A 115,343-nucleotide genomic window follows, 5' to 3' on the forward strand; every position below is an offset into this window, starting at 1 on the left:
TGATGATGATTTATTGACCTTACAGAAGCTTGGTGATACTAACTTAACTGTCGTATTGGTCATTAATAAAGCAGATACGTTAAAAGATAAAGGGTCTATTCTGCCACTGATTGAAACTTTCAGTGACAGCTTTGACTTTGCCGACATCGTACCGGTCTCAGCTCTAAAGAACCAAAACCTAGATCGTCTTGAGGAAGTTATTGCTTCGCACCTACCAAAGGCGACGCCAATTTATGACACTGAACAAATCACTGACCGCTCAGAGAGATTTTTAGCCAGTGAGATTATCCGCGAAAAAATTATGCGTAGCGCTGGTGATGAAGTGCCTTATGATTTAACCGTACAGATTGACGAGTTTAAAGATGAAGCGGCTCATATGGATCCTAAAACAGGTCGTCCACGTAAAGCATGTACTTTCATCGATGCAACAATATATGTAGAACGTAATGGCCAAAAAGCCATCGTGATTGGTGAAAAAGGTCAGCGTATCAAGCAAGTTGGTATGGACGCCCGTAAAGATATGGAAAAGTTATTTGATAAAAAAGTAATGTTAACTCTATGGGTAAAAGTCAAGCGTGGTTGGTCTGATGATGAGCGTGCATTAACAAGCTTGGGTTATTGATTAAACTAAACATCAAGTCTGGACATGATGTTGAGGTAACAAACAATGCGCAATGAAGCATTAATAGGTTATTTATTACATCAGCGACCTTATCAAGAAAAACGTGCGCTTTACTATTTGTTTTCCCAACAACATGGTGTAGTGCACGGTATTGGTAAAAAGGGTGCACCTCTCTTTGAGCCGTTACAACTGTTTGCAACGGGCAAGCGTGATTTAAAAACCTTTAGTCAGATTAATTTGATGCCAGCAGAGGATGACTCTACAGAGTCTGCTACGGCTACTAAGCCATCACGTTATCAACAAATAAGCGGTCAGCAACAGTACGCCGCATTATATTTAAATGAGATATTGTGGAAGTTGTTGCCTAGCGAAGATCCGATGCCAGTATTATGGCAACATTATCAAAACAGCTTATTACAGCTAAAGCAGCCGTTAGCAGCGGATGCGTTGAGATTATGCTTACGCCAATTTGAATCTCATTTATTCGAAGAGATGGGCTTTTCTTTAACGTTAACGCATGACAACATACTAGCACCTATTGAGCCTGATACTGATTATCGGTTTTTGTCTGATGTAGGTTTTGTTGCTACTTTTCAACCTGATAAAACGACAATTAATGCGTTACAAACAGTTTTCAGTGGGGCTGATATTATAAAAATGGCACAACTGGGCATTACTGACGCGACGCTAAGCAATTGGTCAAGGCTACATAGACATCTGATTGATCATCTGCTTGACTATCAGCCATTACAAAGTCGCTTACTATGGCAACAGCAGCAGCGTTACCAATAATAAAGCAGTCATTTGGTTAACATATAGCTGTTTAAATCAATATTAAATGTGACGCTATTTTAGCATTATCATCTATACGTCAATCAGATTTCGTTTTTAAAAGGATTTCTTATGGTCACCTCTTCACAAAACTCAGTAAACAGACCGCTATTAGGTGTCAACGTTGATCATGTAGCAACCTTACGTCAAGCGCGTGGTGTCAACTATCCTAGCCCTTTAGAGGCAGTATTATTATGCGAGCAAGCAGGCGCAGATGGCATTACTATACATTTACGTGAAGATCGTCGTCATATCCAAGACTCAGATGTGTATGAGATAGCGAGACAATTGACTACTAGGTTGAATCTGGAGATGGCAGCAACTTCTGAAATGCTATCTATTGCTTGCGAAGTTAAACCATTTTGGGTTTGCTTAGTACCTGAAAAGCGTGCGGAGCTAACTACTGAGGGAGGGTTGGACGTTGCAGGGCAAATCACTCATCTGAAAAAATACATCAATGAGTTACATGCAGCAGGTATTAAGGTCTCTTTATTTATCGATCCAGATGAGGTCCAAATTGCTGCAGCAGTTGCTTGTCATGCTGATGCTATTGAGCTGCATACCGGTACTTATGCCGAGGTAGGTTTGGCTGGAGATTTTGATGCGCAGAATGTTGAGCTACAACGTATTAAACAAGCAGTGATTGTCGCAAAAAATTTAGATGATAAATTGCTAATTAATGCAGGTCATGGTCTAACTCGTGACAATGTTAATGCGATTGCACAAATTGACGATATTTATGAGCTGAACATTGGGCACGCATTGATTGCCGATGCAATATTTGTAGGGTTGTCGCAAGCAGTGACTATGATGAAAACTGCGATGTATGAGTGATTTTCTATACAGGGTTGAATCTGATAGTGACTAACTAATATTGTTATGATAGATGTTATATTTATAAACAGTCAGTAGGATGTATATCATTAGGCTTGTATCTAATGATACCACCTTGATTAAATGAGATCTGATACATAGCTTGACCATAAGTTGAGCTTGGACAGTATTTTATATGACCAAAATGCCCACGTGGTTTACCGCTATCTCCCCAAAACTTAGTATAATGGCGCTTATTTCCTACTCGCAAACTTAGGGTGCTGTATTTAGGGTTCAAAGATTCCTCTTTTAATAGCACATCAACCTGAACATCAAAATGCTTATTATTGTTATTGTCTACAAATAATAGAAGCTTTTTATAGCTATCTCGGTGGCAACGCCCTCCTGAATTAGATAGGCAAACCAACAAATTCTGTCTTCTTATAAAGCTCTCAGCTTTTGCTATCTTAAGCGTGGTCTCTAATTGATTTTTAATACGTTTAGCTTCCATACTTGCCAGTTGGGTTAAAATGGCTGGAGCTGCTATGGTAGCGATAATGGCTAAAATTGCTATTGTTACTATGAGTTCTACAAGATTAAATCCTTTTTGATTATAGTGTTTAGAAAGGTTTTTGATAGCTTTTAAATGGTCAATGACAATGAAATTAAGCAAACCAGGGTTTGATATCTGCTGAGTAGGGCATGGCGTATTATGTCGCTTAGTCATATATAGTCATTACCTATAATGATGGATTTATTGTGTGAGCTAACTTGATTGGACTTATAATTTTAAATAAACATTCATTCTTCTATTTTGCCTTATATAAAGCATTAGATTTCTAAAACGTACTGACTTCTCTACACTTACAAATTTTTTACATCGTTATCTTGGTTATTGAATCAAATAATGTTCATTGTTTTAATATAAACAAAATATAGTACAACTGTCAAAAAATGTTTCAATTAGTGAAAACACATCTTTTGTAATAGAGAAAAAAATACAATTGTATTAAACTGATGACAGACAATAGATACAACCAGAGTTACTTCTATTGCGAATTAGCATTCAAAAGACTAAAATTGCAACGTGTGTTAGTTCTTAGTAAAATAAGCAGGCTATTGTGTTTTAGTTGCAACACTATCGTGTAATAATGTGTAGCTGCCTAACGAAAAAAGTTGTAAACTTAATTGATAGTCGATAAGCTACTTCCTAATTAGTTTTGTTGTATAATTATGCATTCGTAAAAGATGTCTACTTTTATTACATCTTAGGAAGCGGTTTTGCTTAACGCATCACTCAAATCATCCTTTGGAGGAAGTCCATGAAATTGAATAAAATTGCTCTAGCTCTAGTTGCCGTAGCAGCTGCACCTTTAGCAGCTAATGCTGGCGTTACTATCAGCCCATTACTACTTGGTTATCACATGACTGAAGAGTTCAGTGATACTAGTGATAAGCAGCGTGATATCTTAAAGACTGGTAAAGACCTATATATCGATGCCAACGGTAACTCGATCGATGGTCGTGGTGGTAATGTACCGAATGGTGGCGTAGCTAAAGAAAGCAGCCTTTACACTGGTGCTGCTCTAGGTATCGAGCTTACTCCTTCTACTCAGTTCCAAGTAGAGTATGGCGTAACAAGTGCTAACGGTGAAGCTTCTGAAGATTCTGCAGATGCTGGTGTTAACCGTTTTGATATCGAACAAACTATGATTTCTGGTAACTTCTTAATCGGTACTGAAGAATTTACTGGTTATACTGATAGTGCGTTCAAACCATATGTTCTAATTGGTGCTGGTCAGTCTAAGATTGAAGTTGAAAACCAAGAAACTTATGATACTGCACAAGGTTCTTCTGTAGGTCGTGTTGAGGCTGGTACTGAAGTTTCATCATCTAAAGATACTATCGGTAACCTAGGTCTAGGTGCTATGTATCGCATCAACGACGCTTTAAGCCTACGTGGTGAAGCTCGTGCGATTCATAACTTTGATAACAACTGGTGGGAAGGCATGGCTTTGGCCGGTCTAGAAGTTGTACTTGGTGGCCATTTATCACCAACAGTAGCAGTACCACCACAAGTAGAGCCTGAAGTTTCTGTTCCACCAGTGGTAATCGTTGAGCAAGACGTTGATTCAGACGGCGATGGCGTACCTGATAGCATCGATGAATGCCCAGGAACTCCAATGAACGTAGTAGTCGATGAGCGCGGTTGCCCAGTAGCAGTAGATATTACTGACGAGCTGAAAATGGAACTACGTGTATTCTTTGATAACGACAAATCAGCTATCAAAGACCAGTACAAAACTGAAATCTCTAAAGTAGCAGAGAAGATGCGTGAGTATCCTAACTCTAGCGCTCGTGTAGAAGGTCATGCTTCTAAAACTGGTCCTTCAGCACGTTATAACCAACGTCTATCTGAAGCCCGTGCAGTTGCTGTGAAATCTATGTTGACTAACGAATTTGGTATTGCTCCAAACCGTTTATCAACAGTTGGTTACGGTTATGACCGTCCAATCGCTCCAAACGATACTGAAGAAGGTCGTGCTATGAACCGTCGTGTTTATGCCATCATTACTGGTGACAAAACAATGACTGTTGAACAAACTAAAGACATGGTTATTCAATAATATATAACCAGTTAGTTATGTTCTAAATCATAAAGTTACAAAAAAAGCTGCCTATTAGGTGGCTTTTTTTTGTTTAAGTACTCAGATAAATAACTTATTGCATAAATTTATAATGTAATAATGTTATACTAGCCGCCCAAACACTTTGTAGATTGACAAAGTGTACATTAGCATAGCTATCTGTACGATGGATTTATCAGTATAGAAATTCTACTTTGCCAGCATTTCTTATCCCACTACTCCTATTGCGTAGTCATTTGATAGTAAAGTAAAAATATCTATCTGCTTTATGATAAAAGTTTCTCCAGCGGCGCTTACTGCTACTGCATTTTATTAAGACAAAACGAGCATTTTATATGGCGAACGATATCAAACACCTGCGTAACATTGCAATTATTGCCCACGTTGATCACGGTAAAACAACGCTAGTTGATAAATTATTACATCAATCTGGCACTTTTGGCGATCGTGCAAACATTGCTGAACGTGCAATGGATTCAGGTGATATTGAGCAAGAACGTGGTATTACCATTTTGGCTAAAAATACAGCCATTCGTTGGACAGACAGCACTGACGATACTGAATATCGTATTAACATTGTTGACACTCCAGGTCACGCCGATTTCGGTGGTGAAGTTGAGCGTGTAATGTCAATGGTTGACTGTGTACTTCTAGTCGTTGATGCTGTTGATGGACCAATGCCTCAAACCCGTTTCGTGACTCAAAAAGCGTTTGAGCAAGGCTTGAAACCAATTGTTGTTATCAACAAAATTGATCGTCCTGGTGCACGTCCTGATTGGGTAATGGATCAGATTTTTGATTTATTTGACAACTTAGGTGCAACTGATGAGCAATTAGATTTTCCAGTTGTTTATGCATCAGCGCTGAATGGTATTGCAGGTCTAGAAGCAGATAATTTAGCTGATGACATGACGCCGTTATTTAAAACTATCGTTGATGTTGTACAGCCACCACAGGTTGATGCAGATGCGCCATTCCGCATGCAAATCTCAAGCCTTGATTTTAATAGCTTCGTTGGTGTTATCGGTATTGGCCGTATCCAGCGTGGTAAAGTTAAAACCAACACGCAAGTGACTGTAATCGACAAGAATGGCAACACTCGTAACGGCCGTATCCTAAAGATTATGGGTTACCACGGTTTGGATCGTATCGAAGTAGAAGATGCACAAGCGGGTGATATCATCTGTATTACAGGTATTGATGCGCTTAATATTTCAGATACTATTTGCGATCCTAACCACGTTGAAGCATTGCCAGCATTGACCGTTGACGAACCAACCGTATCGATGAACTTCCAAGTGAATAACTCACCGTTCGCTGGTCGTGACGGCAAGTTTGTGACCTCACGTAATATTCGTGAGCGTCTTGAGCGTGAATTGATTCATAACGTAGCATTACGTGTAGAAGATACAGAGTCTCCTGATAAATTCAAAGTATCAGGTCGAGGTGAGCTTCATCTATCTGTACTTATCGAAAACATGCGCCGTGAAGGTTTTGAGATGGGTGTTTCAGGCCCAGAAGTTATCGTTAAAGAAGTTGATGGTAAGTTACAAGAGCCGTATGAAAACGTTGTCTTCGATATCGAAGATGAGCATCAAGGTTCTATCATGGAGCAGGTCGGCTTGCGTAAAGGCGAGATGACCAATATGGAGCTTGATGGTAAAGGTCGTATGCGTATCGAAGCGACTATGCCTGCACGTGGTTTGATTGGTTTCCGCTCTGAATTCTTAACCTTGACTTCAGGTACCGGTATCATGACGTCAAGCTTCTCACATTACGGTCCACAAAAGATCGGTGATGTTGGTGGTCGCTCGAATGGCGTCTTAGTTTCTATGGCGAAGGGTGTTTGCTTAGGTTTTGCTCTATTTAACCTACAAAAACGCGGTAAATTATTTGCTGAGCCACAGCTTGAAGTTTACGAAGGTATGATCGTTGGTCTTAACTCACGTAACGATGATATGGCCGTTAACCCAACGACTGCTAAGCAGTTAACCAACGTTCGTGCCAGTGGTACTGATGAAGCGCTAACGCTAACGCCAGCGGTTAAGTTTACGCTTGAGCAAGCACTTGAATTCATTCAAGATGATGAATTAGTAGAAGTCACGCCAAAAGCGATTCGTCTACGTAAGCGTTATTTGACTGAAAGTGAGCGTAAGCGTTATGGTCGTAAGAAAGGTGCTTAATATCAATCTTCATTGATAAAATAGTTAAATAATAAAAAGGGCTAACTCAATGAGTTAGCCCTTTTTGTTGGTTTTGTTTTTATTCTATTTTGCTTTAATCCGAGCTAAAATATTTAAAGTGAGAAGTTAGGTTTTAAGGTTGATTAACGATCACATAATCATTGGTATTAATCAAAATCTCTGATGGACGATCAACAACGATACGTACGACATTATCGTTAACACTTTGTGATTTATAAAAATTATCTTCAGCAACCGTACAACCTAAGCAGCGCGCCATAGCATCCCAAGGTTCAACGAATAGTTTTTGCTGAGCTTGATCAGCATTACCACCGATAAGGGAGAAGGGCAGGCTCACAAGATAAGCGGCGGTACCAGCGACTGCGGTGACTAGCTGTAAGGGCTTACCAACGACTGTATCGACTATCATCGTATCATAAGATGGGCCAAAGTCGCCCTCATCTATCTCTATCGCGGCCGAGGCAGGCTGTGTGAACGCTACAATGAAGCTTACGCTTAGAATAGCGGTAAGAAGCTTACTCTTAACAATGCGTTGGGTATTGGCATTAACAGTCATCATGATTTCCTAAAACGTGTAAGCGGTATGAATAATGAGCACTGCTGGTTAAAAGTAATCATAAAACAGCATTGCTTACTTATTAAAGCAAGATGCGTGCCGATAAGCAACATAAAAGCACGTTACACTGTTTTTTGCCCTATATATTATGATAGGACTTTGTTTATTAAACCCGCTGACAACTTGGACAAAATACACTAGCGCGCCCATTAATTTTAATATTATCAAGCGCAGTATCACAATGCGGACATGATTCGCCTTGTTTACCATAGACGTTTAAAGTTTGCTGAAAGTATCCAGTTTGACCACTTGCTACTGTGAAATCACGTAATGTTGAACCACCAAGCTCAATGGCTCGTTGTAGTATGATCTTAATATGATCAACCAAAATTACTATTTGATTGTAAGATACGTTGTGCGCTGGGGTAGCAGGATGTATGGCTGCCAAATATAGACTTTCTGTCGCATAGATATTTCCGACGCCAACGACAACTTGCTGTTCCATAATTACTGATTTGATTGCACGGGTGATAGGGCGTTTCTTAGTTTTCTTGTCCGTCGTTTCATCACCATTACTACGTTGAATCAGCTGGTATAAATAGTCAGCAGTGAAATCGGCTGATAACGGCTCAGGACCTAGATGATCTAAAAGCTTGGCACTATAATCCTTATACCATAACACAGCTCCAAAACGTCTGGGATCATGGTAATGCAATTGCGACTGTATGCCGTTAGCATTGTCAAAAGTGATTACTAAATGATCATGCTTACGTTTATCAGTACCAACGAGATGTTGTTGCAAACTTCCTGACATTCCTAAGTGTATTATCAGCTTACGTTGACGTAAAGAGTTGCTCTCAGTCATAGTTTGACTGTTTTCTACAAGCTCTGCGTTCGGTATAAAGGTAAGGATTAGATATTTTGCGCGGCGCTCTACGTTTTGCAAAGTGTAATCAATCAGAGCGTCTAAGTCAGCAGGCATAAGCCAACGCAATTTTGGCTGAAACACTTCTACAGCGGTTAGTCTTTGTTCCAATAGAGGCGCAAGACTGGTTTTAGTGGTTTCAACTTCAGGTAATTCAGGCATAGTAATTTTCTATAAAAATTTGGAAAGCATTAATTAAAAGTTAAGTTATCAGCTGCATATAACAATATTCTTTAAAATAGAGGTTCAGTTATGCAGGAGATATATTCATGATTAATGCATATATCTCCTGCATGACTACTGTTGATTATTTACCACTAGGCAACAGAACGACGCGCGTGCAGAATTCCCGGTTGCTGCTCAAGCTTGGCAAGTAGTTTGGATAAATGGGCTAAACCTGACACTTCAATATGGAACTTTAAAGAAGCGATATTGTCATCGGTACTTAGGGTTTCAACCTTACGTATGTTGACACTCTCTTTATCAATAACTTGGGTCAAATCACGTAGCAGTCCACGTCTATCATAGGCTTCAATATGGATATCAACGGGTTGATAACGACCGGATTTAGACTTCCAAGCGGCACTTATTTCTCGTTCAGGATCACGCTCAATCAAACGTATATATTCAGGGCAACCGCGATTATGAACACTAACGCCACGAGATAAAGTAATGTAACCAGAGATTGGCTCACCGTGCACAGGGTGACAGCAACCTGCTAGATTAATCTCAATATTATCAAGACCATCAATACAGATTTTATACGCGTCAAGCTTCCCTGTAGCTTTTGGGTCAACACTAGGTGCATATTCTTCTTTTTCTTTTTCAGGCTCAAGATGCAGCTGACGAGAAATATGTCCGGTCAGTTGATGCAGGCCTATATCTCCTGTGACTAGGCCTACGATGATATCGTCAGTGGTGTTGACGTGAAAGAACTGGGTGTAGTCATTCAAGTCAATGCTATTAGGATGTACTGACAGGCGCTCAAGCTCCTTACTAAGCATCTGTTTGCCAATTTCAATATTCTTATCACGGTCTTGCTTATTGAACCATTGGCGTAATTTAGAGCGTGCACGATTGGTATGGATATAACCGAGTGCAGCCACTAGCCAATCACGATTGGGCTCGCGTGATGCTTTAGTAATAATCTCAACTTGCTCGCCAGTTTTTAGCTGGTAAGTGAGTGGTACATAACGCTGGTTTACCCGAGCAGCTTGGGCACGATTGCCTACTTGTGTGTGAACGTAATAGGCAAAATCGAGCACGGTAGCGCCTTTTGGTAGCTCAGTGATGTCACCGTCTCGGCTAAAAATATAAATCCTTTCAAGCTCATCGAAATCGACGATTGGCTCTTCATCTTCAAATTCGTTTAAACCATGATCACTAAAGTCACCATCTGTTTCTAGACCTGAGCGTGTTTGATTGCGTGTCTCATTATTAACAGATAGTAGATGACGTAGGGAGCTGATTCTTTGAGTTAGATAGCTGTCTTTTTTCTTTTTTAGGCCTTCCTTATAATTGACATGTGCACACATGCCAAGCTCGGCTTCAAAGTGCATGCCTTGTGTACGAATTTGTACTTCGAGTGATTTATTTTCAGCGATGACAGCCGTATGTAAAGAGCGGTAGCCATTCGGTTTTGGGTTGGTAATATAGTCATCGAACTGCTCAGGGATATAACGCCACAAGCCGTGTACCAATCCTAAAACATGATAACAATCTGATGGGTTTTCAACCAATACTCGCAGTGCTCGAATATCATAAAGCTGATCAAAAGATAAGCGCTTTAATTTCATTTTGCGGTAAATGGAGTAGATGTGCTTGACTCGTCCTGAAACATCAGCAGTAATATCAGATTCTGCTAAAGCCTCGTTGAGCTTGTCCTGTACTCGCTGAATATAATCCTCACGTTCGCTACGTTTTTCGGATAATAGCTTGGCAATCTCTTTATAACGCTCAGGAGCAAGGTAGCGAAAAGCTAAGTCTTCAAGCTCCCATTTTAGCTGAGCAATGCCTAAACGGTGGGCCAGCGGGGCATAAATGGTCATTACTTCACGAGCTACACGTTGCTGGCGTTCCGGATTGGAAAATGACAACTCACGCATGGCAAAGGTACGTTCAGCAAGCTTAATAAGCACGACGCGCACATCGTTAGTCACTGAAATAAGCATACTGTAGATATTCGATAACTGGTCGCGCTGGTTATTAACGAAGTGATCTTCCAAGCGTTTGTTGCTCTCTATAATGGCAGATAGTTTTCCCATCGCCAAAGCGTCTTTAACTAAGGTCGCGATATCAGTACCAAAGTTTTGCTCGATTTCTACCAAACTGACTAGTGACTTACGTGCGCTACGATAGAGCATAGCCGCGACTAAAGCATCTTCGTCTTGATATAGATAGGTTAGAATATCAGCCATACCAATACCAGTAACATAAGCACCAGAACGCTCAGATTCGCTAGTGTTCATGCGACTGCGGATAAACTCGCAAGCAGTAGATAGATTAGGTACAGAGTCTTGACCAATACGTTTTGCAACGTTATCAAGCCAAGCAGGTACATCAATATTGGCTTGAGCCAAGTCATCGACATTGGATACTTCTGAGAGCATTTGAACGTTATCTAGAAGAATATGCTCTGAATATTCGTTTTCTAGCTTCGGATCATGGTTATGATAAGAGTATCGGGCAGAGCGATCGAAAGTAGTATGGAGTTTGTGAGTTGCCAGCTGTTGTTTGATATCAAGCGGCACTTGAGCATAGCTATTAGCAGATTGATGAGAGCGCTGGCTGGCAACTAATTGTGCTGCCAATGCCGCACTATCAGCATGCGTTGTTTGTCCATCAATCAGCGGTAAACCTTCTCGAATCTTTACCATAGCCGGCTCCTCTTAGCTATTTTCAAAATTTCTTATTGTCTTACCTGCTATGCACAAACTCTCGTTCTAACCCGTAATAAATTATTATCGGATATAACCAACACCGCGGCAAAAGTCCATTTTTGCTAACGATGATAAAGAATTAATGCCCAGTATCTTAAGACTATAAGTGCAAATGCACACAATATTGTTTAACAATACGTATAAAGATTAAATAATACACATACAGACTGTATGGGTATTATTATGTCATTTTAAAGTTGTAATTCAAGCAAGGCTCTGTAGTGATAATGCATATAAGAGTAACTATATCCTAACAAGCTTTTGTTTGTTAAGAAAACGTCCCAGCTGAAGCAATAAAGAACCTAAAAATGTATTCAATAGTCCAGCCCAGATAAGCTAAGCTAAGTTAAGCTAAGTTAAGCTAAGTTAAGCTAAGTTAAGCTGCTACTTTTTCGAAGCGCGCGATTGACTCAACGTGCCCAGTATGACAAAACATATCCATCACTCCAGCATGAGTCAGACGATAACCTTGCTCCAATAGTGCTTTTGTATCACGAGCGAGAGTAGCAGGGTTGCAAGAGACATAAACAATCCGCTCAGCGTTAAACTTAGGTAAATACTGCATAATTTCCCAAGCGCCAGAGCGGGGTGGATCGATAAGTAATGCATCAAAACCTTGATTAGCCCATGGTTTATCTGAGCAATCATGAGTCAAATCTTGAGTATAAAATTCAGTGTTATGAATGTCATTGCGCCGCGCATTCTCTGCTGCACGTGCAGTCATTGCATCACTACCTTCAACGCCTACGACTGAACCGGTTTCTCCGACAAGACGTGCTAATGGCAAACTGAAATTGCCCAAACCGCTGAACAGATCTAGTACGCGTTCACCCGCTTTTAGATCTAATAATTCGCAAGCAAGCTTAGTCATCTGTCGATTAACGGACAGATTTACTTGGGTAAAGTCCGTAGGGATAAACTCAAAAGTAAGATCATATTCTGGCAATTGATAATATAGACGCCCAAACTGCTCGGTCATATCATCAGCGTCAGTTAAAGCAATACGTTTAATACTATCAGCGCCTTTAGACTGTAGATATAACTGCCAGTTGCGTGCAGCAAAAAAGACTTTTAGCTTCTCTATATCTGCTTCAGATAAGGGTGCCAAGTTACGCACAATGAGTGCAACTGGCTGATTGCCATCGGGTAGCTCTGGCATTTGCTCACCCATTGCCAGCTCAAGCTGAGCAATTTTGTCACGGCTCTCAAGCGTACTAATAAGTGTTTTTAAATTCTCAATCTCAAAGCCAATGCGCGGATCTAAGATATGACACTCATTTAACTCTGCCAAAAAGTTACTTGAGCGCTCACGAAAGCCGACCAAAGCGGTTTCTTTTTTGGCGACATAGCGTACGCCCAATCGAGCTTTGGTGCGATAGCCAAGGCGATCACCCACTACCGGCGCAAGCCAAGTATCAGGCTCAACATTCGCTTGATGCACGAGCATCTCCGCAAGTACCGATTGTTTAAAGTTGATCTGACTATCTGGCTGCCAGTGTTGCAAGTTACAACCACCGCATACACCGAAGTGTGGGCAAGGCGGTACAGCGCGTTCAGGGTTTGGATTGGCAGTGATACTAATTGCGTCGCCTTCTTCAAAACTGGTACGGCTATTAGTTAGTTTCACTAAAGCACTTTCACCCGGTAAAGCAAAGCTGACAAAGACCTTTTTGCCATGCTTATCTTCTACATGACCATCGGCCTCACCAAAGCCATTGCCATATACCGCAACCCCGCGACCATCATGCGATAAGCCATCAATAGTAAAAGGTAGTGGCTCTGCCTCTTTTAGACGACGACGCGTCTTTGACGATGGTTTAGATTTTTTCTTATTAGGCGGGATAGTGATCGTTTGGGTATCGTTGACTTGTGACGTAGTATCAGGTGCTGTAGACGTTTGTGAATCGGTGGGTTGCATAAACCTGCCTTAATAATAAATGATAAATAACTAAAAGAATGATGGCGCGTGCTACTATTTATGGCGCTATTTCTATGACTCTGGTTTTTACAATTGGGGTGATTATGGCTTTAGTTTTTATGACTGGGGCGCAGATGACCAATCAGCAATAAACTCATGATGGCGTGCTTTGCCATCTGCTTGAGTGAATTTTGCTAAATAATCACGACTCTGCTGTTGCCAATAAGTATAAGACGGTGACGACAGCTTACCTGTCAGACGCAGCCAGCGTAAATATATCAGCCATGTATTCATGACATCAGATTCGCAATATATCGATAGCGTTTGCCAATCACCCTGGTTAACGAGTTCACCAACCATGCTGCCATCCACATCAGTCTTACCGGGTAGGCCATATAGGCTTGCAACGACATCCATTGCTTCACGTCGACTCGCACCGTATTGGCTAAATCTGTCCATCAGATCCAAATGCTTTGTTTGAAAACGGTTGACGTAATTATCAAAACGCATACTTTTTATACGTTCGCCTTCCTCAAATAACCATGGGGCGGACAAATCGTATTGCATAGCACGGTAAATAAGCACCGGAATATCAAAGCCAGAGCCATTCCAACTAATCAGCTGTGGCAAGGTTTCAATATCATTAAATGCTCGAAAAAACTTGGCAAGAATATCTTTTTCGCTAAATTTATCTGCAGTTAAAGAAAACAAAGAAAACTGTCCATCTTTAATATATAACGCCGATATGCAGACAATACGTTGTAATGGTAAACGCATAAAGTCATGCCCAGCCTCTTGTATTCTGATCGCAGTCAATGCACTTAAAGCATCGGCATTGTTTAAATCAGCCAACTGCGGATAGATACGGCGTGCGGCGTCAGTATCTGCTACTGTCTCAATATCAAAAACCAGTATGGGATTAGCAGGTAGGGCATGTGACATAAATAATCCTAGTTACTTACTTATGCTTGCGTGCTGCTGTCATCAACATTATACAAGCCAGTTGATAGATAACGATCGCCACGATCACAGACAATAAAGGCAATAACGGCATCTGGGTTTTCTTTGGCAACTTGCGTAGCTGCCCATGCTGCTGCTCCTGATGAAACACCTGCAAAGATACCTTCAGTCTTCGACAGTTTACGCATATAGACTTCAGCGATACGCTGATCAATATCCATAACTTCATCGACTAAATCTGCTTCAAAGATACCGGGCATGTAGGCAGCAGGCCAGCGGCGGATACCAGCGATAGAAGCTTCTTCATCAGGTTGCAAACCGATAACTTTAATCGCAGGATTTTGCTCTTTAAGATATTTTGACACGCCTGTGATAGTACCTGTAGTCCCCATTGAGCTAATAAAGTGGGTGATTTTACCATCAGTTTGTGCCCATAGCTCAGGACCCGTAGTCAGATAATGCGCTTGCTTATTATCAGGATTATTAAATTGATCTAATACGATACCCTGACCTTCAGATTGCATTTGTAGCGCTAAATCACGTGCTGCTTCTATTCCTTCGTCTACTTCAATCAAAGTAGCACCATAAGCTATCATCGCATCTTTGCGCTCTTGGGTAGAGTTGGTCGGCATCAGTAGTGTCATTGGATAACCGCGCATAGCGGCGACCATGGCTAAAGCAATGCCAGTATTGCCACTAGTTGCTTCAATCAAAGTGTCACCAGGCTTGATATCACCACGCTGCTCCGCTTGATAAATCATATTAAAAGCAGGACGATCCTTTACAGAACCTGCAGGATTATTACCTTCAAGTTTGGCCAATAACACCGCACCATTTATAATGTTTTCTTCTATAGGCAAACGATGTAATTTCACTAATGGCGTCTGACCAACGCAATCGGCAAGCTCAGTGACTTGAGTAATAAAGTTGGCGTTTGACATGGCCGTAGAGGACATAAGGTATCCTTGTTTATTTTCAAATAATAGTTTGTTTCTTTAAATATAGTTTTGGTTTTTGACTAAGTGTTTCCACAGCTACTAGCCGTGTTAGCTAATGATTGATATAAACGCTCATTAAAGCATTTCAATCATAAAAAAATGGCGACAATTAAAAATTTGCATCATTATATCATTTTGTTTTTAGCTACGCTGATAGCATCAAGATATTTTGGTAAACAAATAGTGCTAAAAACAAGGCTGTGCAAGTAAATTGTCTCCCAGTAATAACTATTAACCATAAACGATGAAGCATTTTTTAGCTATTGGAATATAAAGTAAATACTAAAATCCATAGCAAGTTGGCAGCAATCTTCTAAGTTGTGATTTACAGTCGCTCATCAGCAATGATTTTCGATGACAACCTTTATATCTATAAATACTGTTAAAATACCTAAAATATTTAGAAAGTTAATTATTAGGGCATGGCCTCAATTCAATCGATTATCATCTAAATGGACTAAAAATGGCTAAATTTTGCCAAACAGCTGGTTAATATCTCGATATTATCTGCGCTATTTTCCTTGTTTGACTGCAATTTATCTGATTTTTATCACCATTTTTAAAATGAGGACATGCCCTAGGCAAAACGGCTTATATTTGCTATTTATACATAGCATAAACGTCTGTAGGGATTAAATCTAACATGGCATACAAAAAACGCTTTGATACCAGTAGCGCCTATGGTCAGTTGATCATATTGGTGTTTTTGCCGATTTGTGTGTTGGCAGCGGTCGGTGGCATTCTAGTTTTTCATGAAACTATGCGTGCCAGTGAATCAGAGCAAGAGGCTTTAGCTGAAGCCGTGTTGATTCGTTATAAACCTATGGTAACTGAGCTGATCCCTGCATTGTTGGAGCAAGAACGTCAGCAGTCAAAAGCTAATGAGGAAAATTCTCAAAATATGGTTAGTGATATGGCGGCTGCTAGCCAAGCGGCACTTGAAAACAATATCCGACCTGAAAATCTACCCTTATCTCAAGTACATTCAGACCATTATATTAGTGCTCGTGGTGGTAGATTGAGTAGTGCAATACTATCAGAAGAAGCGCTGGGAGGAATGCCTACCTCTCATTCATCTACTGCTCGAGTAATTGATGAAAGTCTCAGTGCGACAACTGATGCTCCTAAAGGCGCCATGGCAACATTGGTATCGATTCGCGATAGACTGAGTCGTATGCAGTCGGAACAGCATGTACAACGCATTGCAATTATCAATGAGAATGATCAGGTGCTCGCGACGGTAGGTTATGGGGTTAGTGAAAGCTGGCCTTTAATTGATACGTCGCAAAATTTTTTATCACAGCAAGCCACGCCTATTGGTACGGCTTATGGCAGCGTATTGGGTGATTTTGAAGGACAAAGATTGTGGCTGTTCGTCGATATGGATAATGAACCGCTTTACATTGCGCGCTACCGTATCGCTATGGCGCTGGTTATTACCGGTCTCTTTACTATCTTAATCTTGCTGTTGAGTCTTAATATTTATGCCAAACGCTGGATTGCGCCTATTTATGAGCTGCGTTTGCAGCTACAGCGTACTCATGTAGATAATTTATATAAGCCTATTCCAGTAGAGTCCGATGGTGAGTTGAACTTGCTGCAACAAGACTTGGTAAAAACTTTACGGCGCTTGCACTCAAGTTTTCAAGAATTAAAAGATCATGCTGAACAGACCGAGGATGACTTACGTCTGGCTTTTGATGAGATGGAAATGCAAAACATCTCTATCCGCAATGCGCGTGATGATGCGATTTCAACCAGCCAAGCCAAATCTGCATTTTTAGCCAATATTAGTCATGAGCTGCGGACACCGCTGAATAGCATCGATGGTTTTATCAATCTGCTGGCACGCCACGGTGAGCTAAATCCTGAGCAAGACTTATATGTGCATACGATTCGTAAATCGTCTGCGCATCTACTGGCGCTCGTGAATGATGTGTTGGACTTCTCTAAGATTGAAGCAGGTAAGTTGGTGCTTGATCGTCATGAGTTTGACCTTTACGACACCATATATGACGTGGTCGATATGCTCTCTCCAGTATCGGCGGAGAAAGGCCTACGTATGGCCGTGTTGTTCTACAATGATGTGCCAATGCGCATTGTGGGTGATGCGCTACGCCTTAAGCAGGTTTTGACCAATCTAGTCGGTAATGCCATTAAGTTTACAGATAGCGGTGATGTAGTAGTGCGGGTAAGCTTGGACGATCATCGCGATAATTATCTGATGATTAGTGTCCAAGATAGTGGTAAAGGGATTTCTCTAGCAGATCAAAAGATGTTATTTCAAAGCTTTAGCCAAGGCGATCCATCCATTACACGTCAGTATGGCGGCACAGGGCTGGGCCTTGTAATCTCTAAGCAATTAACGCGCCTTATGGGCGGTGATATTGGTTTTTATGATAACGCCCAAGAGAACATAGCCAATCAAGGGGCGACGTTTTGGTTCCGCATGCCAACTCATATCGATGTGTTAGAAGCGGCGACAGGGCAGACCATTGCATTACCGGTACTGGCGCCACTTGCCAGCGAAAATGATGAATTTAACGTCTTGGTTTGGATCAATCACAACGCTTCCAGACAAGTACTCAAAGCCAGCTTGCAGACCTTACCGATTAAGCTTACTCAGGCCAACTCTTTGCCAGGTGTGCTTGAGTCGCTCAAAGAGCAGGGCAATTATTGGGACTGGGTAATCGTTGATAATGATACTCAAGATGACATGATGGCACTGCTTAAACAAATTCGTTTGCATTATCAAGGTAAGCTCGCTGTCTTTGGCTATCAGGTTGCCGCCGATCAGGCACTATTGAACCGTTATCACGCCAATATCCTATATGAGCCGTTGGATAAAAGGCAGCTGTATGCCATGCTTGATACCCAAAAGAAAAGCGAACCAATCGAAGCGCAAGCACCGCGCTGGCATGGCGTGACTGTGCTTGCTGTAGACGATCATCTGCCCAATCTCTTGGTGTTAGATGCACTTCTCAGCGAGCTTGGCATTCACGTCATTACTGCCAATAGTGGCTTTGATGCTATTGAATTGATTAGTAAACAGCAAACTAAAAATATAAAAAATGCTAAACCTACTCAGCAAAGCTTATCCAACAAAACGCAGATTTCAAAAGCCCAAGCTCGTGCTCAAATCAATACAGCTTCTACTAATACTGCATCGACTACAGATATGCACACAGAAGAAAAATCGGCTAACTCAAAAAATAAGGCGCAAGATAAGGCACAGGATAAAGACAGTATCGATCTTATCTTTATGGATATCCAAATGCCGCGCATGTCAGGACGCGAGGCAGCGCAGCAAATTCGCAAAATCGAAGTCGGTGATAGTCATATTCCTATTATTGCGTTAACCGCGCATGGATTATCTGACGAGCGTGACAAGCTGCTCGCGTGCGGTATCGATGATTATGTTGGCAAACCAATCAGCCAACCGCAATTGTTACAAGTGCTACAAAAATGGTTAGGGCGCACGTCAACCACACAAAGTCTGAGCACAGTTACGCCTGCTGATGATATTAATAGCATAGCTCCTGAGGTCATAGATAGTGCTAGTGTCAGCACGCCAAAAAGCACGCCAGTAGATAAACCAGTACCGCGCCCATTATCATTAAAGAAAATTCGTGACGATTATATGCGGGATATTCAACCTCGTGATGATTATATGCGAGAACCGCAACGTGTTACTCAGCCGCGTTATCAAGGCTTACAATACCAAGACCAACTGCAAGAGTCTTCCAGCGAACAAGATGGGCAATCACAAGAGCAGTCGTCAAAAGACAACGGTTGGAAGAGTAGTGCTATTGATGGACTAAAGGTATTGGACTGGGAAGACGCCTTGACCCGTTCGGCGAATAAGCCAGATCTTGCTGCTAAGCTAATCATTATGATGATTGATACGATTGCAGATGAAAAAGACGCCTTGGCTCAAGCATGGCAGGCACGAGACCGAAACATGCTCGCGCAAGTTGCGCATCGAATCTTAGGTGCAAGTCGTTATACTGGTGTTCCGCAATTACGGCAAGCTAGCCAAGACTTAGAAGATAAGTGCTTATTAAATGTACAACACACTACGCCAGCACAGTTTGCAATGCTCAAGCCTTATCATGAAGCCCTATTGCTCGCGTTGACCAATTTACAGATGCTTGATCTATCTCCATACCCGCAATTGACCTATCACCGTCTAAGCGAAAATGATATGACATGGAAGATGATTTAATGAGAATAAAAAATAAGTTGAATAAATATTGGCTAAAATAATAGGCTAGATAAGTAGTAAATAGCTATTTGATAAGTTATTTATAATGTCATGGAAACGTGTTTTTAAACATAAAGATATTGATAGCGCTACAGTCAATTATTCGTAAGGTATAGCAGATATAAGCCTGTTAAGATTGATAGCATGTTGCAGCTAAAATGAACATTATCTTATCTCCCTCATTTATTATTAAGGATCATTATGCATGCTATCACCGCCTATCAATATAAAACCCTGCAAGTCAGCGTGACTGAAAATATTGCAACCGTTACGATAAATCGGCCAGAAAAAAAGAATGCCATGAGCTTTAAAGTAGTTGATGAACTGATTGCTGCTGCTGGGCACATTAGCAAGGATAAAACGTTGCGTGCTGTCATTCTTAATGGTGCTGAAGGGACGTTTTGCGCTGGTATTGATCTGGGTGATTTAAATCATCCTAAAAATCAGGCTTATGCATTTTGGGAATTAATCAAACCATGCCAGAGTTTATTTCAGCGAGTTTGTTTGGTCTGGCGTGATGTACCAATTCCCGTGATTGCCGTATTAGAAGGATATTGTATCGGAGCAGGTTTGCAGTTGGCATTGGCCTGTGATGTACGTATCAGTCATCCTGATTGCAAGCTTTCTATTATGGAAGCTAAATGGGGTTTGGTGCCAGATATGGGACTAACGCAATCAGCGCTAGGAGTAGTGCGTGCAGACGTCCTAAAAGAGCTGGCGATGAGTGCACGTACCATTGATGCAGAAGAAGGGAAGCAATTGGGATTGATTAGTCATTGTAGCGAGTCGCCATTACAACAGGCGCAGACACTTGCTGCTGAGTTCGCCGAGCGTTCTCCTGATGCAGTACTTGCTAGCAAGCGAGTCATCAATGCGATGTATCAGCAATCGAATATTACTTTGTATAAAGAAAAAATGTGGCAATTGAAGCTAATGATGGGACGCAACCGTAAGTTTGCATTAAAGAAAGCCAAGCAAGCCAGCACTGCTTTCGCTAAACGCCAATTCCGTTAAGCTGGAACATATCTTAAGGCATTATTTTAGTTGATTTTTAATTGTCAGGGTTTGTTCTATTAACGTTATACATCTATTGAAATATAAGCGAGCAGTACGATATAACACTGTCAGCTTATGTACCTAGGTTTATAAACACTTATGTATGCATAATTATTATTTTTAGTAGTCTATTTTTATTCATAAATAAAATCTACAAGCAATTAAAATATCAATAACAAAATAATAAACCTATATAAAACGGCCTAACTATGTCTGCTCCAAAATCCTCTCTGCCTAATAGACCTGTTGCTTCTGAGCGCGTGCGTTCTGCTGATTTGCCCGTTGCATGGATTATGATGCTCGGGCTGATTGTTGCGGTAGGACCATTATCCATTGATATGTATTTACCTGCATTACCATCAATGGCAGATGATTTTGGCGTATCAACGGCATTTATGGCTAACTCTGTTCCTGCCTATTTTTTTGGTTTAGTGTTTGGTCAACTGTTCTACGGTCCTTTTAGTGACCGCGTTGGTCGCGTCAAGCCTTTATATATGGGTATGACCTTATATGTGATTGCATCCATTATTTGTGCTACGACCAGTAACGAGTATGTCTTATTCGCTGGGCGTACGTTGCAAGCACTTGGGGCATGTGTAGGTGCCGTCGTTACTCGCGCAGCAATTCGTGATCGTCTTACTGCCAAACAAACTGCCAAAGCTTTTTCTATTATGATTTTGGTAATGGGGTTAGCGCCGATATTGGCTCCATCTCTCGGTGCGCTATTTTTGCAGTTCTTTGATTGGCATTCTATTTTTTGGTTTTTGGCAGCTTTTGGGGTGCTCAATCTACTATTAACCAAGTTCTTCTTTTTTGAAACCCTCACTGAAGAAAACCGTAATATTCGCCCGGCTAAAGAAGTACTGAGTCAGTATTGGAGCCTATTAAAAGATCCTAGCTTTAACTATCCAGCGATTGGTGGTGGGCTATTGATGGGGGCGATGTTTGTCTATATTAGCTCTGCTTCCGAGTTAATTATGGACACTTATGGCATATCAGCGACGCATTTCGGTTGGCTCTTTGGGATGAATGCTGCAGGGTTTGTAGCATTAACTCAGCTCAACCAATGGCTTACCAATCGCTTTCGTATCTTAAGCATATTACGCTTTGGCGCGATGATGCAGGTGATTTCTGCGGGCGTACTGTTCGTTGTAGGTGTCTTTCTTGGTACTGATGCTTGGCTGCCATTAGTACTTGCCTGTATTTTCTTCTGTATCTCAGGTTTAGGTTTAACTCAACCGAACGCCTCTGCCATTGCTCTGGCTTTTCAAAAACGCCGTGCTGGTATGGCGAGTGCATTGCAAGGCTCGCTCATGTTTTCGGTCGGTATCTTTGGTGGGTTATTGTTAAATCTGTTTCCGGTCAATCCAGTACTTAAGATTGGTATTGCCATGTTTGCGTTGATGAGTCTTGGCTGCTTCTTAATTTGGCAGATAGACCGTAATCTGGATTTAGATGATGCAGAATAGCTAACGAACAAATTAAACTACATTTTAATTAAAAAGCATTTATACGTTTAATACGTGACGAATGCTTTTTTTATGTCTTTATTAAAATATGAGTAAAACTCAAATACAAGTAAGCCCAGTTAATAAAGTTCCTACTGTCTGTTTCATCTTAAATCAGTGATTATTCGTTCAAATTCTCCTAATAATAGTTGTTAATACCACTTGTCAACTTATCTGCCCACCTGTCTATATTTATGTATATGTCCATAGCTATCAAAAAGTTACTGAAGTATTATCGAATGTAATAGTTTGTATTTAATATTATGAAGATATTCTACAAATCTATTAAGTTTTTATTCGAGGTATAGCAAATATTTTCTAATGTTCAAGGATGAGTTATGAAGACATTGTATAAAGTACTTCCAATTATGTTAAGTGTTGGATTGTTTGGATGTAGCAACTCCACTAATAACGCGACTACGCAAGAGAATGCTAATAACAGTAGTACAGCAGCTGTTGAAAACAAAAGTCAATTTGTAAGTAAGTTGCCTGATACAGCGCCAATAGTGAAGCTTTCTACTGATGCACAGTTTGCGCCTTATGGTTTTAACGATGAGTACGGTAGTGTCACTGGGTTTGATATCGATCTCATGCGTCAGATCGGTGAAGATCAAGGATTTAAAGTCGAGATCTATAGTGATCCATGGGAAGAGGTGTTTGAAAACTTAGATAACAAAACTCGAGATATGCTTGCAGCAGCTGTGCCTTATAGTGCTGAGCGTGATCGGAAGTACTTACTTTCAGATCCATATGCGCCGCTACCATCAAGCCTTGTATATTTAGATAAATCCTTAGAACTCAAATCGTTAAAAGATTTAGGTAGTGTCAAAATAGGAGTGCTCGGTGATACGGTACAACATAAATATTTTAGTAGCGGTGAAAACAAAGTTGAATCTGTCACTCCATATCCATCAACTTTCTTAGCAGTAAAAGCAATGGCACAAGGTGAAGTCGACGCTGTCGCAGAGGATGCTGGTGCCCTTCGTTATATTATGAACGACCTGCCTGACTTACAACCAAATTATTTCGACTATGAAGATATTCATGCAGAAAGTGCATACAAAGTACTCCTTGTTGAAAGAGATCAACCTGAGTTACTTGAGAAGGTAAATGCAGGTCTAAAAAGTCTTAAAGAGAATGGTACTTATGCCACCTTAACCACAAAGTGGTTTGGTGAAGATTTGACGCAAGCAGTTTCACAGCAGCGTAAACCAAATACTTAATATTTATGAGGTAAAAAAACTTTTAATTAATTAAAAGTTTTTCTCTAAAGAGCATTCATGCGTATGAATGCTTCTTTTTGTTTTATATGTTCAACAATGTTCTTCACTATTATTCGTCTAAGAACAAGTGTTATTTGTTCGGATAATACAGATCAGTACTACTTTTAAGTGATGAATAGCTGTTGCTATTGGAAAGTTACTTAATTATCAATCAGTGTAACAATCTATTAGATTGTTATTAAAAGAAATATAAAATTTCTTAAAATTTGGGGACAAAAGATGAAAACCTTGTATAAAGTACTTCCGATCATACTAAGTGTTGGTTTGTTTGGTTGTGGCAACTCTAGTACTTCTAATAATGCCGCTACTCAAGAAAGCACTAGTACGCCTACTACCAAAGGTAAAGATGACTTTGTTAGTAAGTTACCTGATACAGCCCCTGTGATTAAGATGGGTACTGAAGCAAACTATGCTCCATATGAGTTTAAGGACGAATACGGCAATGTTACTGGATTTGATATAGAACTCATGAATCATATTGGTGAGTCTCAAGGCTTTAAGGTTGAGGTCTATAATGATCCTTGGAAGAAGCTGTTTGATAATATAGATAGTAAGAATAGAGATATGGTGGCAGCTGGTCTTACTTACAGTGATGAAAGAAATAGCAAATATTTACTGTCAGATGCTTATGCGCCCCTGCCTACCAGCCTAGTGTATTTAGATGATAAATTGAATATCAAGTCATTAAATGATTTGAATGACGTGCGTATTGGTGTATTAAGCGATTCTGAACCTTATCAGTTTTTTGCAAAAGGCGATTATAAAGTGGGTGCTCTAGAACAGTATCCAACCACATTTGCAGCAGTACAAGCTATGGCACAAGATAAAGTCGATGCGGTCGTAGATGATTCTGGTGTTATTCGCTATTTATTAAACGATTTATCAGATTTAACGCCAATATATTTTGACTATGAAGGTATTGGTGCAGATGGTGCTCGAAAAGTTTTCCTCATTGATAAAAATCAGCCTGAATTACTTAAAAAGGTCAATGCAGGGCTAGAAGGGTTAAAAAAAGATGGTACTTATGCTGTGTTAACGACAAAATGGTTTGGTGAAGACTTGACTGAAACGGCTTTAAAACAGCAAAAAATGTTAAAGACAAGCTAGAAATCGATAAAATCAAAGCGATCTGACCTTTTATATTGTTTTTTACAAAAAAGCATTCATACGATTAATACGTATGAATGCTTTTTTGTGTTCCTAACAAAATATAAGCCTACCTAAACTCGAAACTGTATTTTTCATTAGGCTATAAACGCAAACAGATGTTTATATACCATCAAATGAAAATAGATATCATTTACTATCCGCTTACCTTGATTGCTTTTGCAAAGTTACTTAAGTATTATTCATTGTAAATTTCTGTAATAAAGATATGGTTTATTTGTCGTAGAAACATACTAAATTGTTATTGGATGCATTTTTAGAAAATATTGAATCAATAACTTTTTATCAAAAGATTCTATCGTTGAAGGCTATCTGCCTTCACTACGGCATATCAATACACTATACAAAAGATACGTAAGCAAAATTATTTTTCATTCTGCATAAATGACTAAATATTAAAGCTAGCGATCATTACTAACTAAAACGTACATGTTTTTCAATTTTCAAGGACAGATCATGAAGCAATTATATCGAGTACTTCCTATCGTACTAAGTGTTGGGTTATTTGGCTGTGGCAATTCTAATAATGCTACTACTACTGCTACGCAAGAGAGCGCAAATACCAACAGTCCAGCAGTAACAGAAAGCAAAGATACTTTTGTAAGTAAGTTACCTGATAGCGCTCCAGTAATTAAAGTAGCTACAACGGGTACGATGCCTCCATTCTCTTTCCAAGATGACTACGGCAATATGCAAGGTATCGATATTGATGCAATCCGCGCAATCGGTGAAGAGCAAGGCTTTAAGGTTGAGTTTTATAAAGAGACTTGGCAGGATATGTTCGATAGTGTGGAGAGTGGTGGTCGTGATCTAGCGGTATCGGGTATCTCTTACAAAGACGACCGTAACGTAAAGTATGGCCTATCAACACCTTACTTTTTCAATCCATCAGCCATGATGTACTCAAATAAAGATTTAAAACTAAATAGTTTAGAAGATTTAGGAGGGTTGCATGTTGCAGGTATGGAAGGCGCAAAACCAGCAGAGCAGTTAAAAGAGATTGGTAAATATGGTGAGCTTTCTACAAGAACCACAGCCTTTTTACTATTTGAAGACTTGATGCAAAATAAGGTTGACGTCATCCTACATGATTTGCCTATTTTGCAATATACCGCAAAAACTCATCCAGAATATAAAGTCACTATCGTGCCTTATGAAGGAGAGGATACGCCATCAGCACAACAAGTAGTACTTATAGCAAAAGGTAACACTGATTTAATTAAAACTGTTAACGAAGGCATCACCAAGCTTAAAACAGAAGGCACGTTTAAAGCGATTGAAGAGAAATGGTTAGGTGGAACTCAACCTGCTGCCGAAACTACTGAGCAAGCAAACTAAAGGATTTTCAAAATGGCAACCACACATAATGTCGATAATAAACGTTATCAGGGTCTGATCATCTCAATTGCACTATTTTTATCCTTGATCGGTGCTTTGCTCGCGTTTACGTTTTATACCTCAAGTTTATTAGAAAGAAATACGATTCTAATTGACCAAACCAACCAAGTGGCTAACAGCGCGCAAGCGGTGATTAAAGACTTATTTGACTTAGACAACAGTTATGGTGAGGACACCAACTCTCCACATATGCAGCGGGTTTTTGAGCGCTTAGAGCGGAATACTTCATTAATTACTGACTCTATTGCTGCTATCGGACAAGGCGGCACGATTACTGATGCTGATGGCAACAGTTATAATTTGCCGAAAGTTGATAGTGTTGCGCAAGCAGAAATTACGGCAGCTAATGAGCAATGGCAACTTTTAGAGCCTAAGATTCAAGCTTATCTGAAAGATGCTGATAACATCATGGTTGACTCTGCAGATGAGCTGACTCAAGCGGTTGAACAGGCAAAAACTTCAAGTTTGCTTATTAACGACTCTTTAGATCAACTTACTGATGACGTATTTACGAGTGCTGAGAACCAAGCAAATACCATTCGTCTGATTCAGGTACTTGGTGTTGTTGCTATCTTCTCTTACTTCTTGATCTTCGTATTCTTCTTTGTACGTCGCTTGCGTGATACTGATGCTGAAGCATTGGCTGCACGTCGCGAAACACAAGAGATTATGCAAACGGTTAATACAGGTTTGTTCTTGCTTGATAAAGACTTAAATATCGGTCAGCAGCATTCACAGGCACTTAATAGTATTATTGGCGCTGACAGCTTGGCAGGAGAAAACTTTGCCAACGTACTACGTGGGCGTATTTCTGATAAAGATCTAACGACCACCCGTCAATTCGTTGAGCAACTATATAACCCACGCGTTAAAGAGAAACTTGTCAACGACCTTAATCCTCTACATAAAGTCTTGCTACATAACACATCTGGTGAGCATGGTTCAGACAGTCGTTTCTTGGATTTTAGATTCTCACGTGTTTATGAAGATAAAGATATTGCTCGTATTTTGGTCAACGTTAATGATGTGTCAGACGCTGTTTACTTAGAACAACGTCTAGAAAAAGAGCGCTCACAGAATGACATGCAGATTGAGATGTTAACAACCATCTTGAACGTAAATCCAAAAATCATTAATGAGTTCATCGCTAATACCAAAAGTCATATCGAAAAAATCAATAATGTATTGAAGAATCCTGGAAGCACGCAATACGAGCTTGAGGTTAAGTTAAACTCTATCTATCGTGAAATGCATAGCTTGAAAGGTGAGGCTTCAGCATTAAAACTGCATAGTTTTACTAAGATTGCATCAGAGGCAGAAGACCAGCTTAACGTGCTACAAAATCAAGGCAAGCTATCAGGTAATGATTTCCTACCTTTGGCAGTGCATTTAGATGACTTATTGAGCCTATCTAATACTATCGAAAAATTAGGAGAACGTATAAATCGTTCGTCACCAGCAAGTGCAGCGAATAGCAGTGCGGCGACAACACCAAACTCTGTAGTGGCAGATTCGAGTACGCCTGTAGCCGAGACTCAAGCAACAAACTTTTCGATGAATGATTTAGAAGTTGAAGGTAATAATATTGACTTAGAGGAAGAGTCAGATAATCATCTACTAGCTTATTATCATGATTTTGCGCAAGATATTGCAGCAAGACAAGGTAAACAAGTACAGCTTGATAGTACTACTTTAGGGCAAGTTAGAATACCAGAACGCCTTAGAAATACCGTTAAAGAAATTAGTATCCAGCTGCTACGTAACGCTGTAGTGCACGGTATTGAGACACCTGATATACGTCAATCAGTGGGTAAACCTGCTGTTGGTACTATTGGTCTAGAAATGCAAAGTAGTGGCCAAGACTTCGTTGTTACTTTACAAGATGACGGCCAAGGCATTGACTATGACAGTATTCGTGAAAAGCTAGTCAAAGAAGGTCGTTTCGATGTACAAGAAGCGAGTCAGCTTGATCATAGTGGCTTACTAAAGCAACTATTTTCTTCTGGGTTTTCTACCAAGGAGAATGCGGACGAAGACGGCGGTCGCGGTGTTGGTTTAGATATCATCAAGGCTCAAGTAAAAGAATACGATGGTAAGCTCAATATAAATAGTGAGTATGGCAAGATGACGCGTTTTGTCATTACGCTACCTAACGCTTAATTAAGGATAATAGATACGTTATGTATAAACTAATGATTGTTGATGATTCCAATATTATCCGGAACCGGATTCAGCGGGCTTATGACTCAGGAAATTTCATGTTGGTTGCTACAGCAACCAGTGGTGTTCAAGCCATTGAAAAATTCAATATGCATCGCCCAGATGTCATCACGATGGATCTAACCATGCCGCAAATGGATGGTCTGGAATGTATCGAGAAGATTATTGCTATTGATCCTGATGTACGGATTTTGGTTGTATCGGCTTTGTCTGATAAATCTACAGGTATTGAAGCATTATCGTTGGGCGCCAGCGGGTTTCTCTGTAAACCTTTTTCAGAAGAAGATCTCGTAGAATCTTTGTATGAGCTGATGCAAGACTGATATCATCCAACGACTTAAGTAGATGTAATTATGAAAGAACAAAAGCTACAGATTTTTTTGAACATTATTAGCAACTATTTTAACCAGTTTGGGGGTGCAGAGCTCATCGCTGATACTCCCTACTTGTTAGAAAATAAACAGCCAAAAGTCCATGACTATACAGGTGTAATTGGTATATCAGGGGTTCAAAAAGGCGTGGTGTACTTTTCAGCAACGCGTGAATTACTGGCTTCTATATTAAACAGTATGGGCGAAACTGACGAGAGTGAAGATATTTACATGGACCTTGCGGGTGAGGTTGCCAATACGATAGCTGGCAATGCACGCAATGAGTTTGGTGCAGAATTTCATATCTCGGTACCGTTCGTGTTTAAAGGTTCACCGCAAAGTATTGTATTACCTAGCGGTGAGCGTTCCTTTATCATTCCCATCACTTGGCTGTCGCAAGTCGGCGAGATTGTGGTCTGTCTGCAGGATTAATTATCCTGCTGGCACGTGATGAATATGGACAATAATATATTATGGTTAAAGTAGAGAAGTTAGGTGTGTTTCTAAGTTCGATTAATGCATTTTTTACGCAGATCGATGACGCACAAGTGGCTATTAGCACTCCTTATTTAAATAACAACAGAAGCGCTATTGGTTATGACTATAGCGGTGTTATTGAAATATCAGGCCCTCTTAAAGGCTGTGTTTATGTGAGCGCTCCAAGCATTATGCTGCGCGAGGTTATCAAAGTTATGGGTGAGCCTGATTCATCAATTACGATGATGAAAGACTTACTTGGTGAAATGGCCAATACCATATCTGGTAACGCGCGTACTGAATTTGGTTCGGAGTTCATCATCTCGCCACCTAAGATTGTTGAAGGTGCACCAAGCGTATCTTATCTGCCAAAAGACCGGCATAGTTACATTACACCCTTCACATGGCGCGGCTATGAGGCAGTGATAGGTATCTGTATCGCTTAATCTAAATTAATCAGCAAAACTGGCTATGATTAAAAAAACGACGTATATGCGTCGTTTTTTTGTGCTTCATTAATAAGTGCTTCGTGTTAGACTTAATTAATGAGAGAGATAAAGTATCCAATCAAAACAATTATTTATAACTTATATCTGCTTTAATAAACTGCTGGAGCTTATCATGAGTTATATGATAAAATACAGCGCAGCTATTTCTATAATTTACTTATATTTTTGACTATAGCTCAATTTTTTAAACCAACCAATGACACACACATCATGGCAAAAAATTGCTGGGTGTCTGGCGACTTGATTAATTTGCATTTAATAGATAATTACGATGTTGCACATATAAAGCATAGATCGTAAGCAAATGCGTGTCGCTAGATAGGCAGTTTTTGTGATGTGGAGGCATAACCCAACCAACAGGACATTTGACATGGCTACAAAGAATCCAACTAAAATTGAAATGCGTGACTTACTACAAGCCGGCGCTCACTTTGGTCACCAAACACGTTTTTGGAATCCAAAAATGGGTCCATATATCTTTGGTGCACGTAACAAGATTCACATCATCAACTTAGAGCATACTGTAAAAGCATTCAACGAAGCATTGACTTACGTGAATGGCCTAGCTGCTAAGAAAAACAAAGTATTATTTGTTGGTACTAAACGCGCTGCTAGCGGTATCATCCGTGAGCAAGCTGCTCGTGCTGGCATGCCATACGTTGACCATCGCTGGTTAGGTGGTATGTTGACTAACTGGAAAACACTACGCCAGTCAATCAACCGTCTAAAAGAGCTTGAAAAGCAAGCAGAAGATGGTACTTTCGCTAAGCTAACTAAGCGTGAAGCGTTAGAGCGTACTCGCGATATGGAAAAACTTGAGCGTTCACTGGGCGGTATTAAAGATATGGGTGGCCTACCTGATGCAATCTTTATCGTTGATGTAGATCATGAAGCGATCGCGATCAAAGAAGCTAAAAACCTAGGTATCCCAGTTATCGGTATCGTTGATACGAACTCTAACCCAGACAACGTTGATTACATCATCCCTGCAAACGATGATGCTATCCGTGCTGTGACGCTGTATGTAACTTCTATTGCTGATGCGATTATCGCTGGTAAAGAGTATGCACAGACTCAAGCTGGTGGCAAAGCTGAGCAAGAGCAAACTTCAGAGCAAGCGCCTGCTGCTACTGAAGAAGCACCAGCTGAAGCTAAAGCAGAAGAAGCTGCAACTCCAGCAGAATAAATAGCTGACCCGTAAGGTTTAACTTTATAAGGGTGTCTTGATAGTGTTTTTATTGACATCCATATAAGGTTATTAACAGCGTATAAGCTCACAATAGGCATGATGTAGTTTTACTCGTCATGCCTTATTGTTGATGGGAAGCTCGTTAATAGGCGAGTATTATCGCTTATATTTGTCCTCGTTATATACAATACTTGACATGCAATAGTTGTGATAACGACCAATAATGAGCGCTCTCATTGCTATAAGAGCGGCACAGTAATAACAAATATCGAAAATATATTACATAGAAATTAAGCACTCCTATACATAACAATACTAAGGTGACTCTTATGACAGAAGTAAAAGTATCTGCCAAAATGGTAAAAGAACTGCGCGACCGTACTGGTCTTGGCATGATGGAATGTAAAAAAGCGTTAGAAGAATCAAACGGTGATGTTGAAGTTGCCATCGATAACTTGCGTAAATCTGGTCAAGCAAAAGCGGCCAAAAAAGCAGGTAACATCGCAGCTGACGGCGCTATCATCATCGCTCAAGGCGACAATAAAGCATTCTTATTAGAAGTTAACTGCCAGACTGACTTCGTTGCAAAAGATGATAGCTTCACTGCATTTGCAGAAAAAGTGGCTAACCTTGCACTAGAAAACAACGTGACTGACGTTGCTGCTATCTCTGAGCTACCGTATGGCGAAGGCCAAACCGTTGAAGAAGCTCGTGTATCTCTAGTACAGAAAATCGGTGAGAACATTCAGATCCGCCGTGTTGAAACCCTAGAAGGTAACAACATTGCATCATACCGTCACGGTCTACGTATCGGTGTGGTTGTATCTTACGAAGGTGGCAGTGCAGATACTGGCAAAAACCTTGCCATGCACATTGCTGCATTCAACCCTGTCGCAGTAGATGACGAAGACGTTGCAGCTGACGTACTAGCACGCGAAAAAGATATCATTGAAGCAAAAGCGAAAGAGTCTGGCAAGCCTGACAACATCGTTGAGAAAATGATTGAAGGTGGCTTACGTAAATACCTAGACGAAGTAACTTTACTACGTCAGCCTTACGTTATGGACAATGAGAAAAAAGTTGGTGACGTTCTAAAAGCTGAAGGCGTAAAAGTACTTGGTTTCAAACGTTTAGAAGTTGGTGAAGGCATCGAGAAAAAGCAAGAAGACTTCGCTGCTGAAGTTGCTGCTACACAAGCATTAGCCAATAAATAAGTTTTAATTTATTGTAGCCATTGCTAATCGGTGTTTTCGATTTAGCATAAAAAAGCCCGTTATTTGATTAACGGGCTTTTTTATGTCTATTACTAACGTTCAATATTATAACTGCTTTTTAATTACCGTAGTGCAGCATAGGCAGAGTTAGCATAACTGGCACTGCCACTGTTATTACTAGTGCCATAACTGACGGTTTGCATCCCGCCACTGTTATCATTGCTATTAACAGACGCATTGCTTGCGCTCATAGTGTTACCTGAGAGACCAGAATCGTTTTTATATAAACTATGATAACGGCTCATCACTTGTTTGACATAGTTACGAGTTTCTTTGAAAGGCGGAATACCATTGTATTTATCTACGTTGCCTTCTCCGGCGTTGTAACCTGCAATCGCAAATTCAACATTATTGTTGAAGCGGCGCATGAGCCAAGCGATATATTTGGCCGAGCCTTCGATATTGTCAGCAGGGTTCCACGGATTACTAACCTTAAAGCGACTAGCTGTAGCAGGCATCAATTGCATTAAGCCTTGTGCTCCTACAGGAGAGCGTGCATTTGGATTAAAGGCTGATTCAGTATGCATCATTGCTTTCATTAAGCCAGGATCAATACCGTGACGAGAAGCAGAGGCACGGATATAACTGTCATAGGCATCACGAGTACCACTTCTACTCGCAGAGCTACTGCCATAATCAGTGCTATTGCTGGCACCATCATACATTTTTGAATCTTTATAATAAGTAACTTTTACTTTTTTGGTAAATTTATCGAAGTTGCCACTTGGATTGACGTTAGTGAGGAGAACTTGTCCACCTTTGTCTTTATAAATATACATGTTACCGGCTTGAGCAGTAACAGATAAAGTAGATAGGGCAACAGTAGTCCATAAAACAGGAGATAAAAAACGGTTAAAGAAGGGTGCAATATTTATCATAAAGGTATCACTTTTCATCGAATAGTAGCAAATTGCTTTGCTCATAGGCGCGATATTTTGCTTATCAAAGTCGTTACCGCGATTATAGAATTTCATAACAGTAGCTAAAATAAATAACCAACAAAAATCACGTCTAATAAAAATCACTTGCAATAGATACAAAAGATAATAGTTGCTTACTATAACATAAAATAACTTTTAACCCTATAATCTTAACGAAGAAGACTATTTTGATAGCTCTTAATTTGTAAGAAAATCTTAACCAAATCAAAATATTAATGTTACCTATCCATTGGTTAAAACTAGTAACGAGAGATGAATAATTCTATCTATAATATGATTGCAAAATGGTAAAAATCAATAAAGCGTTAATAGTCTTAAAGTTAGGTTGAACAGAAGTTTGTATTATTAATGAAGATAATAGCTGTGATAAGTGGTGAACTTGATAGTTAATAGCTCTTGATACAAGAGCTCTCAATATAGTAGCTCTTAATACAAGATATCTAGATACCTAAAGCCCCAATGAATATCGGTACCCAAACTGCGGTAAGCAAACCGTTCACCGCCAGTCCAAACGCAGCATAGCGTCCAGCAGTATGACTTATTTGCCAAGCTTCTACGGTACCAAAGGCATGAGCCGCTAGTCCTAAAGCCAAGCCTTTAGCACGGTCGTCATCAATACCGCGAAATAAAAATCGAGCCAAAGTGCCACCTATCAGTCCTGAGACAATAATAATTAAGTTAGCCATTGCCAGAGGTGCTTTAATCAAATCTGCCACACTCAGGCCAATAGGCGTGGTCACAGAACGGGTAGCGAAGGCCAGTATAGTGTCATGGCTCAGTGAGAATATATAAGCCAATGACATCGGTAGTAATGCCCCAACCAGACTAGCAATAACCACAATTAGAGTTAAGCTTTTGATAGGTAGACCTTTAAAACTCATCGCTGCCAGTGGTACAGCTAGCAATACGGTTACATAACCTAATAAGTGATCGAATACTGGTTTGGCAACACCGTAATAATTATTGTAATCCCACCGCAGAATGAATAAGAACACGATGACTAATACAAGCGCAGTGATAACCATAGGCAGCCAAGATATCTTCCTTGCTAATACGCGAGCAATCACGTGCGCCGCTAGAGTCAGTAATATCGCTGCAAGGGTAGCCATAAATACACTATCAAAGCTCATAATTTTCCTCCGCAGCTCATTGCTGTCCCTTTTGCTGGTTAGTAGTGTCAGTATTGTTGTCTGCATTATGATTTAGCCAACGATTGGCAAGTAGCCCCAGACCCCAAAGCGGTATCAGCGTACTAATCAATATGGTTAGCATGACGCCCCATAACTCATCACCTAATGCAAAAAGTAGCAAGCCTGCACCAGCTGATACTGGCAAAAAGGCAAAGCCGCTATCCACTAGTAGTGTATTGCTAGCTTTGGTCAACCAGCCCGGTAAACCTTTTAGCAATCGCCATGCTACAAGAATAAAAAACATCGCTACTAAACCAACTACATTGGCGGCTTTTTCAATACCCGCCCACTGACAAATAACAACCGCTGTTTCACGGACAACAATAACCATAGCTAGCGTCAATATTAACGCAATCCATGGTGGCATAGTCGATGAGTGAGTCGTCTTCATAAGCATTCCTTGCCAAGATAGCAATTAGTAAATGTCATCAGTAAGATAGGATAAGGGTTGTGAGCTGTTGGCGTAGAAAGCTATGTTATAGTCAATCCACTATAAAAGAGTTACTGCGTTAATCTCGCTTGAAGTATTACATATACATCCGCACTCGGTTGCCTTGTACCGCTTTTAAATTGAATCGACTATATAGAATATGGTTATAAGCGACAGGCAGTAGTGTGCAGTCAATAATAAATTTTATTGACTCTGTAATAAACTTCGCTTGATTATATACACAATAGATAGACTAATAAACCTTGCTAGATGGTCATATCTGACCAGCAAGGTTCAATACCTGAATTTGCTAAAAGTTTTTGCTACGTAAGTAGTTAGCATGGCTAGAATAAAAGAAGCCTGTACAAGCTAGATGATAGCAAGTACAGGCTTTTGTTTTAGATTAAAACATGACTCTCATCAAGTAGGTCTAAGACGATGAATCAGTAGTGGATGGTTCATCAGTATCCAAGTTGGCATCAGTATCGATGTCAAAATTAGTATCAGTCTCAAGAAAGTCATCAGACTCTTGAGTATTAGCATTCTCAAAGCCATCAGTAACTTGATCGTCTTTGATAGCTTTTTCAAATGGCTCAAGCGTAGGCATCAATAATGTTGCTTGCGCTAATGGTAAGACGTCTAATGGTGACAAGTTCGCTTGTCCCAGTAATTGCTTAAGTCTATCGCTTGGCAGACGAATGGTTAAGCATTCATGTCCCGTATCATCGTAACTTTCTGCTTGGATAACACCCAGCTCGTATAGTGTGTTTTTGAGCTGACCGGCATCATAAGGAAGGGTCAAGTCAAACGTGGTTAGGGTACCCGTCAGTAATTGCTGCACGGCAAGTGACAGCTCTTCCATGCCTAGATTGTCTTTTGATGACACATATACACGATTGGGTTCACCTTCGGTCGCATAGCCTATATGCGCAGGCTCACCTGTCAAATCAATTTTATTATAGATATTGAGCACTGGTACATCGTTACTAATCTCAGCCAAGACATCTTTAACCGCTTGGATTTGCTCATGCATATCTTCACTAGATGAGTCGATGACATGTAGCAATAAATCAGCCTCTAGCGTCTCTTCCAAAGTAGCATGAAAAGACTCAACCAATTCATGCGGTAAGTGACGGACGAAACCAACGGTATCGACCAACACTACTCGCCCCACGCCTTGCCAGTCTAAGCGGCGTAAAGTAGGGTCTAAGGTTGCAAATAGCTGATCCGCTGCATAGATGTTTTCATCAACTAAGCGGTTAAACAAAGTTGACTTACCCGCGTTAGTATAGCCAACTAATGAAATCGTTGGCACATCTGATTTTTGACGCTTAGCTCGACCTTGCGCGCGAGTTTGTCTTACTTTATCAAGCTTGTTCTTAAGCTGATTGACTCGTGTCTGTAGTAAGCGGCGATCTGTCTCAAGCTGAGTTTCACCTGGACCACGCAGACCGATACCACCTTTTTGACGTTCCAAATGCGTCCAACCGCGTACTAAGCGCGTAGACAAATGGTTCAGCTGTGCCAGCTCTACCTGCAACTTACCTTCATAAGTACGCGCACGCTGAGCAAAGATGTCTAAAATTAAACCAGTGCGATCAAGTACGCGGCATTTAATCAACGCCTCAACATTACGCTCTTGTGATGGCGATAAGCTATGATTAAACAAAACAATATCGGCGTCATGTTCACGTACCAGTTCAGCGATTTCTTCTGCTTTACCGCTGCCAACGAAGTATTTGGCATCTGGTCTTGAGCGTGAGCCAGTGACGAGTGCTAAACGATCTGCACCTGCCGAATCCGCCAACAGCTCAAACTCGCCTAGATCGTCAGGATCTTGGATTTGACGGATGTCTAAATGTACGATAATGGCGCGTTCGCCACCTGAATGTCTTTCAAAATAATCCAAAGAGTATCACCTATGAATAGAGTAAATAAATCGCTACTATTATATGAGATTGGCTCATTAAAGCAGCGTTAAGATAAGGTCTATATGTGGTCTGATGTCTTGATATTAAAGCGTATAAAGATAATTAACGATTGTTTTATGTTACAGAGCTATTTGTAAAACTTATCCTTATTAATAGTACAGTCTTCAAAGTGAATAGTAATAATGATAAAAAACGCTAAATAAACAGAGTGAAATTTTAGTAAAATAATAAAGAGTATTAGGCCAAAAGTAGCATGTTAGGACTGAGTGAACAAATCGTCACTGACTGACAAAATTTTGTTATACTTATCTCGTTTTTTGCCGTTAAGATGTACGTCTTAACCTGCAGACTTAATCCAAATTTTCTAATTTAAATAAATAATTATCCAAACAGTTATCTAATTATGAGGGACACAGATGAGCCAATCTAAGTCAGGCTTTTCGCTCAGAAAACAGCTAGGTCGTGGTAAGCAAATCGCTGGTATGACCTCTACTATTGCCGGTGGTATGCGGACAGCGCAACGTATTGGTGCCTTTCGTGAGCCACCACGTGAGACGCTACCACGCTATATCCAGACCTTTTGCCGCAAGATGGCAGGCTCCTTTGGCGTTAAAATTGTCCAAGTTGAGCCTGTGCCGCAACATCATGGTCTATGGGTATCCAACCATGTCTCATGGATGGATATTCCGGTAGTCGGCACAGTCAGTCCAGCCTTCTTTTTATCAAAGGCAGAGATTGGTGATTGGCCTATCTTCGGTAAGCTTGTGCATGCAGCAGGAACAGTGTTTATTAAACGTGGCTCTGGTGACGTAGGCTCAGTCACGACGCAAATTGCCAGCTTCTTGAATGAAGGCTTTTCGGTGATATTTTTCCCCGAAGCGACCACAACTGATGGCAAAAAGGTAAAACGTATTCATGGCACCTTATTGCAATCGGCTATCGACGCTGACGTGCCTATTCAGCCGCTAGTGTTATGCTATGTTAATAAGGACGGCACGTTGAGTGAAGAGTTGCCTTATTATGGCAAGCTTACGATGAAAACCAGTATAAAACGGGTGTTAGATAGTAAAGATGTGACCGCTTATGTATTGCCGCTTGAGCCGTTAGACCCGAACGGCCGTAGTAAGAGTGAGCTGACCAATATATTACAGAAGCGTATGCAAGATGGTTTAGCGGAGCTACATAATCGCGTGTTAAGTCAACCTGCTAATAAAATAGAAAAATTGGCTTCAACTTCGTAATTTATTGAAGTGCTTGAAATCGCTATTAGAAAAGGCGCAAATCGCAGCGATAACACTAGCGATTTGCGCCTTTTTTATGTCAGTGATAACCACTAAGTAAGGTTAGTCATACAACTCTATGGAGACGGATTAGGCTGGCGTGTATGCACCGCTTCTATAGCGTCAATTACATCGGTGGTCAAGGTCAAGTTAATGCTGTCGATATTTGACTTTAACTGTTCGAGAGTCGTTGCCCCAATGATATTACTGGTGACAAATGAGCGTGAATTGACGAATGCCAGTGCCATTTGAGCCATATCTAATCCGGCATCAGCTGCTATCTTGGCATACTGAGCCGTCGCTTCTTTTGCCTGTTCATTAACGTAGCGCTCAAAACGGTCATATTTAGTCAAGCGTGCACCAGCAGGTCGTTTGCCATCGAGATATTTACCTGATAGTACGCCAAAGCCAAGCGGTGAGTAAGCGAGTAAACCGACGTTCGAACGATGCGAAATCTCTGCCATTCCTACTTCATATAAACGGTTAAGCAAGCTATATGGATTTTGCACAGTAATCGGTGCTTTTAGACCATTTTTATCTGCTTCCCACAGATAGCGCATCAAACCCCAAGCGGTATCATTGGATAGTCCATAAGCACGAATACGACCTTTTTTAATCTCATCGTTTAAAGCGCTGATGGTTTCCAAAAATGGCGTTAAGTCTTCTAACGGTTGCGCGGCCATGTCTTCAGTATAACCACGCTGTCCAAAATAGTTTGATTGACGTTCAGGCCAGTGCAGCTGATAGATATCGATATAATCCGTTTGCAGACGCTCAAGATTGCCATCAATAGCGCTACTTATTTGTTCAGCGGTATAACGGGTTTGTCCGTCACGTAAAAAGCTCATTGGCGACATTTTGCTAGCGAGTATGACTTTGTCGCGCTGCTTGGTTTTATTGAACCAAGTGCCGACGTAACGTTCGGTGTCACCTTGTTTGTCTTTGTCCGGCGGTGAAGGATACATCTCTGCAGTATCCCAAAAATTTACGCCTTCGCTTAGCGCCATATCCATTTGCTCATGTGCTTGAGCCTCAGTATTTTGCTGTCCCCATGTCATCGTACCTAGACAGATTTTAGAAACTTTTTCGTCGATTTGCGGAAGCATTTGATATTGCATACGAGTATCCTTTTTGAGATTGTTTATTCCATATATTATTTTTAGGCTATCACATTATTTGGACGCCAGTGACGCCAGGTGGAGTCACTTTAAAGACCTTTACTTTGAACAATACTGACTGACCAGCAAGAGGATGATTAAAATCCACTTCTATCTCATCATCATTGATAGCACTAATCGTACCGGGTAGGGTGTTTTTACCTTTATCTTCAAATTCGACCAACATCCCAATTTCTGGACTGTCAGTGACGAGAGCGAATTGAGTACGACTAAAATGCTGTATATTTTCAGGATTCCACTCACCAAAAGCTTGCTCAGGATCAAGGTGGGCGGAGCGAGTGTCGCCAGCACGTAAGTTCATCAGTACTTGCTCAAAACCTGGTAATAAACTCTCATCACCAATAGTTAGCGTCACGGGTGAATCACGGTTGAAGGTTGAATCAATAGTGGTGCCGTTTTCTAGCGACACTTCAAAATGTAGCTTAACGAGGCTGCCAAAGGTGATGCGCGTGTCCTCGTTAGGATTAATAAATTGAGAATCGGTCATAGTAATGTGTCTTTTATTGAATAAGATTTAGAGGGTTAATTATAATAGAGAGTTTAGCATAATCACCTAGCTAAGCACGATTGTGCCATCAGAAGGCTTCAAAATAGAGATAAGATTTTAAATAGTACCTATCATTTATATTATTGTAAGGTGCACTATTTAATTTATTTGAATTATTATCAATCGCTGCAAAAAGCGAAAATATTGATTGTATCTCAAAGATAAATTTTTGTTTACTTAAGTTCCTTTATTGTAATTAAGATGTTAAAGTTGTTTTAGAGCGTAAGTGGTTTTTGACTCATTATTATGCTTGTTTTTGAACATTGGCTTAATCTCATTTGCTTTTTACATTTTTGATTTTGACTTCACCATGATGTCATCTGACATAAGATCAAAGTCTCTTATTTAAGCCTTATTACGTTGCTACATCTCTTTGAGACATTAGTATTAAGTAAGTTACTAATCTTAATATCGTAGATACTTAAGCAGTACAGCTAAATTACTTGTTAATTTGAAAGGAAGGAAGAGAAAAATGAAAATCATATTTACGCTATTGGCTGCTTTATCGCTCGGTGGCTGTGTTTCAGCATCTCAGCATGCTGAACAAGTGCAAAGCAATAGCAATCTCTCTGTAGGAGTTGTCCAAAAACAGATCAAAGTTGGAATGAGTGGCGCAGATGTATTACAAGCACTTGGCTCACCAAACATGGTTTCTACAGATGATCAAAGAAGAGAAGTTTGGGTTTACGACAAAGTAGCAACAGATACCGTACAGTCATCAAGTACAGGTTGGGTATTTGCTGTTCTAGCTGGTGGTCAGACGAGCTCAGCTGCATCATCTAGATCACAAAGAACATTGACTATCATAATAAAATTTGATGAGCAAAACTTGGTAAGAGACTTTGCCTACCATTCCTCGAAATTCTAAAGGCAAACTAAATGAAAAAGCTTAAATACATATTTGTTGCTTGCGCTTTAGGAATAACAGGTTGTGCAACAACTGCACCAGAAAACTTATTCCAAGTAGCAGAGACTTCACTACAAGATCGACAATTGCAGTCGAGATTTTTTGAAACAAATAACGAAGTAGAACTTCTTTCAGCTGGAGTAGCTGTGTTGCAAGACATGGGATATTCAATAGATGAAACAGAGACAAAATCAGGTGTTGTGACCGCGTCTAAAACTGTAGATGCTACTAACAATGCGCAGATAGCGGGTGCTGTATTGCTAGCTGTACTTGGTGGCGGAAACATGTCGATTGATAGCCAGCAACAAATAAAAGTTAGTTTCGTAACGTTGCCGTCTAAAAATAATAAAAACGGTTATTTAGCTAGAGCTACTTTCCAACGCATTGTGACGAATACACAAGGACAAGTAACCAAAGCCGAAACAATGAAAACCGAAGAGCTATATGCTGAGTTCTTTAACAAACTATCTAAATCAGTATTCTTAGAGGCTCAAAAAATATGAATACATTAAAAATAGCTTTATTCGCAGCTTGTCTAACTTTGATTACTGGTTGTGCTACAACTCATGATGCCAGAATTTTAGGCGCTGACAATCAAGTAGAATTACGTAGTATGCAAACTAGATCTTTTGATACTAGTGATAAAACTATAATTGTTAGAAATGTCATATCAACGTTACAGGATTTGAGCTTTGTAATTGATAAGGCTGATACTGACCTTGGTACAGTTTCGGCTACAAGATTATACAATGGCAACAAGGTTAGAATGACTGTAACCGCGAGACCTTCTTCTTCTAGCAAGTCTGTAATCGTTAGAGCTAACGCTCAGTACAACCTAAAGCCAATTGAGAATCCTAAAATATATCAGGATTTCTTCTCATCTTTATCAAAGTCGCTTTTCTTATCAGCTAATGCTGTAGAGTAAAAGGCTAGTAAATAAGGAAAATTACTTTATATTTTCCTCTATTGTTTGAAAGATATGGTTTTTCATATATTATTAGACACTTTATAAGCAGTAAAAAAGCTAAGAGTAAAGCTCTTAGCTTTTTTTGTGAGTGCAGGAAAGTTATATAATAGTTGTAAAAATAATCGATGATAAAAAAACTATGAATACGAAAACGAAAAACCTAAGCACTAAACAGCAAGGTCATATTAACAAATGGCAAGAAGATAAAGGCTTTGGCTTTATTGAAACTGAGGTTGGTGAGTCCGTATTTTTTCATGTTAGCGAGTTCAAAGCCCAGCGTCGCCCCAAGATTGGCGAGTCAGTCGTCTTTACGATTGGTCGAGATAATCAGGGTCGCCTGCAAGCTAAACAAGTACAAGAGCTGAGCTTCGTGCAACAAAAAATGGCACAAAAGAATCAACAAATTCGTAAACGTAATCAAAAGCGCAGTGTACAAGCAGAATTTGAGGAGGGACAAAAGAAGCGTTTGTTCCTCGGTATTGGTTTTTATGGCGTGTTAATCCTATTGGCTGCAACAGACAAGCTCAGCTGGCTAGTGATAGGTTGGTATGTGGCTTTAGGATTCATAACTTACGCAATGTATGCCAAAGACAAAGCCGCTGCCCAAAATGGTGATTGGCGTACGCCCGAAACAACGTTGCATCTATTAAGTGCACTTGGTGGCTGGGTAGGAGCGATGGTCGCACAGACGTATTTGCGTCATAAATCACAAAAGCCTGAGTTTCGGATGACTTACTATTTGACGGTAGTGATTAATATGGCAGGGTTGTTGTTTATATTGTCAGGTGGACAATTTAGCATTTTGGAAGCGCTGTTGTAGGTCAGTTTTTGGTGTGGCTTGGTTTGATTATTGTGGCTTGGCTTAACCCATCAAGATCTAGTAGATGATGTTAACTAAACGATAGTCTATCGATAACTGATAGATGACAATAATCGCTTTTAATATTGTTATTATATTGAGATATTTAATAAAACTATTTAAATAGTTGATACATAGATAATTTAAAAGAGGAAAAATCCATGAGTAACGATACTGACGTTGATTTGAAACAAGATATTTTTGCGGCGTTAATTGAAAAACATGAGGTTCAACGCGAGCTATGCGACAAGCTTGAAAAAACAGAGAGTGATGCGCAGCGTAAAGCCGTTTATGAGGATCTTAAACTAGAGCTACAGGCACATGCAGCGGCTGAAGAGCGTCATCTATATGTACCAGTTATGCAGCATGATGAAGGTCTGGAGTTGTCTCGTCACGCCATTACTGAGCATCATGAGATGGATGAGATGATGGAGACTTTAGATGATGGTCGTATTGGACAAGAGAAGTGGGATAAGACTTGTGCAGATTTGATTCATAAAGTACGTCATCATTTAGAAGAAGAAGAAAATGAGTTTTTCAAACAAGCGGAAAAGATTTTAGATACGGATTTACAGCAACGTCTTGGTGCCTTGTACCAAGTTGAACATGCTGAATTTGAGCAAACCCACGCAGATGATTGATTGCTAAATGTTTTGATAAATTGCAAAGTTAGCATATTAAAATAGCCACTATATGTAGTGGCTATTTTTTTGGTGGATAGTTTTATAATAGTTGTTTCAATGCAACTCTAATACTTGCTTATAAAGCGCGGCATCTGTTGCCGAAAAGCAGCAGAATATCACTTCACGGATTGAAAGGTCAGCTGCCTTCTTTAAGCCACTTTGCATATATTCTTCGACAGTATTAACCGCAATCTCAGTCGCTTGCTCCAGCGGATATCCATACACGCCAGTGCTGATAGCGGGGAAGGCAATACTGGCAAGATTGTTTTCAATCGCTAAATTCAACGAGTTCTGATAGCAACTAGCAAGTAACGCTGCCTCATTATCATGACCACCATACCAAACAGGTCCTACAGTATGAATTACATACTGAGAGGGCAGATTAAATGCCGGACTGATCTTGGCATCGCCTGTCGCGCAGCCATTTAGTGTGCGGCAGTATTCTAGTAGCTCAGGCCCCGCCGCTCGATGGATCGCGCCATCTACACCGCTGCCACCAAGCAAACTTGAATTGGCGGCGTTGACAATGGCATTCACGTTTAGCGTGGTGATATCTGCCTGTAATACTGACAAAGTCAGGGTATTAGAATCAGTGCGCTCACTGCTAGAATTTTTAGAAGCAGAAATTTTCTTTTGATAAATAGGTCTTGTTTGAGTGTTTGACATAGAAAAACCCTTTTATTTGTGCAAAAATCTTATTTTATAACTTATTCTAAATTATTTTCCATCGTTTGCTTGTATGTTGTATGGTTATAATAAGTTGCACTTTATAAGCATAGTTTTACAGCTCTATAAACAAATAAATAGGCAAATAAACAGCTAAAAAAGGTGAGCAAAGAAATCCTGAGTTTTTGGCGATTAATCTCTTTGGTAAAATCTCAACGTTGAGAATTAGAATTGCTTGAAGTGTGTTCAAAATGCGTTACCAATTGCTTACGCTTGGTTAGATGAGCAGGAATGTATAGCAGGAGCAGCTCCAACACCTTAACTTAGCAAAAATAACAGGCAAAAGAAAAGGTGGGTTACGTATTTGTAAACCCACCTGCTAAATCTAAAAACTATTTACGATTATAATCGCTAAACCTCACGCTTCTTTTCTAAAAACAGCATATCAATGACAATCATCGCCACACCAATACTGATGCCCATATCGGCAATATTAAAGATCGGATAATGCCAGACATCCGCGTTGTGCACATGAATAAAGTCAATGACATGACCATGTAGCAAGCGATCTATCAGATTACCAACTGCACCGCCGAGCACTAGTGCTAGACCTGTAGATAGCAGCTTGGCTTGGCGTGGAGCCTTTATCAAATAGCCTATCAAGAACAGCGACATGATTAGAGCAAGACCCGAGAAAAACCACTTTTGCCAACCGCCTGCATCGGCTAAAAAGCTAAACGCAGCACCATAATTGTACGCTAAGGTCCAGTTAAGAAATGGTTCGATAACGGGCACTGGCTCATGGAATGTCAGGTTGGTTTCAGCCAGCCATTTCGTCCACTGATCAATGATAAGCACGGCAAGCGACAGCAAATACCACATAAAAGCGCGGCTACCATTTGCAATCATTTTTGGGGTCTTGGTCAAACGACTTCTCGGCGTCGTTGAGCTACCCGTGGTCGCATGAGCAGGCCTAGGTGCATTGTCGAGCTCGATATCAGGCTTCTTATTTTCAGGTGAGTCCGTTGGGTTAGGCGTAGAATTAGGCATAGTGGCGCACCTCGCCGTTACCAATGACGTTGGTTACGCAGCGAGCACATAGTTCAGGATGTGCTGCATCTGTACCGATGTCATTACGGATGTGCCAACAGCGCACACACTTGGTACCAGTCGCGGCGCTAACATTTACCACTAAGTCTGACATTTCTTCAGTGCTATTTTCGGCTTGCTCTGCGGCATTATCTGTATCAGCAGCAGGTGCATCACTCATCGGCTTTAAGGTCGCGCTACTAGTGATAAGTACAAAACGTAGCTCTTCGCCAAGCTTGGCTAAGCTTGCATGCATCGCGCCGTCGGCATATAAGTCAACGTCAGCTGATAAGTTAGCATTGATGATTTTTTCACCGCGGGCGTTTTCGATATGTTTGTTGACCATATCTTTAGCCAGCATGATACGTTGCCAGTCATCGGTACTGATGGCGCTTAACTCAAACTCTGGGAACTCGTACCATTCTTCCGTAAATACATAAGCGCTTTCATCAGCATTGTTGCTATGTAGTACTTCCCACGCTTCTTGCGCGGTGAACGACAAAATCGGCGTAATCCAGCGAATCAATGCTTGGGCGATATGATAAATAGCCGTTTGCGCAGAGCGACGCGGCTGTCCATCAGTTTGGGTCGTGTACTGACGGTCTTTGATAATATCTAAATAGAAGCTTCCCAAGTCTTGCGAGCAAAACGCTGCAATATGTTGCGTGACTTGGTGAAAGTCCATGGCATCATACGCAGTAATGATCTGTGCTTGCACGGTTTGCGTACGCTCAATGATGAACTTATCAAGGCTGACGAGTTCATTGATATCAACGCTGTTGGTTATTGGATCGAAATCATCGGTATTGGCCAGCAAGAAACGCAAGGTATTACGAATACGGCGATACATGTCAATCGCGCCTTTAAAGACCGTTTTACCCGCGCTCATCTCATAACGATAATCACTAGACGCAATCCACAAACGCAGCATATCTGCGCCTGTTTTATTAATCTCGTCTTGCGGAGTGATAATATTGCCCAGTGATTTACTCATCTTGCGACCGTTTTCATCGACCACAAAACCATGGGTCAACACTTGCTTAAACGGTGGGCGCTCGTACATCGCTTCAGACGTAAGCAGTGACGTCTGGAACCAACCGCGATGTTGGTCAGAGCCTTCCAAGTACATATCAGCTGGATTGGTTAATTCATCGCGTTGCTCGAGAACGGCAAAATGCGTTGTCCCTGAATCAAACCAAACGTCTAAAGTGTCGGTAGATTTATCATAATCAGCGGCTTCCGCGCCTAAGTAGTCTTCACAACTGGCATCAAACCAAGCTTCAACACCGCCTGCATCGATATTTTTCGCGGCTACTTCCATTAGCTCAAGCGTATTAGGATGCAGCTCACCCGTTTCTTTATGAGTGAAAAAGGCAATCGGCACGCCCCAAGTACGCTGGCGTGAGATGCACCAGTCTGGACGACCAGTCATCATAGATTCAATGCGGTTTTGTCCCCATGCTGGCGTCCATTTGACCGCTGGAATATCCGCAAGCGCACGCTCACGCAGACCTTTGGTTTCCATGTTGATAAACCACTGCGGCGTTGCACGGAAGATAATCGGCGACTTATGACGCCAGCAATGCGGATAGCTATGCTCAATTTTGGTATGGCTAATTAAGTGTCCGTTGTCATGTAGGGTGGCGATGATTTTTGGATTGGCTTTATAGATATGCTCACCAGCAAATACCGCTGCACTTTCTAAATAGACACCTGTACCGCTCACTGGGTTTTCAACTGGCAAGTTGTATTTAAGACCAACGATATAATCGTCGAGGCCGTGACCGGGTGCAGTATGTACCAGACCAGTACCGCTATCGGTGGTTACGTGATCGCCTAAGATAAGCGGCACTTGACGATCTTCAATCAATGGATGCTGGGCACGCAGACCTTCAAGCTCACGCCCTGATACGGTTGCCAATACGCCTTTATTACTGAGCTTAAGCTCGGTTAATGCCGTTTCAATAAGGTCAGTTGCTAATAAGAAGTTACCTTTGTCAGTCGCGACGACACTATAGTCATGTTCAGGATGTACAGCGATCGCTTGGTTAGCAGGTAATGTCCAAGGCGTCGTGGTCCAAATAACGGCTGCAATATTGCCATCGATTTTGCTCAATGCGGCAACCTTTTCGGTATCAAGCACATCAAAGCTAACGTAGATAGCATCAGATACTTTGTCTTGGTATTCAACTTCGGCTTCAGCTAGGGCAGAGCTACAATCCAAGCACCAGTTGACTGGCTTCATACCGCGGGTCACATGGCCATTGTCATAAATTTTAGCCAGTGCGCGTACGATGTTGGCTTCTTGATGGAAGTTCATCGTGAGATAAGGGTTGTCCCAATCACCAAACACGCCTAGACGTTTAAAGTCTGCCTTTTGCAGCTCAATCTGCGTGCTTGCATACTCACGGCACAGACCGCGGAACTCGGTAGCAGAGACTTTTTGACCGACCTTGCCGACTTTGGCTTCGACTTTTTGCTCGATAGGTAGACCATGACAATCCCAACCGGGCACGTAAGGCGCATCAAATCCTGATAAGGTTTTTGACTTTACGATAATATCTTTCAATACTTTATTGACCGCGTGACCTAAGTGAATCTGACCATTGGCGTATGGAGGGCCGTCGTGCAAAATGTATTTGGTCGCACCTGTACGCGCCTTGCGAATTTTGCCGTACACATCATCCGCTTCCCACTCAGCAAGCCAATCTGGCTCACGTTTGGCAAGGTTTGCGCGCATAGCAAAGGGCGTATCGGCAAGGTTCAGCGTGTCTTTATAGTCGATAGATTCGGTCATAGTCGTTGTCTTTGTCTCTATTTATACAGTGGAAAGATAAGGGTTAGGATGCGCAATATTATAAGGTGACTCATAAACCAACGGACATGTTTAGCAAAAATAAAAGCTACCCATTATAGGATAAATAAGGGACTAAAAATAGGGGCTTTCATCCATTGAACCAACCACTAAATTGAAGCTGTTGCTAGGTAATGGGTAGTTGATGCGAGTTGGCTTGACATCATTTTCGGGAATGTACTGAGTATTAGTAATATAGTCAGTTCAAAATAAAAGGAGTACATACTGTAACACCGTTCTGCTGGGATGAGTTTTCCTCGCTTGCTGTGCGCAAGCCAGACAGAGGCTGCGAAAAATTCATCTCAGCAGTATTGTATTTTTTTTAGAGTGAGTCGACTATATTGGCTGCTGCATTGAGATATGCGTGTTGTGCTAGTCAATTTCAAGATTAGGATCTTTAATTGCTAGCCTTGACTCTAACATTAACATCGTCTCTAGCTGCCAATTGATTCGTCACCATAATCAGTCCTAAATAGAAGTACAAAAATCATAACGCGCTACTGAGATAAATGCCTTGCAAAAGAAATGCCAGTACAGCATGGATAACTAAGGAACAATTAGGGGAGAAAAGGCAAGATGTATAACAGGAGATGAAGGAAAGACTTTCTAATAAAAATAGATTCTATAAAGATCTAAAAGTGCCTGAAATCCTATCGTTAATCAGGTTTAAAAACCATGCTCTTAAAATAGTACATGGTCTTTTAACGTGCTTGAACACATGTTTTTTTGAAAAGTTAGACCGGTACGATGGTCAGCTGCTCTGCCAAGCTAAAGAATGGTTTTGCAGAGCATTCAAAATCAAGCCCAGCCTCCAAATGATTCAAATGCTCGTCAATTAATAATAGAAGGCGTTCTTCATCCTTTGCTTCGATAGCCTGTACCATATCAAGATGTTCATCTTCGGCACAATTGGACGATCCGACCTTATTATACAAGCCGATAATTAAGGTAGTACGTAGCGTCAATTCACTCAAAAACCGCTCTAGGACTTGGTTGTCAGCGATGGTAGCCAAATGCATATGAAATGTACGTGACAAGCGAAGTTCTGCGGGCTTATCGCCTTGCGCACGTGCTTTAGCCTCAGCGGCTATCGTGGCGCGCATATCAGCAATATCTTGCGGAGTGATGTTCTTGATTACCTTACGTGCAAGCGTCCGCTCAATCGTGCGGCGGGCTTCAAACACATCGCCAGCTTCTTTCGGCGAAGGCGTGGATACAAAAGCACCTCGATTAGGCTGTAATTGCACCACATGCATGGTTGCAAGCGTAGAAAGCGCACGCCTGACATTGGCTCTATTACATTCAAATAGATCGCTCAACATCTGCTCACCTAGCTTTGTTCCGGCTGGCAGACGCTGCTCTGACACCGCAGCGGTGATAGAGTTAATGATCGTTTGCTCTGGTATCTCATCGAACCCAGAAGCTGATTTTTTAGTTTTTACAATATTCATAGGCGCAATTATAGAGCCCCATCCTCATCGCCACAACAAATATTATAAATTTTTGATTGTTTTGTTAACAATAATAGTTAACAATGTTTGTTAACAACAATTATTTGATGACAGTTCGATATTGAATAATTGATAACGAGTAATTAACAACAAAACTAAAAATCAATAATGAAACTAATAACGAAAATGACAACGAAAACGAGAAATAGCGAGCTTCTATGAAAATTTTAGTAATGAATCCAAATTCAACGACTTCAATGACAGATAAAATCGTTGAAAGTGCGCGTCAAAAAGCCAGCGCTGGCACTACCATTATTGGCGCATCTGGAACGGATGCTCCTGCCTCTATTCAAGGACATCACGACGAAGCGTTGTCTGTTCCTGGTTTAATCAGACGTTTACAGCAAGCTGAAGCAGAAGGTATTGATGGGGTGGTGGTTGCTTGTTTTGATGATCCGGGTATCGGCGCTTGCCGCGAAGTTTTTTCAGGACCTGTTCTTGGAATTTGCGAAGCAGCAGTCAAGGCGGCGAGTATGATTTCGACGTCATTTAGTGTTGTCACGACCTTACCTCGATCTGTACCTGTGATTGAAGAGCTTATTCATGGTTATGGCTTATCCCATCGCTGCCGCCGTGTACGCTCTGCTGCCATACCGGTACTTGCACTTGAAGAGCCTGGCTCTGGCGCACGAGAAAAAGTCCGTGATGAGATTTTACGTGCGGTACGTGAAGATAACTGCGAAGCCGTTGTTTTAGGCTGTGCTGGTATGGCTGATTTGACAGAGTGGTTGACTGAGGAGACTGGCGTTCCTGTCATTGATGGCGTTGCTGTTGCTACGCGCATGGTTGAGGCCTTGGTTGGCTGCGGCTTGAAAACAAGCAAAGTTGGCGCCTATGCGGCACCGATTCAGAGTTAAATAAATTGAAATGAGATAACCCACGATTAACCAATAAACTTTCTCAAGGAAGGAGAACGTAATGGAAAATGCGAAAGTTGCCGTCGCTGCGGCAGGAGTGAAAGCCCTCGATCATAAGACGGTTGGAAAGGCGGTTGGAGAGGAAAGTCTGGCACCGCAAACCACGCGGATTATGGGCTCATGGTCTTATTTATTTGCTTGGTTAGGTGGGTGTGTCTCCATCGGGACATTCACGGTTGGATCAGGCCTCGTCGGCACCTTAAATCTACTACAAGTGGTTGTCGCCATTACGATTGGTTGTAGCGTTATTGGCGCAGCGCTGATGATTAATGGCCGAGCCGGTCATAAATATGGTATACCGTTCATGGTGCAGACTCGCTCTGCCTTTGGTTTTTCCGGTAGCCGTATTCCAGCACTCGTGCGTTCAGTGCCAGCGATTGTATGGTTTGGCTTTCAGAGCTGGATTGGTGCTGGAGCCCTAAACTTGGTATCTGATACTTTGTTTGGCTACAACAATATTGTCGTCTTCTTCATTGGCTTTCAATTCCTACAAATTGGTTTATCCGTCCTTGGTTTCCATGGAATCAAATGGCTTGAAAATATTGGTTCCGTTTTTATTATCGGTTCACTTGCATACATGTTTTTTAGTGTCATTAACAAGTATGGCGCTACGATTTCTACCAACCTTGTTAATGTTGAAGGCACATGGGGCACACCGTTTTGGGGTGCAACGATGTTGTTCTTGGGTGTCTATAGCACGATGATGCTCAACGTCTCTGATTATTCAAGAGAATTGCGTAAGAATGTTGGGCTATTCCGTCAAGTGGTTATTTATGCCAACTCAATTCTTCCTGCCACACTATTTATGGGGTTGATTGGGGTGATGGTCACTAGTGCGACTGGTGAGGTCGATCCTATTCAAGTGTTTTCTAGCGCCGTCGATAACAAGCCTTTATTGATTATCACCATGCTTTTCATCGCTTTTGCGCAAGTCACGACCAATATCTTAAACAACGTTATTCCACCTGCTTATGCGTTAATGGATATCTTTAACCTTAAGTATAAAACAGCGGCTGTTATTGTTGGTTTGCTAGCATTCTGTACCTTCCCTTGGGAGCTGGTAAAAGATGAATCTGCCGCAGGATTGAATCTATTTATTCAAACCTATTCAGCCTTCTTGGGCCCAATATTTGCAATCTTAGTAGTAGATTACTATTTCTTGCGCAAACAAAAACTTGATATCGATAAGCTCTATGACAAAGATGGCCCTTATAAAGGCGTCAATATGGCTGCAGTCATCGCTATGATTATTGGTACTGGGGTCGCGTTAACATTCTCAAGTATCTCATGGTACGCAAGCTTGATTCCAGCAGGTGCTATCTATTGGATCTTGATGCTCAAAATGCCCGCTGCGCAGCGTTTTATGTCATAAACAATTTCGTTCAGAATTTGAGATAGATAAACAACAATCCCTACCGTAGAGTGTTCTACCGTAGGGATTGTTGCGTTAAGCAGTTGGTTGCTGCATGATAACCTTAAGTTGTCAGGGTCTTAGCTGATGTTAAGGTGTTAAACAATGCTAAGCTCATATCGCTTACTTTTTTTACTGAAATGTAAGATTACTCTCATCAAGGAAGATGAAATATGAAAATAGGCATCCCTAAAGAAATTAAAAATAATGAAAATCGTGTTGGCCTGACTCCAAGTGTGGTTAGTATCTTGGTCGACAACGGTCATGAAATTTTGGTCGAAAGTAATGCTGATATCGGCTCACAATTTACTGATGAGGATTATAAAACGGCAGGGGCTACTATCGTTAAGAGTGCTGATAAGGCTTGGAATGCTGAGCTGGTCATTAAGGTAAAAGAACCGCAGAGTAATGAATATAAGTATTTAATTAAAGATTTAACATTATTTACCTATTTGCATCTCTCTAACGAGCCTGAGCTTGCGAAAGTGTTGATCAATAATAAAGTAACCGGTATTGCTTACGAGACAGTGCAATTGACAGACAACTCATTGCCACTACTCACACCGATGAGCGAAATTGCTGGGCGTATGAGTACGCAAATTGGTGCGCAGTTTTTGCAGACTTTTTATGGCGGTAAAGGGATTTTGCTGGTCGGCGTTCCAGGCGTACAAAAGGGCAGAGTGACTATTATTGGTGGCGGGGTAGCCGGTACAGAAGCGGCAAAAATTGCGATTGGCCTACGTGCTGACGTTACTATTTTGGATCTTGATCCTAAACGTCTCAAGCAGCTATCTGAGATGTTTGATAATAATGTGCAGACTCTAATATCTAACAAAGTCAACATCGCAAAAAGTGTAAAAGAAAGTGATTTGGTCATCGGTGCAGTGTTGATTCCAGGAGCGGCAACACCGAAACTCGTCAGCGAGGAGATGATTAAATCAATGAGCGCTGGCAGTGTCATTATTGATATTGCTATTGACCAAGGCGGCGTCTTTGAAACTACCGACCGTATTACTACTCATGATAGTCCGACTTATATTAAGCATGGGGTGATTCATTATGCGGTTGCTAATATTCCAGGAGCAGTGCCACGTACCTCAACAATAGCGCTCTCTAACGTCACCTTGCCGTATGTATTGGCACTAGCTAAAAAAGGCTATCGGCAAGCATGTCTTGATGATCCAGCACTGGCAAAAGGCGTTAATACCACTCAAGGCTATATGACCTATAAGGCAGTTGCTGAGACGTTGGGTTATGAATATAAAACACTAGATGATTTGATTGGTTAGATTCTTTAGAGAATAGGGCTGCTGGTGGGGTCAGTATGTATCGCGTTTCAATATAAAAGCACAATGTTTTTAATAATGTTTTCAATGATTTAAATTGACGGCAAATACTCATTATTATACTGTAGATAATAGACAACAACCACTATAGACAATATAGGAATAACAGACATGGAACTTTATGATTTAGAGTTATCAGGGAATTGCTATAAGGTTCGGCTGTTTTTAGCATTGATTCAACAACCTTATACATTGCGCTCGGTGGATTTTTTAGAAGGTGAACATAAGAATGAAGAATCTATTAAACGTAATGTCTTTGGTGAAATTCCGGTATTCATTGATGGCGATTTAATTCTTAGAGATTCACAAGCCATTCTTGTTTATCTTGCTAGAAAGTTTGATAGAACGGACTGGTATCCAACGACGCCTGCTGATGAGGCTAAGGTTGTGCAGTGGTTGATGGTCGCTGAAAGTGAGATTGCCAGAGGCCCTAATGATGCCCGATTGCATGATAAGTTTGGCTATCCATTAGACATTGATTTGGCTAGGAGCAAGTCAACCCGCATCCTTGATATCTTAAATAAGCATCTAGCAAATCGTGACTGGTTAGAGCTTGATCGGCCGACGATAGCGGATTTAGCTTGCTTCCCTTATGTCGCACTTAGCCACGAAGGCGGCGTATCACTAGAGTCTTATCCAGCGATACAGAGCTGGATAGAGCGTATCAAGGCGCTACCAAATTTTGTCTCCATGCCTGAAATATGATGAAAAATTACTCCTACGGTAGGCTTATTAATGCAATTAGATGGAATTTTAAATTAAGCAACTCTCTAAGTAAGCCATCTATATTAATTGTAGTAAATTAGAAATTTGAGCTAAGCCACAACCTTAATCTAAGCGACCAAAGCGGCTGAATACCTGTCAATCCTTGTGTCATCTCACCATCTTTTAAGATGACATATGAAGGTGTGACCTGTCCCTGCCAATCGGCGAAAATATTGCCTTCTTGGTCATTAATTGTCGTAAAACTATAATCATGCTCATTAAGATAGCTGTGAAGTTCTTGATCAGAGCCTGACTTAATAGCGATAGTAACTACTGGGTAGTTATTCGCCGCTGCGAGCTTGTCTATAGTTGGCGAGGTCACGCTACAAATCGGACACCATGTACCCCAGAAATATACCAGCGTTGGCTTATCCGCACTCATAGCAGCCAAATCAACTGCCTGTCCTTGATAGTCAGTAAGTTGCAGCTGCGGATTGGCTGGCATGACAGGTTGTCGCCACCAGTTAATTGCAGTATATACCACCACAAAGACTAGGCCATATAACAGTACGGTCTTAAGCACTGATAACAGCTTCTGTTTTGGGGTTTTCTTAGGCTTTATCTTTTTCTTTTCAACATCAGTAATCATAGCGTCTGCTTTTCTTGTCTTCAGTCTATTTACTTAAATGAATTACTCGGAGTAGGGGTTTTCTGAAATAAAGGTTTTTTGGATAAAAATAAACGGCTGAATGGTCAGCCGTTTTATTAAAATAAAGGTTGTTAAAGTAGTAAGTTCTTAGAGTAGTAAGTTTTCAAAGTTTGCAGCTGTATTTTAAAGCTTTTAAGACTTCTCAGCACGTCCTTGCAACGGATCACCTAGTAACACACTACCAGAGTTTTCGCGACGCTCTTCATCGCTGATTTTACTCGCAGAAACTTTGGCTTTTCGCTTCCACTTAAGACTAAACAAGTCGTCACGGCGATCAAGCAAATTATGTACTGAACCTTCGTTACGCACATGAATGAGCTTATCTAAATTCACATCAGAGAAAAATACCATCTCTGTATTAGGTGTGGTTTCTGCCATAATGGCATCATGCGGAAAGGCAAAATCTGAAGGTGAGAAAATAGTCGACTGCGCGTATTGAATATCAAGGCTTTCAACTTGCGGCAAGTTACCAACTGATCCGCAAATCATCACATAGCATTCATTTTCGATAGCACGTGCTTGCGCGCAATGACGCACACGCAAATAACCATTTTGCGTATCTGTCCAGAACGGTACGAATAAAATATCCATATCATCAAGCGCCATTAAGCGTGCAAGCTCAGGAAATTCGACATCGTAACAAACCAAAATACCAACACGGCCAGCGTCAGTATCAAACACTTTTACCTCATCACCGCCTTCGATAACCCAAGCACTACGCTCGTGCGGGGTAATATGGATTTTGCGCTGCTCTTCTACGGTACCGTCACGGCGGCATAAATAGCTGACATTATATAAGACATCGTTTTCATCGATTAGCGGCATAGAACCGCTGATGACGTTGACGTTATAGCTTACTGCCAAATGTGAGATCTCATTTTTGAACCATTCGGTATAACCAGCCAAAAATCGAATAGCAACGTTTTGATCCGTTGATTCGCACAGACCCATTAATGGCGCATTAAAAAACTCTGGCAAGCAAGCAAAGTCAGAATTGTAATCTGCCATAATATCGACAAAGAATTCAACTTGTTGTAGGAGTTCTTCTGGCGACTCAACTTCGCGCATCTGCCATTGAATACCACCGATGCGTACTTCAGATTTACGAGTGTTTGGCTTGTAATCTCTGGGTTCGTAATAGATATTTGCCCACTCAAGCAGGGTTGCAAAGCCTTTAGATTGTTTATCATCTGGTAAATAAGCAGTTAAAATACGCTTGACAATAAAGCCATTAGACAACTGGAATGATAGAGCAGGATCGTGAATCTCACGCGATTCAACAGCCTCGATATAGTCACCAGGGGATAAATCCTGATGGTCATGATATTTCGGAATACGTCCACCAGCTAGGATAGCTCGCAAGTTGAGCTGGCGGCATAGCTCTTTACGAGCATCATATAATCTACGACCCAAACGATAGCCACGATATTCAGGGTCAATCAGCGCATCTAGACCATAGATAGCATCGCCTTCAGGGTTGTCTTTAATGATTTCTTTTTGTCCAATTAAATCATCATAAGTATGCGGGTTCGAGAACTTGGTATAATCAACACGCATAGACAGCACGATACCGATTAACTGATCGTGGTCAAATAAAGCGATTTGCCCTTCTGGAAAAGCATCAATCAAAGTGTGAATAGTAGTCTTTGACCATGAACCGCCTAAGTTAGCATAGACACGATCCATCAATGATTTTAACTGTGGGTAATCTTTTTTCTTAATTTCGGCAATCGTTAGATGAAAATCGTCTAATTTTTCAATTTTGCTCATAGTATTCCTGTTTTGGGTATTTACGAATGTTAAATCGTTGGGTTTGAAGTGGATTAAATATTTATAGGATTTATAACACTGAATTTTTGTGTAACAAAAGTCATAAAAATATACCAATCATTCCGTATAATCGTTACAATAATTTATCGTTGCATTTACAATGAGTTATCACTGCTATATTGGTTATTTAGTAAGCATATAGATAGAGGTAAGTTAACGTTTTACAACTATTAACTTAGAGTTTGTCTCATAATTAAGTAACTGTTTATTTTTAAATAGGCGTTCGTTCATGAATAAATATCTGATTATAAGTAGATATTTAGACTAATAGCTAATTTTCAGCACTTTTTATGACGATAGCATAGCTTACTAGGATAGTTATTCTATCAAGCAAAGTAAGTAATGACAGTCCAGCATAGTAAATATTTACTACGTTTTTGTGAATTGTTTCGTGTTACTTATTTTAGTATCACTTCTTTCGTTTGTTCAGCTTTATTTGTAATCCGCGCAAAAGCGCTATTTTTAGGACTTTTCATGCCCTTGCAACCTGTTGATACGGTCAACTTATTAGAGAATACAGAAGAGTCGGCACTCATTCAGCTGGTTTACGTTAGTAGTATCACTTTTAAAAGTCGTATAAATACGTCGATATTCGATGAAGTAGAAAAACACGCGCGCGACCACAACGAAGACCATGGTATCACTGGCATTTTATGCTATGGCAATGGACAGTTTTTACAATGCATTGAAGGTAGCAAAAAAGAAGTACTCACCTTACAAAAGCGTATCTTTGCTGATACTCGTCATAAGAATGTTAAGGTACTGCTGATACAAGCTATCGATCAGCGTAGCTTTAGTGATTGGCGTATGCGTTTATTGTTTTTGGAGCGTTGGCTATGGTCACCAGCGACAAAACAACAAGCGGCACAGTTGGCACCATTTCTGCCTTTTAGTCCGCACGGCTGGTCTCCTAAGCGCACCGAACAGTTTTTACAAATCATTAAAAACTTTGAGACTCCGCCTCATATTAAAGCTGCTGGCATTACCTATAATGCCTTGGGTAATATGGTTCAGCACATCGCAGCGCCTCATCAGGCATTTTTAATTGTGCAGAGTGTCTTAAGCTTATTAGTTATCGTCGCTCTGATTCTATTATATTTATAAGTTCTATCACATAGCTTACAAACATATAACTTACATATAAGTCATGCGGTTGCAGCTGAATGAAAATGACGCTAAGTAGTCTTACCTAGCGTCATTAATTTATGATACCAATTAAAAATTATCCATTCACATATCAAAAATCTTTCCACGATTCATAATATTGTTTGGATCAAATACTTTTTTGATTTGCCTTAAGTAATCAATTTCAGTCTCGCTGCGACTATAGTGTAGATAGGGCTTTTTAGTCATGCCGACACCATGTTCAGCGGATACTGAGCCACCGTATTTTTGCACTGTCTCAAACACGTATTTATTGACAATTTGACACTCGCTAAAGAAGTCATCCTTGCTCATATTTTCAGGCTTGAGAATATTTAAATGCAAATTGCCATCGCCGATATGACCGAACCAGCAAACTTCGAAATCAGGATAATTGCTGCTGACAATATGGTCAATCTCAGCGATAAAATCAGGCACATGGCTGATTAATACCGATACGTCATTCTTATATGGCGTAAATACTGAGATGGTCTCGGAGATATACTCGCGTAGTTTCCATAGCTCCTCAGCTTGCGCGATGCTTTGGCTCATGACGCCATCAACGACCCAGCCTTGTTCCATGCAATGCTCAAATATCGCCATGGCCTTATCCATAATTGGCTCATAAGGCGCTTCAAACTCAAGCAGCGTATAAAACTTGGTACGCGATTCAAACGGCTCTTGAACCTGACCATGCGCCATTAATTTGTCAACTGCCACATCGTCGAAGAATTCAAAAGCAGTCAAATCAATCTGTGCTTGAAAGGCAGACAGTACATTCATCACATCATTAAACGTGTCCATGCCAAGTACCATGACATTCAAGTCTTGCGGCAGACGCTCAAGCTTGATTTGTGCATGAGTGACTAAGCCTAGCGTGCCTTCACTACCAATAAACAGCTGGCGCAAGTCGTAACCAGTGGCGTTTTTGACCATACCACGATTCAATTGCAAGATATCGCCTTTACCCGTGACCACGGTTAAACCCATAATCCATTGACGGGTCATACCGTAACGAATCACTTTGATACCGCCAGCATTGGTGCCGATGTTACCGCCCATCTGACTTGAGCCTGCCGAAGCAAAGTCAACAGGGTAGTACAAGTCTTTGGACTCCGCGAATTGCTGTAGCTGCTGAGTGACCACGCCTGCTTCGATTTCTACTAGACGATCAGCAGGGTAGAATTGTCCGATATGATTCATCTTATCCATACTGACGACAATCTCGCCATTGGCAGCGACCGCGCCAGCAGATAAACCCGTACGACCGCCACTAGGTGTTAGTACCACATTGTGCTCATTAGCGAGTAGTACGACAGCTTGTACTTGTTCCGTCGTTTTTGGAAAGACAATAGCCGTGGGCGCGGGCGCAAAATGCTTGGTCCAGTCTTTACCCCAATGCTCTAAGCTTTCGCTATCGGTTTTAATTTGTGTATTATCGAAATTGTGCTCATTTACCAAGCTATGCAGAATGGTATCGAGCTTATCATTATCGGTAACAGTTGTAGTCTGAGTTGCAAATGGCGTCATGGTTGAGTCTCTGTATAAACATTAGCGCTACACCTAACGGCTTCTCTTAACCGAAAAATTTCAACTAAAGTTAGGGCTAATTAAAAGCAGCTTTAGATAAATAAGTTAGGACAAGGTAGGTAATATTATGAACGCTTAAAGGCTGTAAATAGTGAATAAAGCAGTTTAAACAATGTTTAGATAACAAAGCTCACTATAGCATAAAAAGTTTTCAGGCTTGATAAGCAATAATTCATCTAATCTGCTAACATCACCGTTAAATTTTGTGTAAGATAACCGGACTGTTTTCGTTTCATCTAGCATAGATTATTTTTAATAAGACAACCATAGGACAGTCCTCACATGGCATTATCATTACAAAAAGACAAAATCCGGTTTTTATTACTTGAAGGCTTGCACGAGAACGCCTTAAAGATTTTAGACAATGCTGGTTATAAAAACATTGAGTATCTTAGTCACGCCCTCGATCAAGATGAGCTGATTGAAAAAATCAAAGACGCGCATTTCATTGGTATTCGTTCGCGCACGCAGCTGACTCGTGAAGTTCTTGAGCACGCAGACAAGCTTATCGGTATTGGTTGCTTTTGTATCGGCACCAACCAAGTCGACCTTGAAGCGGCTCGCGAGCTCGGTATTCCAGTCTTTAACGCGCCATACTCTAACACTCGTTCGGTTGCAGAATTGGTATTAGCAGAAGCGATTATGCTATATCGTGGTATCCCTGAAAAGAATGCCACTGTCCATCGCGGCGGCTGGGGCAAGTCTGCTACCAATTCACATGAAGTACGTGGCAAAACAATCGGTATTGTCGGTTACGGCTCTATCGGCTCACAGCTATCTGTACTGGCTGAAAGCTTCGGTATGAAAGTTATCTATCATGATGTGGTTACTAAATTACCGTTAGGTAACGCCCATCAAGTAGATAGCTTAGAAGAGCTACTATCTACCGCTGATATCGTGACTTTGCATGTGCCAGATGAGCCAAGCACACGCTATATGATGAAAGCGGCGCAGTTCGCACAGATGAAAGAAGGCAGTTACTTTATCAATGCGGCACGCGGAACTTGCGTTGAGATTGATGATCTTGCTGCGGCACTTGAGTCGGGTAGAGTCTTGGGCGCTGCCATTGACGTATTCCCGAAAGAGCCAAAGTCTGCCGATGAAGAGTTTGAATCTCCATTGCGTAAATTCGATAATGTCATTTTAACTCCGCATATCGGTGGTTCAACGCAAGAAGCACAGGCCAATATCGGTTTAGAAGTAGCTGAGAAGTTCGTTAGATATTCTGATCAAGGCGATACTATCACGGCTGTGAACTTCCCAGAGGTTTCTATTCCCTTTAAAGAAGGCACCCATCGTTTGCTGCATATTCACAGAAACGTGCCAGGTGTACTGTCGCAAATTAACCGTCTATTTGCAGAAGCGCACATTAACATCTTAGCGCAAAGTCTAATGACTGAAGGCGACGTTGGTTACTTGATGATGGATGTTGATTATAATGATTCTAGTGCGGCTCTTGATCAGCTAAAAGACGTAGAAGAAACGATTCGCGTGCGGATTTTATTTTAGAGTTGATGCTTATCGTTTAACTTTACAATTAGCATAATAAAAAAGAGATGCCACTTGAGCATCTCTTTTTTTATTATCAATTTTACTAGTAGTGAATCTAGCCTAATTTAGCTTTGTTAGCAGCGTCCGCTTGACGGCGTGCCTCAGTTTTGGCTGCTTTACGTGTTTCCATAACTTCATTGACGTCGCTACCAATATGGGCTTCACCGCGTTTTTTCGCTAATTGCATTTGATGCTCACGCTCACGGAAGCGCGCTTTTTGCTCCTCAGTGGCTTTATTGATACAGTGCGGGCAAGACTCACCTTTGATATAGGCGACACTTTGCATGTCATCAGCAGTGATGGGCATACGGCAAGCAAAGCATTGTTCGTAATCACCTTTTTCTAAGTTATGATTGACCGAAACGCGATTATCAAATACGAAACAATCGCCCTCCCACATAGAATCGCTGGCAGGTACTTCTTCTAGATATTTTAGAATGCCACCTTCCAAGTGATAAACTTCTTCAAACCCTTGCTGACGCATAAAGGCCGTTGATTTTTCGCAGCGAATACCGCCAGTACAGAACATCGCCACTTTCTTATGTTTACTTGGGTCTAGCTCTTTTGCCACATACTCTGGAAACTCGCGAAAGGTTTCCGTGTTTGGATTTACAGCATTCTGAAAAGTACCGATTTGTACTTCATAATCGTTACGAGTATCGATTAGTAATACTTCAGGATCTGAGATGAGCGCATTCCATTCACTTGGTTTTACATAGCGCCCAACCGATTGCAATGGATCAATATCTTCAACACCCATCGTCACGATTTCTTTTTTTAATTTTACTTTAGTACGATAAAAGGGCTGGGCGTCAGTATAAGATTCTTTAAAAGTAAAGCTACCAATTGCCTCAATGCTACGCAGATAATCAAGGACATTATTGATGCTCTCTCGAGTACCAGAAATCGTACCGTTAATGCCCTCGCTTGCTAGCAGTAAAGTACCTTTTACATCGTTGTCGAGCATACTGTTTAAGATAGACTCACGGTACTGCTCAAAATCTGCAAAGCGCGTAAATTTATAGAGAGCTGCGACGACGATATTGTTGGTCACGCTATCGTATTCAGTCGCTTTTTTGCTCTCATTACTTACGTTATTTGGGGTAGTGCTCATACATATCTCCTGCTGGCTAGGTCGCAAACCTAGTGCAATAAGTTAAATTTAAGTTTTGGTGTGTTATAACACTGGCACAATTGTGGAATTGGACAATGCGGGCTTAGTGTAGCAAATTTAGAGTGGGTTTTGAATATTTTATAAAGGTGAGCAGGATAAATTAAGGGTCTTTTTGACTACTTATTACTCATCTATAAAGGTAGACTAATCACCTACAGCAATCAAATAATGTCAATGGAGATGACACATGAGCGAACCATCTATCAACACACCTATCAATCCAACTACTAACGCTTCCGCTAGCACACCCATCAGCCGATACCCTGTACCGTCATTAGATAGCCTGCCTGATGATATTCTTGCACGTATTCTAGCGGTGCAAGAAAAAGCCAAATTTATTCCCAATGTATTTTTAGCGCTAGCATACCGCCCAGCAGAGTTCAGAGCTTTTTTTGCTTATTATGATGCAGTTATGGAGCGGGAGAGTAGTACGCTAAGCCCAGCCGAAAAGGAGATGATCATTGTCGCTACTAGTGCTGCCAATGGATGCCAATATTGTGTCATCGCCCATGGTGCGCTACTGCGTGTGTTCTCTAAAGAACCGCTGCTGGCAGACCAGATAGCAGTCAATTATTTACATGCGCCTATCAGCCCTCGACAAAAAGAAATGCTAGCATTTTCGATAAAACTCTGTCGCACACCAGAGCTTGTTCAAGAATCAGATTATGTAGCACTCATGGAATATGGCTATGATGACGAGGATATTTTAGACATTAGTGGTATTACTGCATTCTTTGGCTTGTCTAATAAAATGGCGATTGTAATGAATATGCAGTCCAATGCAGAGTTCTACACCATGGCTCGCGCACCGAGGGAATAAGAGTTATCTAAGACAGTTAATTTAATCATTCATCCTTATACAAACACAAAAAATCCAGCTCAAAGGCTGGATTTTTTATTATTAGCTTATTTATCTAAAGCTTACTTACTTTGGAACCAACGATCTGCTTGGCTACGAGCGCTAGCGATGTCTGAGCTTGATAAGTTCAATGCCAACTGACCGATTTTACCACGAGCTTTGTTACGGACTTTTTCATCTAACATGCCGTCACGGGCAGCAAGGTCATACCATTTATAGGCATCAACTAGATTTTTTTGCTTCTCATCTAACAACGCAAGTGTATAGCTAGCACGGTTATCACCACGCATTGCTGCTTTTTCTAACCAACCACGTGCTTGCTGCAAGTTTGGCTTTACACCTTCACCGCGTAGATACATGATAGCGAGATTAAGCTGGGCAGGGGCAACACCTTGTTCTGCAGCGCGCGTGTACCACTGTACTGCTTGCTTAGTGTTCTGAGCGATACCTTCGCCTTTTTGTAGACGCTTAGCGAGATAAAACTGTGCATGATCGTTACCCTGTGAGGCACGAGCTGACAGCTCACTAACAGGCATAAGCTCAAAACGTGACGTATCAAGTGGCACGTTTGAGATTAAATCAGCGTTCGCCATACCAGCACAAGAGAATAAAGCAGTAAACAAGGCGGCTTTTAATAATTTCATAGCAGCTCCAAAATTAGGCAGTTGATAAGCAATGGATAAAGTTTGCCGCCAAAACTCAAAAGATTAGGCGGCGCTATCATAGACATTACACTTTGCAGTATGAACTTACCTAGTTATTAGCAGAGTTATATTAACTATAAATCAGTAGCAGACCTATAAATATAAGTCGCTGTGTTTACGCTAAATCAACAGATAAGTAATTGTAATGGGGGTGTCATCGACACTATTTTGCTAGCTTACCACCCAAAGTTACGAAACTCAAATACTAATTACTCGTTTTAACGTCCTTTTGGGCTTTATAGTATGTAACAAAATCATACGGTTATTAAGCCGTATGAAAGAGTATACAGAAAAATAACGCTTAGTCAGCTAGTAGTTAGCTCAGTTATAAAAGGTTAAGTTTATGATTTTAACTAGATTTATGTTTGGTTACACGATAGATAGCAACATCTGCCAATAGGTTAGGTGCTTGTCTGATTAATGCTGTCATCAATGGCGAATGACCTTTATCAGAGTCACTGACTGCAAAACGACTGATAATATGAATATCATGCTTTGCACACAGTTGCTCAAAATCTTTGAACGTACACAGATGAATGTTGGGAGTGTTGTACCACTCGTAAGGCAATGCTTCTGAAACTGGCATCAGACCTTTTAACCCCAAATGAAGGCGGTTTTGCCAATGGGCAAAGTTAGGGAAGGTGATGACTGCCTCACGAGCAACCCGAAGCATATCTAGCAGGAGCACATCAGGCGCTTTGACGGCTTGTAGCGCTCGTGCCATGACTACGGTATCGAAGCTATTATCAGCAAAGCGACCTAGACCATCGTTAAGGTCTTGCTCGATAATGGACAAGCCCTTACCAATAGCATCATTAATCTTATCTTCGTCAATCTCAAGTCCATAGCCAGTTACGCCACGTTTTTGTTGCAAATGTGCGAGTAGCTCGCCATTGCCACAGCCTAAATCTAGCACGTGTGACTGCGGGGCAATCCAGCGTTCGGCCAGCTGATGATCCATTCTCATGAGCGTTCTCCTTTGGCTGTCAGGCTCTTAGCAATAAACGGCGCGGTTAAAAATCCTCTAACAGCGCCCATATAGCGTGGAATATCGAATAAAAATGAATCATGACCATGTGGTGCGTCAACATTGATATAGCTGACCGGCTTACCCGTAGCCATTAAGGCATTGACTATCTCTTGCGAGCGCTCTGGTGCAAAGCGCCAATCAGTAGTAAAAGACACCACTAGATACTGGCACTGCGTATGGGCGAATGCTGCCTTAAGCGCGGTAAGTTCTTGATGGTTTCCATGCTCGTTACCATCGTGAGTCACTAAATTATCTTCAAGCTCACTTTCACTAGTATTGACTGACGCGGCGATTGAGTCTTCAATTTGTATTGACGGATCTGTGTTATCAGCTGCTTGTGTTGATGGATAATCGCGCGTCGGGTCAAAGTAATCTAAGGCTTTAGTCATTAGCAGATAAGTATTGGCATCGAAGTTTTCGCTAAAACGTTCACCTTGATAACGTAGATAGCTCTCGACTTGGAACTCAACGTCATAGCCATACATGAATTTGCCAGATTTTAAATCACGACCGAACTTTGCTTTCATTGCATCTTCGGTCAAATAAGTAATATGACCAACCATGCGCGCAAGGATAAGACCGCGACGAGGATATGTGCCTGCTTGTATGTAGCGTCCGTCTTTAAAATCAGGATCAGACAAAATAGACTGACGAGCGACTTCATTAAAGGCAATATTCTGGGCGGAAAGCTTTGGAGTGCTGGCGATAACCACGCAACGTTTAAGTCGATTTGGATAATCAACTGACCATTGCAACGCTTGCATACCGCCCATTGATCCGCCAACAATGGCATGCCAGACGTTAATGCCTAAGCGATCTGAAAGCATGGCTTGAGTCTTTACCCAGTCTTTAATTGTGACAAGAGGAAAGTCAGGGCCATAAACTTGTGATTCACTATCATCAGCTTTTTTTACGGTGTCAGGATTAATCGTCGTTGGACCGGTAGAACCAAAGCAACTACCAATATTATTGACGCATACCACATAAAATTGATTGGTATCGATAGCTTTATTAGGGCCAATCATATTGTCCCACCAGCCAGATTTTTTGTCATCAGCACTATGGAATCCTGCCGCATGATGACTGCCTGATAGGGCATGGCAGATCAGAATGGCATTTGATTTATCACTATTAAGCGTGCCATAGGTTTCTATCATTAAGTCAAACGAGGGCAGCGTACGGTTGCACTCCAAGGTCAATGGCTCAGCGAAATGGAAGTTTTGGGGCGTGACGATTCCCACTGAGCCAACTGCATTGGGCTCATCTGTGGGGGACTGGTCACTGGTATTATCAGGGTGTGCGTTCAAAGCTACCTCGCAAGACAACAATCATCAATGAAATAAAAGCAATATGCCGACAGAATAATTTGCCTATACTGTTTTTTTGAAATGGGCTCGCCTATTGTATGGCGATGCGCGTATGAGTACAACCTTCGAGCGCAGTCTTTATTTTAAGCGCGTATCAAGTCAGGTATTGAAGCACGTGTCAAATTGTATAACGGTTGCCTTTACCATGCGTTTTCCTCTTATAAAATGCTACACTAAAGGCGAACATTAGCAGCTATTTTAAACCTTATAATAGCTCGGTCATGAAATTTTCTGCTTGCTAGCTGTGTATCTATCTAACATATAGTTAATACACTTTAAAAGTGACATAGCGCTACTGGGATGAATTTTGCGCAGCCTCTGGGAACGCAGCACGCAAGTAAAATTTATACCAGTAGCGCGTCTACATCTATAGCAGTTTTATTTTTAATTGACTATATACTCTCTAGTGACTTAATAACTAAATAAATAATGCCCCTATGAAACCTAAACTGCCCCCACGTATTGCCGTCCTCTTAGTCAACCTTGGTACACCTGATGAGCCGACTGCGCCTGCCGTCCGTCGCTATCTCAAACAGTTTTTATCAGACCCACGAGTGATTGAAATCCCTAAATTTTTATGGGCGATTATTCTAAACTTGTTTGTATTGCCAAGTCGTCCTAAACGGGTAGCAAAGGCTTATGCTAGTATTTGGGAAGGCGACTCGCCCATTCGTAAAATTCTAAAGAGTCAGGTTGAGCTGTTAGAGCCGCGCTTGGCCGATAGTGTTGCACCGTTTCGAGTTTCTGTGCATCCTGCGATGAGCTATGGTAATCCTGGACTGCCGGATGTAATGGACACTTTACGTAGTGAAGGCGTTGATCATTTCGTCATCTTGCCACTATTCCCGCAGTATTCTGCCTCTTCTGGCGGTGCGGTATATGATGCGCTAACGAAGTGGACGTTAAAGCAACGCAACTTGCCCAACTATACGATCGTAAAGGACTACTTTGCTCATCCGCTTTATATTCAAGCATTAGCAGATTCTATTCGCCGTTTTCAAGCAGAGCATGGCAAACCTGAAAAATTAATGTTTAGCTTCCACGGTATTCCGCAGCCCTATGCTGATAAAGGTGATCCGTATCCGAAGCGCTGTAAATGTACCGCCGCCCAAGTCGCACATGCGCTCGGTCTGCAAGATGACGAGTGGATTATCAGTTTCCAGTCGCGCTTTGGTAAGCAAGAGTGGGTCAAGCCTTATACCGATGTGGTGCTAGAGGATTGGGGTAAGTCTGGCGTACGTTCGGTACAAGTCATCAGCCCTGCGTTCTCCGCCGATTGTTTAGAGACGCTAGAAGAGTTGGCTATTGAAAACCGTGAAAACTTCCTGCATGCAGGCGGGCAAGAGTATCATTATATTCCAGCGTTGAACTTAGATGAGGCGCATATTGATTTGCTTGAAGCGCTAAGTGCGCCATTGGTCAAAGGTTGGGCGGGAACTTTGGATGGCTGGGCTTAATTAATTAAATTTTTAAATCATAAAAAATACCGAACATTATGTCCGGTATTTTTTTGTCTAAATTATTTTTCTACTTCCTTATCATTGAACGACTGGCTTAAAAATCATCATCATTGGTACGTTCAGCAGCGTCTTTATCAGCGATATCGATGATATCAGGATAGTCGTTGTCATCTAAATTGCCTTCAACCAACAACTCATCCACTTGAGCTTCATCGACGTTTTGACGATGCATTGGTGTAAGTCCTTGGGTTGCGCCACTACCTGCTTGCGAATTGTCGAACCCTGCGCTATTGTCAATCACATCGTTGTTCTCAATAGTGTGTAACATGGGATTATCTAAATCGACCAGTTGATTGTCCTGATTATCTAGACTGTCATCATCATTACGGATGTTGCCGTCAATATGATCCATCTCTTCTGGTAGTGGGGTTTTTGAATTATTCATCATCAAATCCTTATTATTATTGGTAATGATTGTTTATCAAGAATTGTTTATCAGGATCAGTTTGACGTGTTATGACGAATACGACTAGTAGTAAGGTGTCACAGGATGTTCAAAAAATGTAAGACGATTAGTAAAACAGGAAAAACGTGATGGTATTAAACAGTAGGTTGTTTGTTAAATTATCATTGATAGGTGCCATAGTAGGATTAATGTCAGGTTTGACGGCTTGTGAACGTTTGCCCTTTGCTAGTACCAATGCCAGTTCTGATAAGGCTCATTCAAAACAGTCGCTAATGATTGACGCTAAGCTACCGAAAGCCACGACCATTATTGATTGCGAACAGTTGACGCCTAAGCAAATAGTAAAAGTACAAGGACACAGCACCCTTAGCTCAAGCTGTGATTTGACGGAACAGTCGATACGCTTTGAGTTGAACGATTCATATAGCTCACTCGACTGTCAGGGAGCAAGACTTAGTACGATGGCTGATGACCAATCAACGGCAAGTGCAATTACGATTAAACCTAAGACGGATAGTGCTATCGAAGATATTGCCGTGGCTAATTGTCATGTGGATGGCTATGGTCATGCGCTACATATTCGTCAATATAGCCAACCAAATCAGCGCTACGTACGAGGCTTTATCGATCCTGCTGCCAATCGGGCACTCGCTCCAAGAAATATTCGCGTAGTTAATGTTACTAGTCGCAACAGTATTAACAGTGGTATGTTCGTCGGCGATCATGTACATGGCATTACTTTTGATAAAGTACGCATTCAAAACGCAGGAACCGTTGGGTTATATCTCGAATTTGGTAGTCGCGATAATGTGATTAAAAACTCTGTCTTTATCGGTAATGGCTTTCGCACTTTTAAGCCTAATCGAGAGGCGATAGCGGTGGATTCTTCAAGCAATAATCTTATTGAGAATAATCAATTCATCCATAATGGCGCAGGTAGTATATTGCTGTATCGCAATTGTTTTGAGCATGCTGCCGATCCGACGCGGGGCAATCATTTTAAGCGTACCGAATCCAGCCGTGACAATATTATTCGCCATAATATCTTTCAAGATGAACCAGTCGGTGTTTGGGTCGCATCAAGGCAGTCGCGCAATTTAAAAGGTTTTGCATGTGGTGCTTATTTGGTTAAGCAAACGCCCTTTGCCAGCTATCACTTAGACAGCGCTAAAGACAATCAGATTATCAGTAATCGTTTTGAACAAGTAGAGCAGGGTATTATTGTCGAGGATGATGGGACGCTTATTAGTGGCAATCAATTTGCCATTGACGTTAATTTGCCTATTAATATTGGTTCTGAAATTCGCGAAGAAAGTGCAGCAGGGGCGATAAAAGGTACGCTTATTAAAGACAATACTTTCACCGATAAAACCATCGAGCAAGCCATTAAAATTCGAGACGCAAGCAAAACGGCCACCGAAATTCGGTAGCTGTCAGAATTTTTTATAATCTATAATCTTTTTATATCTCGAAGTAATTATAAGGTTCGTTTAAGGCGATTAGTTTAAAAACCTACTTCGCACCAACTTTTGTATTTACCCAGCGAATCACAGAATCAGGGGTTACTTGTGCCAGTTTCTGAAAGACTTTCGCTGGCAAGCCAACGGCATAGTGCGTACCTTTTATCTTACGATTGGGGCTGGTAGTCAATTTGCACAACGTTTTCGCTACGTCATTCACGGTCAAATGAATACCTAAACGATCAATACTCGTCACCTCGATGTCTTTTGTCATATCGGACTTTACCCATAGCGGCATGACATCGATGACTTTGATACCGAGCTTTCGGTATTCGATATTAAGGCCTTCGGTGAGACCGCGGACAAAAAACTTACTAGCCGAATACGTAGCAACTTCAGGCTGACCATAAATAGCAGACGCTGAAGATACATTGACGATTTTACCATTTTTGCTATCAGCCAAATAAGGGGCAAGCTTATGACAGCCAATGAGCACGCCTTTACAGTTGACATCAATCAAAGCCAGTTGCTCATCCAAATCCGTCGTTGGCAATGCGCCGCTGACCAGCACGCCAGCATTATTAATCAACGCATCGATACTACCAAAGTTATCAATCATTTGAGTGATAGCATCTTCCCACATATCTGGCTGGGCGACATCAAGCTGACCAGTTACGATGCGCTTTTGTTTGATAGCCTTTTTGAAGGCTTTGTCTTTGGTAGCTTGTTCAAGCGTTGTAGTATTAGTCGCAAATAGCCCAACGCTATGACCTTTTGCTGCCAGCTTTTTGGCAGTGGCCAGACCGATACCACGCGATGCACCAGTAATAAGTATATTCATAATGAGTGACTTAATAGTTATCAATAACGAGTAAATCGAGGTACAACGTCAGGTGGCAATATTCAGCTATACCTATAATGCGGACATGAACAAAGTCAAAACCCTTGTTAACACCGCTATCGTCCCTCGTGCTTACATTTAGTATAACAAATTAATAAACAAAGTTAATCGTTAAGGTAAATACTACTGTTAACTATACTTGTTATCGCGTTGCAGCCTCTAGATCTAGGTTTTTTGCTGTCTGAGTTTCAAAATCAGCTAACTTAAATTTCCATAAATAAATCAACGCAATGCCATAAATAGCGGTCTCTGCTGATTCTTCAATTATCCCACCAAAGGCATAAGGGAATACAATCGCGTTCTCCCCCATGTACTGTATTATCGCTAATACGGCGACGATGACATATATTGATACGTCAACATCTTTTAATACTGCCCAGAGATAACGCCATGAATAGGTGAGCAATCCAACAATAAGGATATAAACGATTGTCAGTACGCTATCTTCCCACCAATCATAAGAATGACTGAGAAGAGAAAAATCGCTTGGAATGAATAATTCTGGTAAGTAGTTCAACTCGCGACGAATCACCGCAAAAAACACGAGCACTGATGCTAGCCAAAAATAACGACTTTGTTTGCTATGACTCTGCATTACATACTGCGCGCAACGTACTAAACACACTATTATAAGGATAATACCGGGGACTTCGATGATGCCATCTGTAGCCAAAATAAGGGGCTCCTAGTTTTGCAAGAAATAAAAAAGTGAACCCAAAGGCTCACTTTTAAACTGTAAATTATCTCATTAGGACTGGATAATTTAATGTGCATTTATTATAACGCTAATTTTACTATCACGTCATCATCCAATTTTACTAATCAGTCAGAGAGCATTTTTTAATATGGCCAAGCTAATGCGCCTCATCCCAATTCTTACCACTATCCGTCTCAACCAATAACGGCACAGCAAAGTCTACATGCCAGCCTTTTTCAACAGCGGTAGCCGTTAACACATCCTGCATGGCATCAGTGATGAGATGGCTGATTTCATCGACCTTATTGCTGTCCACTTCAAATACTAATTCATCATGGACTTGTAGCAGCATTTTCGCCTGCTCTTTAGGTAGTACTTTATCGACGGCAATCATGGCCAGTTTGATTAGGTCAGCAGCTGATCCTTGTAGTGGCGCGTTAATTGCCGCACGTTCAGCACCTTGTTTGACCATGCGATTGCTATGGGTGATATCAGGTGTATAGAGCTTACGGCCTAATATAGTCTCGACATAGCCTTTGTCATGGGCGCTGGCACGAGTGTTGATCATATAATCTTTGACGCCTGGGTAACGCTCAAAGTACATATCGATGTAATCTTGCGCTTCACCGCGGCTCATCTGTAGTTGCTTGGCAAGTCCAAAGGCACTCATGCCATAGAGCAGACCAAAGTTAATGGCTTTAGCATTACGACGCTCGGTCGGGGTGACATCAGCGACATCTTTTCCTAACACTTCAGCAGCAGTAGCCGCATGAATATCTAGCCCTTCGTTAAAGGCGTGAGTCAGGTTTTTATCGCCTGAGAAATGCGCCATAAGACGTAGCTCAATTTGCGAGTAATCCGCTGCTAAAATAACGCGACCTTGTGGCGCAATAAAGGCTTGGCGAATCAGGCGACCAGTGGCGGTACGAATTGGAATATTCTGTAAGTTAGGATCAGTAGATGATAAACGTCCGGTACTGGTCAATGCTTGATGATAGCTGGTATGCACGCGATCAGTCTCAGAATCAGCGACATTATCAAGCGCATCGGTATAAGTGCTTTTAAGCTTAGACAGCCCGCGATATTCAAGTACAATTTCCACTAGTGGGTGATCGATTTTTGACAATACCGCTTCACCAGTCGAGTATTGCCCTGACTTGGTTTTTTTACCACCAATGACGCCAAGCTTATCAAACAGCATCTCACCAAGCTGCTTTGGTGAGCCTAAATTGAATTCTTCACCAGCGACCTCATAAGCGCGTTTTTCTAGGGCGATGATTTCTTCATCAAAACGTTTGGATAACTCATTTAGGAATGAACGTTTGATTAAAATACCGTTTGCTTCCATGTGGCAGAGTATTTCGGCGGTTGGAATTTCTAATTCGTGTAGCAATTTAGCGTTATTTTCGTCATCAGCCAATGTCTTACTGAATAAATCAAATAGCTGATAAGTAATATCGGCATCTTCACAAGCATAGTCACTGGCAATATCGATAGCTACTTGATCAAAGGTGACTTGTTTAGCACCTTTACCAGCGACATCCTCGAAACTGATAGTCTGTGTTTGTAGATAATGTCGCGCTAGATCATCCATACCGTGACGAGTAATGGCGGCATTGATGACATAGCTGGCAAGCATAGTATCCATCGCCCAGTTATTAGGGCTGGCATGAATAGCGCCTACTAAATCAATATCGTAATGACTGAGGATATGGGCATCATATTTTAGATGTTGACCGATTTTGCCAATTTTTGGGTTTTCCAAAATAGGTTTAAGTTTTGCTAATACTGTGTCGCGATCAAGTTGCTTTGTAGTCAGCTCATCACCTTCTAAACTATGCGTGAGCGGAACATAATAAGCTTCATGCGCTTTTACCGCAAAAGACAAGCCAACCAATTCCGCCTGACGCCAATAGACACTGGTGGTTTCGGTATCGATAACGAAATGCGGCGCAGACTCTAATAATTTAACTAAGCTGTTAAAAGCGGGTTCGTCTAAAATCGTATGCCATGCTCTATCATGGCTTTTACTGTCGGTGACATTATCAATGGTGTTTGATTGAAGAGATTTAGCGATTTGCGCTTGTGACTCAGCATCCGCCTGACTATTGGCGACACTTTGCGAGCCGTTGGCTGGATGATTGGGATGATCAAGTGAGGCCAGCTCATTTCTAAACTCAAGCTCATTGTACAATGCCCTTAGCTCATCAATGTGAGCACAAGGATCAGTATTGATTTTTAAATCTTGCCAGTCTTGGCCAATTTCTAAATCGGTAACGATAGTTGCCAGCTGCGCATTCATCGGAATATCATCGGCATATTCGACCAGATTTTTGCCAGCGCGTCCTTTGATATCGGCGACGTTTGTTAGCATATTGTCGATAGTGCCATATTCATTAAGCAAGTCTTTGGCAGTCTTTTTACCGATACCCGGTACGCCTTTGATGCCGTCAGACGAATCGCCCATGAGGGTCAGAAAGTCAATCATCTGCTTAGGATTAATACCGAATTTTTCGACCACGCCTGCGCTATCAGTAATCTTCCCTGTAAAGCTGTCTTCTAATATCACACAGTCATTAATCAGCTGCATCATGTCTTTATCACCAGTCGAGATGACCACATGATGGCCTTCAGCAACGGCACGATAGGCAAGCGTACCGATGATATCATCAGCTTCTGCGCCTTCGATACGGAGTAGAGGAAGCCCTAGTGCCGTCACCAAACGATGAATGTAAGGAATCTGCTCAGCCAGCTCAATATCCATTTTTGGACGGTTGGCTTTGTATTCTTCTGACATCGCGTGACGAAAGGTCGGCGATTTGGTATCAAAGCAGACTGCCATATGGGTTGGGTGATAGCGACGCATTAATTTCAATAGCGCATTTAACGTCCCACGTATGGCGTTGGTGATTAAGCCTTGAGAGTTTTGCATGGTTTTTGGCAAGGCATGGTAAGTGCGAAATAGATAGTAAGAGCCATCGACCAAAATAAAGGGCGGCTGGTCTTTATTTACGTGGTTGGTATCCATCGTCGCCACATTTGGCATGGAGGCAAAGTTTGGTAGCGTATTGGGATTAATAGGCGAGTGGGAATTGTGATCGTTGTCGGTCATAGAAAGTCACTTATCAAATATTGGGCAGCAAGCATTGGGTAAAAAGATGCACTCATTATAACGATAAAAACCCTTCTTGCCGAATTGATGACGAACTAATAAATTGATGGCTAACTAATAAACAGTCACGATGTGTACGAGCCAAAACAATGGTCAATAAAAAAAGAACCCAGACCAGCTGAGTTCTTTTTTATATTTGATGACACTGTGGTAGTTGAGTGCTTATTTTACTTCTGAAGTAACTTCAACATCGATGTTACCACGTGTCGCTTTTGAGTACGGGCAGACTTGATGAGCCTTTTCGACGAGTTTTTGGAACTCATCAGCAGATAAATCTGTATTTTCACCAGTCACATGAATTTTTGCGGCTAACTTGAAATCAGGACCTTCACCTTTCAGTAAGTCTACTGCTATCTCGGTGGTTGAATCAAACTTGGCCTTTTCCATCTGCTTGACGACACCTAAAGCGCCATCAAAGCAAGCGCTATAACCCATGGCAAACAACTGCTCTGGATTATGGCCTTCATTACCTGAGCCTGGCTGCACCATTTTGATAATCAGATCACTATCACTTAGCGAAGCTGTGCCTTCACGGCCACCAGTAGCAGTAGCTTTAGTAGAATTTAGAGTTTTCATAACACATCCTTTGTTGTCAGTTTTTATAGTAAATTCATTTTGTTAGCCATATAACTTGACCAGCATAACAAATTTTTAACGTAACTCTATATAGCGGTAGTAAACCTATGCTATCAATTTGTAAGCAAGTCTTATAGGTTAGTAAATTTAAGTACATGCTTGATGTACACGCTCCAGCAGTATTGATGTAAGCTAGGAATATAATATAAATATTTAAAGGTATGCTACGAGCGTCAGGAAAAACCATAGCTCAATACCTTTACTATTAAACCATCTTCACTAATAAGGACACTCTGCGATGAAAAAAGTAAATAAACGACTACTTGCTCCGCTTACCATCTCCTTATTGGCTATCACTCTCGCTGGCTGCAACGATGAAGATAATGGTATTTTTGGTTCAGGTAATAGCAACGAGTTTACGATAACGAGCTTCGATAGTAGTTATGATAATCAAGCGAACGCTAATGCTGTTGCGCGCATCGATGAGACCTATCGCACTGGTGAGCGTGAGATTAAAGTTAGGAATATTGTTAATAACTACCGTAACCTAGGCATCAATGATTTAGACAAAACAGTATTGGCAGATAACTTTGAAGGTAGGCTTGAAAATAAAAATATTGAAGTAAATAGGCGTACGATTAAGCGTCCTGTTTATGAAAACAATAGTAATAATAAATTTGATTATGAAACCACTTACCAGGCTCTTGATTTATCGGGGGTTACAGCCGATAGCTACAACGATGGCAATACGCTAACTAATAGTAATGGTATTCGTACTGATTTGAATAATTATCCTAGGATTGCAACCGATGCCAGCTTCCCAGTTGGGTCAGTTTGCTATATCCCTGTAACGACTAGCGAGCGGTTATTCTTAGCCTTTAATGCAAAAAATGAAACCATCTATCAAACGCTTGACGATTGGATTGAGGCGACGGAAGAGCGTTTTAATGATAATCGCAAATTCAGTACTACTAAATTTAGAGTAGGATCAGGCAATGATGAAAGAGCGGCTAAAGTAGAGTTTTTTGAAGCTAGAAATCAGCCTGCGTATTTGTATAGTGGTGTTGATTATAAAGGAGATATTTACGAAGTGGACTATGTGACTAAAGGTACGACTAATCCTAATACAGACAGTCGTCGCGGGGTTGTTGATTGCACATTGGTCAATGACGTAGCTGGCGATTTCTTAGCAGAGCAAATCGAACGCTATTATTAAAAAATCTAAAAAGTAGTTCTAACATAAGTTTTTCTAGGACGTGTTATCAATAAATTATATGAGCCAGATTACGGATTATTCGTCTGAGATAAATAATCCGTCAGTGCTATTTAAGAAATTATTGCCATCGCCCAAGTATCAGCTAAGCCTAAGGCAATAATTAATTTAAACGCGACTATTCAAAAATTTGCTAACTAAAAGAAGGCATTCGCTTCGAGAAGAAAAATAATCGCGTTTAAGATATCAGTCATGCGCGGCTTTCCATGCCCCCATTGAACCTAGATAAATATCAAGCTTGTCGAAACCTCGACTCGTTAGCCATCCTGCCGCTACCGTCGCTCGCGCGCCACTGGCACACATCAATGTATAACGATGGTTTTTATCGAGTTCGTGCCAACGTTCATTAAGCTCACCGACATAGATATGCTGTGACCCTTTAATCGCGGTGGTCGCTCGTTCGTCAGCGTCACGGACGTCGAGCAGTGTCCAGTTTTCAGCGTTATGAAGGCGATCTTCAACCTCAGTTGTGCCGATCATAGGCGTTTGTTGCATCTTCTGACCTTGCGCGGCAGCAGGGACCACACCGACATAACATCCTATAACATTATCAAAAGCTATTCTCACCAGATGTTCCATAGCAGTAGCAAGCTGCTCTTCATTAGATGCAATCAGTGCTAAGCTTTCTCCCTCTCCGATGAACCATCCGGCAAAGGCGGAAATCATGCCCACAGGTAGACTCATAGCGCCGGACAGGTGACCGGAAGCATATGCCATTGGCTCACGAATATCGATTAAATGATCAGCGTCACAGCTATTGAGTTGTTGGAGCGAAATATTGCGTGGTCGAATAACCAACGGAGGCGCATCGCCACCCTCCATATTGAGTCGTTCCATTAGTCTGAAATACGGCGGCTGGTAGTGATTTTCGTTAATCTTGAATTGTATAAAGGCGTCGCGGTCTGTGATTTGTAAACGTGGGTTATTTAATCTTTCGTGACCGATAGTAGAAAATTCGCGCTCTGCCATGCCTGATCCGCAGACTGATCCAGCACCGTGGGCAGGGTAAATAATAGCCTGATCGCCTAACGCTAAGATCTTTTGTAGCGAATCATAAAGCAGGCCTGCGACTTCTTCGCGTCGATCAGGGTAGAAATCAGTACGCCCAACATCACCAACGAATAGCGCGTCACCAGTAAAAACTCCAACGGCCTTTTTTGGGTAAGCGGTATCGAATAGCGCATAAGCGAGATGGTCATCAGTGTGGCCGGGCGTTTCTAGTACATAGATTTCAAGCTGGCCAATGGTGAAGCAATCACCATCACGTACTGTCTGGGCATAGACGATGGGCTGTTCGGGATTCAGTCCATGTAATACAGTCGCACCTGTCATATCTGCTAAAATTGGCGCGCCAGAAACTAAATCTTCGTTGCGATGGGTTTCAAAAATATGGGTAACCTCAAGCCCTGCTGCGCGCGCTTTTTCTACGTAAATTGCGCAGTCGCGACGCGGGTCAATCACTATAGCTTTCCCGCCTGACCCGACTAGATAAGATAAATGCGCAAGTCCGGGTGTCTTAATCTTTTCGAGCAGCATAGCCATCTCCTTACTAGATAGTTATCAAGAGTACATACTTTTAATATCAAAGCTTAATATTAGAAAAGGGTATCAAGTAAGTATTATGATTGCTGTACTATCTTATATATTATGAGTATGCATATTGTTTCAAGACACCAGTAAACGCCAGTAAAAATAGCATTTTAGGCGTAAATCCGCTACAATACGCCCACTAAAATCCTTCATACCTACTGTTATATCCTGCTATTTCCTTCCAAAATTTAACGATAAGTTATCCATTATGAGCGCAGATTCTAAACTCCCAGCAACCAAGCTATCTCCAGCTAAGCTTGCCCGCGAAGTTGCTAAACGCCGCACCTTTGCTATTATTTCGCATCCGGATGCTGGTAAGACCACCATGACCGAAAAGCTCTTGCTATGGGGTCAAGCGATTCAGGTTGTAGGCGAAGTTAAAGGCCGAAAAACTGATCGCCATGCTACCTCAGATTGGATGAGTATGGAGCAAGAGCGTGGTATCTCAATTACCACATCAGTCATGCAGTTCCCGTATCAAGACCATGTGGTCAACCTGCTCGATACCCCGGGTCACGCCGACTTTAGTGAAGATACCTATCGTACCTTGACCGCAGTGGATAGCGCGCTGATGATGGTTGATGGTGCTAAAGGTGTTGAAGAACGTACCATCAAGTTGATGGAAGTGTGCCGGATGCGTGATACGCCGATTATCTCATTTGTCAATAAGCTGGATCGTCAGATTCGTGAACCGCTTGAGCTGCTTAGCGAGATTGAGACTGTCCTTAAGATTAAATGTATTCCGCTAACTTGGCCCATTGGTATGGGACAGGATTTTATTGGTGTCTACCATTTAACTGAAAACAAAACTTATTTTTATCAAAAGGGTCACGGCGGTGATATGACCGTCGCTGAAACTCGCGAAGGCTATGATTATCCTGATATCCGTGAGCGTTTGGGTAAGCTAATGTTTGACTCTTTTGAAGAGTCGCTTGAGCTGGTACAAATGGCGCTGGAAGATTTTAGTGTAGAAGCGTTTTTAGCTGGCGAGATGACACCAGTATTGTTTGGTACCGCATTGGGCAACTTTGGTGTCAATATGGTGCTGGATACGCTTGTGAAGTATTCCCCGCCCCCTAAAGCTCATCCTACCAATGAGCGCGAAGTCTCCGCTACTGAGCCTGATTTTACTGGTTTTGTCTTTAAGATTCAGGCAAATATGGATCCGCGTCACCGTGACCGTATTGCATTCTTACGTGTCTGTTCAGGTAAGTACGAGAAAGGCATGAAGATGAAGCACGTGCGTCTGGGTAAAGAGGTACGCATTGCCGATGCTCTGACTTTCCTCGCGGGTGACCGTGAAGCGTTAGAAGAAGCCTACCCAGGTGACATTATCGGTTTGCATAACCATGGTACTATCTCAATTGGCGATAGCTTTACCGAAGGTGAAGTGCTGAACTTTACCGGCATTCCACATTTTGCCCCTGAGCTTTTCCGCCGTGTGGTGCTCAAAGATCCACTCAAATCTAAAGCCTTACAAAAGGGTTTGCAGCAGTTAAGCGAAGAGGGCGCAACACAGGTCTTTATGCCGCAGATTAATAACGATTTAATCTTGGGCGCAGTGGGTGTGCTCCAGTTTGAAGTAGTCGCACATCGTCTAAAAGAAGAGTACAAAGTACAATGTGTTTTTGAGCCGGTATCTATCGCAACGGTACGCTGGATTCATTGTGATGATGAGGTAGCATTGGCTAAATTTAAACGCAAAGCTCATGACCAATTATCATTAGATGGTGGTGGTTATTTAACTTATCTTGCACCATCACGTGTCAACTTGCAGCTGATGCAGGATCGCTATCCAGAAGTGACATTCAGTAGTACACGCGAGCATTAAAATTAATTATTTAATCATACATATTTTTAGTAAGAGACACGCCAGCCGTGTCTTTTTTCGTTTAGGTGTTTTATTTAAAATAAAGAAATACTGCTAAAAATCTAACGGCTAAAACAGTGTTCCTACAATAACCAATGATGATTACGGTAGAATATCTGTAAATGTCGTCTATTAATTAAAGAGGATATATGTCAAAAGCTACTCGGACTCATACCATAAAGCGTCTAAAAACTAAGCGCAGAGCCATTATAAATGGTGGTCTACAGTCGCTTACGGTTTTTGGTAGTGCTATCCTGTTGAGTGCAATTATCCTACCTGCCAATGCCTCTACCCTCATCAGTACGACAGACTATCTCGATTATAATTTGCCTAAAAGTTTACAAGAGCGCTGTATTGAGCGTGAAAATTGTCCAAAGATTGAGGTCAAATATCTTAAAACCAATCACGCTTGGATAAACGATATTGTCAATGCACGTATTAATAATTTAGTCGTCAACAGCAAACCGTTTGAGTCAGCACCTATCAAATCTAAAAGCAATCAAGCAGATGTTAAAGCGGCCATTGACGACTTTACTGCCTCACAATTTGCTGATTTACCTGAGGACAGTGCGTTTGTTTATAACTTGATGATCACGCCTGAATACTTGGGTCATGTAAATAATTTTGAGTTGTTTGAGATAAGCTCTTATGTCTTTATGGGTGGCGCTCACGGCATGCCTTTTAGTGAATATCTCATATTTGATCAAAGTAGCAAAAAGCAGATACAGCTAGCAAATATGTTGCAGAAAGGCAAAGAATCGCGTTTTGAAGCGTTAGCGTATGATGCTTATAAAAAGTGGATTAGCACGGTCGCTGATGACGTTGATAGCTATGAGAAAAGCTGGCCATTCACCTTAAGTGATAACGTAACATTGACTGATAAAGGCATCGATATTCGTTACCAGCATTACTCTATCGGCCCATATGCTTACGGTATGCCAGTGCTTAGTATTCCATATAGCAAGCTTGATAATATTATCAAACCTCATTTCATTCTAAAATAAGATGGCAATAATTAATCAGTTATAGCATGACTAAATAAGCGGTATTATCTAACAGTTTTAACAAAATTTTTATAATAAGGAGTAGCAAAATGACAAGCAACTTAGATGAGAATAATGTGTCAAAGACAGAAGCAGAAGCAGTTACTTGGCAGCTTAATGCGCTAACAGAAGCGCTTGGTGATTTAACGTTAACCGTTAATGATAGCTTATCTATCGGACGTGGGAATGATAATGATGTAGTGCTAGGAAGCAAGTCAGTATCACGCAACCATGCGTTACTTAGTGTCTTAAACGGTGATTTATATATTAAGGATTTGGACTCATCGAACGGTACCTTTATCAATGATAAACGTATTGAAGGGAATAAATCCACGCATCTTAATTCTAATGATACTGTTGGTTTTGCTAGCTTTGTTTTTAAAGTTGCCGCTCCAATGGAAGCCGAAACGGATTCAGCCCCAGTGGCTAAACCAGTAATTGGTACGCAAGCTGACGTTACGTCATCTGATGCTGAAGTAGCTAATACGGACGAACAAGAAAAAGAAGCCCCTTCTGTGGTCGTTACACCTACAGAACAGCCAGCAGTGCTGGAGTCAGCTCAGGTTGACGCTCAGGATACAACTAAGACGCTTGATGAGTCAGTAATAGATGCGGATTCGGTTGTTTCTTCACCAGTAGTCTCTCCCGTAGCGCCCGCTACCGAAGAAAATACGGTTGTAGACAGCGTGGATAGCACAAAGATGGATAGCGTAAAGACCGAAAGGGTATTGAACGAGAAGGTGGACGAGCCAGTAGTCAAAGAGACGATAGTTGCAGAAGTGCTGTCATCTGCGGACAGTGAGACAGCAGAGACGCCAGCTGCACCGATAGCAGAACCTGCTTCTCAACCAACTTCAGCGCCAAGTACGGCAGCAGAAAAGGAGACAGTGATGTCTAATGATAAGTCTCAAGAGACGCTAAACAATGAGCCACTAAACAATGAGCCACTAAACAATGAGCCACTAAACAATGAGCTTACAGCCAACGAGTCTGTAGCGACGAAGCAGCCAGTAGCTCATCAAGAGCCAGAAGTCGCTCCAGAGCATGACAAGACGACCAAAACAACACTCCAAGAAGAAGCTGATCCAGATGTACTACGTGCCAAACAAGCGGCAACTGCACAGTTCTCTGGGACTGCTAATCTAGGACAGGCTCGTGATCTGGGTACTGAAGGCAACAATGCGATGGATCAAGCTATCGATAATCCTGCCAATGCAGGATATGTAGAGAAAAAACCTAGTGGTAGCTGGTTTATTTGGGTATTTATCGTCATTCTTATTATCGGAATCGCTTTGTGGTTATTTAATATGGGCGGTGTTTGATAATTCGTTCAACACGTCCTAGTATTGGCAGTTTATTTAAGCAATAATCGTTTAGCTTATTTGTCTTACTATTCGCCTTTTTGAGAGGTTCTACGATAGAGGTACGAACTGTTCAGTAATCCTAAACCATACTAACGTTAGCCAGTTTTGTTATACTGGCTAGCCAAGTTTTGATTAAGTTTGGTCTGTCTCCAATTTCTTACTAGTTCAGGCTTTATTCATCGTAATATTAAGCTTGTACTGTGATTCTATTACTCCTGTTTTTACTACTTTTATCTTTTGCCAAATTTGTGCTAAGAGACTGTTTACTATGATGACCTTTGAAGAATATGATGCCTTTAAGACACAGGGATATAGCCATGCGCCCCTTGTCAAAAAACGTTTAATGGATGCACAAACCCCTGTCTCTGTGTTTTCTAAAGTACGTGATTTAAGCGGTTCAGCTTATCTATTCGAGTCTGTGGTAGGCGGTGAGCGTTGGGCACGATATTCGATGATTGGTTTGGGTAGTGACTTAATTTTGCAGTATACGGATGGTTATATGACCATCAAAAAAGATGACAAAATCGATATCGATGCGGTTGATGATCCATTTGATTATATTCGCAAGCTTATGGCGCAATATAAAATGCCAACGGTAGATGAGGTAAAAGCGTTACCGAGTTTCAGCGGTGGGTTAGTGGGCTATTTCGGTTATGACATGGTACGAGTCATTGAGCCGAGCGTTGGATTATCGGATGCGCCGAACCCAATGTCGCTACCTGATATGTGGCTGATGCTATCGATGAGTGTGATTGTCTTTGATAATCTTGAAAATACCTTGTCAATTATTGTTTATGCCGATTGTAATAATGAGGATGGCTATGGCGCTGCCATTCGTGAGCTTGAAAAGATCGAAGACAAGCTCGCTGAAATGCCCAACTTAAGCGCGCCAATTATGCCTACACCAAGGTTCAAATCACAGACCGGTCAAGAAAAATACTGCGCTGACGTCAATAAAATAAAAGACTATATATTGGAAGGGGACGTGATGCAGGTTGTTCCTGCGCAGCGTTTAACTGCAGATTACACTGGTGATTCACTAGCTGTATATCGGGCATTGCGCTTCTTAAACCCATCACCTTATTTATTCTTAGTGCACGGCTATACGCTTGATGATCATAAGCGCTTTGATATCATCGGCGCATCTCCTGAAATCTTATCACGTATCGAAAATGGCACAGTAACTGTCCGTCCGCTGGCAGGCACACGCAAACGTGGTCAAGATGAAGCAGAAGACTTGGCACTTGAAAAAGAGCTGCTTTCTGATAAAAAAGAAATCGCTGAGCATTTGATGTTGATTGATCTTGGACGTAATGATATTGGCCGTGTTTGTGAATATGGTAGTGTTAAAGTCACCGAAAAAATGTTTATCGAGCGCTATTCACAAGTGATGCATATTGCCTCTAACGTCGAAGGCAAGATATTGCCTGATAAAGATGCGCTTGATGTTTTTTGTGCCACTTTCCCAGCAGGCACGCTATCAGGTGCGCCCAAAATTCGTGCTATGCAAATCATTGACGAGGTTGAGCCAGTCCGCCGTACTGTATTTGGTGGTTCGGTCGGTTATCTAGGCTGGCACGGAAATATGGATACTGCTATTGCTATTCGTACCGCAGTAATGCGCCGCGGTAAAATACATATCCAAGCAGGGGCTGGAGTAGTTGCTGACTCAATGCCAGAGGCAGAGTGGGACGAAACTAACAAAAAGGCCTTGGCACTGGTCAAAGCAGTAAAAATGGCCTGTGATGGATTGCGCATTCGCTAGAGGCTGTTGTTATTAAATAGTGTTTGTTCAGTACTATTTGCTAGGTGCTATTTACTCAATACCTAGCAAAGTAGAGTAGGGAGATATAGTAAGTGCAATAAACAGCATTTTTTTGTATAAAAAAACTCTAGTACAATCAAGTGCTTGAAGTTTTTTATCAAAATAAGCGTAAAAAAAACGAAAAAGAGCTTGCGTCTGTCAAAATATTTGATAGAATAGCCACCACTTTGAGAGAACAAGCCGACTTAGCTCAGTTGGTAGAGCAACTGACTTGTAATCAGTAGGTCGCCAGTTCGATCCCGGCAGTCGGCACCATCTCTTTCAAAGTAGCTTTTTATGAATTTGCTTTAAATTAAAGTGATTTTGTTCAAAGCAACCTAAGGTGGGATTGGGGAGCGGTCAAACCCAACAGACTGTAAATCTGTCGCGAAAGCTTCGAAGGTTCGAATCCTTCTCCCACCACCATATTTTCTTAAGTTTGTCATAACGCCAAGCATACTCGCTATACATAATTACTCTTTATATTTATACTATTATTCTGTATTTATACTATAAGAGTTACTTTGCATAAGAGTTATTGCGGGTGTGGTATAATGGTAACACCTTAGCCTTCCAAGCTAATGACGCGGGTTCGATTCCCGCCACCCGCTCCATATATGTGGCATCGATTGCAAATCATTATTGAACAATTAATCACGACAATCAGTTATCATTATTGACTGTTTCGTGATATTTTTTTTAGTAAACCCATAAGGGTTACCTAAAATACGCTCATATAGCTCAGCGGTAGAGCACTCCCTTGGTAAGGGAGAGGTCTTGAGTTCAATTCTCAATATGAGCTCCATTTATTATTCATATGATTTTTGCAACGTTAACGTTGTGTGCAGTTATGGGTTACCAAGATATTCACGTTATACAAAAATATAAAGTTCTGCGCTGATATTGAAAAACGTAAAGTCAACTCGGTAAATGATAATTTAAAGGTAACACCGAGGTGTTGCCTTTTAGTGCTGTCAGTATATTAGTTATTATGTAAGCTACTAAGATATGATAAGTTACTGACATAAGTTACTACCTATTATAATGACCGCATATACTGAAAAGATTGAAAATGTTAGCATAGTGCCCATATAGTATGTTTATGCTAATAACTAAAGTTTAATAGTTCTACCCTAGCGTCAACGGTTTGATGGTTTTAATTCTGTCATAAGCCGTCAAACAGCTATTTACCGATCTTTGATTAATGAAGATTCACCAATAAAGAGGAAATACCCATGGCAAAGGCCAAGTTTGAACGTCTAAAACCACATGTCAACGTTGGTACCATCGGACACGTTGACCACGGTAAAACCACCCTTACCGCTGCTATCGCAACCGTAGCTGCTAAAACTTCAGGCGGCGAAGCCAAAGACTACGCGTCTATTGACTCAGCCCCAGAAGAAAAAGCACGTGGCATCACCATCAACACCTCACACGTAGAATATGACACCGAAGCACGTCACTACGCACACGTTGATTGCCCAGGTCACGCTGATTATGTTAAAAACATGATCACTGGTGCCGCTCAAATGGACGGCGCAATCCTAGTCGTATCAGCGACCGATGGCCCAATGCCACAAACGCGTGAGCACATCTTGCTATCACGTCAGGTTGGCGTACCATACATCATCGTATTCATGAACAAATGCGACATGGTCGATGACGAAGAATTGCTTGAGCTAGTAGAAATGGAAGTTCGTGAACTTCTTAACGACTACGACTTCCCAGGCGACGACACCCCAATCATCAAAGGCTCTGCTACCGAAGCCCTAAAAGGCAACGAAGGCCCATACGGCGAACCAGCAGTTGTTGAACTACTAAACGTACTAGACACCTACATCCCAGAGCCAGAGCGTGACATCGACAAAGCATTCCTAATGCCAATCGAAGACGTATTTTCAATCTCAGGTCGTGGTACCGTCGTAACTGGTCGTGTTGAATCAGGTATCGTACGTGTTGGTGACGAGATTGAAATCGTTGGTATCCGTGACACCCAAAAAACCACCTGTACGGGTGTAGAGATGTTCCGTAAACTGCTTGACGAAGGTCGTGCAGGCGAAAACTGTGGCGTACTACTACGTGGTACTAAGCGTGAAGACGTACAACGTGGCCAAGTACTAGCTAAGCCAGGTTCAATCACCCCGCATACCAAATTTGACGCAGAAGTATATGTACTGTCAAAAGAAGAGGGTGGTCGTCATACACCATTCCTAAACGGCTATCGTCCACAGTTCTACTTCCGTACCACTGACGTAACTGGCGCAATCCAATTACAAGACGGTACTGAAATGGTTATGCCTGGTGATAACGTTGAGATGGGCGTAGAGCTTATCCACCCAATCGCTATGGACAAAGGCCTACGCTTCGCTATTCGTGAAGGCGGCCGTACTGTAGGCGCTGGTGTTGTTGCTAACGTATTGAACTAAGATTTAACCCACTCAGAGCAATCTGAGAGAGTTAAACCGTAGTCGAAAAGCCATTCTCATAGAGGGTGGCTTTTTTGTGGGTGAAATAAGGGGATTAAATAATATAAGTGAACAACGATTAACGTTTACGATAAAATAAGCGCATTAAATAATAAGAATAAAAGGACAGGCCGTGTTCATTGTAGAAAGTATAGAAGAGCTGCCAATTAACGTAATAGAGTTTGAACAAGTGATTCAAGCAGTAGCAAATATTGAAGCTATGGTACAGCCGCAAGACATGTGGACTTATGAGACGTTAATCGAATTGCTCAAGCAAGATAGTATTAAGATGCTTAGTATTTGTGAGCAACAAGAGGAGGCTATCAATAATAAGGTAGTTGGTTATTGTTTATATCAAGTGGTTTTTGAACAAGCAGAAATTTTACGTATTGGCACCCATCCTGACTATCAGCGCCAAGGTATCGCATCGCAAATTTTTACTAGCTTAAATAAAGATCTACAGAATCAGAAGGTGGAGAGCTTACTATTAGAGGTACGCGCAGATAATTTTGCAGCTATTACCTTATATGAGCAGCAAGGATTTACAGTGATTCACAGACGTAAAGGCTATTATCAAGCACCGCATCAGCCAACAGTTGACGCTTTAATTATGCAGCGCATTTATTTTTAATCACCATTTTTAGCCCATGAGAGGTTCACTCGTTCAGATTGAGGACACGCCCTAAGGTTGTAAAGGTATTTTCTTTTTACAGACTTCAACATCGAGTTTATAGTCACTGTCTGTTCTCATACGCTCTAAAATATCAATTCTTTCGCTTAACATCTCTACCATAACACTGATATTGGCTTGTTGTTTTCTAACTTGTGCCAGTTTTTGCTGCGTAAGCATCAGCTGCAAATCAATATCTAGCTGACCGTCATAATAATCATTGAGACTATCCTTGATTTCAATAAGGGTGAAGCCAATAGCCTGTGCGCTTTTAATGAGCTCAATACGTTCTACGCATTCTGGATGAAACTCAGTATACAGCCGTGATCCAGCTTGGCGTTTACGCGATTTTAGCAGCCCTAGTTGATCGTAATGGCGTACTGTATCTTTGGTCGTATTGGCCTGTACTGCCAACGTTCCAATCAGTAAAAATGATGTATCAGCTGCCATAGGGTAATCTCATAAATGTAATGATTAACAAAAAGGGGAGGGATAAAAAAGCTCTGAATTCATGCAATGACATAGACAGAAGACTACGTGTGCTTTGGTTTTATTTTTTAAACATTTATTTGCCATGCTTCTGACATATCCAGTCTAGCAACTGCCATCGGTTTATGAGAATTATTTTGCCATTGTACCGAATGGCCTCCAATAAGCGTGTCCAACTGTGTCAAAAAATCAGCACGTGGCAAGGTCTTAGCCCCTAAGCTCATCAGATGTTCATTGGGCAGTTGACAGTCTACAAGCGCTACATTACTTTGTTCACATAAACGCATCAAGCCCCAAAATGCCAGTTTAGAAGCATTAGAGCTACGGTGAAACATTGACTCACCAAAATAGATACTGCCTATTTTTAGACCATACAAACCACCAATAAGTTGCCCGCTATCATCCCAAACCTCAACGCTATGAGCAAAGCCGTGTGCATGTAGCTCGGTGTAAGCCTCAATCATCTCATCGTGAATCCATGTGTGCTCACCATCATGTTCATCATTGAGGCCATTGCTACGCGGTAAGCTACAAGCGCGTATGACGTCATCAAATGCTTGATTAAGTGTAAGCTGCCAGCGTTCCTTTTTGGCCTGACGGCGTAGTGATTTACTTGGCACATAATCAGTCGGTATCATCACACAGCGCGGCTCAGGGCACCACCACGCAATAGGTTCATCTTCATTAAACCAAGGAAACAATCCCTGTGCGTAAGCTGAAATAAGTGTTTCAGGTGCTAGATCACCACCTATAGCGACAATCCCAATGCCATCAGGATCAACAACGGCAGGGCTTGGGAAGTCATAACGCCCAAGACTTTTTAGGGTCTCAGGCGTGATATGAGGGGTAAGCTGTTGAGAGAAATGACTCATTTAAGCTTCATTATCAGCAGTTAAGGTTGATGCATAAGTATGATCAGTAGCAACGGCTTCACCGATAGCATCCAGATATTTTTCTGCATCAAGTGCTGCCATACAGCCAGTACCAGCTGAAGTAATCGCCTGACGATAAACATGATCGGCTACGTCGCCTGCTGCAAATACGCCTTCAATACTGGTTTGGGTCGCATTGCCATTCAGACCACTATTAACAATAATGTAGCCATCTTTCATGTCTAGCTGATCTTTGAATAAACCAGTATTTGGCTTATGACCAATGGCAACAAACATGCCATGGCTGTCTAACTGCTTGGTGCTACCATCAAGCATAGATTCGATGATAACCCCATTGACACCCATGTCATCGCCGACTACTTCTTTAACTTTGTGATTCCATTCTATTTTGACATTACCATTCTTGGCTTTTTCAAACAATTTGTCTTGTAAGATTTTTTCAGAACGCAAGCTATCACGGCGATGTACCAAGGTCACTTCAGAGGCAATATTTGATAAATATAAAGCTTCTTCAACTGCCGTATTACCGCCACCAATGACAGCGACTTTTTGGTCTTTGTAAAAGAAGCCATCACAAGTAGCACAGGCAGAAACGCCTAAACCTCTAAATTTGGTTTCTGATTCTAGACCTAAATACTGAGCAGAAGCACCTGTTGAGATAATAAGCGCATCACAAGTATAGCTGCCATTGTCGCCAGTCAGCTTAAAAGGACGCTCGCTTAAATCGACAGCATTAATGTGGTCATAAACCAATTCGGTACCGAAGCGTTCGGCATGGGCTTTCATACGATCCATAAGGGCAGGACCTGTTAGATCATGAGCATCGCCTGGCCAGTTGTCGACTTCAGTAGTGGTGGTTAATTGTCCACCCACTTCCATACCAGTAACCATAACAGGCTTTAGGTTGGCACGCGCTGCATAAACAGCGGCAGAATAACCTGCTGGACCTGAGCCTAGAATAATAAGTTTTTCGTGACGGGCGTCTTGAATAGCAGTAGTGTTTTCAGTTGACATGTTTTTTCCTTGCTAAATAATAATGATTAACTATTAGAAATTATTGAGTGCTGTTAATTATATGTGATACTAACATAAGGGTCGTTGCTATAAAGTGCAAGTTTGCTAAAACAAATATGGATATTATTAGAATTAAATCAGACTTGATAGCTGCTAATTCCGAGTGATTGTGGCACTATTTTTAAATGATTCGCTTTTACTCTTTTATCGATGTATCTGCTTACTCATAAATCCGTTATGAATGTGTTTTCTTGGCCTGTTTCTTAATAACAGGGTCGCCACTTGACCTATGTATTTGTTATTATAAGAAGTTATGCTAAATGCGTTAGATCCTAAATGATATCTTGTATCGATAGGCCTGCATTTGGCAAATGTAAAGCATTGAAGACGTATTTTACGTTATAAGTGGTTAGTTTTTATCTTATAAATGGCTACTTTTACGTCATGAATGACTATGAGATACCTTATAATAGCTATTTTATGACAGACACTTTTTGGTTATAAAAATTTAGCTACGTAAATTTATGTCAGCACTTTATGTCAGCATGGTTAGGCTTAATCATGAGTTGACGACTATTTAGTATGGATAACAAGGCAGATTCTACGTGATATCAGCACCGCTTATTGAGTATTTAAAAAAAGGGATATTTACCTTCCTTGGGATAATTTTGGCAGTTTATCTGTTCGTTATTTTGCTGACTTATACTGGCAATGATCCCAGCTGGTCGCATATCAGCAGTGATATGACAACGATTAATAATATGGGCGGCTCAACGGGCGCATGGTTGTCTGACCTATTCTATAGCTTCTTTGGCTTTGGTGCATGGTGGCTACTGGCTTTTTTAGTCTACGAATCTATCTTGATTTGGTGGGAAAATAAGCCGACGTTTTGGTTGCTGCGACTGGTTGCTTATGTCTTTTTGTTATTGAGTAGTAGCGCTTTATTCGCTCAGCTCGTTGCGTTAGTGCAGCATGTTGCAGATCCCATAGCATCAGGCCTTGAAGGTGTCGCTGGCGGCATTATTGGGCTGGAATTACAAGCGCGCTTAACGCAGCTGTTATCGCAGTGGGGGAGTGTGTTGTTTTTGGCGGTATTTGTCGTCATTACGGCGACTTTTGCTTTTAATATTCATTGGCATGCACTGTATCGTAGACTTACCGATTTATCATGGCTTGGCTCAGGTGTAAAAGACAATAGTGATCAGTATAACTACAGTCAACAAGGCTCTGATAATCAAGCATCCAATGATGAAAAAAGCAATGCAGCTCAGAACTCAGCTGCCAATGCTAGCAATACTAAAAGCGCTGAACGTAAAGCCAAACAAAGTGCAAATGACTATGAGCAACTACCACTTGAGCTACAAACCGCCGGCGTAAGCCATGCGCCAGATAATAGTAGCCGCTTTAGTCATGCACTAACGGATTTCTTAGCCAAGTCAGGACTTGGGGCTAGCGTTAAGGCGACTGTCGCGGCCGATGCTTCTGCGGAATCTATTGCAAGTCAGGCTAGTATGTATGACAGCTCGCAGGCGTCAGCTCCTGTATCGAACAACTATACTGAAAAATCTAATAATAATGTGCAAGCAGTAGCAGCTACTACTATGCCTACCCGTAAAGTTGAGCCTAGCTTTGCATGGAATGACGCTGGTACGGTCAATGATTTACTGGCGACGGAAGCTGAAAAAGATCAATACATGCCGACGCCTACTGCTGATCCAGTCATATCCGCGCCTGTAGAAACGCATGCAAATTTTGAGCAAGCAGTAGAATTTGATGAAACGAGATTCTATGAAAACAAATTTGAAGAAATAGATAGTAATGTTGCTAACGAACAGACGCCGAGCTTAGATGAGTTAGCGAATAATTGGTTAGCTGAAAATGAGCCTGCGAATACAGCATCTTCGTTTGATAACACTATCTCTTCTGACAACATGAGCAATGACTATCAAAATCCGACAAACGACGCTGAGGTAGTAAGTGAACAAAGCTCTCCAGTAATCGAAGACCAGCCTGTAGTTGTAGAGCCTGCGATAGAAGAGAGAGAAACCGTAACAGCTAAAGCTGAAGTTAAAGAAAGTCTGCAAGTGCAAGAGCCAGTTGTACCAGCAGATATGACACCAACCAATACACCGCCTGCTAATCCAAAAGCTGCGCCAACGGTACAAATAGCCGACCCAGTTACAAATGCTGAGCTGATAGCAGCACCTAAGCCAACAGTGAGCTTTTCGGTACCGGATGGTGATAGTAGTAACCATATCACCGATATGATGCCAGAAGATGATAGTCGTTCTGATGATTCTAATACGCTAGTTATGCCAGATATTAGTGATGATGCAGCCTTTGCTAAACGTTCACGTGCGATGCAAACGGCTGAATATCGTGGTAGTTTGACGCCTATTCCAGAAGTATCTATTTTAGATAAGCCAGACCCTGATCGTAAGCCAAGCTATACCATCGTCGAGCTTGAGCAATTGTCAGAGCTATTAGAGATTAAACTTCAAGAGTTCAATGTTAAGGCATCTGTGGTTAATGCTATTCCAGGCCCCGTCGTCACCCGCTTTGAAGTGGATCTTGCGGCTGGGATAAAAGCCAGTAAGGTCACAGGCATTTCACGTGATTTGGCACGTTCGTTATCGATGGCATCATTACGCGTAGTCGAGGTTATTCCGGGCAAACCTTATATTGGCATCGAAGTGCCCAATAAACAGCGCGAGATGGTGCGCCTAATTGAGTTACTTAACACCGAAAAATTCAAAGATCCCAAAGCCCAAATCAGCATGGCAATGGGTAAAGATATCGGTGGCAATCCTATTATCACTGATCTTGCTCGCGCGCCGCATATGTTGGTTGCTGGTACGACAGGCTCTGGTAAATCGGTATTGGTAAATTCAATGCTACTGTCCATGCTACTCAAATATACACCGAATGAGCTGCGTCTTATCCTCATTGATCCAAAGCAGCTAGAGCTGGCAAACTATAATGACATTCCCCATCTATTGACGCCTGTAGTCACTGATATGACGGAAGCCGCTAGTGCCTTATCTTGGTGTGTGGCAGAGATGGAACGTCGTTATCAATTAATGAGCCTACTTAAAGTACGTAAGCTTAACGAGTTTAATAAAAAGGTTATCGCTGCTGAAAAATCGGGCAATCCGATGCTCGATCCTTTATGGCGACCTAACGATAATGTGAGCATTGACCAAGCACCGAAGCTCAAAACCTTGCCGATGATTGTCATTGTCGCTGATGAGTTTGCCGATATGATTATGCAGGTCGGTAAGCAAGCAGAAGAGCTTATCACCCGCTTAGCACAAAAATCGCGGGCGGCAGGTATTCACTTGATGCTTGCCACTCAGCGTCCATCGGTAGATGTCATTACTGGTTTGATTAAGGCCAATATTCCAGTACGGGCGGCATTACGTGTTAACTCAAAAGTAGATTCGCGGACAATTTTGGATAGTGGCGGTGCAGAAGACATGCTCGGCAACGGTGATATGTTGTTCTTAGGGCCAGGACAGATTGAACCCGATCGTGTCCATGGTGCTTATGTCAGTGACGAAGAAGTCAACCGTGTGTGTGATGCATGGCGCGAGCGCGGCGCACCGGATTATATCGATAATATGGCCGGTAATTTTGAGCTATCGAGTCCTGGTGGTGGTAGTAGCGGGGCTAGTGCCTCTGGCGAAGACGACGATCTTTATAATGATGCAGTCGCCTTTATCATGGAAACCCGCAAAGTATCTGCTTCTAGTATTCAGCGCAAATTTAGCATCGGTTATAACCGTGCCGCGCGCATCGTCGACTCCATGGAGGAAGCTGGACTGGTTAGTTCCATGGGTAAAAGTGGTAAGCGTGAGTTATTGATGTAGAGCATGGGTTTGATTGCATCAAGAAAAAGCGAGTCGCAATAGTGGCTCGTTTTTTTGTTTCAATAAATAGAGTAATGAACATAGCAGTACTGATAAGGTATCTACTTGTTTATTATTTAAACCGATATACTTAGGACGTGTTTGACAGCTCACAAGTAAAATTACTTTTTAAGCAAGGATGCAAAATATGTTTAAAGAATATACTCAGTACGACGCGCTAGGATTAGCAGGATTAGTGAATTCAGGACAAGTCAGCGCCAAAGAATTATTAGATGCTGCGGTAAATCAAGCCAATCGACTTAATCCAAAGCTTAATGCCATTATTCACCGTTTCGATGAGCGTGCTTATAATGCCGCGCAAACAGGATTACCGAAAGGCGCATTTACTGGCGTCCCTTATCTTCTCAAAGATTTGTCTTTTTATTTTGCCGATGAGCCATTAACGATGGGCAGTCGTAGTGTCAATATCGTGACCGATTACGACAGTGAAATTGTCAAACGCATGAAAGCCAGTGGCGTTAACACTTTTGGCAAGACCAATACCCCCGAGTTTGGTTTAATCATCACTACTGAGCCCAAAGCGCATGGCGCCACCCACAACCCATTCAAAAAGGGCTATAGCTCTGGTGGCTCATCTGGCGGTAGTGCAGCGGCAGTTGCGAGTGGCATTGTGCCGATGGCAGGTGCAGGAGATGGTGGTGGCTCGATACGCTTTCCTGCAGCATGGTGCGGTGCATTTGGCCTTAAACCTAGCCGTGGCCGCAATCCAATCGGCCCAGCATTTGGTGAAGGCTGGGATGGCGCAATCGCCGATCACGTAATCACGCGCACGGTGCGCGATAGTGCAGCGATGCTGGATGCGACTAGTGGCGCTGAGGTTGGTGCACCTTACGTCATCGCACCACCTAAGGGGACATTTTTACAAGCAGCGATGCGTGCACCTCGTCCGCTAACAATTGCTTTACATCAGCAGCCGTTAATTGCCAATACAGTAGTGGATAAAGAGGTATTAGCGGTCCTTGAACGAACCGCTAAGCAATTGGAGGCCATGGGGCATCGCGTTGTGCCAGCTGAGCCAGACATCGATATCGAAAAATTCTGGCATGATTTCATAGTGGTGGTTTGCGCCCATACAGCCTTTACTATTGATAATGTTGAGCGCTGCCATGGCAAACAGCATGTGCAAAATCTTGAGCCACAAACTTATAATATGGCGATACTTGGGCGCTCATTATCTGCAGTGGATTTAGTACATGCCAAACATGGCTGGCATAACAGCCAATATCATACTGGTAAGCTACTTGAGCAATACGATATGATTCTATGTCCAACCGTACCGACAGCAGCGGTGAAGCATGGAGTATTGCCACCAAGCCGAGTAGAAGAGATGCTAATGAACACCTCTGGTCTATTAAGTAAAGGCGTGAATATGGGTAAGTATACTTTTAGCTCAGGTATGATTGAGAAGCTCAGCCACCCCGTGTTGAGTAAAATGGCGTTTACTTTGTTAGGCAATATTACTGGTTTACCTGCCATGTCTTTACCACTCGGCATGAGTAAAAAAGGCTTGCCAATTGGAATGCAATTGATCGGAAGGATGAATGACGAGACGACGCTATTAAGCTTAGCAGGAGAGATAGAGCGTGCGGGTTTATTTACAAAGCCCGCATTTGCTAAATAACGTTAATAACTGACATTTAAACAACTGATATTTAAAATCAGTTATAACAAACGCACTTTAGTCAAAGCGATAGATATCCATCCCAAGACTATGGTGCGCCATGCTTTCATGGACGACAGACACACGTTGACCCGCCCCTAAAGCAAAGAATAACGGTAATAAATGCTCGTCACTTGGATGGATGTTTTTATAGTTAGGATACTGTTGCCAATCTAACGCAGACGGAATATCTGTTTTAAGTTGTTGTAATAACCACAATTTAAAGTCTTTGGCGGCAGGGTCAATACTATCAGCTTGCCAGCGTAGTGCCTGCAAATTATGAGTAATGTTACCTGAGCCAATGACAAGCATTTGTTGCTCGCGCAGATGGGCAAGCTGCGCACCCAGCTGATAGAGAGACACACTATCATAATGCCGGGGTAGCGATATCTGTACGATAGGGACATCTGCTTCTGGATACAGATGTTTGAGCGGCGACCATACACCATGATCGCAGACCCGCATCGGATTAACCCTGCAAGTAATACCGCGTGCAGTCAGCTGCTGCGCTAGTGATTCAGCAAGCTCAGCATGGCCTAAGGCCGGATACTGCAACTCATGCAATTCGGGATCAAATCCTGAAAAGTCATGCCAAGTCTTAGGTTTGGGGTTGCTGCTAATTTCAAGTTTTTCGGATAACCAATGCGCAGACATGATGACAATAGCCCGAGGCTTAGGTAGGTTGTGTCCTATCCGCGCAAGGGCATTAGTAGTTGCCGACTGCTCAATAGCAAGAGTCGGTGCACCGTGGGATATGAATAACGCTGGCAGCCTTGCCGCATTTTTTAATCCTGCAGGCGCGTCTGCCCAAGCTACGGCAGCACTTATTGGCTTGATAGCTTTAGCATCATCATAGTAATTATTAGACGGGGTATATTTAGAAAATTTCGGATAGCTCATGTACCGTTTATTAGGGCGCGCAAGGGTTTTTCAATCTATTGAGCCAGTCATATTTTATTGCGCTTAATTCTATTGCGCTTAGTTTTCTGATAAATTAGTTTTCTGATAGATTAGTTTTACGACATTTATATAAGTGTCTTTAGTTGCCACGGTGATAAGGATGGTTATGATTGATACTCATCGCCCGATACAACTGCTCCATTAATACCACTCGTACTAAAGGATGCGGCAACGTCAATGCTGACAATGACCATTTTACATCTGCCTGTGCCAATACTTCTTGTGAGACGCCATCTGCACCGCCAATGACCAACGCAATATCATCGCCTTGCTGCATAGCATCCGCGAGCTTTTCTGCCAGATCTTCTGTCGATAGCATTTTACCTTTGACATCCAGTACCCACAGTTGCTCACGTGCAGCAGTTGCGTGAGCTGCCAAGATGGTCTGACCTTCTTGCTCGCGATACTGCGCCAAATTGGCATCAGAAGGATTTCTGGCACGTTTGGCTGCGGCAAGCTCAACGATTTCAGTGCTGAGCATGGGCTGAATACGTTTATAGTATTCATTAAAGCCGCTTTGCACCCAACTAGGCATCTTATTACCAACGGTTAAGAGTCGTGCTTTCATTGCCGTTTATTCCTTAGCTTTTTGTATTTGGTTTATCTTATAACAAGTAAACAGAATCTGTTTAATCGGTTAATGGCGATAGCGTTTCAGAAATAGTATCTGTATTCTGATCATTACTATCTTTAGTAATAACGGTCAACTTAGCATCAGATTCAAAGACAATCGCTTCAATCTCATTTAAGCTGCTGATACCTTCAGAACGCATCGCACATTCAAGCTCCTGACGAGTCAAGCGTTCTGCACGCATAGCATCCGGTAAATACTGTCCTTGATAAAAAACAATGCGTGGCTCAGATAAAATGACGCTGCTAAATTGCGGTGAAATCGAGGCGTATTTAGTCACTAAAAACTGTAATAAATAGAGCACTAAGATAGAGCTAAACCCTTCAATAAGGGGAACGTCTTTGAGCAAAATAGTACTCGCACCTAACGAGCCGATCATCACGGTGACGATCCAATCGAAGTTATTCAGCTGTGATGTAGAGCGCTTACCAGAGACCTTTGTAATTAGCACAATTAACACGTATACCATAACTGTAGTTAGGACAATACGCCCAAGCTTGTCTATGTTGTCAAAAAAGAGCATTTCCATCGTATTTACTCCTATCAATAATACAAAGCGATTCAAATTTTAAAGTTAGCGGCTCAAATATGAACAATTTAAACTAACTAAAACCAGCGTAACGGAATTTACGCTGTAATAGTGCAAAAACTTTGTAGTACGTTGTAGGTAGCTGCCAGACCTTAAGAGGTTTTGCGTTTTGGATTAAGGAGACGATTCAGCAGCAAAATACTTATCCGCGCGCTGATAAAAGTGAGTACCAATATCATTACTAATGCAGAGAGTAGAGGGAGAGGTTGCTGCATAGTCATCTCAAGTAACACCTCACGGCTTACCGCATCAAACAGCAAGAACCATATCCCTAAGAAGTAAATGGCAGTAAGCAGCCAAACAACACCAACCCCGCCGAACATTAAGCGATTGATCTCATCTCTATCCAGTGCCCGCTGTTGGTGCTTGATAAATTTATTCACAGCAATATAAGCGCCAACCATGATGGACAGTACCGTGACCAGTTGCGAGTTGAGGGCAACTTGGGTTTGAATCATCATAAATATCGTACTGGTAATAATATAGCCAATTGCAAAAAAACCGATATATTGAGCCATTTTGGGTTGAGTTGATTTAGAGTTTTGCGATAATCCATTACGTCCTGACTGAGTATTAGACTTGCTAAGTTTGGTTGTCTTGCGTGCCATAAGCTGACCTTTATAAAGGTAAAAACGTGCAGTTGATATAAATGTAATAAGTATTCGATAAAATCGTAACAAAAGCCACAATAAATACTGCGCCTAATTCTTTGAAGCTGCTTCTTTAAAAAAAATTAGTGCTGTGCGGTCCAGTCGAGCATGGTGTCTAACACCGTTCTAGCCGTATAAGCATTTAGCGCCTGTTCGGTATTAATAAGGCCAACGACGACATAATCCTGTCCAGATGTCCCTTTGACATAACCTGCCATCGAAGTCACGTTATTTAAGGTGCCTGTTTTTATCCATGCACGGCCAATGGCTGCCGACTCAGGTAGGCGCTCGCTATGAGCGGCAATAGTACCACTGACACCCGCGATGCCTAAAGAGCTGACGTACGCGTCAAAGCTTGGATGATTATAAGCGTATGTTAACAGCTCGCTTAAGTTGACGGCAGTTATTGTACAGTCGCGGCAAAGTCCTGAACCATTGGTTAAGTACGGCGGCGGAGTGCTTAGATTGGCTTGCCACCACTGGTTCATGGTTTGTAAGGCAGCAGGATAGCCCGTAGTAGTAGGCTTACCAAATTGGTATAAGCTGCTTGTTTTACTGTTTATTATTTTATTATTAGCTGTTTCATCATGGTTCGCTTTATCACTGTTTGTGCTAAACGTCTCAACAGTAGCGATGTGTGCTTCAGTGGTTTTGGCTTTGTCGTAAGCCCCAATCGATAGCGCCACTTGCTCGGTCATGACATTATTAGAGAAGTGATTGATGTCATAAATTTGCTGAGTTAAGTTTAAGGATGGATAGCTGACAAGAGGTAGCGGTGACATAGGGAGCGCTGCCAGACCACGTGTTGGTTTTGTGTTTTTCAACGCCTCGTAAGGAGTTTCTTGAGTGATGACCTTTCCGCTCAGCGTATTTCCCAGCTCTTGCCATTTGGCGGCGATGACACGCGCAGCAAAATCTTTGGCATTAGGATACGCGACATAAAAGGCATGCTCCCCGCAGCTATCTGGTAGATTGGCATTCAAAGCTAGCTGTTGTGGCTGCCACTGAGGTGCTAAGCTATAACTAGCTTGACCACAGGAAGCTGAGCGTGTGTTGATCGTGTTAGGCATCTGATAATTTGCTAATTGCGGTTTATAAGTCAGCTGCGCCTGTCCATTAGCTAATGGATAGCTTTGGATACCGATAGTGCTAAAGTTCACCAAAAACCCATCAGGGCTGGCGTTATAAGGTCGCAGTGGTGCGTTATCAAACGCCGCAGGATCTTTGCCAACATTTTCAAAAACCCCGCTATCGATGATAATATCACCATTAATATGACGAATACCTGAAGCTTGCACTTTGTAAAGCAGCTGTTGCAAACGCTCATGGGTCATCTTGGGATCGCCACTCCCTTGAATAACTAAGTCACCAAGTAGACGATCGCCGATAATAATACCCGTATGATAGACGCGTGTATGCCAGACAAAGTTAGCGCCTAGCGTATCTAAAGCAATAAAGCTGGGCACAAGTTTCATGGTGCTGGCTGGCGTACGTGCGATGTCTGGTTGATGACTCAATAAGGGTGAGAAAGAAATTTTGATAGTTGGCGTAGCAACATTAGCATTATCTATGTCGTTGGCGTTGGCGTTGGCATCTTCATTACTATTAGCATTGTTAATAGACTTTGAGCTTGCATTATCTGAGAGTACTGTTGGAATGCTTTCTAAGCTTTGATAAGTATAAGGGTCGTCAGTATAAGCGTGTAATTTTTGCTCATGCTTTTTAATCGTGCGCTTCTCAATAGTAGTCAATGTAATCTGCTGGCTAGCATCGTTTTTGACATTGTTATTCTTATTCTGTGTCGTTTTTTGACTAATGCTATTAGTTTCAGAAGGGGTGCTCGCAAGCTTAGTCTGATTGACAAGCTTTGGTTCACTGTCGTCATTAACACTGCTGTCAATAACTTTAATCGGAGAGGGCAGTCGACTGGCGTTTTTATCACCCACTGGGGTAATGACAATACTGATATCGGTCGCTGTCAAATCTGCTCGCGATAGTGCTTCTTGGATAGCTTCTGGTAGTGCTGCTTGTGCGTAAAGTGGCGATACAATAGCCGTTGCCAATAGTGCAAGCATTGATAAGCGTTTGCTAGACTGATTCGACGGTCGCAAATAAGTGCAAGGAAGCTTCGGTTTGGTAGTAGGAGACATATAAAATTTGGAAGTGGGTTGCATGAGCAGTCTACCATCAGGTGGCAAAAACCGCATATGTTAACATGAATTGGCGACGAGCTTTAGCGTACATGCAAAAATGCCATTGCCGTCATGATGGCATCGTTATAGGCATCATGAATGCCGAGCTCAGGAATATCATAATGCGCCAAGATACTGGTCAGATGCTGTGATTGACCGGAAAGGCCTTGGGTTTGACCGCTCATGCGCCGACTATATAAATGTCGCACATCAATGACTTCGTTGGGTAAAGTAGTGCCCATATAGTGCTTCACCAAAGGATTTAGAAACCCAGTATCTATCTTTGGACAGAATCCCACTATCGGACGATTATCAATAAACGGTAGCAATAACGCCAGCATCTCATCGTAGCTCATACCATTTTCAACATCAGCGGTACGCAGACCATGAATTACAATGGTATCGCGGTCAGGCATCACAGGCGGCCTACAGACCAGATGCATACCATTACCTGTATCGATAGTATTTCCGTTGATATGAATGGCTGCTACAGATAATAAGTGATGCCTTTTCGGATTGAGCCCTGTCATCTCACAGTCAATCGCCACCCATTGCTCAGCCAAAGGTTTGCTAAACATCGATGCCAGCTCTGGACGCTGCAATTGCGACTTTTGCCATGTACACGACAACTGCTTTAGCCAATTCATATCAGTCTAACGTCCATTTATGATGCCTCTAGTTGATAGTGCTGCCGGAGCTGCGTTTTAAAGCTTTTTACCACGGCAAGACACTCTTTTAATAAATCACGCTCTAGCGCTGATAAGGTAGTCGGGTCGATGTGCCGTGCATACTTATCATCTGTAGAGAGTGCGACTGACAAACGCTGCGCCATAAAAAACTCCAAGGCTTCCGATAAGGTGTCAGCTCGCTCTTGGTTTAAAGCGCCAGCTTGTACCAAACCTTTAAGGCGACCTTTAGTGCTAGGTACTTTTAAAATATCATTTTCTAATGCCAAGGCGCGGATACCGTGTACCAGTGGAAAGATACCGGCTTTTTTGAGATCAATATCATGCGAGCTAGGTTTACCGCTTAATAACGGCACAAACTTTTGCCACCATTGATTGACATCACCGAACTGGAGCGCCGCCCGTACAAATTGCCGTACGAACATCCGATCTGATTGCCGATGAGCCGTTTTTAAATGTTCACGTATATCCTTTAGCAGGGATTCATCGCCGCAAACGTACTCACCATCAAGTATGGCGGATAAGTAAATACTGTGCATCGGATCAGTATTTTTAAACCATAAGCTAATTTGCGCTTTAAACGGTTTCAGCGGTTGCCGCCACATTGGGTTATTCATCATGATGTTGCCATCACATAGTGGATAACCAAGATCTGCTAAGTGGTTGTTAAATATATCAGCAAACTGCGCCAACTCAGGATGAGTAAATCCATCACGAATGATTAGCGCATTATCTTGGTCGGTACGCATGATTTGCTCACCGCGCCCTTCTGAGCCCATAACAATAACGCAGGTATTAGCCACGACCTCATCAGGAACAATAAGTTTCCAAAGCTTAGTAAAGACTTGCGCGTTTAGCGTTTGTACCATGCGGCTGACGATACCAATCTTGACACCGTTTTGATGCTGCGCACGAATGTAACGGCCAATGAGTTCGACCGCTGTATCTAGGCTATTTAAGTCCTTTGCTTGCTCAATTTGAATACTAATGAGCTGTGAGTGATGACCAAGATAAGCTAATACATCGCTTTGCCCCAGTACACCGACGACCTGACCTTTATTATCAATAACAGGTAAGCGATGGATACGGTAGCGAGTCATGGTCATTAGAGCATCACCAATCTCATTATCAGCATCAATAGTCCGTAGGTTGAAACTTGCAAAATGCTGGCAGGTAGTGGTAGCAGGATTCTGTTGTTCGCTGACCGCACGGCAGATGTCAGTATCAGTCAAGATACCTAGCTCACGATCTGAACGGCGGGTAATGCTATGATCAGTTTCAGGCTTAGAGATGCTTTCAGTATTGCTAAGCGTATCTATGGGTTGCTCTAATAAATGACTGGTTGGACGTACCAGCACATGCTTCAGTCCAGCTTCGGTCATGATCCGTGCAGCTTGGTGTAGGCTGTTATCGGCATCAATAATATGTACGGGCAATAAGGTTACATCAGTGACTGGTTGTAGCATGATTTGCTGGACTTCTTGCTGCGCAGTATAGCTTTCTGCATGCAATCCTAATGCTTGACCTTGCGTACTACGCCTTTGTTGTAGTGCTTTTAAGCGCTCAGGTAATTTGTCCGATAGTAGTTGGCGTACTAGATGATTTTGCGCGCTAATTTTATCGATAGCAGCACCATCAATTTGCAGCAACAAAGTATCTTCGTGAGCCGTATATTGATAGGGCTCAGTATTGGCATCGTTTTGTGATTTGACAATACGGCCTTGCGATTCAGGCGTGCGGCGACTATCGAACCAGTCGTTGCTGTTCAGTTGGTCGGAGTGATTACTACCAAAATAAGAAGCGACAAATTCGCCAGCTAGCGTTTGATCAACTTGTCCTTTTAATACCACAAAAAAGTTATGTAGGTCATCACTGGATAAGGATTCGTTTGCACCAAGATAGCGGACTTGGGTGTTTTTTTTGAGGCTTTGACGTTCAGTTAGACGCAGTACATCAAATGGTGGCTGAGTAAAATCAAGATGGGGCATGGCATCATCCTTGATGGCATAATCAATAAGAGCAGCTTACTATCAATAAGCTTCATAATAGAACAGAAGCAGTATCGACAGCATCAAAAGCAGAAAAGTTACTATCATAAAACGTTATCGTCTTACTATAGCATTATCTTACCATTCATAACATTATTGTTAATAAGGATATATTTAACCTAAAATTTCCAGCCTCTCATCTTTTAAGGTTTAGTACATCAACCTTTAACTCACCAGTTTGGCTTGTGCTGATAATAACTTGCGAATACGGTCAATCGCCTCGCGACTCTCTTCAACACTAGCAACGAGAGCGATACGGACATAACCTTGACCGGGATTTTTACCATTAACTTCACGTGATAAATAACGCCCAGCAAGCGCATGGATATTGGCTTGTTCGTACAAGGTTTTGACAAATATTTCATCATCACCGTCGAACTGCTCAGGAACTTTTACCCAAAAATAAAATCCTGCATCAGGCATGCGTAAGTCTAATAGCTCGCCTAATTCTGCCATCCATAACGCAAATTTTTCTTGGTATAGCGCTCTATTATGTGCGACATGCTTCTCATCTTGCCAAGCGGCAATCGATGCCAACTGATGCGGTATAGGCATCGCACAACCTTGGTAGGTGCGATATTGCACATAAGACTTTAGGATGGACTCGTCGCCTGCGATAAACCCTGAGCGCAGACCGGGTAGATTCGAGCGTTTGGATAGCGAATGAAATACAACACAGTTCTTGAAGTTATTACGACCAAGTTCTGTGCATGCTTGCAGCAAGCCAATAGGTGCTTTATCAAAGTATAGTTCGCTATAACATTCGTCGCTGGCGATGATAAAGTTGTATTGATCTGATAGGCGAATGAGAAACTCCCAATCATCCATGGTCATCACTGAGCCGGTCGGATTATTTGGGCTACAGATAAATAACAGCTGTGTTTGCTCCCAGACCTCTTTCGGTACAGCGCGATAATTGCCTTTAAAGTCATCATCTACGGTGCAAGGCACGAAGTATGGTGTTGCTTGTGCCAGTATCGCCGCCCCTTCATAAATTTGATAAAAGGGATTAGGCATCACGACTATAGGGTTACAAGGCTTGTTATCTATATTTGTTTGATCCACCTTGTCTGTACTTTCGTCATGATTAACCACCGCTTGTACAAAACTAAAAATAGCTTCGCGCGTGCCCATGACGGGTAGTACTTCGGTATTGGCATCAAGATGATGCAGAAAAAATCGCTTCTCAAGCCAATGCGCAATGGTTTGACGCAGCTCAAAACTACCGTCAGTGGTCGGATAACGACATAGTTTGTCTAAGTTTTCTCGTAATACGTCCAGCACAAAAGTTGGCGGTTCGTGTTTTGGTTCACCAATTCCAAGCTTAATCTCAGAATAATCGTTAGCTGGTATGCTGTCAGCTAACAGAGTCGCCATTTTGGCAAACGGATATGGATGCAAATACGTTAAGTTGTTATTCATAAGTTTGGTAACTATAATAGGCAGTTGATAATAAATGTATAAAGAAAAATTACATTTTAGCAGTGTAGCACTTCTCTTATTTTTTGTCTTTTCCATCTCACTCATGTTTACTACTATTAATTAACAATTTATTTAATAGTAGTTCAATGACTTAGCTGTTTGTTTTATCACTCATAGCTTGTAAATAATAATGACATAAGCAATGACTGCCACCCAGTTTGGTAAGTTGTTGTTAGGATGATTGATATGCTTAAAGCTTCTAAAGTTGACCACCTCAATATTGAAGTTCTCAATGCCAGTACTAACAATGTTAATAAGGCTAGTGATAATAATGCACAGCATGCTGGTTTTTGCAAACAACTGAAACAGTGTGAACAGCAATGGTGGCAAGCGCGTCAGCGCCTTATCGCTCTTGAAGAGCGGTGGATGTTTTGGTTCGGGGAGAACAGTTTAATTATGTGGCTCATGTGGCAATTGGTCAGCTATGTATTGGTCGCTATCGTCCTGATGCTGTCCAGTAAGCTATTCGATGTGCAGCTTTATTTATGGCAGTATATGACTATATTTGGCGTACAAACGCTATTATTTGCAGTGACGCTGGGGTCTAAAGGACGTCTGGCTAATCGTCTGCAGAACAATATTGATAGTGCAGATTTTGTACGCGAGCAAGCATTGAATGAGATGTATATACTAGCATCAGATATTATTCTGCCTGCTATCCATGCCAGTGCACCCATCTCTTTACAAACCATTCATGAGCGCTATAAGTCACATTTAAAGCTAGCCAGCCTACAACGATTACTACAAAAAGAGGTCGAGGCCGGACGATTAATTTTAAGCCAATATCAAATAGAAGCAGAAGTGTTGCCACCAGAGCTTGCCGACGAAGCGTTGTCACCATACGCTGACAAGATGGTATATAAAAGCTTAGTCAACATCTCTTAAAATAAGCAGCTCTTAAGATAAACACCTCTGAAGATAAGAGGTGTCATCCAAAAAGACTTATCAGGGCTTGTTAATTTAACTTTTAGGACAGCCCAGCTAAGTTAAGCATGATTGCTATCTGGCTGAACGCTAATACTAGTAGTCAGGGCCGTTTGCAAGGTTTCAAGCTTGTCCTCAGATAATGGCGCATCGTCTTGATCACTGATATAAAACATATCTTCTGCGCGCTCACCCAAAGTAGTAATACGTGCAGCATGGACTTCGATACCTTGCTGCAAAAATACTTGCCCTACTCGTGCTAGCAACCCTGGCTGATCCAGTGTCTGTAGACTCAGAATGTGCTGACCTGAAGCTTCATTAAACTCAAAATCAATAATAGTTGGCACATCAAAGTGTCTAAGCTGGCGCGGAATACGTTTCTGCGCCAGCTTAGGTGTCATCGGGTTTTTAAAGGCATCAATTAAGCGTTGTTTTAGCTCTTGCTGGCTATCTTCGTCTCTTAATAATGTACCGCTACGATCAAGTAATACATAAGAGTCCAAAGCAAAGTCACGAGTAGCAGTGATAATTCGTGCGTCCAATACGTCTAAATTCATCTGATCAAATACGGCCATCGTCACTGCAAATAAATTGGCCTGATCTTGGGTATAAACGAAAACTTGCACCGCATCAAGTGCCAGCTCCCGATGCTCACGTAATACGACTAGAGGTGCGCTATCAGCGTTAGAAGCATAGCCGATAGGAGGATGGTTTAAGATAGCTTCGGTATGCCATAAGATATCTTCTGCAATCTCACGCAAAAAATATTCATCGCCCAAGTCGTCCCATAATCTGAGCACTTCATCACGATTCATATGTTGATTGTCAACATTATCAAGCATCGTCAGCGCCTGCTTACGCGTCGCACGAATCATGTCTTGGCGGTTGGTTGGTGCATCGATATCGGCGCGCAAGATGCGCCGCGTTTGTGAGTATAGTTGTTTCATCAAAGTCGCCCGCCAGCTGTTCCAAAGCTGCGGATTGGTAGCATTCATATCCGCTACCGTCAACACATATAAGTGATTAAGATGAGTGACATTACCAACTAAGTCAGCAAAGATAGTCACCACTTCAGGGTCTGAAATATCTTTTTTCTGCGCGGTCATAGACATTAATAAATGATAACGCGTTAGCCAGCCTACTAGATGGGCATCGGCCTTACTCATGCCATGTGCCAAACAAAACTCAATCGACTCGGTCTCCCCAAGCTGACTGTGATTGCCACCGCGACCTTTAGCGATATCATGAAACATTGCCGCTAGTACTAAAATCTCTTTACGCTCAATGCGTTGAAAGATAGAGCTGACCAATGGAAAATCTTCATAAAAGCGTGCGTCGGTAAAGCGGTGTAAAATTCGAATCAAAAATAGCGTGTGAGCATCGACCGTATAACGATGAAATAAATCATACTGCATAAGACCGGTCACTTGGGCAAAGGCGGGAATATAATTACCCAATACCCCATAGCGATTCATCGCGCGCAAACGATGGAACAAATAGTTTTGCTCTTTTATATTTTCTAAGAACAATGCCTGATGTTCAGGATTGTCACGGTAAGTCTGATCGATACCGCGCGCGGCAATTTTTAACGCGCGTAGGGTTCGGGTTCGGACACTTTTTATTCCGTATTGTCCCATGAGTAAAAACATCTCTAAAATCGCTTCAGGATGCTGAGAAAATACGCGATGATGGGAGATGGCAATCTGCTCGCCAACCTGATTAAAAAGCGCATTTAAAGGCCGCTTAGTAGGCTGCTCATTATCCGGCAGATGTGGCTCTATGATGGTCTCAAAGTAGTGATTGATGAGCATCTCAGACAGCGTTGATATTTGCATTGCGCAGCGATAGTAGTCGCGCATAAAACGTTCGACAGCTGCGTTGGGCTGATCATCTGGCTGCGACTCATAACCCATTCGCTGGGCAATATCGCGCTGATAATCAAACAGTAATTTATTTTCGTTGCGACCTGTCATCTCATGTAAATAGTGACGTATTTGCCATAAATAACCTTCAGCAAAGCTAAGCTCGTCGAACTCTTTTTCAGTCACAAAACCTTGTTGCACTAGGTCATATAGCTTACTGACTCGAAAGTAGCGTTTGGTCACCCAGCCGACGATATGAATATCACGTAATCCGCCCGGCGCCGTTTTGATATTAGGCTCAAGATTGTACTCAGTGGCATTGTGCTGAATATAACGTACTTTAGCCTCGTTGATTTTTACCTCATAAAAATCTCGCTGCGACCATAGCTTGTTGACGACGTCTACAGGAATACTTTGTAGCGCTTCATTACCAATTAACAATCTTGCTTCTAACAATGCACTGGCAATAGTATGGTCCGTGGCGGCTTCCAAGCAGTCATTGACACTGCGTACGGACAGCGCAGGCTCCAGTCCAATATCCCACAGCATCGCCACCAAGCTATCAATCTTACTACTGACATCTGGTTTTATCTCATCAGGTGCTAGCAACAAGATATCAATATCTGAGTATAGCGACAGCTCACTGCGCCCATAGCCGCCCGTAGCAAATAATGCCAAATCTGTCTGATCTAGCTCAAACCATTTAAACAAAGCCATGAGTAAGCCATCGATTGCCCAAGCACGCGCGACTACTAACTGGCGAATATTTGCCCCACGCTCGAGTGCACGGCTAATATCAGCATTAATCTGCGTCAGCCATTCAGGTATACCGAGTAGAGATTTCTCTGCATCGGACGGTTCTGACGACACAGTATTTGGCGTAGGGAAGGACGGCAGCGGAGTAAGGTTAATAGAGGCGGCATCGAATGTGAACATGAGCGTTATCCAATCAAGAATTTAAAAATAGAGACCATCAAAAGTAAAAGCTTATCAGAAGTATAAAGGTAAAAAATCAGCAAGCATAATGCTCAACGTATATCCACCGACTAACAATGATAATAGTAGCCTAAAGCCGATAATAATAGTCCAAAAAAAAGACCGCCTAAGCGATCTTTGTTTATATTACTGGGTCAAGAAACTTAAATCTTCTTCTGGGCGCGTGGTAAATACCTCACAGCCGTTATCAGTCACGACCATCGTATGCTCCCATTGCGCAGACAGCTTACGGTCTTTGGTAATTGCTGTCCATTCATCTGGTAGGATTTTGGTCTGCCACGTGCCTTGGTTAATCATCGGTTCGATGGTAAAGGTCATACCAGTCTTAAGCTCAAAACCAGTGCCCTTTTTGCCATAATGCATGACTTGTGGCTCATGGTGAAACTCATTACTGATACCGTGACCACAGAACTCGCGCACGATACTAAAGCGTTCAGGCTCAACCACTTCTTGAATAGCGGCACCAACATCACCCAAGCGCGCGCCATCTTTGACGACACTCATGCCTGCATAAAGAGCGTCCTGCGCCACTTTACAGATACGCTGCGCCATGATAGAGCCATTACCGACGATCCACATTTTTGAGGTATCACCATAATAGCCATCTTTAATCACGGTCACATCGATATTGATAATGTCGCCGTCTTTAAGCAGTTTATTTTCGGTTGGGATACCGTGGCATACCACATGATTCACTGAGGTACAGATTGATTTTGGGAAACCATTATAGTTAAGCGGTGCTGGAATGGCTTGTTGCTCATTAACGATATAATCATGGGCAATTTGGTTGAGCGCTTCGGTACTGATACCGACTCTAACATGCTCATCAAGCATCACGAGTACGTCGCTGGCAAGCTTACCAGCAACACGCATTTTTTCTATGGCTTCAGGGGACTGAATAAGGGATTTTTTAGTCATGATTGTCGTACTTATAGTTATAGAATTAAGGTAGGTGAATTATATCATAAATGCATAGTTGGCGTTTTGCCATAAGCGGTAGCAGTCGTAGCATTTTACTGATGAGCAGCGTGCTATAACAGGAATATACCCACGAATGATTGAGCTAATGCTGGAGTCATTAGCAAAACTAAAATTTTAAATAGTGATTAAACAATGACTAAGTAGTCATGCGCATAGTGAAGCTTACAGATTAAATTGGTTGAATGTTACAGATTATAAAAGTAATGTAAATTTCACTGCTAAAGGGATTAGCAGGTGTCTTCGATAGCTTTTGCAAGATATGCAATACATAAGCTGGTCAAAGATTAATACATATTAATGATAACAAGGATGTTGTTATGAAGCTTAACGCTTACCTCTCTAAGGCTATGAAGCCAAGCAGATTTTTACCGACACTAGGTGCTGTTGGTACTGGTTTGCTGCTAATGTCGATGCAAACAACTTCGGCTCAGGCATCTACCTACTATAGCTGTTCTGCCCCTAGCGGATGCCAACTGGTAGGCGCTAGATTATTAACCTCAAATTATACCAATACCCAAAACCCAGTGATACTCGCACATGGGCTTGGTGGTTTCAATAAACTCTTTGGTGTCCTAGATTACTTTTACGGTATTCCTCAAACTTTAATGAACGGAGGTACAGACGTATTCGCGACCAAAACCTCAGCGGTTAATAATAGTAAAGTTCGCGGTGAGCAGTTACTTGCGCAAGTCAAACTCATCTCAGCCATTTCTGGTAAACCTAAAGTTAATTTGATTGGACACAGTCAAGGCGGTATCGACGTTCGTTACGTCGCTGGTGTTGCACCTGAATATATAGCATCAGCAACTGCAGTTTCAAGTCCAGAACAAGGCTCAAAAACGGCAGATGCAGTGTTAGATCAACTGTCAGAAGGTAGTATTACCACTGAAGCTACGCTGGGTTTATTTAAACTCATTGGCATCGCTACAGATGTCGGCTCTGGTGTCAGTGTCACAGAGCTACAACAGCAAGATGGTTGGAAATCGCTAGTGGCCTTGTCTACTGATGGTGCCGCACAATTCAATGCCAAATTTCCTGCTGCAATGCCAACCCGTTATTGTGGTCAGCCAGCCAACACTGAAGTCAATGGTATTAAGTACTATTCATTTAGTGGTGTAGGGCAAATAACCAACTTACTTGATGCCACTGATCCTATATTATTGGCAACTAGTACGCCATACAAGAACGAAGCAAATGATGGCTTAGTATCTGTTTGTTCAAGTCGTCTCGGCTATGTCATCCGAGATAACTATGTAATGAACCATCTAGATTCAGTCAATCAACTATTGGGCTTAGTGGCATTTGGAAGCGTTAATCCAACAACCGTGTATCGTAGTCAGGTCAACCGTCTCAAAAACGCTAACCTGTAACGTAAAAAATGACTCTTAAAACAAGACGCCTCTTTTATGTCGAATAATCGTCGTCCCTATTTAACAATAGTTGTCATTACCGTGGTTATCATTGTAACTGCGGTGATTATCTTATGGTTTAAGCCTAATCAAAGCAATATGACGCCTTCTCAAACATTGTCTACGGTAGATAGTGACATTAGTAGCACTATGGTAAAGCTGTCTGATAACAATAACGAGACGGCATTGTCTACTAACAACAACGATAGATTTATTACTGGATTAGAAAATCTACCGCGCTCACTACAGGATACAGATGTGGACGGTGAAATAATTATTGATGAAAACAAACAACTGGTCGTCACCGAAGGTCTGCGGCGCTTGTTTGATTACTTCTTATCGGCGCTTGGTGAAGAAGATGAAGCCACTATCTTTGCCCGTGTTGAGAGCTATATTCGCAGTTTTGTTCCTGAGCCAGCCGCCAGCCAAGCCATTGTTATATTCAATAAATATGTAGCCTATCTCAAAGCGATTCCTGAAATAGAAAAGCGTTTTGGTAATTTACAACTGCAAGCCACACAAAATGGTGAGCTAGATCTAAATATGGTAGCGCAGCAAAAGCAAGACGTTGCCAAGCTACGTCAGCAGTATTTCGATACGCAAACCATTACCGCGTTCTTTGGCGCTGAAGATGAATATGATGACTATAGTATTGCGATGATAAATATTAATCAAAACAAGCTAATGTCGGATGAGCAAAAAGCAGCGGCTCAGCAGGATTATGTCAGCCGAATGCCGGACAACATGACCAAGGTCAATATAGAGCAACAGGCCAACCTAAACGCGCTGATGAGCCGTACTGAGCAAATGAAAGCCCAAGGCGCGACGCCTGAAGCTCTCTACAATATGCGCCGTGAATTGGTAGGCGCGGCAGCAGCGGGCAGGCTTGCACAATTAGATAAAGAGGATGCTAACTTTGATCAGCGCTTTACTCAATACCAAACACAGAAACAACAACTCCTAAGCCAAAATACTAACAGTACGCAGGCTCGTGTCCAGATTGAGCAACTAGGGCAGCAGTTGTTTAGTGATACTGAGCGTAAACGTTTAGCGGGTTATGCGGCTATGCAACAGCAACAGTAATAATCTCAATAAGTATTTTTGGTTAACATTAAATAACCTATGCTAATGTAAAAGATAGTTGTGATTGGAATTTAAACAAGCTACGGTTAATAGTGGAGATACGAACCAATAACGTAGTTCTAATACAGTGACAAACTTCAGCCAGTGTTCAATTTAAACAAAATTATTAGGAGCTCAAATGAAAAACCTCACTAAAGCAGTAATGACCGGAATTGTAATGTTAAGCGTATTAGTAGGCTGCCAGTCTCTTACAGCAGAGCCAACCAGTCAACCAGATATCACTGGTACAGATGTTATATAATAGCAATCTGTTCGAAAAACCCCGCTAATATGTGGGGTTTTTTTATGCTGAAATTCATCTTAGTTTACGTTATCTTTATTACCAATAGTCTCGTTATAATAAAATTATAGGTGACCGTTAGCAGGTAATGTACTCACTGGCAAGAAGCGTTAGCAAAACGCCTATAGAGTTGAACAAATTTGGCTTTAAGTGTGTACGCAATCTTTCATGATAATAATCTGCTAGTCATGCATAATAGGGCTATTGTTTAGTACATCGATTAAAACAATAAATTAATCATTATAAAAACTATGATCTTCAGTGAAAAATGTGTTTTTTACTGAAGATCTTAAATTTATCTGTTATAGGAGTTTCTATGAAAAATATAACTAAAGTAATAATGGCTGCAACCCTTACGGTAGGTACACTTGCTGCAGGCTGTCAAACCACAACGCCTAGCGTTATAGCACCAGTGACTCAGCCAATTACATCTGAAGCTTTAAAAGCTCATAACTGGCAGCTTGTCGATGCCAAACGTACTAATGGCGAAAAAGTAACGCAGCTATTTTATAACCCATCTAAGCCGCTAACCCTAAGTTTTTCTGAAGCCAACGGTAGCGATCGCGTTAGCTTTATGAACACTTGTAATAACATGGGTTCTGATTACAGTGTTGTAAATGGCAACGTAGTATTGGGTAATGTTATATCTACTATGATGGCATGCCCTGAGCCACAAGCAAGTTTCGATACAGCAACGCTGGCGACGGTGCAAGGTAAATACAGCATTAATAATAATGTAAACAATTTACCTATCTTGACTATTCGCAATGCTAACCAAGTTGCTTATTTTAAAGCGGTATCTAAGTAATCGCTCATTGAGCACTTAACAGTAACTTGAAATTATGGTGATAAATTATTGTTATCGTTATAAAAGTAAAGCCAAATAATTTATGACTATAGAGCGCCTCACTATATAATGTAGTGGGGCGTTTTTTATGGCATGATTATCGAGCTTATTGTTTTGATTATTCATGCATGAGTATCTTTTATATAAAAATATGCCATACATTCAGCTACCTTATAGTGTCTTTTTTTGACACTTAACCTATCAATAACTGCTCCTAGCCAGAATCTAACTGAGTGCCTCTTTATGCTTACCTCCAATATCTCCCAGCGTTTACATAAAAAATGCCTTTCTATAGCTCATTCGACTATTACTCATACGAAAATCACTTTTAATATTACTATTAGTGTCGCACTCAGTATTTTTTTGACGGCTTGCAGTACCTTGCCAATGGATAAGGTTGCTCGCACGCCTACTAGCAGTACGGTTGTCAACCCACTAACGGCTAAGATGCCTCCAATAGATCGCGCGGGCCGTATTGCCTACGTGGAAGAGCAAGGCGCAGGATCTGCAAAAATCTCTAGTTTGTATACTATCAGTCCTGATGGTAGTGATAGACAGCTCATTGATGAGCTAAGCGGTTATATATATGCACCAGCATGGTCAGCTGATGGGCAGCTATTGGCTTATAGTAAGCAAACCCCACGTCAAAATCCAAAAATTTATATCTACGACGTCAGTAGCCAAACCCGTAATCTGGTGGTGAACACTGAGGGCAGTAATCTATCTCCGTCCTTCTCATCAGATAAACAAAGGTTGCTCTATAGCTCAACGGTCGGTGGTAACGCAGATATCTACGAGATGCGCTTGGATAGCGGCGAAACTAGCCAGCTGACCACACTTCCTAGTACTGAGGTACAACCAAGCTACGCAAGCGATGGGCAAAGCTTCGTTTATACGAGTGACAAGAAAAATGCTGGACGACCACGCATATATCGCTATAACTTTGCGACTCGTAGCGCTACCCAAATCACCACAAAAGATTATGCTGCCAGCCCTCAGCTCAGCAATGACGGCCAGCGTCTAGCGTATCTAAACGGTCGCCAAGCGGCGGTTATGACACTAGCAACTGGGCAAATTGTCAAACTCGCCGAAACTGGTCTTGATGAGCCAGCACGTTTTTCGCCATCTGGACTGTATACCGTTTATCCCACACGCAACTCACAAATCGATGGTCAAAGTGGTGGTAGTATAGTCATACATTCGCTATCTGGCAGCACAAGCTATGCGATTAGTAGTAAAGCGGGCGGGGTGGTACGCTCACCCGTATGGAGTCGTTAGGCTTTAAAGAATAAAGTTAATTTTAAATAACTAATGCATGAAACAATTAGCGAGAAAAGTATGGCGCACAAAAAGAAGAACGTCCGCAAAAAACTCTGCCCTGTCTGCGAGCGTGAATTTAGTTGGACCAAAAAGCTAGATAAAAATTGGGATAACATGGTCTATTGTTCAGATCAGTGTCGCCGAGTGAAGAAGTATGAAGGCTTAGAACATCAGAAGTAATGTAAAATTCAAGGTGGTTGTAGGCTGGCGCTTTTAGCTCAGCATCTTATATTTAAATAGCAAACTTTGTGCAATTGGCGTGTAGGGTGCGCCGGGCGCACCAATTTGAAAGTCTGTCTTATAAATTTATTCATAAATATCATGCAAAATTGTGAATAAGACAAAAGGAAAGCGATGGCACATAAAAAGGTAAACTTACCGCAAAAAATCTGCCCCGTCTGCCAGCGTCCGTTTACATGGCGTAAGAAGTGGGAAAAGGATTGGGAGCAGGTGATTTATTGTTCGGAGCGTTGTCGGCGGGGAAGAGAAGCGACTAAAATACAAAGACGCTAATTTCTTTCAGGTTTATAAATACAGCTACCTTTCAAACGACATCATTAACAAACAGCCGATATCACAACCAACCCGACCGAGACCTTCATGAAATCAAAGCCGCCATCAAAGCCAACTTTTAAACTGTTAAGTCTCAAAAGCATCTACGACAATAAAGTCCTGCCTTTATTAATTGATAAGGCCTGTGCATTAGACGTTGTGAGCGAGCAAAGAGCGCTTGTCGTCCCAAAAGCCCACGGCATAGTACTAGAGGTCGGTGTTGGCAGTGGGCTTAATGCCAGATTTTATATCCCACAAACCGTCAAACGAGTGATAGGCGTCGACCCGCACTTGCATCCATTGGCAGCAGAGCGCTTTGCTAGTGCAGGCATCGACTTTATCTCGCAGCCGTTATCCGCCGAGACTTTACCTCTTGAGGACAATAGCGTTGATAGTATCGTCATGACATTTACCCTATGCTCCATCCCTAATCCTATCCAAGCGTTAAGTGAAATCAGACGCGTGCTAAAACCGACTGGCACCCTATATTATGCCGAACACGGCTTAGCACCGCAGCCCAAATGGGTCGGTAAAATGCAACAGCTCATCAACCCGGTATGGAAGCCGGTAGCAGGCGGCTGCCATCTTGATAGGGATATCGAACAGCTGATATCGCAGGCGGGTTTTGAGGTATCGGGTCAGCAAGGATTTACTCAGGGCGTAAATATCGTGGGTTATCACTATTGGGGCGAGGCGACGGCTTCTATCCCCAAGTCGTCATAAACTCGGCTTTCTTTGTAGATTAAAGTTATCTAAATGCCAAGCAAATAGTGGCAACAGATTGTCTAAACTCTCAAGCGTAAAAGCATCTAAAACCTAAAAAATAATAAGCAGCTATTTCCTGCTTTTTGCTCATATCTTGGTCGAAGCTTGCGACACCCAACGATTTTGAGTTAATAAGTTTGAGGTAGGGTGATGTTAGACTTGTCAAACTCTCGCAGAGAATGCAGACAAGACGTAACCCACCGATCATATATTATGCTAAGTTTAAATGGAGAGTTACGCTCCGCTAACCCACCCTACGCGACTATTTAAAGGAGTTTCCTTGCTAGGCGTAGGGTGCAACCAGCGCAGCAATTTTAAAAACATCTGTCTTATCAATGTGATGAAAATCACCCTAAAATACCTGATTTATGCAGTAGCTTTAGACCAGTTCTACATCCGATGTGAGGAAAACCATGGTATACAAAAAGCAAAACCTACTCTGTCTATCAGCGTTCATTCACTTGGTTCAAAAAGTGGGAGAAGGATTGGGAACAATGTTAAGGTAGCCAAGATTTAATAGGCCTCTAGGTAATACTCATTCTAAGTAGTATCGCTTATCAAAATTCCTATTACTCAAAAAAATTAACGCTTTGATCTTATAAATTCTGTAATTGTTCAATGATCCAGCGGTGAATGGGGCTGTCATTGGTACGAGGATGCCAAGCAGCTATTACTTTAAATGTTGGTGGTAACGCTTCTACTTCTAATTCTTTAACCTTATTGCTCGGCAA

94 protein-coding genes and 4 tRNA genes (2 of these 98 cut by a window edge) are annotated in these 115,343 nt (G+C 41.8%); 54 read left to right on the forward strand and 44 right to left on the reverse strand.

Annotation, left to right across the window (positions count from 1 at the left end; translation table 11 throughout):
- The 3 genes from era to AK823_RS02190 form a co-directional block, all read left to right on the forward strand.
- Positions 1 to 622, forward strand: the 3' portion of a protein-coding gene (gene era, locus AK823_RS02180) for a GTPase Era (RefSeq protein WP_149031833.1). Its footprint begins 551 nt before the window's first position; only the last 622 of its 1,173 coding nucleotides appear in the window; its start codon lies beyond the left edge, outside the window; the stop codon is at positions 620 to 622.
- Positions 623 to 667: 45 nt separating this feature from the next.
- Entirely contained in the window at positions 668 to 1,414 is a 747-nt protein-coding gene (locus AK823_RS02185; protein ID WP_068325861.1) for a DNA repair protein RecO C-terminal domain-containing protein, read from the forward strand.
- 111 nt (positions 1,415 to 1,525) lie between these two features.
- Complete coding sequence (locus tag AK823_RS02190; RefSeq protein WP_068325862.1) at positions 1,526 to 2,287, forward strand: pyridoxine 5'-phosphate synthase; 762 nt, start codon at positions 1,526 to 1,528, stop codon at positions 2,285 to 2,287.
- A gap of 61 nt (positions 2,288 to 2,348) precedes the next feature.
- On the opposite strand, the gene AK823_RS02195 is transcribed toward AK823_RS02190, so the two are convergent.
- Positions 2,349 to 2,993: a GspH/FimT family pseudopilin gene (locus AK823_RS02195; protein ID WP_082785607.1), complete on the reverse strand. Its 645-nt coding sequence runs from the start codon at positions 2,991 to 2,993 to the stop codon at positions 2,349 to 2,351.
- 595 nt (positions 2,994 to 3,588) lie between these two features.
- On the opposite strand from AK823_RS02195, the gene AK823_RS02200 reads away from it, so the two are divergent.
- Both AK823_RS02200 and typA read left to right on the forward strand, forming a co-directional pair.
- The gene (locus AK823_RS02200; protein ID WP_068325863.1) at positions 3,589 to 4,893 is read left to right on the forward strand and encodes an OmpA family protein; all 1,305 of its coding nucleotides are present in this window, start codon (positions 3,589 to 3,591) and stop codon (positions 4,891 to 4,893) included.
- A 356-nt stretch (positions 4,894 to 5,249) separates the two neighbouring features.
- Entirely contained in the window at positions 5,250 to 7,097 is a 1,848-nt protein-coding gene (gene typA, locus AK823_RS02205; RefSeq protein ID WP_068034356.1) for a translational GTPase TypA, read from the forward strand.
- A gap of 133 nt (positions 7,098 to 7,230) precedes the next feature.
- On the opposite strand, the gene AK823_RS02210 is transcribed toward typA, so the two are convergent.
- The 6 genes from AK823_RS02210 to cysM form a co-directional block, all read right to left on the reverse strand.
- A complete protein-coding gene (locus AK823_RS02210) occupies positions 7,231 to 7,677 on the reverse strand; it encodes a hypothetical protein (RefSeq protein ID WP_228138900.1) in 447 nt (148 codons plus the stop codon).
- Between the two features lie 163 nt (positions 7,678 to 7,840).
- Entirely contained in the window at positions 7,841 to 8,761 is a 921-nt protein-coding gene (gene mutM / locus AK823_RS02215; protein WP_068034359.1) for a bifunctional DNA-formamidopyrimidine glycosylase/DNA-(apurinic or apyrimidinic site) lyase, read from the reverse strand.
- A 155-nt stretch (positions 8,762 to 8,916) separates the two neighbouring features.
- The gene (locus AK823_RS02220; RefSeq protein ID WP_068325866.1) at positions 8,917 to 11,475 is read right to left on the reverse strand and encodes a bifunctional (p)ppGpp synthetase/guanosine-3',5'-bis(diphosphate) 3'-pyrophosphohydrolase; all 2,559 of its coding nucleotides are present in this window, start codon (positions 11,473 to 11,475) and stop codon (positions 8,917 to 8,919) included.
- A 439-nt stretch (positions 11,476 to 11,914) separates the two neighbouring features.
- Positions 11,915 to 13,456 (reverse strand): 23S rRNA (uracil(1939)-C(5))-methyltransferase RlmD, encoded by a 1,542-nt coding sequence (gene rlmD, locus AK823_RS02225; protein ID WP_068325868.1) that lies wholly within the window; start codon positions 13,454 to 13,456, stop codon positions 11,915 to 11,917.
- A gap of 117 nt (positions 13,457 to 13,573) precedes the next feature.
- Positions 13,574 to 14,398 (reverse strand): 3'-5' exonuclease, encoded by an 825-nt coding sequence (locus AK823_RS02230; RefSeq protein WP_068034364.1) that lies wholly within the window; start codon positions 14,396 to 14,398, stop codon positions 13,574 to 13,576.
- A 20-nt stretch (positions 14,399 to 14,418) separates the two neighbouring features.
- Positions 14,419 to 15,372 (reverse strand): cysteine synthase CysM, encoded by a 954-nt coding sequence (gene cysM / locus AK823_RS02235; RefSeq protein WP_068325870.1) that lies wholly within the window; start codon positions 15,370 to 15,372, stop codon positions 14,419 to 14,421.
- 685 nt (positions 15,373 to 16,057) lie between these two features.
- Here cysM and AK823_RS02240 point away from each other — a divergent pair.
- The 12 genes from AK823_RS02240 to tsf all read left to right on the forward strand — a co-directional run bounded on the left by AK823_RS02240 (position 16,058) and on the right by tsf (position 32,070).
- A complete protein-coding gene (locus tag AK823_RS02240; protein WP_068325873.1) occupies positions 16,058 to 19,639 on the forward strand; it encodes an ATP-binding protein in 3,582 nt (1,193 codons plus the stop codon).
- Positions 19,640 to 19,879: 240 nt separating this feature from the next.
- Positions 19,880 to 20,692 (forward strand): crotonase/enoyl-CoA hydratase family protein, encoded by an 813-nt coding sequence (locus tag AK823_RS02245; protein WP_068325875.1) that lies wholly within the window; start codon positions 19,880 to 19,882, stop codon positions 20,690 to 20,692.
- A gap of 251 nt (positions 20,693 to 20,943) precedes the next feature.
- On the forward strand, positions 20,944 to 22,203 hold the full coding sequence (locus AK823_RS02250; protein WP_068325877.1) for a multidrug effflux MFS transporter: 1,260 nt from the start codon (positions 20,944 to 20,946) through the stop codon (positions 22,201 to 22,203).
- Between the two features lie 377 nt (positions 22,204 to 22,580).
- Positions 22,581 to 23,465, forward strand: coding sequence for a transporter substrate-binding domain-containing protein (locus tag AK823_RS02255; protein WP_068325879.1), 885 nt, complete (start codon positions 22,581 to 22,583; stop codon positions 23,463 to 23,465).
- Positions 23,466 to 23,744: 279 nt separating this feature from the next.
- Positions 23,745 to 24,632: a transporter substrate-binding domain-containing protein gene (locus AK823_RS02260; RefSeq protein ID WP_068325882.1), complete on the forward strand. Its 888-nt coding sequence runs from the start codon at positions 23,745 to 23,747 to the stop codon at positions 24,630 to 24,632.
- 516 nt (positions 24,633 to 25,148) lie between these two features.
- On the forward strand, positions 25,149 to 26,030 hold the full coding sequence (locus AK823_RS02265; protein ID WP_068325885.1) for a transporter substrate-binding domain-containing protein: 882 nt from the start codon (positions 25,149 to 25,151) through the stop codon (positions 26,028 to 26,030).
- 12 nt (positions 26,031 to 26,042) lie between these two features.
- Positions 26,043 to 28,250 carry an ATP-binding protein gene (locus AK823_RS02270; protein WP_068325888.1) on the forward strand — a complete coding sequence of 736 codons (2,208 nt, stop codon included), beginning with the start codon at positions 26,043 to 26,045 and terminating at the stop codon, positions 28,248 to 28,250.
- A 32-nt stretch (positions 28,251 to 28,282) separates the two neighbouring features.
- On the forward strand, positions 28,283 to 28,633 hold the full coding sequence (locus AK823_RS02275) for a response regulator (protein WP_228138930.1): 351 nt from the start codon (positions 28,283 to 28,285) through the stop codon (positions 28,631 to 28,633).
- 30 nt (positions 28,634 to 28,663) lie between these two features.
- The gene (locus AK823_RS02280; RefSeq protein WP_068034388.1) at positions 28,664 to 29,113 is read left to right on the forward strand and encodes a chemotaxis protein CheX; all 450 of its coding nucleotides are present in this window, start codon (positions 28,664 to 28,666) and stop codon (positions 29,111 to 29,113) included.
- 41 nt (positions 29,114 to 29,154) lie between these two features.
- Complete coding sequence (locus tag AK823_RS02285; RefSeq protein WP_068034390.1) at positions 29,155 to 29,604, forward strand: chemotaxis protein CheX; 450 nt, start codon at positions 29,155 to 29,157, stop codon at positions 29,602 to 29,604.
- 433 nt (positions 29,605 to 30,037) lie between these two features.
- The gene (gene rpsB / locus AK823_RS02290) at positions 30,038 to 30,853 is read left to right on the forward strand and encodes a 30S ribosomal protein S2 (RefSeq protein ID WP_068034393.1); all 816 of its coding nucleotides are present in this window, start codon (positions 30,038 to 30,040) and stop codon (positions 30,851 to 30,853) included.
- A 332-nt stretch (positions 30,854 to 31,185) separates the two neighbouring features.
- Positions 31,186 to 32,070 carry a translation elongation factor Ts gene (gene tsf, locus AK823_RS02295; RefSeq protein ID WP_068325891.1) on the forward strand — a complete coding sequence of 295 codons (885 nt, stop codon included), beginning with the start codon at positions 31,186 to 31,188 and terminating at the stop codon, positions 32,068 to 32,070.
- Positions 32,071 to 32,192: 122 nt separating this feature from the next.
- On the opposite strand, the gene AK823_RS02300 is transcribed toward tsf, so the two are convergent.
- From AK823_RS02300 to hflX, 4 genes are all read right to left on the reverse strand, one after another.
- Positions 32,193 to 33,008: a lytic transglycosylase domain-containing protein gene (locus AK823_RS02300; RefSeq protein ID WP_068330080.1), complete on the reverse strand. Its 816-nt coding sequence runs from the start codon at positions 33,006 to 33,008 to the stop codon at positions 32,193 to 32,195.
- 503 nt (positions 33,009 to 33,511) lie between these two features.
- On the reverse strand, positions 33,512 to 34,201 hold the full coding sequence (locus AK823_RS02305) for an LrgB family protein (protein WP_068325892.1): 690 nt from the start codon (positions 34,199 to 34,201) through the stop codon (positions 33,512 to 33,514).
- Between the two features lie 16 nt (positions 34,202 to 34,217).
- Complete coding sequence (locus tag AK823_RS02310; RefSeq protein ID WP_068034398.1) at positions 34,218 to 34,652, reverse strand: CidA/LrgA family protein; 435 nt, start codon at positions 34,650 to 34,652, stop codon at positions 34,218 to 34,220.
- 469 nt (positions 34,653 to 35,121) lie between these two features.
- On the reverse strand, positions 35,122 to 36,600 hold the full coding sequence (gene hflX / locus AK823_RS02315) for a ribosome rescue GTPase HflX (protein ID WP_068325893.1): 1,479 nt from the start codon (positions 36,598 to 36,600) through the stop codon (positions 35,122 to 35,124).
- Between the two features lie 438 nt (positions 36,601 to 37,038).
- Between hflX and AK823_RS02320 the strand changes: the two genes are divergently transcribed.
- Positions 37,039 to 37,863 (forward strand): lysophospholipid acyltransferase family protein, encoded by an 825-nt coding sequence (locus AK823_RS02320; protein ID WP_068034402.1) that lies wholly within the window; start codon positions 37,039 to 37,041, stop codon positions 37,861 to 37,863.
- Between the two features lie 116 nt (positions 37,864 to 37,979).
- Here the strand turns inward: AK823_RS02320 and AK823_RS02325 are convergent, their stop codons facing one another.
- Both AK823_RS02325 and fkpB read right to left on the reverse strand, forming a co-directional pair.
- On the reverse strand, positions 37,980 to 39,020 hold the full coding sequence (locus AK823_RS02325) for an aldo/keto reductase (protein WP_068034404.1): 1,041 nt from the start codon (positions 39,018 to 39,020) through the stop codon (positions 37,980 to 37,982).
- Between the two features lie 49 nt (positions 39,021 to 39,069).
- The gene (fkpB, locus tag AK823_RS02330; protein ID WP_068034406.1) at positions 39,070 to 39,567 is read right to left on the reverse strand and encodes an FKBP-type peptidyl-prolyl cis-trans isomerase; all 498 of its coding nucleotides are present in this window, start codon (positions 39,565 to 39,567) and stop codon (positions 39,070 to 39,072) included.
- A gap of 532 nt (positions 39,568 to 40,099) precedes the next feature.
- On the opposite strand from fkpB, the gene AK823_RS02335 reads away from it, so the two are divergent.
- The 5 genes from AK823_RS02335 to AK823_RS02355 all read left to right on the forward strand — a co-directional run bounded on the left by AK823_RS02335 (position 40,100) and on the right by AK823_RS02355 (position 43,001).
- Positions 40,100 to 40,495, forward strand: a complete 396-nt coding sequence (locus AK823_RS02335) for an outer membrane protein assembly factor BamE (RefSeq protein ID WP_068034408.1) — start codon at positions 40,100 to 40,102, stop codon at positions 40,493 to 40,495.
- Between the two features lie 11 nt (positions 40,496 to 40,506).
- Positions 40,507 to 41,037: a hypothetical protein gene (locus AK823_RS02340; protein ID WP_068034410.1), complete on the forward strand. Its 531-nt coding sequence runs from the start codon at positions 40,507 to 40,509 to the stop codon at positions 41,035 to 41,037.
- On the forward strand, positions 41,034 to 41,459 hold the full coding sequence (locus tag AK823_RS02345; protein WP_068034411.1) for a hypothetical protein: 426 nt from the start codon (positions 41,034 to 41,036) through the stop codon (positions 41,457 to 41,459). Before AK823_RS02340 ends, AK823_RS02345 begins: the two co-directional genes overlap by 4 nt.
- 181 nt (positions 41,460 to 41,640) lie before the next feature.
- Positions 41,641 to 42,321: a DUF1294 domain-containing protein gene (locus AK823_RS02350; RefSeq protein WP_068325899.1), complete on the forward strand. Its 681-nt coding sequence runs from the start codon at positions 41,641 to 41,643 to the stop codon at positions 42,319 to 42,321.
- A 200-nt stretch (positions 42,322 to 42,521) separates the two neighbouring features.
- Positions 42,522 to 43,001, forward strand: coding sequence for a hemerythrin domain-containing protein (locus AK823_RS02355; protein ID WP_068325902.1), 480 nt, complete (start codon positions 42,522 to 42,524; stop codon positions 42,999 to 43,001).
- Between the two features lie 96 nt (positions 43,002 to 43,097).
- Here the strand turns inward: AK823_RS02355 and AK823_RS02360 are convergent, their stop codons facing one another.
- The 4 genes from AK823_RS02360 to AK823_RS02375 form a co-directional block, all read right to left on the reverse strand.
- Complete coding sequence (locus AK823_RS02360; protein WP_082785608.1) at positions 43,098 to 43,709, reverse strand: O-acetyl-ADP-ribose deacetylase; 612 nt, start codon at positions 43,707 to 43,709, stop codon at positions 43,098 to 43,100.
- 411 nt (positions 43,710 to 44,120) lie between these two features.
- Positions 44,121 to 44,759, reverse strand: a complete 639-nt coding sequence (gene lspA / locus AK823_RS02365; protein ID WP_082785609.1) for a signal peptidase II — start codon at positions 44,757 to 44,759, stop codon at positions 44,121 to 44,123.
- The gene (gene ileS, locus AK823_RS02370) at positions 44,752 to 47,595 is read right to left on the reverse strand and encodes an isoleucine--tRNA ligase (protein ID WP_068325908.1); all 2,844 of its coding nucleotides are present in this window, start codon (positions 47,593 to 47,595) and stop codon (positions 44,752 to 44,754) included. Before ileS ends, lspA begins: the two co-directional genes overlap by 8 nt.
- Before the next feature lie 791 nt (positions 47,596 to 48,386).
- Positions 48,387 to 49,103, reverse strand: coding sequence for a GntR family transcriptional regulator (locus AK823_RS02375; protein ID WP_068034418.1), 717 nt, complete (start codon positions 49,101 to 49,103; stop codon positions 48,387 to 48,389).
- 218 nt (positions 49,104 to 49,321) lie between these two features.
- Between AK823_RS02375 and AK823_RS02380 the strand changes: the two genes are divergently transcribed.
- The 4 genes from AK823_RS02380 (at position 49,322) to AK823_RS02395 (ending at position 53,542) form a co-directional block, all read left to right on the forward strand.
- On the forward strand, positions 49,322 to 50,020 hold the full coding sequence (locus AK823_RS02380) for an aspartate/glutamate racemase family protein (protein ID WP_068034421.1): 699 nt from the start codon (positions 49,322 to 49,324) through the stop codon (positions 50,018 to 50,020).
- 61 nt (positions 50,021 to 50,081) lie between these two features.
- The gene (locus tag AK823_RS02385; RefSeq protein WP_082785610.1) at positions 50,082 to 51,452 is read left to right on the forward strand and encodes an NCS1 family transporter; all 1,371 of its coding nucleotides are present in this window, start codon (positions 50,082 to 50,084) and stop codon (positions 51,450 to 51,452) included.
- A gap of 212 nt (positions 51,453 to 51,664) precedes the next feature.
- On the forward strand, positions 51,665 to 52,780 hold the full coding sequence (gene ald / locus AK823_RS02390; RefSeq protein ID WP_068325911.1) for an alanine dehydrogenase: 1,116 nt from the start codon (positions 51,665 to 51,667) through the stop codon (positions 52,778 to 52,780).
- 168 nt (positions 52,781 to 52,948) lie between these two features.
- Entirely contained in the window at positions 52,949 to 53,542 is a 594-nt protein-coding gene (locus tag AK823_RS02395) for a glutathione S-transferase (RefSeq protein ID WP_068325913.1), read from the forward strand.
- Between the two features lie 97 nt (positions 53,543 to 53,639).
- Here the strand turns inward: AK823_RS02395 and AK823_RS02400 are convergent, their stop codons facing one another.
- Both AK823_RS02400 and AK823_RS02405 read right to left on the reverse strand, forming a co-directional pair.
- Entirely contained in the window at positions 53,640 to 54,191 is a 552-nt protein-coding gene (locus tag AK823_RS02400; protein WP_068325915.1) for a protein disulfide oxidoreductase, read from the reverse strand.
- Between the two features lie 192 nt (positions 54,192 to 54,383).
- Positions 54,384 to 56,021: a carbon-nitrogen hydrolase family protein gene (locus tag AK823_RS02405; protein WP_068034429.1), complete on the reverse strand. Its 1,638-nt coding sequence runs from the start codon at positions 56,019 to 56,021 to the stop codon at positions 54,384 to 54,386.
- A 534-nt stretch (positions 56,022 to 56,555) separates the two neighbouring features.
- On the opposite strand from AK823_RS02405, the gene AK823_RS02410 reads away from it, so the two are divergent.
- Positions 56,556 to 57,185 carry a BLUF domain-containing protein gene (locus AK823_RS02410; RefSeq protein WP_068034431.1) on the forward strand — a complete coding sequence of 210 codons (630 nt, stop codon included), beginning with the start codon at positions 56,556 to 56,558 and terminating at the stop codon, positions 57,183 to 57,185.
- Positions 57,186 to 57,311: 126 nt separating this feature from the next.
- Here the strand turns inward: AK823_RS02410 and AK823_RS02415 are convergent, their stop codons facing one another.
- On the reverse strand, positions 57,312 to 58,754 hold the full coding sequence (locus AK823_RS02415; protein WP_068325917.1) for an FAD-binding oxidoreductase: 1,443 nt from the start codon (positions 58,752 to 58,754) through the stop codon (positions 57,312 to 57,314).
- Positions 58,755 to 59,096: 342 nt separating this feature from the next.
- Between AK823_RS02415 and serA the strand changes: the two genes are divergently transcribed.
- The gene (gene serA / locus AK823_RS02420; protein ID WP_068325921.1) at positions 59,097 to 60,323 is read left to right on the forward strand and encodes a phosphoglycerate dehydrogenase; all 1,227 of its coding nucleotides are present in this window, start codon (positions 59,097 to 59,099) and stop codon (positions 60,321 to 60,323) included.
- Positions 60,324 to 60,420: 97 nt separating this feature from the next.
- Here serA and AK823_RS02425 read toward each other — a convergent pair whose 3' ends face one another.
- Positions 60,421 to 61,419: a rhodanese-related sulfurtransferase gene (locus AK823_RS02425; protein WP_068038930.1), complete on the reverse strand. Its 999-nt coding sequence runs from the start codon at positions 61,417 to 61,419 to the stop codon at positions 60,421 to 60,423.
- Between the two features lie 307 nt (positions 61,420 to 61,726).
- Between AK823_RS02425 and AK823_RS02430 the strand changes: the two genes are divergently transcribed.
- Positions 61,727 to 62,359: a peroxidase-related enzyme gene (locus AK823_RS02430; protein WP_068325923.1), complete on the forward strand. Its 633-nt coding sequence runs from the start codon at positions 61,727 to 61,729 to the stop codon at positions 62,357 to 62,359.
- A gap of 101 nt (positions 62,360 to 62,460) precedes the next feature.
- Here AK823_RS02430 and AK823_RS02435 read toward each other — a convergent pair whose 3' ends face one another.
- From AK823_RS02435 to AK823_RS02445, 3 genes are all read right to left on the reverse strand, one after another.
- Positions 62,461 to 63,042 carry a tetratricopeptide repeat protein gene (locus tag AK823_RS02435; RefSeq protein WP_068034439.1) on the reverse strand — a complete coding sequence of 194 codons (582 nt, stop codon included), beginning with the start codon at positions 63,040 to 63,042 and terminating at the stop codon, positions 62,461 to 62,463.
- A gap of 409 nt (positions 63,043 to 63,451) precedes the next feature.
- Complete coding sequence (gene metW / locus AK823_RS02440) at positions 63,452 to 64,069, reverse strand: methionine biosynthesis protein MetW (protein ID WP_068034441.1); 618 nt, start codon at positions 64,067 to 64,069, stop codon at positions 63,452 to 63,454.
- The gene (locus tag AK823_RS02445; RefSeq protein ID WP_068038933.1) at positions 64,066 to 65,373 is read right to left on the reverse strand and encodes a homoserine O-acetyltransferase; all 1,308 of its coding nucleotides are present in this window, start codon (positions 65,371 to 65,373) and stop codon (positions 64,066 to 64,068) included. Before AK823_RS02445 ends, metW begins: the two co-directional genes overlap by 4 nt.
- A 563-nt stretch (positions 65,374 to 65,936) precedes the next feature.
- On the opposite strand from AK823_RS02445, the gene hemH reads away from it, so the two are divergent.
- Positions 65,937 to 66,956, forward strand: coding sequence for a ferrochelatase (hemH, locus tag AK823_RS02450; RefSeq protein WP_068325926.1), 1,020 nt, complete (start codon positions 65,937 to 65,939; stop codon positions 66,954 to 66,956).
- 97 nt (positions 66,957 to 67,053) lie between these two features.
- Here hemH and AK823_RS02455 read toward each other — a convergent pair whose 3' ends face one another.
- Positions 67,054 to 67,404 carry a hypothetical protein gene (locus tag AK823_RS02455; RefSeq protein ID WP_068325929.1) on the reverse strand — a complete coding sequence of 117 codons (351 nt, stop codon included), beginning with the start codon at positions 67,402 to 67,404 and terminating at the stop codon, positions 67,054 to 67,056.
- Between the two features lie 209 nt (positions 67,405 to 67,613).
- Between AK823_RS02455 and AK823_RS02460 the strand changes: the two genes are divergently transcribed.
- Positions 67,614 to 68,855: a right-handed parallel beta-helix repeat-containing protein gene (locus tag AK823_RS02460; RefSeq protein WP_068325932.1), complete on the forward strand. Its 1,242-nt coding sequence runs from the start codon at positions 67,614 to 67,616 to the stop codon at positions 68,853 to 68,855.
- An 82-nt stretch (positions 68,856 to 68,937) separates the two neighbouring features.
- Here the strand turns inward: AK823_RS02460 and AK823_RS02465 are convergent, their stop codons facing one another.
- The 4 genes from AK823_RS02465 to AK823_RS02480 form a co-directional block, all read right to left on the reverse strand.
- On the reverse strand, positions 68,938 to 69,726 hold the full coding sequence (locus AK823_RS02465; protein ID WP_068325934.1) for an SDR family NAD(P)-dependent oxidoreductase: 789 nt from the start codon (positions 69,724 to 69,726) through the stop codon (positions 68,938 to 68,940).
- Positions 69,727 to 69,928: 202 nt separating this feature from the next.
- Positions 69,929 to 70,459, reverse strand: coding sequence for a hypothetical protein (locus AK823_RS02470; RefSeq protein ID WP_068325937.1), 531 nt, complete (start codon positions 70,457 to 70,459; stop codon positions 69,929 to 69,931).
- A 181-nt stretch (positions 70,460 to 70,640) separates the two neighbouring features.
- Positions 70,641 to 73,595, reverse strand: a complete 2,955-nt coding sequence (gene polA / locus AK823_RS02475; RefSeq protein ID WP_068325943.1) for a DNA polymerase I — start codon at positions 73,593 to 73,595, stop codon at positions 70,641 to 70,643.
- Between the two features lie 222 nt (positions 73,596 to 73,817).
- On the reverse strand, positions 73,818 to 74,231 hold the full coding sequence (locus AK823_RS02480) for an organic hydroperoxide resistance protein (protein ID WP_068325945.1): 414 nt from the start codon (positions 74,229 to 74,231) through the stop codon (positions 73,818 to 73,820).
- A 298-nt stretch (positions 74,232 to 74,529) separates the two neighbouring features.
- Between AK823_RS02480 and AK823_RS02490 the strand changes: the two genes are divergently transcribed.
- Complete coding sequence (locus AK823_RS02490) at positions 74,530 to 75,447, forward strand: hypothetical protein (protein ID WP_068325948.1); 918 nt, start codon at positions 74,530 to 74,532, stop codon at positions 75,445 to 75,447.
- Between the two features lie 243 nt (positions 75,448 to 75,690).
- Here AK823_RS02490 and AK823_RS02495 read toward each other — a convergent pair whose 3' ends face one another.
- Entirely contained in the window at positions 75,691 to 77,040 is a 1,350-nt protein-coding gene (locus AK823_RS02495; protein WP_068325950.1) for a rhodanese-like domain-containing protein, read from the reverse strand.
- 262 nt (positions 77,041 to 77,302) lie between these two features.
- On the opposite strand from AK823_RS02495, the gene AK823_RS02500 reads away from it, so the two are divergent.
- The 10 genes from AK823_RS02500 to rimI all read left to right on the forward strand — a co-directional run bounded on the left by AK823_RS02500 (position 77,303) and on the right by rimI (position 86,271).
- On the forward strand, positions 77,303 to 78,925 hold the full coding sequence (locus AK823_RS02500) for a peptide chain release factor 3 (protein ID WP_068325952.1): 1,623 nt from the start codon (positions 77,303 to 77,305) through the stop codon (positions 78,923 to 78,925).
- Between the two features lie 188 nt (positions 78,926 to 79,113).
- The gene (locus AK823_RS02505; protein ID WP_068325957.1) at positions 79,114 to 79,968 is read left to right on the forward strand and encodes an RsiV family protein; all 855 of its coding nucleotides are present in this window, start codon (positions 79,114 to 79,116) and stop codon (positions 79,966 to 79,968) included.
- Positions 79,969 to 80,057: 89 nt separating this feature from the next.
- On the forward strand, positions 80,058 to 81,329 hold the full coding sequence (locus AK823_RS02510) for an FHA domain-containing protein (protein ID WP_068325961.1): 1,272 nt from the start codon (positions 80,058 to 80,060) through the stop codon (positions 81,327 to 81,329).
- A gap of 310 nt (positions 81,330 to 81,639) precedes the next feature.
- Positions 81,640 to 83,136 carry an anthranilate synthase component I gene (gene trpE / locus AK823_RS02515; RefSeq protein ID WP_068325963.1) on the forward strand — a complete coding sequence of 499 codons (1,497 nt, stop codon included), beginning with the start codon at positions 81,640 to 81,642 and terminating at the stop codon, positions 83,134 to 83,136.
- A 239-nt stretch (positions 83,137 to 83,375) separates the two neighbouring features.
- Positions 83,376 to 83,451: transfer RNA gene (locus tag AK823_RS02520), tRNA-Thr, on the forward strand.
- Positions 83,452 to 83,517: 66 nt separating this feature from the next.
- Positions 83,518 to 83,601, forward strand: a tRNA-Tyr gene (locus AK823_RS02525).
- Between the two features lie 114 nt (positions 83,602 to 83,715).
- Positions 83,716 to 83,789 (forward strand) — tRNA-Gly (locus AK823_RS02530).
- 116 nt (positions 83,790 to 83,905) lie between these two features.
- Positions 83,906 to 83,980, forward strand: a tRNA-Thr gene (locus AK823_RS02535).
- Between the two features lie 430 nt (positions 83,981 to 84,410).
- Complete coding sequence (tuf, locus tag AK823_RS02540; RefSeq protein WP_068034471.1) at positions 84,411 to 85,601, forward strand: elongation factor Tu; 1,191 nt, start codon at positions 84,411 to 84,413, stop codon at positions 85,599 to 85,601.
- Between the two features lie 172 nt (positions 85,602 to 85,773).
- Entirely contained in the window at positions 85,774 to 86,271 is a 498-nt protein-coding gene (gene rimI / locus AK823_RS02545) for a ribosomal protein S18-alanine N-acetyltransferase (protein WP_068325964.1), read from the forward strand.
- Positions 86,272 to 86,322: 51 nt separating this feature from the next.
- Here rimI and AK823_RS02550 read toward each other — a convergent pair whose 3' ends face one another.
- The 3 genes from AK823_RS02550 to trxB form a co-directional block, all read right to left on the reverse strand.
- The gene (locus AK823_RS02550) at positions 86,323 to 86,760 is read right to left on the reverse strand and encodes a MerR family transcriptional regulator (protein ID WP_068325967.1); all 438 of its coding nucleotides are present in this window, start codon (positions 86,758 to 86,760) and stop codon (positions 86,323 to 86,325) included.
- A 107-nt stretch (positions 86,761 to 86,867) separates the two neighbouring features.
- On the reverse strand, positions 86,868 to 87,671 hold the full coding sequence (gene aat / locus AK823_RS02555; protein ID WP_068325969.1) for a leucyl/phenylalanyl-tRNA--protein transferase: 804 nt from the start codon (positions 87,669 to 87,671) through the stop codon (positions 86,868 to 86,870).
- Positions 87,672 to 88,706, reverse strand: a complete 1,035-nt coding sequence (trxB, locus tag AK823_RS02560; RefSeq protein ID WP_068325971.1) for a thioredoxin-disulfide reductase — start codon at positions 88,704 to 88,706, stop codon at positions 87,672 to 87,674. It abuts the gene before it with no gap.
- A gap of 605 nt (positions 88,707 to 89,311) precedes the next feature.
- Here trxB and AK823_RS02565 point away from each other — a divergent pair.
- Together AK823_RS02565 and AK823_RS02570 are read left to right on the forward strand one after the other, a co-directional pair.
- On the forward strand, positions 89,312 to 92,575 hold the full coding sequence (locus AK823_RS02565; protein ID WP_068325972.1) for a DNA translocase FtsK: 3,264 nt from the start codon (positions 89,312 to 89,314) through the stop codon (positions 92,573 to 92,575).
- A gap of 187 nt (positions 92,576 to 92,762) precedes the next feature.
- Entirely contained in the window at positions 92,763 to 94,256 is a 1,494-nt protein-coding gene (locus tag AK823_RS02570) for an amidase (RefSeq protein ID WP_068325973.1), read from the forward strand.
- A gap of 57 nt (positions 94,257 to 94,313) precedes the next feature.
- On the opposite strand, the gene AK823_RS02575 is transcribed toward AK823_RS02570, so the two are convergent.
- The 8 genes from AK823_RS02575 to dapC form a co-directional block, all read right to left on the reverse strand.
- Entirely contained in the window at positions 94,314 to 95,195 is an 882-nt protein-coding gene (locus AK823_RS02575; RefSeq protein WP_082785614.1) for a class III extradiol ring-cleavage dioxygenase, read from the reverse strand.
- A gap of 139 nt (positions 95,196 to 95,334) precedes the next feature.
- A complete protein-coding gene (gene rlmH, locus AK823_RS02580) occupies positions 95,335 to 95,823 on the reverse strand; it encodes a 23S rRNA (pseudouridine(1915)-N(3))-methyltransferase RlmH (protein WP_068325974.1) in 489 nt (162 codons plus the stop codon).
- A gap of 61 nt (positions 95,824 to 95,884) precedes the next feature.
- Entirely contained in the window at positions 95,885 to 96,415 is a 531-nt protein-coding gene (locus AK823_RS02585; protein WP_068034485.1) for a YetF domain-containing protein, read from the reverse strand.
- A gap of 152 nt (positions 96,416 to 96,567) precedes the next feature.
- A complete protein-coding gene (locus AK823_RS02590) occupies positions 96,568 to 97,083 on the reverse strand; it encodes an ABZJ_00895 family protein (RefSeq protein ID WP_068325976.1) in 516 nt (171 codons plus the stop codon).
- 125 nt (positions 97,084 to 97,208) lie between these two features.
- Entirely contained in the window at positions 97,209 to 99,299 is a 2,091-nt protein-coding gene (locus AK823_RS02595) for a D-alanyl-D-alanine carboxypeptidase (RefSeq protein ID WP_082785615.1), read from the reverse strand.
- A gap of 59 nt (positions 99,300 to 99,358) precedes the next feature.
- A complete protein-coding gene (locus tag AK823_RS02600; protein WP_068034491.1) occupies positions 99,359 to 99,964 on the reverse strand; it encodes a 3'-5' exonuclease in 606 nt (201 codons plus the stop codon).
- A gap of 17 nt (positions 99,965 to 99,981) precedes the next feature.
- A complete protein-coding gene (locus tag AK823_RS02605; protein WP_068325982.1) occupies positions 99,982 to 101,991 on the reverse strand; it encodes a DUF294 nucleotidyltransferase-like domain-containing protein in 2,010 nt (669 codons plus the stop codon).
- A 225-nt stretch (positions 101,992 to 102,216) separates the two neighbouring features.
- On the reverse strand, positions 102,217 to 103,473 hold the full coding sequence (dapC, locus tag AK823_RS02610) for a succinyldiaminopimelate transaminase (protein WP_068325990.1): 1,257 nt from the start codon (positions 103,471 to 103,473) through the stop codon (positions 102,217 to 102,219).
- Positions 103,474 to 103,719: 246 nt separating this feature from the next.
- Here dapC and AK823_RS02615 point away from each other — a divergent pair, with 246 nt between their 5' ends.
- A complete protein-coding gene (locus AK823_RS02615; protein ID WP_068325993.1) occupies positions 103,720 to 104,418 on the forward strand; it encodes a hypothetical protein in 699 nt (232 codons plus the stop codon).
- Between the two features lie 101 nt (positions 104,419 to 104,519).
- On the opposite strand, the gene glnD is transcribed toward AK823_RS02615, so the two are convergent.
- Together glnD and map are read right to left on the reverse strand one after the other, a co-directional pair.
- Positions 104,520 to 107,255, reverse strand: a complete 2,736-nt coding sequence (gene glnD / locus AK823_RS02620; protein ID WP_068325995.1) for a [protein-PII] uridylyltransferase — start codon at positions 107,253 to 107,255, stop codon at positions 104,520 to 104,522.
- 186 nt (positions 107,256 to 107,441) lie between these two features.
- Positions 107,442 to 108,233 carry a type I methionyl aminopeptidase gene (map, locus tag AK823_RS02625; protein WP_068325997.1) on the reverse strand — a complete coding sequence of 264 codons (792 nt, stop codon included), beginning with the start codon at positions 108,231 to 108,233 and terminating at the stop codon, positions 107,442 to 107,444.
- 380 nt (positions 108,234 to 108,613) lie between these two features.
- On the opposite strand from map, the gene AK823_RS02630 reads away from it, so the two are divergent.
- The 8 genes from AK823_RS02630 to AK823_RS02650 all read left to right on the forward strand — a co-directional run bounded on the left by AK823_RS02630 (position 108,614) and on the right by AK823_RS02650 (position 114,570).
- On the forward strand, positions 108,614 to 109,666 hold the full coding sequence (locus AK823_RS02630; RefSeq protein WP_068325999.1) for a triacylglycerol lipase: 1,053 nt from the start codon (positions 108,614 to 108,616) through the stop codon (positions 109,664 to 109,666).
- Between the two features lie 36 nt (positions 109,667 to 109,702).
- Positions 109,703 to 110,788 carry a lipase secretion chaperone gene (locus AK823_RS02635; protein ID WP_068326007.1) on the forward strand — a complete coding sequence of 362 codons (1,086 nt, stop codon included), beginning with the start codon at positions 109,703 to 109,705 and terminating at the stop codon, positions 110,786 to 110,788.
- 178 nt (positions 110,789 to 110,966) lie between these two features.
- On the forward strand, positions 110,967 to 111,089 hold the full coding sequence (locus AK823_RS14310) for a hypothetical protein (protein ID WP_264753636.1): 123 nt from the start codon (positions 110,967 to 110,969) through the stop codon (positions 111,087 to 111,089).
- Between the two features lie 355 nt (positions 111,090 to 111,444).
- Complete coding sequence (locus AK823_RS02640) at positions 111,445 to 111,936, forward strand: META domain-containing protein (RefSeq protein WP_068034508.1); 492 nt, start codon at positions 111,445 to 111,447, stop codon at positions 111,934 to 111,936.
- Between the two features lie 282 nt (positions 111,937 to 112,218).
- Positions 112,219 to 113,253 carry a DPP IV N-terminal domain-containing protein gene (locus tag AK823_RS02645; protein ID WP_068034510.1) on the forward strand — a complete coding sequence of 345 codons (1,035 nt, stop codon included), beginning with the start codon at positions 112,219 to 112,221 and terminating at the stop codon, positions 113,251 to 113,253.
- A 60-nt stretch (positions 113,254 to 113,313) separates the two neighbouring features.
- A complete protein-coding gene (locus tag AK823_RS13890) occupies positions 113,314 to 113,475 on the forward strand; it encodes a DUF2256 domain-containing protein (protein ID WP_082785744.1) in 162 nt (53 codons plus the stop codon).
- Positions 113,476 to 113,649: 174 nt separating this feature from the next.
- Positions 113,650 to 113,808: a DUF2256 domain-containing protein gene (locus AK823_RS13895; RefSeq protein WP_082785617.1), complete on the forward strand. Its 159-nt coding sequence runs from the start codon at positions 113,650 to 113,652 to the stop codon at positions 113,806 to 113,808.
- 87 nt (positions 113,809 to 113,895) lie between these two features.
- Positions 113,896 to 114,570, forward strand: a complete 675-nt coding sequence (locus AK823_RS02650; protein ID WP_068326009.1) for a class I SAM-dependent methyltransferase — start codon at positions 113,896 to 113,898, stop codon at positions 114,568 to 114,570.
- Between the two features lie 638 nt (positions 114,571 to 115,208).
- On the opposite strand, the gene AK823_RS02660 is transcribed toward AK823_RS02650, so the two are convergent.
- Positions 115,209 to 115,343 carry the final stretch of a LysR family transcriptional regulator gene (locus tag AK823_RS02660; RefSeq protein WP_068326011.1) on the reverse strand. The gene runs 750 nt beyond the window's last position, so only the last 135 of its 885 coding nucleotides appear in the window; the start codon falls outside the window, past its right edge; its stop codon occupies positions 115,209 to 115,211.

The sequence above is a fragment of the Psychrobacter sp. P2G3 genome (assembly GCF_001593285.1).
In the GTDB taxonomy this organism is placed as follows: Bacteria; Pseudomonadota; Gammaproteobacteria; order Pseudomonadales; family Moraxellaceae; genus Psychrobacter.

What these genes read in the sequence shown, in the direction of transcription:
- AK823_RS02320 (WP_068034402.1), top strand. Translation starts at nt 37,039, where the DNA reads ATGAGCCAATCTAAGTCAGGCTTTTCGCTCAGAAAACAGCTAGGTCGT.
- AK823_RS02270 (WP_068325888.1), top strand. Translation starts at nt 26,043, where the DNA reads ATGGCAACCACACATAATGTCGATAATAAACGTTATCAGGGTCTGATC.
- AK823_RS02480 (WP_068325945.1), bottom strand. Translation starts at nt 74,231, where the DNA reads ATGAAAACTCTAAATTCTACTAAAGCTACTGCTACTGGTGGCCGTGAA.
- AK823_RS02360 (WP_082785608.1), bottom strand. Translation starts at nt 43,709, where the DNA reads ATGTCAAACACTCAAACAAGACCTATTTATCAAAAGAAAATTTCTGCT.
- AK823_RS02310 (WP_068034398.1), bottom strand. Translation starts at nt 34,652, where the DNA reads ATGAAGACGACTCACTCATCGACTATGCCACCATGGATTGCGTTAATA.
- AK823_RS02405 (WP_068034429.1), bottom strand. Translation starts at nt 56,021, where the DNA reads ATGAGCAAAATTGAAAAATTAGACGATTTTCATCTAACGATTGCCGAA.
- AK823_RS02415 (WP_068325917.1), bottom strand. Translation starts at nt 58,754, where the DNA reads ATGACGCCATTTGCAACTCAGACTACAACTGTTACCGATAATGATAAG.
- AK823_RS02615 (WP_068325993.1), top strand. Translation starts at nt 103,720, where the DNA reads ATGCTTAAAGCTTCTAAAGTTGACCACCTCAATATTGAAGTTCTCAAT.
- AK823_RS02490 (WP_068325948.1), top strand. Translation starts at nt 74,530, where the DNA reads ATGAAAAAAGTAAATAAACGACTACTTGCTCCGCTTACCATCTCCTTA.
- AK823_RS13890 (WP_082785744.1), top strand. Translation starts at nt 113,314, where the DNA reads ATGGCGCACAAAAAGAAGAACGTCCGCAAAAAACTCTGCCCTGTCTGC.
- AK823_RS02430 (WP_068325923.1), top strand. Translation starts at nt 61,727, where the DNA reads ATGAGCGAACCATCTATCAACACACCTATCAATCCAACTACTAACGCT.
- AK823_RS14310 (WP_264753636.1), top strand. Translation starts at nt 110,967, where the DNA reads ATGAAAAACCTCACTAAAGCAGTAATGACCGGAATTGTAATGTTAAGC.
- AK823_RS02395 (WP_068325913.1), top strand. Translation starts at nt 52,949, where the DNA reads ATGGAACTTTATGATTTAGAGTTATCAGGGAATTGCTATAAGGTTCGG.
- map (WP_068325997.1), bottom strand. Translation starts at nt 108,233, where the DNA reads ATGACTAAAAAATCCCTTATTCAGTCCCCTGAAGCCATAGAAAAAATG.
- AK823_RS02380 (WP_068034421.1), top strand. Translation starts at nt 49,322, where the DNA reads ATGAAAATTTTAGTAATGAATCCAAATTCAACGACTTCAATGACAGAT.
- lspA (WP_082785609.1), bottom strand. Translation starts at nt 44,759, where the DNA reads ATGCCTAATTCTACGCCTAACCCAACGGACTCACCTGAAAATAAGAAG.
- trxB (WP_068325971.1), bottom strand. Translation starts at nt 88,706, where the DNA reads ATGTCAACTGAAAACACTACTGCTATTCAAGACGCCCGTCACGAAAAA.
- AK823_RS02500 (WP_068325952.1), top strand. Translation starts at nt 77,303, where the DNA reads ATGAGCGCAGATTCTAAACTCCCAGCAACCAAGCTATCTCCAGCTAAG.
- AK823_RS02210 (WP_228138900.1), bottom strand. Translation starts at nt 7,677, where the DNA reads ATGATGACTGTTAATGCCAATACCCAACGCATTGTTAAGAGTAAGCTT.
- rpsB (WP_068034393.1), top strand. Translation starts at nt 30,038, where the DNA reads ATGGCTACAAAGAATCCAACTAAAATTGAAATGCGTGACTTACTACAA.
- AK823_RS02650 (WP_068326009.1), top strand. Translation starts at nt 113,896, where the DNA reads ATGAAATCAAAGCCGCCATCAAAGCCAACTTTTAAACTGTTAAGTCTC.
- cysM (WP_068325870.1), bottom strand. Translation starts at nt 15,372, where the DNA reads ATGTCCTCTACGGCCATGTCAAACGCCAACTTTATTACTCAAGTCACT.
- AK823_RS02550 (WP_068325967.1), bottom strand. Translation starts at nt 86,760, where the DNA reads ATGGCAGCTGATACATCATTTTTACTGATTGGAACGTTGGCAGTACAG.
- typA (WP_068034356.1), top strand. Translation starts at nt 5,250, where the DNA reads ATGGCGAACGATATCAAACACCTGCGTAACATTGCAATTATTGCCCAC.
- AK823_RS02345 (WP_068034411.1), top strand. Translation starts at nt 41,034, where the DNA reads ATGAATACATTAAAAATAGCTTTATTCGCAGCTTGTCTAACTTTGATT.
- fkpB (WP_068034406.1), bottom strand. Translation starts at nt 39,567, where the DNA reads ATGACCGATTCTCAATTTATTAATCCTAACGAGGACACGCGCATCACC.
- AK823_RS02250 (WP_068325877.1), top strand. Translation starts at nt 20,944, where the DNA reads ATGTCTGCTCCAAAATCCTCTCTGCCTAATAGACCTGTTGCTTCTGAG.
- AK823_RS02385 (WP_082785610.1), top strand. Translation starts at nt 50,082, where the DNA reads ATGGAAAATGCGAAAGTTGCCGTCGCTGCGGCAGGAGTGAAAGCCCTC.
- AK823_RS02275 (WP_228138930.1), top strand. Translation starts at nt 28,283, where the DNA reads ATGATTGTTGATGATTCCAATATTATCCGGAACCGGATTCAGCGGGCT.
- metW (WP_068034441.1), bottom strand. Translation starts at nt 64,069, where the DNA reads ATGAGAATGGATCATCAGCTGGCCGAACGCTGGATTGCCCCGCAGTCA.
- tuf (WP_068034471.1), top strand. Translation starts at nt 84,411, where the DNA reads ATGGCAAAGGCCAAGTTTGAACGTCTAAAACCACATGTCAACGTTGGT.
- rlmD (WP_068325868.1), bottom strand. Translation starts at nt 13,456, where the DNA reads ATGCAACCCACCGATTCACAAACGTCTACAGCACCTGATACTACGTCA.
- AK823_RS02195 (WP_082785607.1), bottom strand. Translation starts at nt 2,993, where the DNA reads ATGACTAAGCGACATAATACGCCATGCCCTACTCAGCAGATATCAAAC.
- AK823_RS02335 (WP_068034408.1), top strand. Translation starts at nt 40,100, where the DNA reads ATGAAAATCATATTTACGCTATTGGCTGCTTTATCGCTCGGTGGCTGT.
- AK823_RS13895 (WP_082785617.1), top strand. Translation starts at nt 113,650, where the DNA reads ATGGCACATAAAAAGGTAAACTTACCGCAAAAAATCTGCCCCGTCTGC.
- polA (WP_068325943.1), bottom strand. Translation starts at nt 73,595, where the DNA reads ATGACCGACAACGATCACAATTCCCACTCGCCTATTAATCCCAATACG.
- AK823_RS02460 (WP_068325932.1), top strand. Translation starts at nt 67,614, where the DNA reads ATGTCAGGTTTGACGGCTTGTGAACGTTTGCCCTTTGCTAGTACCAAT.
- AK823_RS02635 (WP_068326007.1), top strand. Translation starts at nt 109,703, where the DNA reads ATGTCGAATAATCGTCGTCCCTATTTAACAATAGTTGTCATTACCGTG.
- AK823_RS02570 (WP_068325973.1), top strand. Translation starts at nt 92,763, where the DNA reads ATGTTTAAAGAATATACTCAGTACGACGCGCTAGGATTAGCAGGATTA.
- AK823_RS02350 (WP_068325899.1), top strand. Translation starts at nt 41,641, where the DNA reads ATGAATACGAAAACGAAAAACCTAAGCACTAAACAGCAAGGTCATATT.
- AK823_RS02240 (WP_068325873.1), top strand. Translation starts at nt 16,058, where the DNA reads ATGGCATACAAAAAACGCTTTGATACCAGTAGCGCCTATGGTCAGTTG.
- AK823_RS02630 (WP_068325999.1), top strand. Translation starts at nt 108,614, where the DNA reads ATGAAGCTTAACGCTTACCTCTCTAAGGCTATGAAGCCAAGCAGATTT.
- AK823_RS02285 (WP_068034390.1), top strand. Translation starts at nt 29,155, where the DNA reads ATGGTTAAAGTAGAGAAGTTAGGTGTGTTTCTAAGTTCGATTAATGCA.
- AK823_RS02340 (WP_068034410.1), top strand. Translation starts at nt 40,507, where the DNA reads ATGAAAAAGCTTAAATACATATTTGTTGCTTGCGCTTTAGGAATAACA.
- AK823_RS02585 (WP_068034485.1), bottom strand. Translation starts at nt 96,415, where the DNA reads ATGGAAATGCTCTTTTTTGACAACATAGACAAGCTTGGGCGTATTGTC.
- rlmH (WP_068325974.1), bottom strand. Translation starts at nt 95,823, where the DNA reads ATGAAAGCACGACTCTTAACCGTTGGTAATAAGATGCCTAGTTGGGTG.
- AK823_RS02575 (WP_082785614.1), bottom strand. Translation starts at nt 95,195, where the DNA reads ATGAGCTATCCGAAATTTTCTAAATATACCCCGTCTAATAATTACTAT.
- AK823_RS02220 (WP_068325866.1), bottom strand. Translation starts at nt 11,475, where the DNA reads ATGGTAAAGATTCGAGAAGGTTTACCGCTGATTGATGGACAAACAACG.
- AK823_RS02200 (WP_068325863.1), top strand. Translation starts at nt 3,589, where the DNA reads ATGAAATTGAATAAAATTGCTCTAGCTCTAGTTGCCGTAGCAGCTGCA.
- AK823_RS02600 (WP_068034491.1), bottom strand. Translation starts at nt 99,964, where the DNA reads ATGAATTGGCTAAAGCAGTTGTCGTGTACATGGCAAAAGTCGCAATTG.
- AK823_RS02260 (WP_068325882.1), top strand. Translation starts at nt 23,745, where the DNA reads ATGAAAACCTTGTATAAAGTACTTCCGATCATACTAAGTGTTGGTTTG.
- AK823_RS02280 (WP_068034388.1), top strand. Translation starts at nt 28,664, where the DNA reads ATGAAAGAACAAAAGCTACAGATTTTTTTGAACATTATTAGCAACTAT.
- AK823_RS02640 (WP_068034508.1), top strand. Translation starts at nt 111,445, where the DNA reads ATGAAAAATATAACTAAAGTAATAATGGCTGCAACCCTTACGGTAGGT.
- tsf (WP_068325891.1), top strand. Translation starts at nt 31,186, where the DNA reads ATGACAGAAGTAAAAGTATCTGCCAAAATGGTAAAAGAACTGCGCGAC.
- AK823_RS02245 (WP_068325875.1), top strand. Translation starts at nt 19,880, where the DNA reads ATGCATGCTATCACCGCCTATCAATATAAAACCCTGCAAGTCAGCGTG.
- serA (WP_068325921.1), top strand. Translation starts at nt 59,097, where the DNA reads ATGGCATTATCATTACAAAAAGACAAAATCCGGTTTTTATTACTTGAA.
- AK823_RS02400 (WP_068325915.1), bottom strand. Translation starts at nt 54,191, where the DNA reads ATGATTACTGATGTTGAAAAGAAAAAGATAAAGCCTAAGAAAACCCCA.
- trpE (WP_068325963.1), top strand. Translation starts at nt 81,640, where the DNA reads ATGATGACCTTTGAAGAATATGATGCCTTTAAGACACAGGGATATAGC.
- AK823_RS02375 (WP_068034418.1), bottom strand. Translation starts at nt 49,103, where the DNA reads ATGAATATTGTAAAAACTAAAAAATCAGCTTCTGGGTTCGATGAGATA.
- AK823_RS02305 (WP_068325892.1), bottom strand. Translation starts at nt 34,201, where the DNA reads ATGAGCTTTGATAGTGTATTTATGGCTACCCTTGCAGCGATATTACTG.
- AK823_RS02645 (WP_068034510.1), top strand. Translation starts at nt 112,219, where the DNA reads ATGCTTACCTCCAATATCTCCCAGCGTTTACATAAAAAATGCCTTTCT.
- mutM (WP_068034359.1), bottom strand. Translation starts at nt 8,761, where the DNA reads ATGCCTGAATTACCTGAAGTTGAAACCACTAAAACCAGTCTTGCGCCT.
- AK823_RS02505 (WP_068325957.1), top strand. Translation starts at nt 79,114, where the DNA reads ATGTCAAAAGCTACTCGGACTCATACCATAAAGCGTCTAAAAACTAAG.
- AK823_RS02455 (WP_068325929.1), bottom strand. Translation starts at nt 67,404, where the DNA reads ATGAATAATTCAAAAACCCCACTACCAGAAGAGATGGATCATATTGAC.
- ileS (WP_068325908.1), bottom strand. Translation starts at nt 47,595, where the DNA reads ATGACCGAATCTATCGACTATAAAGACACGCTGAACCTTGCCGATACG.
- hemH (WP_068325926.1), top strand. Translation starts at nt 65,937, where the DNA reads ATGAAACCTAAACTGCCCCCACGTATTGCCGTCCTCTTAGTCAACCTT.
- AK823_RS02410 (WP_068034431.1), top strand. Translation starts at nt 56,556, where the DNA reads ATGCCCTTGCAACCTGTTGATACGGTCAACTTATTAGAGAATACAGAA.
- AK823_RS02510 (WP_068325961.1), top strand. Translation starts at nt 80,058, where the DNA reads ATGACAAGCAACTTAGATGAGAATAATGTGTCAAAGACAGAAGCAGAA.
- AK823_RS02595 (WP_082785615.1), bottom strand. Translation starts at nt 99,299, where the DNA reads ATGCAACCCACTTCCAAATTTTATATGTCTCCTACTACCAAACCGAAG.
- glnD (WP_068325995.1), bottom strand. Translation starts at nt 107,255, where the DNA reads ATGTTCACATTCGATGCCGCCTCTATTAACCTTACTCCGCTGCCGTCC.
- AK823_RS02255 (WP_068325879.1), top strand. Translation starts at nt 22,581, where the DNA reads ATGAAGACATTGTATAAAGTACTTCCAATTATGTTAAGTGTTGGATTG.
- aat (WP_068325969.1), bottom strand. Translation starts at nt 87,671, where the DNA reads ATGAGTCATTTCTCTCAACAGCTTACCCCTCATATCACGCCTGAGACC.
- dapC (WP_068325990.1), bottom strand. Translation starts at nt 103,473, where the DNA reads ATGAATAACAACTTAACGTATTTGCATCCATATCCGTTTGCCAAAATG.
- AK823_RS02185 (WP_068325861.1), top strand. Translation starts at nt 668, where the DNA reads ATGCGCAATGAAGCATTAATAGGTTATTTATTACATCAGCGACCTTAT.
- AK823_RS02230 (WP_068034364.1), bottom strand. Translation starts at nt 14,398, where the DNA reads ATGTCACATGCCCTACCTGCTAATCCCATACTGGTTTTTGATATTGAG.
- AK823_RS02465 (WP_068325934.1), bottom strand. Translation starts at nt 69,726, where the DNA reads ATGAATATACTTATTACTGGTGCATCGCGTGGTATCGGTCTGGCCACT.
- AK823_RS02325 (WP_068034404.1), bottom strand. Translation starts at nt 39,020, where the DNA reads ATGCAATATCAAATGCTTCCGCAAATCGACGAAAAAGTTTCTAAAATC.
- AK823_RS02435 (WP_068034439.1), bottom strand. Translation starts at nt 63,042, where the DNA reads ATGAAATTATTAAAAGCCGCCTTGTTTACTGCTTTATTCTCTTGTGCT.
- AK823_RS02190 (WP_068325862.1), top strand. Translation starts at nt 1,526, where the DNA reads ATGGTCACCTCTTCACAAAACTCAGTAAACAGACCGCTATTAGGTGTC.
- ald (WP_068325911.1), top strand. Translation starts at nt 51,665, where the DNA reads ATGAAAATAGGCATCCCTAAAGAAATTAAAAATAATGAAAATCGTGTT.
- AK823_RS02590 (WP_068325976.1), bottom strand. Translation starts at nt 97,083, where the DNA reads ATGGCACGCAAGACAACCAAACTTAGCAAGTCTAATACTCAGTCAGGA.
- AK823_RS02605 (WP_068325982.1), bottom strand. Translation starts at nt 101,991, where the DNA reads ATGCCCCATCTTGATTTTACTCAGCCACCATTTGATGTACTGCGTCTA.
- AK823_RS02495 (WP_068325950.1), bottom strand. Translation starts at nt 77,040, where the DNA reads ATGCTGCTCGAAAAGATTAAGACACCCGGACTTGCGCATTTATCTTAT.
- AK823_RS02265 (WP_068325885.1), top strand. Translation starts at nt 25,149, where the DNA reads ATGAAGCAATTATATCGAGTACTTCCTATCGTACTAAGTGTTGGGTTA.
- AK823_RS02300 (WP_068330080.1), bottom strand. Translation starts at nt 33,008, where the DNA reads ATGATAAATATTGCACCCTTCTTTAACCGTTTTTTATCTCCTGTTTTA.
- AK823_RS02355 (WP_068325902.1), top strand. Translation starts at nt 42,522, where the DNA reads ATGAGTAACGATACTGACGTTGATTTGAAACAAGATATTTTTGCGGCG.